Raw genomic sequence first — 113,637 nt, forward strand, 5'->3', positions numbered from 1 at the left:
GGGCCGGCGGGCCCGCCCACCGGCCCGTCGGCCGCTGATGTCCCTGTCCTTACGACCACCCATCCGACGGCACGAGAGATCAAGGACGATCATGACCGCCACATCCCACCACCCCCGCACCCGCGCCCTCGCCCGGTCCCTCGTCGCCGGCACCGCGGCCCTGCTGCTGGCCGCACCCGGCGCGGCGCTCGCCGCTCCCGGCGGCGCCCCCGGCGCCCCGGACCAGCATCCCCGCGACGCCGCCATCACCGAGCGCCAGGCCCTGCCGGCGGACGACGGCTGGGCCGCCGCCGAGGGCGGCACCACCGGCGGCTCCGCGGCCACCGCCGAGCACCTCCCCGACGTCTCGAACCGCACCGAGCTGGTCGCCGCCCTCGAGGCGAGCGGCGAGGAGCCCTCGATCATCCGCGTGCACGGCGAGATCCCGCTGAACGCCGACGCCGAGGGCAACCCCATCACCTGCGAGGAGATCGCCGAGGGCACCGGCTACACCCTGGAGGGCTACCTGGAGGCCTTCGATCCCGCCACCTGGGGCACCGCGCAGCCCGAGGGGCCGATGGAGGAGGCGCGCGAGCGGGCCGCGGACAAGCAGAAGCAGCTCATCACCCTCTCCATCCCCTCCAACACCACCCTGATCGGGGCCGAGGAGGGCGCCGGGCTCACCGGGGCGCGGCTCAGCGTCAGCGGCGTCGACAACGTCATCGTGCGCAATCTGGTGTTCGCCGACACCGCCGACTGCTTCCCCTCGTGGGATCCCACCGACGGCGCGGACGGCGCCTGGAACAGCGAGTACGACAGCATCCAGGTCATAGGCGGCACCACCCACGTGTGGATCGACCACAACACCTTCACCGACGAGCCGATGACCGACGACACCCTGCCGAAGCACTTCGGCCAGACCTTCCAGCGCCACGACGGCGCCGTCGACATCACCAACGGCTCCGACCTGGTCACCCTGAGCTGGAACCAGTTCACCGCGCACGACAAGCTCTCGCTGATCGGATCCACCGACAGCGAGGACCGCGGTGATCCCGGCCGCCTGCGCGTCACCCTCCACCACAACCTCTACGAGGGCGTGGGCCAGCGGGCGCCGCGCGTGCGCTGGGGTCAGGTGGACGTCTACAACAACCACTTCGTCATCAGCGACGACCAGACGGTGGACTACGGCTACAGCTTCGGCGTGGGCAAGGAGTCCCACCTGTGGGCGGAGGCCAACTCCTTCACCGTCACCGGGGACGTGGAGCCTGCGCAGTTCATCTCCCACCTGCGCGGCGAGGTGATCCGCACCGAGGGCAACCTCGTCAACCAGCGGGAGGTGGACCTGCTGGCGGCCTACAACGCCGAGGCCCCGGCGGACGAGCAGCTCGGGACGGACACCAGCTGGGAGCCGACGCTGCGCGAGTGCGTGCACAAGGCCGAGGTGGTCGGCGGCGTGGTCGACGCCTGGTCCGGTCCGCAGCACGGTCCGGCGCCGGGCCGCTTGAACGCCGCCGGCGACTGCTGAGCGGCTCCGCCCATCCCGCCCGCACCGGGCACCCCGAGGCAGGAAGGCACACTGGTGACATGAGCGCCACCACGGACGACGCCCGCACCCGTCTGCGCGAGCTGCTGGGTCTGGACCGGCTGGACCGGGTCGCGGACCCGACGGCGGATCCGCTGTCGGACCCGGGGACGGACGCGCCGGCGGACGCCGGCGGGGCGGGCTCGGCCCGGGTGCTCCTCGAGGCCGGGGAGCTGCCGGCCCCCGGGGTGCCGCTGGAGACCCGCGTGCTGCGGGCCGACGGCACGGCGATCCCCGCCCACCTGCTGCGCCCTGCCCCCGAGGACGACCTCGGGGCGGGTGTGGTGCTGGTGGCGGGGCACGGCAACGGTATCGACGACCTCGTCGACCCCGCCGATGCCTACCACCACGGCCTCGCCCACCAGATGGCCGCGGCCGGATTCACCGTGCTCTGCCCGGAGATGGTGAGCTTCGGCCGGCGCCGCGTCCCTCGGCCCGCGAGTGCCGAGCCCTACGGCCCGGGAGAGAACTCCTGCGGCATCGACGCCGCGCGGCACCTGCTGCACGGGGTGCCCGTGATGGGCCGCCGCGTCGCCGACGCCGCGGCCGCCGCGGAGGCGCTGGGCGCTCTGCCCGGCGTGGACCCGCGGCGCGTGGCCGTCGCGGGCGGCTCCGGCGGAGGGGCCGTCGCCCTGCTGCTGGCCGCGGCCGACGAGACCGTGGCCGGTGCGCTGGTGGCGACCTACTTCTCGTCCTTCGCGGCGAGCCTCGCCGCGATCCGCCACTGTCCCTGCAACATCGTGCCGGGCCTGCTGCCGGAGCTCGAGATGGCGGAGATCGCCGCGCTCGTCGCCCCGCGGCCCCTGATCCTCGAGGCCGGGGAGCGAGATGCGATCTTCCCGATCGCGGCGGCGCGGGACAGCTACGCCCGCCTGGTCGCGTCCTGGGGGCGCGGAAGAGCGGAGGCGGAGCGCGGGGACCTGCCCGCGCTGGTCGTCACCCCGGAAGGGCACCGCTTTGTGGGGGAGCGCTCGGTCGAGCTGCTGAGCGAGCGGCTGGAGGGCCGCGCCGCGGCCTGATCCGGGCCCGAGTCAGCCCAGCACCTCCGCCGCCGGCCCCGCGAGGCGCCCGTCCTCGTCGAGGGTCACGGTCGTGACGCGCCCCCCGTGCCAGAGCGTCACGGTCCGACCGGGAGGGCCGACCAGCGTGAGCTCTGTCGCGGCCCCGTCGCGCCAGCGAAGATCCAGGGTCATCCCGCCCCGCAGGCGCACCCCGCGCAGCTGCCCGTCACGCCAGTGGTCCGGGAGCGCCGGCAGCAGCCGCACCACGCCCGCGTGGGACTGCACGATCATCTCGAGCACCGCGGCGGTGACTCCCAGGTTCCCGTCGATCTGGAAGGGCGGATGGGCGCAGAACAGATTGGCGTACAGCCCGGCCGGCCCGTGCGGGCCGGGGGCGTCGGGATCCTCGACGGGGGCGAGGAAGGTGCGCAGCGCGCGATGAGCCCCCTCGGCATCGCCCAGCCGCGCCCACAGTCCGACGCGCCAGGCGAGCGACCACCCGGTGGAGTCCGGCCCGCGGTCCTCGAGGCTCCGCCGTGCGGCGTCGGCGAGTTCGCGGTCCTCGGGCGTGATCGTGTCCCCCGGCAGCAGCGAGTACAGGTGGGACTGGTGGCGATGGTGGGGGTCCTCGTCCTCCCTCTCGCGGTCCCATTCCGCGATCCGCCCCGCACCGTCGATCCGCTCCCGACGGGGCAGCCGCTCCAGGGCCTTGCGCAGGCGGGACAGGAGCGGATCGTCGATGCCGAGCACCTCGGCCGCCAGGAGGGTGGTGCCGAACTGGTCGCGGATCATCGCGAGATCCGCGGTCGTGGAGGTGGTCAGGCCGGTGGTGGTGCCGTCGGGCAGGCGGAAACGGTTCTCGGGGGAGGTCGAGGGCGAGGTGCCCAGCTCGCCGGGACGCACCTCGACCAGCCACGCCTCGAGGAAGCGGGCGGCGCCGAGCAGGATCGGCCATGCCCGGCGCAGCACCTCGTCGTCGGCGGAGAACTCCCAGGCCTCCCGCAGGTGCCGGCACAGCCACGCCCCGGCCAGCGGCCACATCGACCACACCGGGTCGAAGGCGCCGTCGCCGACGGGCGGGGAGAACGCCCAGCGGTCGGAGTTGTGGTGCGCCGTCCAGCCGGGCAGGCCGTAGACCGCCGAGGCGGTGCGCTCCCCGGAGCCGGCCAGGTCCTCGATCCAGTCCAGCAGCGGCTCGCGGCACTCCGGCAGCCCGGCGAGCTCCGCCGGCCAGTAGTTCATCTCGAGATTGATGTTCGTGGTGTAGTTGCTGCGCCACGGCGGCAGGAGCTTCTCGTTCCACAGGCCCTGCAGGTTCGCCGGCAGCGTGCCGGGCCGCGAGGAGGAGATCAGCAGGTAGCGGCCGTAGGCGACGACCAGCTGGGCCAGCAGGCGGGTATCGCCGTCCTCGGCGGTGCGCTGCTGCAGGGCGGGCAGCTCGATCGGGGCGGGCGCGGCGTCGGATCCTGCGGGACGCGTGGCGCCCTCAGGATCCGCGGTGCCCTCGGTCATGCCGGGCCCGTCGGAGCGCTCCGGGCCGCCGGGATTCGCGGGGACCAGGCTCAGCGAGGTGCGGTCCCACAGCTCGCGATGGGCGCGGCGGTGCCGGGAGGCGAGCTCGGGTGCGCTGCGGGCGAGCGCCGCCTCGACGGTCGCCCGCGCGTCGGCCTCGAGCCGCCCGACCTCGCCGTGCGGGACCTCCTGCGCGCCGCGCGAGTCGGTCCGGACGGCCAGGACGAGGCGCAGTCGCGTCGCCCCGGTGACGAGCACGGTGCCGTCCGCGGGCTCGGCGGAGGCGGTCCCGTCGTGCTCGACCCGGGCGAGGAGCACGGCGGTGACCGCGGCGCCGGGGGCGTCGTCGTACTCGAGGCTCTCCTGCTTCCCGGTGCGGAGGGCGTCGGTGGGCATGCGCACCGAGAGCCGCAGCTCGTCGGCTCGCACGGAGGGGACTGCGGCGGGGTGGGGTGTGGTGACGCGGATCCGGAGGTCGCCCAGCGACGCCCCGCCGGCCGAGCGCTCGATGTGCAGCACCTCGTCGGGGCCGCTGACGAAGGAGCGTTCCAGGACGGTGCCGCCGGGGCGTTCCCAGCGGGTCTCGGCGGTGGCCTCGGCGAGGTCGAGCACCCGACGGGTGCGGGCCTCGGCCGCCTCCGGGCCGGACTCGAGGAGCAGGTCGGCCAGCGGCTGGTAGGCCTGGGCGTAGCCGCGTTGGAGGGTGTGCTCGGCACGAGTCGCCGCGGCGTGGTCCCCGGCGGCGAGGGCGGCACGGATCCGGGCGAGCTCCTCGGGACCGCCTCGGAGCCCGTCGTCCCGCCGGTTCCCGGCCGCGGTGGCAGGACTGCCGCTCCAGCACGAGTCCTCGTTGAGCTGGAAGCGGCTCACGACAGGGTCGGAGCGCACCATCGCGCCGATCCGGCCGTTGCCCAGCGGATACGCCTCGGTCCATCGGGCCGCGGGCCCGTCCATCGCGATCTTCATCGATCTGCTGTTCCCGTCTGCGTCGGTGGAGATCCCGTCGCATCGTCCGGGCGGAGAGATCCGCGGCCGATGGTCGGGAAGGTAGATCGGGGCGTGCTCGGGAGCAGCCGATGCCCCCGGTCCGGTCCCGGTCGACGGTACCAAGCCGCGCGCGAGTCCGGGCCGAATTGTCGGAGCTGTCCCGTCGGTCGGCAGGGTGGCGGCGTGTCGTGATGCCGGATGACGTGCATCGTTGGTGTTCGACGGGTCGCGTTTGCCCTTGAGAGGTCGGAGGAATTGACGGCGGGGGAGCGCCCGAGACCGGTTCTCCCCGGGGGAAACCCGTCACCTCGAGCGGTCTCCGTCCCGCGGGCCCGGGCCTCCGGGCCGATGCCCCGTGGGAGACTGGAGGCGCCCGAACCCGGGCCGGACACGAAGGAGCGCCATGAGCATCGCGGGCCCTCTCGTCCTGGCGATCGGCGCCGTGTCGCTCTTCGTCGGCCTCGCCACCCTCTATGCGACGACCATGACCGCGCGGACCTCCACGCTGTCGCCGTGGTCCGTCGTCCTCGGCGTCGGTGGGCTGCTGCTGATCATCGTCGGGCTGGTGCTCGTCCTGTAGGCCCGTGGCGCAGGGTCGGCGACGGAGGGTCCCGGTCAGGGCGTCGAGGGCTCCGCTCCTCCCCACGGCGTGGTCATCCACAGCGATGCCGGTGTGGTGCCTTCTCTCCTCCACAGCGCAGGGTCGTCCACAGTCCCGCAGGCCCGCTGCGGGCAGGGTGGCTGATGCACCGAACCAGCGTGTGAACTGCAGTGATGGCGACACGCTGCCAGCTCTGCCGCCCCCTCTCCTTCCCGCGCCCGGCGGCCCCCTTCCGTCTGTCAGGGCCCTCCGGGAGAGTGGGGGCATGTCGACGGCGACGGGCTTCCTGCTCCCCGAGGGTGATCGCACCCCTCGGGAGGTGGCCGATGCCGTGCGCACGGTGGGGGCCGAGGGGCTGACGGACTTCTACTCCGAGGTGGGGGAGACGCTGCAGGATCTCGCGCGGGATCCGGCGACCGTGTTCGCGACGGACGGGGTGGCGCGGGGAACGCTGACCGTGATGCTGGAGACCTTGCAGGCGGTGCGCGGTGCGCTCGACGCGCTCGAGGCGCGGACGGTGATCGCGGTCCGCGACGTGACCCGCCGGGAGCGGATGCAGCGGGCACGGGAGGCGGCAGCGCGCGGTCAGGAGCGCGTGCCGAGCGAGACGGCGGTCCACCGGGTGGCGGACGGCGTGACGACGCGGGACGTGTCGCTGCTGACCCGCCGCTCGCCCCATGGCGCGCGGCGCACGATGGCCTCGGCGCAGCGCCTGGTCGACGCGATGCCCGCGATGCTCGCGGCACTGGGCGACGGGACGCTGGGCGCGGACGCGGTCTATGCGGTCGCGGATGCCGGGGCGGTGCTGGACCCCGAGACGCTGGCGAGCGTCGACAGGGAGCTCGGGAAGCGCCTGGCGGACATCGATGCGGCCGGGACTCGCCAGGTCAGGAGGACGGTGGCGACGATCGCGGCGGAGGTGGACCCGCAGGGGGAGCCCTGGCGGCATCGGCGGTCGGTGCGGCGCCGACGCGTCACGGTGACGGAAGGAGCGCACGGGATGGCGACGCTGAGCGCGCACCTCCCGGCGCTGGACGCGGAGCTGATCCGCAAGCAGCTCTCCCTCTCGGCGGAGCAGGCGCGGAGCGCGGGCAGCCGGGAAGGCCACAGCGCGCTGATGGCGGACGAGCTGGTGCGGCGGCTGCTGGGGCGCGAGGGCGCGGCGGAGCCGGTGACGCTCGAGGTGGGGGTCATCATCACGGACCGGGCGCTGTTCCATCCCGAGGGCGGGGACATCGCGCACCTGGAGGGCTACGGTCCGGTGCCGGCGGAGGAGGTGCGTGCGCAGCTGCGCGCCGCGACGACGGCGCCGGGGGAGGGGGAGCGGGATCCGTTCGGACAGCACGGGCCGGAGGTGCGAGCGATGATCCGGCGGCTGTACACCCACCCCACCACGGGCGAGCTGGTGGCGATGGATGCGCGTTCGCGGCTCTTCCCCAGCGGGATGAAGCGCTTCCTGTCCTGGCGGGACACCTCGTGCCGCGGACCGTTCTGCAACGCGAGCATCTGCCAGGCGGACCACATCGTCCCCCACGCGCGGGGAGGACCGACCAGCCTGGACAACGGCCAGGGCGTCTGCCTGCACTGCAACCAGAAGGAGGAGGACGCCGCGTGGGTCCGACACGATCGCACCTCCGGCCGGCCGGGGCACCGCGTGACCTGGGCGGGGCGCTCCGGGATCCTTCGCACCACCGCGCCCGCACCCCTGATTTGGCATCGGGGCGCAGGTGGCCGGGGCGGCAGGGCAGATGGCAGCGGCGCTGCGGAGGGCGCGGATCCGGACGGCGACCCATAGCTCCCGCTCGTCCCCGCCCTCGTCCCGGACTGCTCCCGGCGCCTCCCGGCTCCGAGTCCTCGTTCCGCGACCACGCGGTCAGGACGGCTCCCAGGCCACGACCGCGTCGACCAGCTCCTCGGTCGGCCGCGCACCGTCCAGGCGGAGCACCGGCGCGTCGAGCGTCTGCAGCCAGGCCTCGTGCTGCGCGCGACTGCGCCCGGTGAACTCCGGGTCGTCATAGCCGCGGGCCCATTCGCGGAACGTCGACCAGGCCTCGCCGTCGACCGGCTGCCCCGCACGGCGCACCTCTTCGCGGTCCCCGAGCCGACGCAGGCGCTCCGTCGGGTCCAGGGTCAGGAAGACGACGGCATCGCAGCGCGCGACGAGCGGATCTCCCCAGCCCAGCATCGACCCAGACAGCACCCACGCCTCCCGCGGCGCGAACACCTCCTCCATGAGGTCGAGGCGCCGCTGTGCGGGCCGCTTCTCGCGGAACGGCGGATCCGAGGGCAGCCAGAAGTAGTCGTCGGCATCGGCGTGCGGCACCGACCAGCGATCGGCGAGGGCGCGGCCGAGCGTGGTGGTCCCGGACCCGCTGGCCCCGAGGACGTGGAGGCGTGAGCGGTGCATGCTCTCAGTGTCGCCCAGCAGCGCTGCCTGCGCGGTCGGGTGCAACCGCCCCTACGACCAGGGCTCGAGCTCCTCGGCGCGGAAGTACATCTGCTGGGAGCCGCCGAACCGCACCAGGTACGTGCCGTCGTCCTCGCGGAGGTAGACCACCGTCCCGTACTGGTGCTGCATCGGCCCCTCTGTCGCGCGGACGCCGTCCCCGATCGCGTAGGTCGACATGTCTCTCCTCGGTTCTCGCCGCTCTGGTCCCCATCAGTGTCCCGCAGGGAGGCGGGGACAGGAAGGGCCGGGCGCGCTGCCGGGGCGAGCCGATCGGCGAGGGAATCAGTCCTCGAGGAGCTCGCTGATCCGCGCGCTCAGCGTCGCGCGCAGCGTGTCGTGCTCGGCGGAGAGCCGTGTCGCAGGATCGGACCACCGCCGAGCCGGATGCAGCCAGACGGGTCGCGGCGCGAGCTCCCCCTCCCAGTCGTAGCGGGGCCAGACATGGGCGTGGAGGAACGGATCCGTGTTCCCGAGGATCTCCAGGTTGACGCGCCGGAACGCAGGATCGCGCGCCGTGCAGACGCTCTCGACCGCCTCCCCGAGCAGATCCATGCTGCCCAGGAAACGGAGTCTCTCCGCGCGCGGCAGATCGGTCAGCCGGCCGGCGCCGGGCCGATCGGTGAGCAGCACGCAGTACCCGGGGAGGAACTGGACGTCGCCGATCACCGCGAAGCCGCCGGGCAGGCGGGACAGCACGGTCGGGTTCGTCCCGCGCAGCGCGCTGCCGACGCGGTCCGTCTCCCACCGCTCAGGCATCGCCGCTGCTCCGCGGAGCCGCGTGCTGCTCACGCAGCGCCCCCGCGCTCGGATTGCGGAGCACCTCGGTGCCGATCAGCACCGTGGGCGTGAGCTCGTCGCCCCCGTTGAGGGCCCGCACCTGTGCATTCGCCTCCGAGTCGCGCCAGACGTTCACCCAGGTGATGCGGGGATCGCCGCGCAGCTGCACGAGCAGCGTCTCGCAATAGAGGCAGCCCGGCTTCCACAGCACGACGGCGTGCTCCGGGGCGCGCTGAGCCGCGGCGCGCGGCCAGGGCGTGTGGCGGCCCCGTCGGCCGGTCCACAGCGCGAGGGCGCCCACCACCAGCAGCCCGAGGACCCCTGCGGTGATGCCCGAGCCCAGGTCGTCGATGCCCATCACCACGGCCATCGCGAGGATCACGGCCGCGACGACCAGGAGCGAGGCGAGCTGGCTGCGGGGCACGGCCTCACCCTACGGGGGCTGCGCCACCCAGCGGTGCCACCGGGATCTCTACCGGTGCCAGATCGGACAGCTCCACGCGCAGCGTCCGCTCCCCGCAGCGCACCTGATGCTCGCCCAGCGCCCCCGGGCCCACGGCCCGCAGCGTGAGCGCCGTCAGCGCGCCGCCGGCCCAGGCCAGGTCCACCTCGATGCCGGGCCGGGCGCGGAGGCCGCGCACCGCGCCGTCGGCCATGAGCGGCGGCAGGGCGGGCAGCAGCTCGATCTCTCCGCGGTGGCTCTGCAGCAGGCACTCCGCGAGCGCGGCGACGATGCCCAGATTGCCGTCGATCTGGAACGGGGGATGGGCGGAGAACAGGTTCGGGTACAGGCCGCTGCGCTCGCGGCCGTCCGCGGTCTCGGCCGGCCGCAGGTACAGCTCGAGCAGGTCCTGGACCTTGTCCGGCCGGCGCAGGCGTGCCCACAGGCAGGTCTTCCACACCAGCGACCAGCCGGTGGCCTCGTCCCCGCGCGCCTCGAGCGTGGCGGCCGCCGCGCGGTCGAGCTCCTTCTCGCTCACCGTGCCGGGGTAGAGGAAGCCCAGGTGGGAGACGTGGCGATGCCTCGGCTCCACCTCGGGCGGGGAATCGGCGTGCCACTCCAGGATCCGGCCGTCGGACCCGATCCGCGGGCCGTGGATCCGCGGCAGCGCCGTCTGCGCCCGCTCCACCACGGGGTCCGCGTCGCGCTCCAGCAGCGCGGCGGCCGCGACCAGGGCGGAGAGCACCTCACGCACCAGCCAGCGATCCATGCCGGAGCCCTCCGTGAGCGCCACGGGCGTCCCCTCGGCGGTGATCCACTCGTTCTCCGGCGAGGTCGAGGGGAAGGTGACCAGTCCGCCGTCCTCGCCCTCCTGCAGCAGGTCCAGGGCGAAGGTCGCCGCCTCCCGCAGCGCGGGGAAGCGCCGCTCGGCGATCTCGCGAGCGCCCTCGCCGCTGAACCCCGCGAGGGAGTCCAGCTCCCGCTCGAGCCAGAGCCCGCCCATCGGCCACGTCGCCCACTTCGGATCGCCGTCCACCGGATCGGTGTATCCCCAGGGATCGGAGTTGTGGTGCACGGTCCAGCCGCCCGCGGCGTAGAGCCGGCGTGCGGTCTCCCGCCCGGCCTCGCGCAGCATCGCCGTATAGGCCTCGAGAGCCTCCGCGGCCGCGGGCACCTGGGCGACCCCGGCCGCCCAGTGGTTCATCTCCAGGTTGATGTTCACCGTGTAGTTCGAGGACCACGGCGCCTGGACCTGCTGGTTCCAGATGCCCTGCAGGGTGGCGGGGGGCAGGCCGGGCCGGGAGGAGGAGGCCAGCAGGTGGCGGCCGTAGGCGAAGGTGGTCGCCAGCAGCTCCGCCTGTTCGGAGCCCTCGAGCGCGAGCGCGACGTCGTGGGCGCCGGGCAGGGGGTGCTCGAGATGACGGCGGTGCAGCTCCTCCTGCCCCTGGGAGAGGGCGGTCTCCGCCTGCTCGCGCGCCTGGTCGAGGGCCTCGGAGACGGGCCGGTCGGGCTGCCGGCCCAGGCCCTGCCAGGTGGTGGCGATCGCGCAGACCACCAGCACGCGCCCGTCCTCGTGCCGGCTGCGGACCACCACGGCCGCCCGCGCGGCGCCCTCCTCCTCCCAGCGCGTGCGGGCGAGGTGGCTCTGATGCGAGGGGATGCCGTCCGACGGCGCGCGCACCACCACCTCCAGCTGTCCTGCGGACTCCAGGCGGTGCTCCTCGACCAGCGGGGACTCGAAGGCGAGCTCGATCCCCGCAGCCGACGGGAGGGTGTGGACGAGAACCTCGTCCGCCGCGCTGACGAAGCTGCGGTGCGGCCCGGCCGGGGTCTCGACCACGTGCTCGGTACGCTCCATGTCCAGGACGCGCTCGGTCCCAGAGGCGCCGACGGCGGGACCGCCACCTGTTCCTGGGCCGCCGCCCGCGTCGGCGGCGAGGATCTCCAGGGCGCCGACGGGCTGGTAGGCCTGCGACCAGGCGGCGCCGAGCCGGCGCACCTGCTCCTGCGCCGCGGCCGTGCGACCGGCGGCGAACAGCTCGCGCGCCTGTCGCAGGGCGTCCTTCGCGTCCTCGGCGGAGGTCTGCCGGGACTGCGTGGCGGTCGGGGATCCGGACCACAGCGTCGACTCGTTGAGGTCGAAGCGGGCGCGCCCGGGATCGCCCCAGACCATCGCTCCGATCCGACCATTGCCGAGAGGGAGGGCCTCGAGCCAGCGCGTCGCCGACCCCGGGCGTCGGATCGTGGTGGGAGGTGTCATCGCAGGTGTCTCCTCGAAAGGTGCGTGCTGCGACGGGAGCGACGCAGCTCTGGCGCCGTACCGGGCCGCCGCAGAGATCCTAGGTCTGACGGGTCGAGGCGTCGATGCCGGGCCACGTCGCGGCATCGGGCTTGAATCGCGTGCGCAGCCGTGGTCTACTGGGCGCACGAAACGGAAAGCGGTTACCCCCATCGCCTCCCCCGGGAGGCGAGGTCCTCGTGCGCGGCGCGGCCACGGGCTCCAGGGGACGCCGCCCTTCCCCACCGCCACCACCGCCCGGCGCCCCCGCGCGTCGCGAGCGGCCGCACACGGAGGAGAGCTGCCACATGGCCACACGCAGGATCGGGATCATCGTCAACGGAGCGACCGGACGCATGGGATACCGCCAGCATCTGGTGCGCTCCCTGCTCGCCATCCAGGAGCAGGGCGGCGTCGAGCTCGCGGACGGCGATCGGCTGATGCCCGAGCTGCTGCTCGTCGGCCGCAACGAGGAGAAGCTGCGCACCGTCGCCGAGCGCCACGGTCTGACCGACTGGACCACCGACGTCGACGACGCGCTGTCCCGCGACGGCTACGAGGTCTACTTCGATGCCCTGGTCACCAACCTGCGCGTGGACAACCTCAAGAAGGCGATCGCGGCCGGCAAGGCGATCTACACCGAGAAGCCCACCGCCGAGTCCTTCGAGGACGCCCTCGAGCTGGCCCGCCTGGCGACGGCCGCCGGCACCCCCAACGGCGTGGTCCACGACAAGCTCTACCTGCCCGGCCTGCTCAAGCTGCGCCGCCTCATCGACTCCGGCTTCTTCGGGGAGATCCTCTCCGTGCGCGGCGAGTTCGGCTACTGGGTCTACGAGGGCGACTGGCAGAGCGCCCAGCGCCCCTCCTGGAACTACCGCTCCGAGGACGGCGGCGGCATCGTCGCGGACATGTTCCCGCACTGGAACTACGTCATCGAGGAGCTGTTCGGCCGCATCGAGGACGTCTACGCCCAGACCGCCACGCACATCCCCACCCGCTGGGACGAGAAGGGGCAGGAGTACACCGCCACGGCCGACGACGCCGCCTACGGCGTCTTCCGCCTCGAGGGCGGCACCGTGGTGCAGATGAACTCCAGCTGGGACGTGCGCGTGCACCGCGACGAGCTGGTCGAGTTCCAGGTCGACGGCACCAAGGGCTCCGCCGTGGTGGGCCTGCACAGCGCCCGCATCCAGCCCCGCGAAGCCACCCCGAAGCCGGTCTGGAACCCCGACGTCAAGGACGGTCACGACTACTACGCCGACTGGATCGAGGTCCCCGACAACGAGGTCTTCGACAACGGCTTCAAGGTGCAGTGGGAGGACTTCCTGCGCCACGTGGGAGGCGCTGTGGAGGGTCCCGCATATCCGTACGACTTCCTCTCCGGCGCGCGCGGCGTGCGCCTGGCCGAGGCCGGCCTGACCAGCTCCGCGGAGGGCCGCCGCATCGCCCTCGATCCGCTGACGGAGGCCCGAGCATGACCGCGACGCTCGGGCTGACCCTGCTGGACGAGGACGGGCGGCAGCGGAGCACGCCGCTCGGCGAGGCGGCGGCCTTCGCACCGCCGACGGCGCCGCTGCGCTCGCGCACCGTCTACGCCGCCGTGCACGTGGTGCCGCAGGTGCACGGCGACAACACCCCCGGCGCCCCCGCGGACATCGACTGGGAGGCGACCCTCGCCTTCCGCCGCTCGATGTGGTCCCGCGGCCTGGGGGTCGCCGACGCCATGGACACCGCCCAGCGCAACATGGGCCTGGACCCGGCGGCGACCCGCGAGCTCATCGCCCGCACCGCCGGCGCCGCGCGCGAGGCCCTCGCCGACCCGCAGTACGCCCGGCTGTTCCGGCCGGGGGCCCAGGTGCGCGACCTGGTGGTCGCAGGCGTCTCCACCGACCAGCGCGAGGAGCTCCACCTCGACCTCGACCAGATCGTCGAGGCGTACGTCGAGCAGCTGCGGGCCACCGAGGCCACCGGCGCGGGCGCCGTCCTCATGGCCAGCCGTCACCTCGCCCGCACCGCCTCCGGTCCGGCCGACTACGAGGAGGTCTACCGCCGCGTGCTCGAGGCCGCGACCGAGCCGGTGGTGCTGCACTGGCTGGGGACCGCCTTCGACCCCCAGCTCGAGGGCTACTTCGGCGCGAGCGACACCACCGAGGCCGCCGAGACCCTGCTGCGGATCATCGAGCGCGACCCCGCGAGGATCCGCGGGGTGAAGATGAGCCTGCTCGACGACGCCGCCGAGATCGCGGTGCGCGAGCGTCTCCCCGAGGGCGTGCAGATGCTCACCGGGGACGACTTCCACTTCTCCCACCTGATCGTGGGCGACGGCACCCGCGCGGCCGCCGAGCAGGAGCAGCCGCCGCCCGGCGCCTACTCCCACGCCCTGCTGGGGGCCTTCGCGGTGACCGCCCCGGCGGCCTCCGCCGCGGTGCAGGCGCTGGACGCGGGGGAGGTCGACGAGGCCGCCCGGATCCTCTCCGCCTCGGAGGAGCTCGCGGTCCACGTCTTCTCCGCGCCCACCTTCCACTACAAGACCGGTGTTGCCTTCATGGCCTGGCTCAACGGCCACCAGCGGGCCTTCCAGATGATCGGCGGCATGCACTCCGCACGCAGCCTCCCCCACCTCTCGCGCACCATCGAGCTGGCCGCGCGCACCGGCAACCTCGAACAGCCGCAGCTGGCGGCCGAGCGCTGGCACGCCCTGCTGCGGCTGAACGGCTACGACATCCCCGCGACCGGAGGAGGCACGGCATGAACACCCCGCCCTCGACACGCACCGGGATCGGCACGCCCCGCCTCTCGATCAACCGCTGGAGCTGCCGCAGCACCCCGCTCCAGGAGTTCCTCGAGGCCACCGCGGCCGCGGGGATCGACGCCGTGGGCCTGTGGCGCCAGGACGTGGCCGAGGTGGGGCTGGACGCGCTGCGCCGCCGCGTGGACGACGCCGGCCTGCGGGTGAGCACCCTGTGCCGCGGCGGCTTCCTCACCGTCGACGGCGAGCAGGAGCGCGCCGACGCGCTCGAGGACAACCGGCGCGCGATCGACGAGGCCGCCGCCCTCGGCGCGCCCACGCTGGTGCTCGTCGTCGGCGGCATCAGCCGCGAGGACAAGGACATCATCGGTGCCCGCGCCCGCGTCACCGAGTCGATCGCCCAGCTCGCGCCCTATGCCGAGCAGGCCGGGGTCACCCTCTCCATCGAGCCCCTGCACCCGATGTTCGCGGCCGACCGCGCGGTGGTCTCCACCATCGACCAGGCCCTCGACATCGCCGAGGCCTCCGGCAGCCCCGCCGCGGGCGTGGTGGTGGACACCTATCACGTGTGGTGGGACCCGGGCCTGGAGCGCGCGATCCAGCGCGCCGCGTCCACGGGCCGCCTGTTCAGCTACCAGGTGTGCGACTGGAACCTGCCGCTGGCCGCGGAGCCGCTGTTCTCCCGCGGCTACATGGGCGACGGGTACATCGACTTCCCGTCCATCACCCGCATGGTCGCCGCCACCGGGTACACCGGCGACATCGAGGTGGAGATCTTCAACGAGGACGTCTGGGCGACCCCGGCCGACGACGCCGTGCAGATCATCGCCGAGCGCTTCGAGCAGCTGGTGCTGCCGCACGCCTGAGCACCCCGTGACCGAGGAGCACCTGTCATGACCCGCCACACACCGCTGCGCGACGCCTGGGGCCTGCCCGTGGACCGTCACGACGTCGACGGGACGGGGGAGGGCGCCGCGCAGTGGGAGCTGCCCGACACCCTCTCCGGCGCCGTCGACAGAGTGCGTGATCACCTGACCGCTCCGCGTCTCGCCGAGGACGGAACTCCTCCCGATCTCCCGTCCGGGGCGCGGGAGCAGATCGTGGCCGCGGCACGCCTCGCGGCGGAGCAGCCCTGGCCGCAGCCGGTCCTGAGCACGTACGCCCGGTTCTGGCGAGAGGGGGTGCGGCACGACTACGAGGAGCGGGTGCGCACGCTCGTCATGATGACCGCGCAGGCCGCCCTCGCCGCTCTCGCCACCGGCGAGGAGCGCTGGATCGACGACGCGGCCGACGGTCTGCTGCAGCTGTGCGAGCTCTCCACCTGGTGCTGGGTCGCCCACGAGGAGGTCCACCGGGAGCGCGGCTGGGTGGTGCCGGATCCGGAATCACCCGTGGTGGACCTCGGCGCCGCGCAGGTGGTGGAGGTTCTGGCCTGGGCGGATCTGGCGCTCGCCCCGGCGCTCGAGGCGCGGGTGCCGGGACTCCGGGAGCGGATCCGGTACGAGGTGCGGCGCCGCGTGATGATGCCGACCCTCACCCGCCGTGACTGGTGGTGGGTGGCGCGGCCGTCCGTGAACAACTGGACGGGTTGGATCCACCAGCACCTCATCGCCGGTGCGCTGCTGCTGCTGGACCGGGAGGAGGATCGCGCCGCCCGTGATGCGGTGATCGCCCTCGCCATCGCCCAGCAGGAGCGGTATCTCGTCTCCCTCCCCTCCGACGGCGGCATCGATGAAGGGTTCAACTACTTCTGGAACGGCGCCTGCCGCCTGCTGGAATCGCTCGAGCTGCTGATCACCGCCTCCGGAGGGATGCTCTCGGGGGAGGCCGCGGCGGCCCTGCCCGTGATCGGGGCCCTGGCGCGCTATCCGCACCGCATGGAGTGGGGAGAGGGCTGGTACGTCAACGTCTCCGACGGTCCCGCCCGGCCGGCGCAGCGCAGCCCTGGGACGCCCTGTATCGCTGGGGCCGTCGCCTCGGGGACGCCGAGGTGATCGCCGGGGCGCTCGCGCACCGCGGCCCGGGCAGCGCGCCGTCGCTGGACGTGCACGCGGGCCTCGGCCGGGCGCTCGGTGCGCTCGGCGATCCGGACTGGGCGGCCGCCCGGCCGGGCCCGGCACCGCTGCCCGCCTCGACCTGGCTGCCCGAGGTGGAGCTGTGGGTGGCTCGCGAGCGGGCGGGCTCCTCACGTGGCCTCGCGCTCGCCGCCAAGGGCGGTCACAACGCCGAGTCCCACAACCATCTCGACGTGGGCTCGGTGATGGTGGCGCTGGACGCTAGCCCGGTCCTGATCGACCTCGGTCAGCCCACCTACCTCGCGCACACCTTCACCGAGCGCCGCTACGAGATCTGGACGATGGTGAGCTCCTGGCACACCCTGCCCACCGTCGCGGGCCACGAGCAGGGAGTGGGGGAGCAGTACCGTGCCCAGGTCCTCGCTGCTCCCGGGGACCGGGAGAGCGAGGTCGTGCTGGAGCTCGCCGGCGCCTATCCGGCCGAGGCCGGACTGCGCAGCTGGCGGCGACGCACCGAGCTGGAGCGAGCCTCAGGCGGCGACGGGGCGGCGGTGCGGATCGAGGACCGCTGGCAGCTGGCGCCGGGGTCCGCCTCCGACGCCGTCCGCTCGCATCACGTGCTGTCCGGCGAGGTGCTCGAGCACGCCGCGGGCTCGCTGCGGATCCGCGCCCTCTCCGGTGCTCTCGCACAGCTGACGTGGGACCCGAGCCTCGGCACCGGAGAGCTCGAGCGCCGCGAGGTGGACGACCCGCTGCTGCGCGCCTCCTGGGGGGAGAGCGTCCACCGGCTCGTGCTCACGCCGACCACGGCGGCGACGGGGGACGGGGCGCTGGCGGTGAGCATCAGCGCCGTATGACGGCCACCGGGCCCGCGTCGCAGGGCGACTGAGCGTCGCGCCCCGCGGCGTGCCTCGCCGTGCGCCGCGCTGACCGGGTCAGGCCCGGGCGCTCAGCGCCGTGGACTCGCGCAGCAGGACATCGCCGCGCACGTGCACCTCGGTGGTGGGATGCGCGTCGTCGGTCGGCGCCTCCAGCACCCAGTCCACCGCCTGGCGGGCCATGTCGTGCAGGGGCAGGGCGATGGTGGTCAGCGCGGGGTGGGCGTCGGCGCCGTCCGGCACCCCGCCGAACCCGGCGACCGCGACCCGGCCCGGGACGTCGAGGCCGCGGCGGCGCAGCTCGCCCAGGGCGCCGAGCGCCATGACGTCGGCCGGGGCGAAGACGCACAGCGGCAGCTCCTCCTCCGGTCGCCCGGCGAGGTGCTCCGCGATCTGCTGGGCGAGCAGGTGCCCGCCCTCCCGGGTCAGGCCCGCCTGGACGTTCAGCTCGGGCTCGATGCCGGCCTCGGTGAGCGCGGCGATGAAGCCGCCGGTGCGGTCCCCGGCCGAGGGGATGCCCGCGATGCCCTCGACCACGGCGAAGCGGCGGTGACCTTCGACCACCAGGGAGGTGGCGAGCTCGTGCGCGGCCTTGGCGTTGTCCGGCACGATCGTGCGGCCCACGCCCAGGGACTGCCCGAGCCCCACCACCCGTCCGCCGTTGCGGGCGAAGCCTCCCAGCAGGGCGCTGATCGAGGTGTCGGACTCGTTGCCGTAGCGGTGCGAGCCCACCAGCACCAGGGCGTCGACCTGCTGGGCGATGAGCGAGCGCAGCGCCCGCACCTCGGTCTCGATCATGCGGTCCGTCTGGGTGAGCAGCACCTGGGACTGCGAGGCGAAGACCTGCTGCTGGACCTCGCGGGCGATGGTCGCGAAGTAGGGATCGGCGATGTCGTGCACCACCAACCCGATGAGGCCCGACCGTGAGCGCGCGAGGGCCTGGGCCTGCGCATTGGGCACGTAGCCGAGCTTGGCGGCCGAGGCCTCCACCCGCTCGGCGACGGCCTTGCCGGGGACGCGGGCGGAGCCGTTGAGCACCCGGGAGGCGGTGGCCAGGGAGACCCCGGCGTCCTTCGCGACATCGCTGAGGCGCACGGCGGGCATCGGAACTCCTTGAGGTGAGGGGGATGCGGGAAACGCTGTCCCGAACGTCCAGGATACGGGCAGACGGCGCCGCTGTCCGGCGCACGCGCCGATATCCCGCCACGCGCCGCCGCGGCGACGACAGAGACCCTGATCAGGCATAGACTGGAGGGAAAGCGATTGCTGCCCGGGCGTGTCCCGACCCGTCGGCGGCACCGCCCCTGGCCCGACGACGCTCCCAGGAGACCCCGTGACCCCTGCGCCCGCCTCCCGCCCCCTGAGCCACCCCGCGCTCCGGCTCCCGCCCCCGGACCCGTCCCTCTCGCCCCGCACCGGCCTCACCCGCGCGCACTGGGAGGCGGTGGCGGACCAGCTGCTGCTGGCGCTGCGCCCGCACTCCTCGGTCGACGGGGCCCAGATCCTCCCGCCCGGGCGCCTCAGCCGGAGCGGGCGGGACTCCGACGGCCTCGAGGGCTTCGCCCGCTCCTTCCTCATCGCCGCGATGCTGCAGCACGGCCGCGGCGGCGCGGACCCCGAGGGGCACGCCGAGCAGTACGCCCGGGGCCTGGCCGCGGGCGTGGATCCGCGGGGCGCGAACCCCTGGCCCCGGCCCGCCGAGCTGCCGCAGTCGAAGGTCGAGGCCTGCTCCGTGGCCCTCGCGCTGGACCTCACGCGCGAGTGGATCTGGGATCGCCTCGACCAGCTCACCCGGGACCGCCTCGTGGAGTGGTTCTCCGAGGTGATCGGGACCCGGTACCCGCCGGTGAACTGGGTGTGGTTCCGGATCATCGTGCTGACCTTCCTGCGCTCGGTCGACGACCGCTTCGCGAGCGGGGAGCCGGCCGCGGCGCTGCGGGCGGACCTCGCCCAGGACCTGCGGATCCACGAGTCGCTGGTGCGCGATCACGGATGGTTCGACGACGGTCCGGTCCGCGGCGTGGACCACTACAACACCTGGGCCTTCGCCGCCCTGCCGATCCTCTGGCTGCGCATGCGGGGCATCCGCGACCTCGAGGCCGACGGCCTGGTCACCGCCGCCGATCCGCTGCGCCACCAGGAGCGCGTGGCCGCCTTCACCCACGACGCGCTGGGACTCGTGGGCGGCGACGGCGCCCCGCTGCTCCAGGGGCGCAGCCTGGTCTACCGGATGGCGACCGCGGCACCGTTCTGGAGCGCGGCCCTCGCCGGTCTCGCCGACGGACCGGACCCCCTCCTCGCCCCGGGCGCGCTGCGCCGCGCGGCCTCCGGCGAGCTCGCCCACTTCCTGCGCCACGGCGTGCCCGACGACCGCGGCCTGCTGACCCTGGGCTGGTTCCACGAGTTCCCGGAGATGGCCCAGAGCTACTCCGGCCCCGGCTCCCCGTACTGGGCCTGCAAGGGCTTCCTCGGGCTCATCCTGCCCGCGGACCATCCGGTGTGGACCGCCCCGGAGCAGCCGCTGCCCGTCGAGCAGGAGGACGCGGTGCAGGCGCTGACCACGCCCGGCTGGATCGTCTCCCGCACCCGCGAGGACGGCATCGTCCGCGTGATCAACCATGGCAACGACCACGGCCAGGCCGGGGAGCAGATGGTCGACGGACCGCTGTACGCCCGCCTCGGCTACTCGACGGTCACCTCTCCGGCGCTGGCCGGTCCGGGCACGGTCGATCCGCGGGATGCGACCGTCTCCCTGGTCGATCCCGAGCGCGGCTGGAGCCATCGGGCCGGTTTCGACCGCGTGGACCTGCGCGCCGAGCTCCTGGGCAGCGGCGAGCGGATCGGCATCGGCATCTCGCGGCAGCTGTGCCACTGGGTCGATGCCGAGCCCGGCGGCTACGGCGGCTACGGGCAGGGCGGAGAGACCACCCCGGGGGCGCTGCTCACGGTGGCGAGCATCGTGCGCGGGGCGGGGGAGCTGCGCGTGATCCGCGCCGAGCAGGACACGGTCCTCCCCGTCGCCGTGGCCGGCTGGCCCCTCTCCGGCCCGGGTCCGGTCGCCCCGCTGGGCGCAGCGACGGATGCTTCCGGTGCCGCCGCCGACGGACCCGCCGGCGCCCGGATCGCGCGGGAGGACCAGGAGGCGCTGGTCAGCACGCTCGAGCCGGTGCTCGGATCCTGGACGGCCTCGCTGCATCGTGAGCAGGACGTCTCGCCCCTGGGCAGCGAGTTCGCCGTCCCGCAGCTGCACGGCGCGGCGCTCGCGGCGGGCGAGGTGGTCGCCGTGCACGTCGTGCTCCGGGGCGAGGGGGCCGCAGAGCCCCCGGCCCCCCGGGTGGACCGCGCCGAGGACGGGACGATCCACGTGACCTGGGCCGACGGCGCCCGGCTCACCGTGGATCCGGGCGATCCCGGGAGGTTCCCCGAGATCAGGCCCTGACCCGCAGGGAGGGGCGGCCGCCCGGCCCCGGGCCGTGCCCCTCGGGGGCGGTGCGGGCGCTCACCCGGTCTCAGGCGGTGATCGCGCGGGCCGCGCGGTCCACCGGGTGGCGCGGCGGCTCCCCGTCGCGGAGCCTCCGCAGCTCCTCGAGGGCGTGGTCGGCCATCCGGTGGATCTCGTTGCCGAGGGAGCCGGCGATGTGCGGGGTGATCGAGACCGTCGGCACGTCCCACAGGGGATCGTCCGGGGCGAGGTCGTCGTGGACGTCGAGCACGGCGCTGAGGCGACCGCTGACGAGCTCGGCGCGCAGGGCGTCGAGCTCGACCAGCGCAGGGCGCGCGGTGTTGAGGAAGGTGGCGCCGTCGTGCATCCGCGCCAGCAGCGACGCGTCGATCATGCCGCGGGTGGAGGGGACGTCCGGCGCGTGCAGGCTCACCACGTCGGAGCGCGAGAACAGCTCCGGCAGGGTCACGGGCGTCGCGCCGAGCGCACGGATCTCCTCGTCGGGGACGTAGGGATCGCTGATCAGCACGGTCAGGTCGAAGGGGCGCAGCAGCTCGGCGACCAGGCGGCCGATGCGGGAGGCGCCGATCAGGCCGACCACCGCGCCGTGGTTGCCCAGGCCGCTCTGGTCCCAGGGGCGCCGCACGCCGTGCCGCGCCCGGTGCTGGGCCTCCCGCCGCAGGCTCTGCTTCCCCGCCAGCAGGATCTGCGCGAGCGTGTACTCCGCGACGGGCACCGCGTTGGCCTGGGCGGCGGTGGTGATGACGATGTCCTCGCGCTCCCACAGCGCGTCGCTGACGATCGATCGGACGGTCCCCGCGGTGTGCACCAGAGCCCGCAGGTCCGGCATCGCCGCGAGGTCCTCCGCCCCGATCCGCGGCGATCCCCAGCCGGTGACCACGACCTTCACCCCGGCGAGCACCTCCGCCGGCACCGCGGTCAGAGCGGTCACCGGTTCGGCGGTGACCGGATCGCACAGCGCGGCCAGCTCACGGCGCCGCGGCGCGTCCAGGAGCCGGTCCGCGACCGGCGCGGGCAGGGCGAGCAGGGTTCTCATGCGGGATCCTCGGGGCCGGTGGGGACGCCGGGCGCGGGCGCCGCGGCGGGGAGCAGGGAGCGGAGCGTGCGGGCCTCGCGCGCGAGCAGCGCCGGATCGTCGCCCGGCACGAACTCCAGCAGGACGTCGTGGTCCCGGCCGTCGGCCGCCAGCACCGCGAAGGCCTCGCTCCAGAGGTCGGAGCGCTCGCCGAGGGCGAGGCGGGTGCCTCCCGGCCACCAGGAGAAGACGTGCACGGTGGAGACGGCATCGAGCACGTGCTGCAGGTCCTCGACCGCCTCGGCCCCGGGCTGGTCCTGGTGGGGCTGCCAGTAGGTCGTCACGGCGGGATGGTCGATCGCGCGCAGCAGCTCCTCGGTCGAGCCGATCTCGTCGGTGAGGGTCCCGCCGTGCCACTCGAGGCCGAGGCCGATGCCCGCCGCGGCGGCGAGCTCGGCGACGGCGTGGATCCGCCCGGCGATCCGGGCACGGTCCTCGGCCTCGGCGCGGGCCGAGGGCGTCCGGCCGGCCCAGACCCGGATCCGGGGCGCTCCGAGCGCTCGGGCCGAGGCGATGACCGCCCGGGCCTCGTCGAGGACCTCCTCCTCGGCACCGGTGAAGCGGAGGTAGGAGCCGTAGCTGGCGACGGCGAGCCCGGCTCCCTCGGTGAGCTCCCGGGCACGCCGTGCGGCGTCCTCGTCGCCCGGCGGCACGTGCACGTCACCGCCCCATTCGATGCGCTCGAGCCCGGCCTGGGAGGCCAGGGCGACCACCTCGGCGACGTCGAGCGAGCGGAAGGTGACCGAGCACAGCCCGGGGTGGATCATCAGGGGGTCTCCGTCGTCGAAGGGGGCGTGGCGGGCGGGGCCGTCGAGTCGCGGACCGTGAGGGCCGGCAGCAGATGGGTGTGCTCGATCGGGGCGTCGGGGTGGTGGATGCGGCGCAGCGCCAGCTCGAGGGCGCGCTCGCCGAGGGCGTGCTTGGCCGGGGCGATCGCCGTGAGGGCGGGACGCGTGGTCACCGAGAGCTCGTCGTCGTAGGCGATCAGCGAGAAGTCCCGCGGGACCGACCATCCACGGCGCGTCGCGTGCTGCAGGAGCATCGTGGCGGCGGAGTCCGAATGGACCAGGACGGCCGTGGTCCCCTCCGCGCGGAAGCGGTCCAGGGCCGCGTCGATCACCTCGAAGGACTCCTTGCCGTAGGGCCGGAAGTCACGGCCCCGGGCGGCGTCCTCCTCGAGCTCCATCAGGCGCAGCGCCCGTGCGTATCCGTCGGCGACGTGCACATTGGTGGGGGTCTGCGGGTCGCCGAGGTAGGCGAGCCGACGATGCCCAAGGGCCACCAGGTGGCGCACCGCGCTCGCGGCGCCCAGCGAATGGTCGGAGCGCACGGTGTCGAAGGCGCGGGCGAGAGGTCCGTGGCTGTCCACGCCCCGCTCGACGAAGACCACCGGGAAGGGCAGCTCCGCGAGCCGCTCCACCAGGCGGTCGCTCGCCGCGCCGTCGCGCATCTCCGGCGCGATGACCAGCGCGTCGACGGGCGGGCCGGCGGCGATCTGATCGACGACCAGGTGGTTCGCCTCCGCATCCGTCGCCGCCATGTGGAAGTCGAGGTCGATGCCGAGACGCTGCGCGGCCTGTCCGGCACCCTCGAGGACCCGCGGCCAGTAGTAGCGGAACGAGGGGGCGAGCATGGCGATCCTGGGACCCGTGCCGGGCGTGTCGGAGACGGGGGAGACCTCTGCGGCCTCGGCGCTCGCGTCGAGGCGCCGCGCGCCGCCGCGCACCTGGTGGAGGAGATGCTGCTCCGCGAGCGCGGCGATGTCGCGACGGATGGTGATCGGGGAGACGTCGAGCCTCTCGGCCAGCGCCTTGACCTGCACCTCGCCCTGCGTGCGGACGCGGTCGAGGATCTGCTGGCGCCTGCTGTCGGGCAGTGCTGTGGACATGCTCGCGATCCTCCTCTCAGGACGCGCGGGCTCTGCCCGTGCCGCGTCGTCGGTGTCCGGGACTGCATCGTAGCCAACAATCTGATCCCAGGTGATCGTATTTGATCATTCGTGAGCTTGACAGTACGCGAGTGGTCGCGCTTGACTGCACCTGTTCCCACGGGATGCCGCGTCGACGAGGACAGGTGCGGCCCGAGGGGATGGTCGAGGAGTCGCCGGTCGTCGGTTCGAGACCTCCGGTGATCCCGGAGGCGTGCCCGCCGGTGGACGAGCCGCGGACAGCAGGTGCCCATCGAGGCGCCGGCCGTCGCGGAGGACGCCGGAGAACGGATCCGGAGTCGTGCTCCCCGGCCGGTGCGCGGTGCCCGGGACGATATTTCTCGCCGGTCGCCGGACGATTCTTCCGGAATCGCTCGCAGTGGCTTTCGTGGCGTCGCCGGACGCCGTATTTCCGCGCGCACGAAGAATGTCGCCGGGTGATTCCTGAGAGTGATGTCGAGCGGGCGGGGCGAGCCGGTCCTCGTGATGCCCTGCCGGGGCATCGGCCATCGGGGCGATGTGTGCCGATGGCGAGGAAGGTGAGCCTGACCTGCCCGGGAGCGCTCGATGGCATCGAGCGTCGGGAAGGTCTCGCCGGTCCGGTGCTCGGCGCGGCGCGATGAGCCCGTGGTCCGAGCGGGGCCCGAGGAAGGGTTTTTCTTCCACCGCGTCCGGCATTCGTCACGGCTTGATAACAGGAGTGACGTTCCCTATGATCTGCGCTACGCTGGCAAGCGCTTGCATCCGCAACGAGGCGAAACGATGAGCGAGGACACCATGACTATTGACCGTGCGACCACGACCTTCAAGAGGCGGAGCGTTCTCGCCCTGGGGGCGACCACCGCAGGGCTGGTCACCGCCACCGCGAGCGGCTGCAGCTTCTTCTCGACCGATCCCGGGAGCGGCGGCGGCGACGGTGGTGGCGGCGGGGGCGCGGACACCATGGAGTCCCCGATGCTCACCGAGAAGGTCGATGCCGGCGAGCTCCCTCCGCTCGAGGAGCGCCTCCCGGCCGAGCCGCTGGTGGTCGACGTCGCCGAGCCCGGCCAGTACGGCGGCACCTGGCGCGCCCTGACCCTGGGGCCCGGGGACTCCGCTTCCCCGGACCGCATCATCGGCTACGAGCCCGGCCTGCGGATGGATCCGATGATCCAGGAGGCGGGTCCCGGCGTCTTCACCGCGGTCGAGGTCAACGAGGACGGCACGGTCTACACGATCACCCTGCGCGAGGGGATGAAGTGGTCCGACGGCGAGCCCTTCACCGTCGATGACATCCTCTTCGCGGTCAACGATGTCTTCGCCGACGAGGAGCTGTTCGCCACGCCGCCCAACTGGCTGAGCGTCGACGGCGAGAAGGCCGTGGGCGAGAAGGTCGACGACCTCACCCTCACCATCACCTTCCCGGCCTCCACCGGTCTGTTCGAGGACGAGCTCAACCGGCAGATGGAGCTCATCAACTACCCCAAGCACTACGCCCAGGACTTCCTGCCGGCCACCAGCGAGGACCTCGACGCGAAGGTCGAGGAGGCCGGGATGGAGGCGTGGACGGATCTGTGGAACGACCAGATCGCCGGCGAGGGCTTCTGGAACAACCCGGACCTGCCCACGATCGACGCCTGGAACGTCGTCACCCCGCTCGGCGAGGGCAATGCCGTCGTCTTCGAGCGCAACCCCTTCTACTGGAAGACCGATCCCGACGGCCGCCAGCTGCCCTACGTCGACACCCTCAGCTTCGAGGTGGTCTCCGATCCCGAGGTGATGACCCTCAAGGTCACCGACGGCGAGGTGGACATGATGTACCGCCACGCGAACACCTCGGCCAACAAGCCCGTCTACGCGGACAGCCTCGAGGCGGCCGACACCCGCATCGTCGAGACCACCGCCACCTCGATGAACGCCATGTGCGTCGCGCTGAACCTCGCGCACAAGGACCCGGAGAAGGCGAAGCTCTACCAGAACAAGGACTTCCGCATCGGGCTCTCCCACGCGATCAACCGCGAGGAGCTCATCACCTCCGTCTGGCAGCGCCAGGGCGAGCCGTGGCAGTGGGCACCCCATGCCGAGTCCCCGTTCTACGACGAGGAGTTCGCCAAGCAGTACACCGAGTTCGACGTCGATCTCGCCAATGAGCACCTCGACAAGGCGGGTCTCACCGAGAAGGACGGCGACGGCTTCCGCACCATGCCCGGCGGTGGCACCCTCACCGTCACCGTCGACGTGCCCAGCGCCTTCTCCCCGGAGTGGCCCACGGCGATGTCGATGATCACCGACATGTGGAAGGAGGTCGGCATCCGCGGGAGCGTCAACACCGTGGACCGCACCCTCTTCTACGACCGCAAGATCGCCGCCGCCAACGAGCACGACGCCGGGGTCTGGGGCGGGGACGGCGGCCTTGCCGTCGAGATGGTCGACCCCCGGTGGTACATGCCCTTCTCCGACGAGTCCGTCTGGGCGACGCCGTGGGCGGCCTACTACAACTCCGAGGGCAGCGACGGCGAGGAGCCTGTCCCGGCCGCCAAGGAGCAGATCGAGCTCATGTGGCAGTTCGCCGCGGAGCCGGACCAGGCGGCGCGCGAGGCGCTCTTCCAGCAGGTCCTGGACATCGCCAAGGAGGAGTTCTGGGGCATCGGCATCGTGACCGCCCCGAACCCGTACTGGGTGGTGAAGAACCGTCTGAAGAACGTCCTCGAGGGCGTGCCGGACACCTGGGTGTACCGCACCCCGGGGCACGCCAACCCGGAGACGTGGTTCATCTCCGAGAGCGAGTGATCCGCTGATGGGCCCCTATCTCCTGCGTCGGTTCATGATCATGATCCCGACCCTGTTCGCGATCTCGATCGCCTCCTTCGTGCTCATCCAGCTGCCGCCCGGCGACTACGTGACGACGCTCATCGCGCAGTACTCCGCCCAGGGCGACCAGCTGGACGCGGCGCGGATCCAGGCGCTCGAGCAGCGGTACGGGATCGGCGAGCCGATGATCGTGCAGTACTGGAAGTGGATCTCCGGGATCCTCTTCCACCTCGACTTCGGGGAGTCCTTCGCCTGGGGCAAGCCGGTCTCCGAGCTGCTGGCCGAGCGCCTCCCGCTGACCATCGCGATGTCGATCGGGACGCTGCTGTTCATCTGGGCGGTGTCCTTCCCGATCGGGATCTACTCCGCGCTGCGCCAGTACAGCGTCGGCGACTACGTCTTCACGCTGATCGGCTTCATCGGCCTGGCCACGCCGAACTTCCTCATCGCCCTGGTGCTGATGTACCTGGGGATGCAGTACTTCGGCACCGGCGCCGGCGGGCTCCTCTCACCGGAATGGCAGGGAGCCCCCTGGAACCTGGGCAAGCTCCTCGACCTGCTGGGGCACCTCTGGGTGCCGCTGCTGGTGTGGGGCACGGCGGGCACGGCGGGCATGATCAGGATCCTCCGGTCCAATTTGCTCGACGAGATTCGCAAGCCCTATGTGACCGCGGCCCGGGCCCGGGGCGTGTCCGAGACGAAGCTGACACTGAAGTACCCGCTGCGCGTCGCCCTCAACCCGTTCTTCTCCACGATCGGCTGGGTGCTCGCGAGCCTCATCGCCGCCGATGCGATCGTCTCCAAGGTCCTGAACCTGCCCACGATGGGTCCGCTGCTGCTGGACTCCCTGAAGTCGCAGGACATGTACCTCGCCGGATCGATCATCCTCATCAGCGCCACGCTGACCGTGATCGGCACGCTCATCTCCGACCTTCTGCTCGGCTGGCTGGACCCGCGGGTCCGGCTGGGCGCGCGCTGAGAGAAAGGGGCCGTCGATGATGACGAACGCCCAACAGCTCCGGGATCTCCCCGCCGGCGCCGATGTGCACCACGAGGATCCCACCGCGGAGGGTCATGGCGCGGACCGCGAGGTCGCCGTCGCCTCCCAGTGGCAGCTGACCTGGTGGTCCTTCAGACGCCACAAGCTCGCCATGGTGGGCGCGGTGGTGACCCTCGGTCTCTATCTGGTGGTGGTCTTCGCGGGCTTCCTGGCCCCCTACGCGAAGTCCTACTACAGCGCCGAGCACGCCTACGCCCCGCCCCAGGCCGTGAAGCTCGTCGACGACGAGGGCAATTGGGGTCTGCACGTGAACCCCCAGAGCGCCGAGCAGGACCCCAGCACCCTGCAGCTGACCTGGACCACCGACACGACGGCGGAGACGGACCTGGGCTTCTTCGTCAAGGGACAGGAGTACGAGCTCTTCGGATTCCTCACCCTGGACCGGCACCTCTTCGGACCCGCCGATCCGACCTCCGAGGAGCCGGTGTACCTGCTGGGGGCGGACAAGAACGGCCACGACATCCTCTCGCGGATGATCCACGGCACGACGGTCTCGATGACCATCGGCCTGGTGGGCGTCGCGATCTCCCTCCTCATCGCGATCCTGCTGGGCGGCCTCTCGGGCCTGCTGGGCGGGGCGACGGACACGGTGATCCAGCGTGTGATCGAGTTCCTCATGTCGCTGCCGGCCATCCCGCTGTGGATGGCGCTGGCCGCGGCGGTCCCGGCGACCTGGACCCCGCTCGAGCGCTACTTCGCGATCATCGTCATCCTCTCGCTGATCGGCTGGACCGGCCTCGCCCGCGAGGTGCGCGGCAAGTTCATGTCCGTGCGCCAGGAGGAGTACATCACCGCGGCCACGATCGACGGCGCGAAGCGCGGCCGGCTGATCTTCCGCCACATGCTCCCGCAGTTCACGAGCCACATCATCGCCAGCCTCTCGCTGTCGATCCCCGCCATGATCCTCGCCGAGACCTCGCTGTCCTGGCTGGGTCTGGGTCTGCAGGCCCCCGTGGTCAGCTGGGGCGTGCTGCTGCAGGAGGCGCAGAACGTCCGCGTGATCACCACCGCCCCCTGGATCATGATCCCCGGCATCGCCGTGGTGGTCGCGGTCCTCGCCCTGAACTTCTTCGGAGATGGATTGCGCGATGCCGCCGACCCTTACAAGCACTGAGAACACCGACCGCACCGATGCCCCCGCCGAGGATCCGCTGCTGCGGATCCGGGGGCTCAAGACCCACTTCGAGACCAACGAGGGGACGGTCAAGGCCGTCGACGGCGTGGATCTCGACATCCCGCGCGGCAAGACGGTCTGCGTGGTCGGCGAGTCCGGCTGCGGGAAGTCCATGACCTCGCGCTCCATCCTCCAGCTCATCGAGCGCCCCGGGAAGATCGTCGACGGCACCATCGAGTGGCGCGGCGAGCGGGACTCGGGCGAGGTGCTCGAGGTGACGGGACTGGGCCCCAAGGACGCCCGCCTCAAGCAGCTGCGCGGCGGGGACGTCGGCATGATCTTCCAGGAGCCGCTGGCCTCGCTGTCGCCGATGTACACCGTCGGCGACCAGCTCTCCGAGCCCCTGCGCATCCACAAGGGCCTGTCCAAGAAGCAGGCCCGGGAGCGGGCCATCGAGATGCTGCGCGTGGTGGGGATCCCCAAGCCCGAGCAGCGGGTGGACGCCTACCCCTTCCAGCTCTCCGGCGGCATGTGCCAGCGCGTGATGATCGCGCTCGCCCTGTCCTGCGAGCCCAAGCTGCTCATCGCCGACGAGCCCACCACGGCGCTGGACGTCACCACGCAGGCGAGGATCCTGGACCTGCTGCGCGACCTTCAGGCGGAGAGCGGCATGTCGATGCTCTTCATCACCCATGACATGGGGGTGGTCGCCGAGATCGCCGACGAGGTCACGGTGATGTACCTGGGGCGGGTCGCGGAGCACGGCACGGTGGAGCAGATCTTCACCGCGCCGAAGCACCCGTACACCCGGGCCCTGCTCGAGTCCATCCCGACGCGTCAGCGCGAAGGGCCCCGCAAGACGCTCACCGCGATCCGCGGGATGATCCCCCATCCGCAGAACCGCCCGGCCGGCTGCCCGTTCAACAACCGCTGCGACCACGCGGTCCCGGGAGTCTGCGATGTGGAGCTGCCGCCCCAGGCCGTCTTCGACGACACCCAGTTCGCCTTCTGCCACCTCTACGACGAGGACGGCACGGGCATCCGCCCGGGCGCCGCCGACGACACCGTCGCCCTCGGCATGCCGGCGATGCCCGGGCCGTCGGACGCCGGTTCCGCGGCGGAGGGTCCCGCGGTCGGAGTCGGGGCCGAGCTCGACGGGTCGGCCGCCCCGCCGGACCCGGAGGGGACGTCGGACCTCGCGGACGCCGCCCCGTCGGACCCGTCGGCGGCCGAGGAGCCCGCGCTTCTGCCCGTCGCCGTCACCGAGCGCACCGCGCCCGACGGCAACCTCGTCGGCGGGGGCGACGGCGAGCCGCTGCTGCGCGTCCGGGACCTCACCAAGCACTTCCCGATCAAGGGCGGTGCCTTCCGCCGCCCCACGGGCAGCGTCCGCGCCGTCGACGGCGTCTCCCTCGACCTCCGCCCGGGGGAGACCCTGGGCCTGGTGGGCGAGTCCGGCTGCGGGAAGTCCACGTTGGGCCGCACGATCTCGCGGATCCTGGACCCCACCTCGGGGAGCATCGAGTACCGGCGCCGCGACGGCTCGGTGGTGGACGTGTCCACCATCAAGGGGCCCGAGCTCATGCAGTACCGCCGCGACGTGCGGGTCATCTTCCAGGACCCGTTCTCCTCGCTGAACCCGCGCATGAACCTCGAGCAGCTCGTCGGCGAGCCCCTGCTGAACAACAAGATCGCCAAGGGCTCGGAGCTGCGTGACCGCGTCGCCGAGATGCTGCGGACCGTGGGACTGCGGCCGGACTACCTCAAGCGGTACCCGCACGCCTTCTCCGGCGGTGAGCGCCAGCGCATCAACATCGCCCGCGCGCTGATCACGAACCCGCGCGTGGTGGTGGCGGACGAGGCGGTCTCCGCCCTGGACGTCTCGGTGCGCGCGCAGATCCTCAACCTGCTGGACGACCTCCAGCAGCAGTTCGACCTCACCTACCTGTTCATCAGCCACGACCTGTCGGTGGTCGAGCACATCTCCGACCGGGTCTCGGTGATGTACCTGGGCCGGATCGCGGAGAACGCCGCCACCCGGGACCTCTACGACGCCCCGCAGCACCCCTACACCGAGGCGCTGCTGCACGCCGTGCCGATCCCGGACCCGGCGCGGCGGGGTGCGCACCAGCAGTTCGCGATCGCGGACGACCTCCCGGACCCCTCGAACCCGCCGCCCGGGTGCCCGTTCAACACTCGCTGCCCGTACGTGCACGAGACGCGGTGCCGCGACGAGCGCCCGGAGGTGCGGCCGATGGGCGACCGCAACCACCTCGTCTCCTGCCACTACAGCGAGGAGCTCGACCTGGTGGGGCTCGAGGAGGTGCGCTGACCCTCCGCCCACCGCGCCGCGGCGCGAGGACGCCCCGGGGCCCTGGCGGGCTCCGGGGCGTCCGTGCGCTCCGAGCGGCTCAGCCGCGTCCGAGCAGCGAGCCCATCGGGACGAAGTCGGCGAACTCGTCGTCCAGGCCCACGGCGACGGTGCGCGGCGGCTCGGGCTCCGCGTCCGAGTGCTCCCGGTCCTGGTCCGCGTCGGAGCGCAGCAGGAGGGACAGCTCGGAGGCCGCCCGCCGCACGCGCGCGGCGAGCGGCTGCTCGTCGGCCCCGCCGTCGGTGTCCCCGCCGAGATCCGCCGAGGCCGCGAACACGGCCGTCGGCACGACCTCCGCCTTGAGATACGCGAAGAGCGGGCGCAGGGCGTAGTCGATCGCCAGGGAGTGGCGCGCGGTGCCGGCGGTCGCGCCCAGCAGCACGGGCTTGCGTGCCCAGAGGTCCGTGTCGAGCGCGTCGACGAAGGTCTTGAACAGGCCTGAGGGGCCGACGTTGAAGATCGGGGTGACGGCGATGACCGCATCGGCCGCTCGGACCTGCTCGATGACGCTCTCGAGCCGCTCGTTCGGGAAGCGGGTCAGCAGGGCGTCGGTGAGGTCGTGGGCGTACTCGCGCAGCTCGATCGTGCGCACCTCGACCTCGGTGCCCTCCCGGCCCAGCGCCGCGGCGGCCTCCCGGGAGAGCTGATCGGCGAGCAGACGGGTGGAGCTGGGGGTGGACAGGCCCGCGGCCAGGGCCAGCAGGCGCAGCGGCTCGGTCATCAGTGCGTCTCCTTCGCGTCCTCGGCCCGCAGGCCGGTCCAGTTGTCGCCGGTCTCGAAGCGGTAGGCGTCATCGAACGCCCCGTGCTCCTGGGCGGCGGCCGCGACCCGGGCGGCGTGGGTGGGTCCCTCGGGGACGTCGGCCGGACGGCGCGCCTCGAGCTCCTTGCGCAGCACCGGGACCACCTCGGTGCCCAGCAGCTCGATCTGCTCGAGGACGGTCTTGCGCGGGAGCCCCGCGTGGTCCATGAGGAACATCTGGCGCTGGTAGTCGCCCACGTTGTCCGCCATGGTCAGGTATCGCTCGATGACCTGCTGGGGGGATCCGACGGTCAGGGGCGTGGCCTGGGTGAAGTCCTCGAGCGAGGGGCCGCCGCCGTAGACCGGCGCATTGTCGAAGTAGGGGCGGAACTCGCTGATCGCCTCCTGCGAGTTCTTCCGCATGAAGGCCTGGCCGCCGAGGCCGACGTAGGCCTGATGGGCCTTCCCGTGGCCGTAGTGCTCGTAGCGCTCGCGGTAGAGCTGGACCATCTGCCGGGTGTGGCTGAGCGGCCAGAAGATGTTGTTGTGCAGGAAGCCGTCGCCGTAGTACGCGGCCTGCTCGGCGATCTGCGGGGAGCGGATCGAGCCGTGCCACACGAAGGGCGCGACGCCGTCCAGCGGGCGCGGGGTGGCGGTGAACTGCTGCAGCGGGGTGCGGAACTGCCCCTCCCAGTCCACCACGTCCTCGGTCCACAGCCGGCGCAGCAGGTCGTAGTTCTCCACTGCGATCTCGATGCCCTTGCGGATGTCCTGCCCGAACCAGGGGTAGACGGGGCCGGTGTTCCCGCGCCCCATCACCAGGTCCACGCGGCCGCCCGTGAGGTGCTGCAGCATCGCGTAGTCCTCGGCGATCTTCACCGGGTCGTTGGTGGTGATCAGCGTGGTCGCGGTGGAGAGGATGATCTGCTCGGTCTTCGCGCCGATGTACGCCAGCGTGGTGGTGGGGGAGGAGGTCACGAACGGCGGGTTGTGGTGCTCGCCGATCGCGAAGACGTCCAGGCCCACCTGCTCGGCGAGCGTCGCCTCCTCGACCATGAGCTGCAGGCGCTCGTGCTCCGTCGGGATCCGACCGGTGGTCGGGTCCGGGGTGATGTCCGCGATGGTGAAGATGCCGAACTGCATGGTCTGTGCTCCTTCGGTGAGTCTCTCGGCGCCGGGAGGGGGCTGTGGCCGACCTCCCGGCTGATGGTTCAACATTAAACTAACTGGGGATCGGTGGCAAGCCCTCGGGGTGCGGGGGTGAGGTGGCGGTGGGGTGGGTCACGGCGCGTGCCCGCCCGCGCGTGCATCGGAGCCCGCGGGACCGTCGGCTCCGGAGCGCACTGCCTCGGCGAGCGGCCGGTCGTCACGGAGCTGGTGGCGCAGGGCCTCGAGGGTCGGGGCGAGCTCGGCCCGCTGCTCGGGGAGCAGGCGTCGTTCGAGCTGGCCGGAGAGGATGCGCTGCGTCCACGACGCCTCGAGGGCGTGCATCACCGCGATCGCGGCGGGGAGCGCATGGAGCTCCTGCTCGGTGAGGGCCGAGCTCCGGTGGTAGCCGGCCACGAGGCGCGTGACGTTCGCGAGCGCCGCGGGTCCGGGGAGGCGGCGCAGTCGACGGCTGAGGTACTTCCCGAGGTCCCAGATCCGCGGCGCGAGGGGCAGGTGGTCGAGATCGATGACGGCCGCGCTGCCCGTGGCCCGGGTGATCAGCACGTTGTCCGGCGTGAGATCCCCGTGCACCAGCTGCAGGGGGAGCGGGGCGAGGGCGGCGGCGAGCGTATCGCGCCGGGGCGCGAGCAGCTCCTGCACATCGCCCGGGAGCAGGAGCTCGCCCTCGAGACCCTCCACGATCTGCTCCCGGTAGGAGTTCGCCGGCCACGGGTAGACGGACAGCGCCGCGTGCAGGCGGGCGATCGTGCGGCCGACGTCCCGCTCCACCTCGAGGGAACGGGAGGGGTCGATCCGATCGTGGGGGCGGTGGGGCATCAGCACGAACGGGTGCTCGACCGGCCCGGCGACGATCCGTGCGTCGTCGGCGATGAGGAACTCCGCCACCTCGATGCCGTGGCGCGCCAGATGCACGAGGACCCGCGCCTGGTCGGCGATCGGGAGGTTGAGCCAGGGGCCCAGGCGCTTGAGCAGGTACCTCCTCCCGTCCTCCGCGGTGACCGGCCACAGCTCCCGGCCGGGGAGGGCGGGGTCGATGCGCGGAGAGCGCCCCAGCAGGGTGCTCCACTGCTGGGCGGCGCGGCGGACGGCGTCGGGTGAGGGCATGGGCGGTCCTTCCGAGGGGTGCCAGGCGGTGGGATGGGTCGGCGCCACGGGACCACGGGCCGCGGCCTCCACGCCCGACTCGGGTGACGCAGGTCACGATGCCTGCCGTCGCGTCGCCTCCTCGTCAGCGGCGAGCGCTGTCCCACCCAGGTGGCAGGATGGTGAACCATGACACGAGCGAGCCTTGCCACCCTGCTGGATGCGACCCGCCTCGCGGGCCTCGAGACCACGAGGGGAGGGAGGGTCCTCGCGACGATCTCCGCACCGGACGCGAAGGGCACCAGCTACCGCACCTCCCTGGTCGAGCTCGCGGACGGCGGGGTCCACCCCCTCACCCGCGGCAGCGCCTCGATCGGCTCCGTGGCCGCCCTCGAGGACGGGAGCGTCCTGTTCACCGCGAAGCGGGAGGGCGAGGACGGCGAGGAGTCCGAGGACGCCCAGCTGTGGGGCCTGCCCCCGCGCGGCGAGGCGCGGGAGCTCGCCTCCCGTCCCGGCGGGTTCGGACGGCTCGAGGTGGCCGGCGGTCACCTGGTCGCCGAGCTCCAGGTCCACTCGCAGGCGAGCGACGAGGCCGAGCACGCCGAGCTCACCGCGCAGCGGACGAAGGCCAAGGTCTCCGCCGCCTTCCACGCCGGCTTCCCCACCCGCCGCTGGGACCACGACCTGGGCCCCTCCCGTGCCGTGCTCGCGATCGCCGCCCTGCCCGAGGATCTCGCCCTCGCGGAGGCGACCGTCGCCCCCGGCGCCGAGACCGCCGCTGCCGACGGCGAGGAAGACGCCCCGCGCCGCCAGGTCCTCCACCTCCGTCACGTGCCGATGCCGACGGGGCGCCTGACCGGGTGGAGCGTGGACCACCGCGGGGAGCGCGCGCTCGTCTCCGTGGAGGACTCCCGCGGGGACCTGCTGGCCGTGCCGGACCTCTACCTGGTGGACCTCGTCGGCGCGCAGCCGCCGCGCCTTCTGCGTGAGGGCACCGCGGAGGTCGAGTACGGCCCCGGCGAGTTCAGCCCGGACGGGAGCAGCGCCCTCGTCGGGTGCACGCGCACCTGGTCGGCGGAGGCCAGTCTGTCCGCCTCCACCGAGCTGCTGGACCTCGCCACCGGTGCCTCGACCCCCCTGTGGCCGGAGCTGGACCACTGGGTGGATCCGTGCTGGCTGGACGAGAACACCCTGGTCGCCACGAGCGACGACCAGGGCCGCGGCTCCGTGTGGATCGGCCGCCTCGAGGAGTCAGCCCCGCAGCGCCTCGCCGGCGGGCCCGGGCAGGAGCTGTCCTTCTCCGGCGCCTCTGTCGCCGGCGGCGCGGTCATCGCCGCGGCCTCCGGGATCGCCGTGGCCCCGCACCCGGTGCGGATCGATCCGGCCACGGGGCAGCTCGAGGCGCTGCCGAACCCGGCCGACGAGATCCCCGCAGCCGGCACCCTCACCGAGGTCTCCGCGACCGCCGAGGACGGCACCGATCTGCGGGCCTGGCTGCGCCTGCCCGAGGGGGAGGGGCCGCACCCGCTGGTGGTCTTCGCCCACGGCGGCCCCTGGGGCTCCTGGAACGCCTGGACCTACCGCTGGAACCCCGGCCCCTTCGTCGAGGCCGGCTTCGCGGTGCTGCTGCCGGACCCCGCGATCTCCACCGGCTACGGACAGGCGATGATCGATCGCGGCCAGCACGAGCTGGGCGGCGCCCCGTACGCCGACATCATGGCGCTCACCGATGCCACGATCGGCCGCGAGGACATCGACGAGCAGCGCACGGCCTTCGCCGGCGGCTCCTACGGCGGCTACATGGCCAACTGGGTGGCCGGGCACACCGGTGATCGCTTCCGCTGCATCGTCACCCACGCCTCCCTGTGGGACACCGAGACGATGGGTCACACCACCGACAACGCCGCCTGGGAGCGACCGATGCGCCCGCAGAACCCGCGGTACAATCCCCGGGAGCACGTCCGGGAGATCACCGCGCCGATGCTGGTGATCCACGGCGACCGCGACTACCGGGTCCCGATCGCGCAGGGTCACGCCCTCTGGTACGACCTGCTCGAGTTCTCCGCCACGCCGCGCGATGCCGAGGGCCGCACCCGGCACCGCTACCTGTACTTCCCCGACGAGGGCCACTGGATCCAGGGCCGCGGCAACGCGGAGATCTGGTACGAGGCCTTCCTCGGGTTCCTCGGCGAGCACGTGCTCGGCGAGGACTGGCAGCGCCCGGCGACGTTGGGCTGAGCAGAGGGCCGGTGAGGGCTGAGATGAGGCGGCCACGGCCTGCCGCGGCAGGCCGTGTGGTCGCGAAAAGTGCCCATGAAAGGGGACCTTTCGCGACCAACGGGGCCGTGGGATGCGCGGGGCCGCGCCCAGGTCGTCAGAAGGACGGCAGCAGAGTGTCGCTGTGCTCCTCCTCGAGGAAGGTCCGCACCGTGTCGCTGGTCATCGCGCGGCGCAGCACCTGGATCTTCTCGCTGTCCCGGTCCTCCTCTCGCGCGACCAGCGAGATCGCGAAGCGCTGGTCCACGGTCTCCTCGAGGAGCAGGGCGTCGGCCGGGGTCAGCCCCACCTTCGCGATGTAGGTGGGGTAGTTGTAGACCAGCGCGATGCCGTCCTCGTCGTAGGCGGAGGACAGGTTCAGCAGGTCCACCTGCACGAACTCGAGGGCGAGCGGGTTGTCCACGATGTCCCCGACGCGCCCGGTGAAGCCGGCGTCCTCGGGCAGCGTGATCACGCCGTGCTCGTGGAGGATCGCGAGCGCCCGGCCCTCGTTGGAGGCGTCGTTGGGGATCGCCACCCGCGCTTCCTCGGGGATCTCATCGATGCTCGTATGGGCCTTGGAGTAGAAGCCCACCTTCGCGTCGTAGATGGCGTCGAGAGCCACCAGGTGCGCGTCGTTGGCCTCGTTGAAGGCCTGCATGTACGGCTCGTGCTGGGCGAAGTTGGCATCGACCTCGCCGTCGGCCAGCAGCCGGTTGTACTGCACGTTGTCGCTGACCTGGACCAGCTCGATCGTCCAGCCCTCCTCGGCCGCGACCTCCGCGGCGGTGGTGACCACGTCGGTCATCGGCGGCAGATGGGAGGCGACGGCGATGCGGCGGTCCTCGCCGTCGGCGCCGGACCCTCCGGTGCCGTAGCCGCCGCCGATCCCGCAGGCGGCGAGGCCCAGCACGGTGGATCCGGTGAGGGCGGCGAGGGTGAAGCGGCGTCTGTTCATGGGGCGGCTCGTTCCTGGGGTCGGGGTGGCGGATGGTGCGGGCTCGTCGGGCCGACGGGCCGGGCCGGGGCGCGCGCCGAGCTCTCAGCGGCCCCGGTGGTCGAGCAGGCGGGCGAGCAGCGTGCCCGTCCCCTGGATGAGCATCACGGCCACGATCATCAGCGCGATGGTGGCGTACATGAGGTCGTACTCGTAGGTCTGGTAGCCGTAGCGGATGGCGAAGTCGCCCACCCCGCCGCCGCCGACGACGCCCATGATCGTGGAGTAGCTGACCATCGAGATCGTCACCGTGGTCAGGCTCAGGATCAGGCCGGAGCGGGCCTCGGAGTACAGGAAGCGGGTGATCAGCTGGCGTGGGCTCGCCCCGAGGGAACGGGCCAGCTCGACCGTCTGCGACGGCACGTCCAGCAGCGTCTGCTCGGAGAAGCGCGCGTACAGCGCCGCGGCGACGATCGCGAGCGGCACCGAGGCGGCAGTGGTGCCGAAGGAGGTGCCCACCAGCCAGCGGGTGAGCGGGATGAGCGCGACGACGAACAGCAGGAACGGCACCGAGCGCACCACGTTCACGAAGACGTTCACCGCCGCGTGCAGCCAGCGCCGTTCGTAGGGCCCGCCGGGGCGGGCGAGGTACAGGATCGTCCCCAACGGCAGGCCCACCAGCACCGCCGCGAGCATCGAGTTGCCGATCATGTACCCGGTCTCGACGATCGCGGTGGTGATCTCGCCGCGATGCTCGGCCAGTCGCGCCCAGACCGCGTTCACGCCAGGTACTCCCGGGCGCGCACGGCGTAGCTGCCGCTGCGACGCCGCGGTGGCGGCGCGGTGACGTCGGTGAGCGCCGCGAGGCGTCCCCGCTCGAGCACCGCGGCCCGGTCACAGGAGGATTTGATGACCTCGAGCTCGTGGCTGACCAGCACGATCGTGGTGCGGAAGATGGTGCGCACCTCCTGCAGGACGGCCATGACCTCCTCGGTGTGCCCGGAGTCCAGAGCCGAGGTGGGCTCGTCGGCCAGCAGGATCCGGGGGCGTGCGGTGAGCGCACGGGCGATCGCCACGCGCTGCTTCTCCCCGCCGGAGAGCCGGCTGGGGTGCTGGTGGCGGTGATGGGCCATGTTCACGAACTCCAGCATCTGCAGCGCCTGCTCGCGCCCGCGCCGGCCCCGCAGGCGCAGCGGCATCGCGACGTTGTCGAGCACGGTGGAGTTGGCGAGCAGGTTGAACTGCTGGAACACCATGCCGATGTCCTGCCGCCTTCGACGCCGCTCGCGGGCGGGCAGGGCGGCCTGCTCCTCGCCGTCCACCAGCACGGTGCCCGTGGTGGGAGTCTCGAGGTGGTTGATCAGCCGCAGCAGGGTCGACTTGCCGGAACCGGACTCGCCGACCACGCCGAACATCTCGTGCTCGGCGATGCGCAGGTCGATGCCGTCCAGGGCCGTCACGGAGGATCGGCCCTGCCCGAAGGTCTTGCTGACGTCGCGGAACTCGATCATCGTCTCTCGCTGGGGGAGGGGCATCCTGTGCCGACGGATCCCTTCACCCTACCGAGCCCGCAGGTCAGCGGGATATGCGGTGCGTCACGGGAGAGCGGTGGTGTGCACCTCGAGGACCGGCTCCCCCTGCCCGGTCAGCAGCTTCGAGACCGGGCAGCGGGCGTGCGCGGCCTCGGCGATCTCCTGCGCACGCTCGGGGCTCGTTCCCGTGATCGTGACCCGGGCGCGCGGCGCGAAGCGGTAGCCGCCTCCCGGGTCGCGGTGCAGCCCCACCTCGACGCTCACCGAGCTGGTCTGGGGCAGGGCGCGCTCGGCGAGGACGACGCGCAGGGTCTCCCCGAGGCAGGTCGACCAGGCCATCGCGAGGAACTGCTCCGGGGTGAAGCCCTCGCCGGGAGCGGACGGGCCGCCGGTGGGCAGGGCGAGGGCAGTCCCCGGTCCGGCGTGGGAGATCTCGATCCCCGCGGTGGGCGCCTCGTGGACGTGCACCTGCCCGGAGGTGCCGCCGACGTTGTCGACCCGCGCGGTGTACAGCGCCCGATCCGCGGAGCGCGGGCCGGAGGGGGCGGCAGAGGCGTCGTCGTTCATCATCGCTCCAGGTCGGGTCGGGTCGGGTCAGGCCACCTGCTCCGCGGGCGCGATCCAGGTGTTGCAGGCGCCGAGGTCGCCGCCGGACTCGAAGCCGGCCTCGATCCAGTGCGCGCGCGAGGAGGGCTCGATGGGCCCGGAGCTCTCGTCGACGGTCCAGTTCGACGCATCGGTGAGCTGCTCGCGCAGCTCCGGCTGGGGCTGGACCGCGGTGGGCAGCTGCATCGTCGCCGCGGAGGACAGGCACAGCGACTGCAGGATGTAGCGGCGCCACGTCTCGTCCGCGAGCTCGGGGTCGTCCTCGACCTGGTCCATGAGCGTCACGTAGTACACGCCCACGGAGCTGTTCCACATCACCGGGTTCATGTACACGTACGACAGGTCCCAGAGGTAGGCGCCCGGCACGAGCTCCGCGTCGGTGACCTCGGCGCCGATGCCGAAGCCGGTGGGCCAGTAGATGGCGGGGTCGAGGTTGCAGACACGCGGGTAGTCCTCCTGGAAGCTGTCCGCCTCGCAGGAGGAGCTGGGCACGTCCGGGTAGGTGTAGACCTGGACCGCCGGGGCGTCCCAGGTCAATCCGCGATCCGAGCTCGCCGCGGCCCAGACGCGGGAGAGGCACTGCCCGGAGGCGTCGAGGACGGCCTGCAGCTCCTCGTCGGAAGGGTCGACGGGTGTCTCGGGCAGCTCGCAGGACGTGATGTCGGGCAGCGAACCCGTGGTCAGCGGGTTGTTGGCGAGGATCCCGCGCAGATGGTCCGCGTCACCGGGCGGGGTGTCGATCGGGGAGACGACCTCGAAGTCCGACTCCGCCGGATCGGTGGACAGGCCCGTCTCCAGCTCGGCGGTGGGCTCCTCCTCGGTCGTGGTGGTGGGTGCGGCCGTCGGGTCCTCACCGCCCATGCCGCGGAGCACGAGGTACGTCACCCCGCCTCCCACGGTGAGCACCAGCAGCGCGACGCAGCCCAGTGCCACGGCGATGACGGCCCAGGGCTTCCCCGACGGCGGCTGCTGGCCGCCCGGCCCTTGGGGACCGCCCGGCCACGCGGGTCCTCCCGGGCCCTGGGGGCTTCCGGGACCCTGAGGGCCGCCGGCGAAGTGCGGGCCCACGGGAGCCTGGGGCGCGCTGGGACCGTGCGGTCCGCCGGGGCCCTGGGGGTTTCCGGGGCCCTGCGGTCCTCCGGGCCCCTGGGGCGCGCCGGATCCCTGCGGGGAGGCGCCGAACGGGGGGTGCTGTCCTGCCGCGCCGGGCGCAGCGGGGACGGGGCCGCCGGGGGCCTGTGCTCCGGGCTGCGGCGGTCCGCCGGCGGCGCCGCCGGTCCCGTCGCCCGGTCGTGGGCCCTGGGGCCCGCCCCATCCTGCGTTCGACATGCGCTCCCCCGTGTCCACCGGCCGTGTTGTCGCGAGCAGGATATCCACGCAGGCCGCAGCGGGGGAGGGGGATCGGATTCCGATGAGGTCACGGGTGCGGGCGACGGCGCGAGGGGGCCCGCTTGACGCGGAGTCGAACGCGTGTTCGACTGAAGGGCATGCGATGGAGTGGGCAGGAGATCAGCGGGGACGGCGCCGCGAGCACGGGCGCACCGGCGCTGCTGGGGATGACGGGCCTGGTGCGCAGCGTGCGCACGCCGGAGTTCCAGGGCGTCACCTTCCACGAGGTCACGGCCAAATCCGCCCTGAACCGGGTGCCCGCGGCGAGCTCGATGCCCTTCGACTGGACCGTGAACCCCTATCGCGGCTGTTCGCACGCCTGCGTCTACTGCTTCGCGCGCAGCAGCCATCGCTACCTCGACCTCGATGCGGGAGCGGACTTCGACCAGCAGGTCATCGTCAAGATCAACATCGCCGAGGTGCTGCGGGCCGAGCTCGCGCGGCGCTCCTGGCGCGGCGACCTGGTGGCGCTGGGCACCAACACCGATCCCTACCAGCGGGCCGAGGGACGCTACGGCCTCATGCCGGGCATCATCGAGGCGCTCGCCGCGTCCGGCACACCGCTGTCGATCCTCACCAAGGGCACCCTCCTGCGGCGTGACCTGCCCCTGCTCGAGCGGGCCGCCGAGCACGTCCCCGTGGACCTCTCGCTGTCGATCGCGGTGTTCGACGACGCCCTGCAGAAGGCCGTCGAGCCCGGCACCCCCACCGCCGCCGCGCGCCTGGCCACGGTGCGGGCCGCGGCGGACGCCGGCTTCCGGGTGACCGTCTTCCTCATGCCGATCATGCCGTGGCTGACGGATTCGGACGCCCAGCTCGACGATGCGCTCGCCCGGATCGCGGCGTCCGGCGCCGCCCGCGTGGTCTTCGGAGCGCTGCACCTGCGCCCGGGGGCGAAGGAGTGGTTCCTGGAGTGGATCGAACGGGAGCATCCCGAGCTGCTGACGGGATATCGCCGCTTCTACGGCAGCACGTCCTACGCACCGTCGGCCTACCGACGGAACCTCGCGCAGCGGATGCGTCCGCTGCTGGCCCGCCACGGACTGGACTCCCAGGAGGACGAGGATCAGCCGGAGCAGCGCCGGATCACCGCGGCGCAGGCCGCGCGGGCGCGGACGGCCCCGAGTGCGCTCGACCTCTCGCCGCAGCCGGCGCTGTTCTGAGCGCCTGCGTCCTGCGGAGCCGGCTCCGCGGCGGCGCGAGTTCCTCGCTGCCGCCTCGGGCAGCCCGGGACGAGAAAAGCCCCCACCTGCGATGACATCGACAGATGAGGGCTTTCCCGCTGGCGGAGGATAGGGGATTTGAACCCCTGAGGGCGTTAACCCAACACGCGTTCCAGGCGTGCGCCATAGGCCGCTAGGCGAATCCTCCAGCGCTCGTAAGAGCAGGCATCAGTGTACCCGAGAGCCCGCAGTGGTGCGAACCAAGCGGGCACAGGTCACACTGCCTCCCCATGCACCTCACGCCAGCTCGACCCGGAACCACCGTCGCCTGCCCGCACGGAGCGCCTGACCCGGGACCGGGCAGACGCTCTCCTCGGGGTCGGTGAGGCGCTGCCCGTCCAGCTCCACCCCGCCGCCGGTCAGGAGCCGGCGCGCCGCGCTGCGGGAGAGGTCGGGACGTGCGGCGCTCACGAGATCGCAGGCCGTGAGGTGGGAGCCCGGCAGAACCAGCGGCGTCATCTCCCGCGGCAGCTGCCCGGCGGAGAAGACGCGCAGGAACTCCTCGCGGGCGGCGCGCGCGGCGCTCTCCCCGTCGTGGCGTCGGACCACGGCCTGCGCCAGGTCGAGCTTCGCGTCCCGGGCCTCGGCCCCACCGCGGGCCGCCCGGCGCCCCAGCTCCGCGACCTCGCTCAGCGGCAGGTCGGTGTACACCCGCGCCCACAGCTCGACCAGTTCGTCCCGCAGCGTCATCAACCGGCCGAGCTTCTCTCCCGGCTCCGCGCACAGGGCCACGTAGTTGTCGCGGGACTTGGACTGCTTGGGGCCGCCGTCGAGGCCCGGGGTGACCGTGCTCGTGATGACCGTCTGCGGGACCTGCCCGTGCTTGACCTGCAGCTCCCGGCCCATCGCCTCGTTGAACAGCTGGTCCGTGCCCACGATGGTGAGGTCCGCGGCGAGGGCCACGGAGTCGTAGCCCTGCAGCACCGGGTAGATCAGCTCGTGCGCGGCGATCTCGGTGCCGGCCTCGATGCGGGAGCGGAACATGTCCCGGGAGATGAGGTGGGCGTGGGTGACCAGGCTGAGCTCGCGCAGCAGTCCGGCCACGCCCAGCTCGTCGAACCACTCGGAGTTGCGGCGGATCTCGAGCAACCCCACCTCGTCGCGCAGGACCCTCGTGACCTGGGCGAGGAAGGCCGCGGCGTTCTCGCGGAGCTGCTGCTCGGTGAGGACCGGGCGGGTGGCGCTGCGACCGGTCGGATCGCCGATGCGGCTGGTGGTGTCGCCCAGCAGGAAGATCACCGTGTGGCCGCGGTCCTGCAGGGCGCGCATCATCCACAGGTTCACGGCGTGGCCGAGGTGGAGGTCCGGGGCGGTGAGGTCCACGCCGAACTTGATGCGCAGGGGCCGGCCCTCGGCCAGCCGCTCCAGCAGGTCCTCCCGGCCGATGATCTGGTCGGTGGTGCGCTCGAGCTCGGCCAGGATCTGGGCGGGGGTGTCGGGCGGGGTGGTACGGGCTCCGGGCTCGGGGCGGCGTGGCGGCGTGGCGGGAGAGCTCGGGGCCATGAACGGCGAGCCGGGAGACGGGGAGTCCGGACCGGCGGACGGCGAGGGCGGGGCGGTGGGGCGTGTCATGGGAGGTCCTCGGGACAGGGCGAGGACTCCCGCAGGACCCCTCACCGTGGATACGGAAACGGCGAGGACCAAGAGGTCCTCGCCGGGGGCTCTGAAGGGAGCGGTGCTACGTCACTGCTGGTGCGCGCGCACGACCGCACGGCTCGCTTCAGAGCCGTGGAGATAGTCGATGCGGGTGCGCATGGGGGAACCCTAGCCGATGCCGGGCGGTGCGTCACGGGGGGCAGGTGGCCCGGTGCGCAGCACAGCCCGAGTGGGCGGGCAGGCGCGCGGCCGAGCGCGCTGTGTGCGATCAGTGTCGGAATACAGCCTGCCAACGCGTATATCGGCCTGGTTGGCCGTATTCCGACACTGATCGTCACGGCATGCCGACCTGGCACGCGGCCCGGGCACCCGACCCAGCGAGGCCCGGCCCGGGCACCCGGCCCGGCGCGGCGCGGGCACACGATCTGACCAGGCCTGGGCGCGCGGGGCCGCACGGCCCGGCCGGGCCCGCCCGTGGGGCTGACCGGCCGGGCCGTCCCGGGCGTCAGCCGTCCTTGGCCTCGGGATGGCGGACGATGTTGACGATGGCGGCGGCGAGGCCGCCCCAGACGGTGAGGATCGCGACGATCATCATGACGATGGCGGAGGCGGACATGGGTGCTCCTGAGTGTCGGAGGGGAGAGCGGGCGGTTCCGGAGGGGACGGGGCCGGCCCCGGGGGCCGGCCCGCGTCTCAGGGCGTCGGCCGCAGCTCGTGCGGGGTGCGGGCCTCGGGATCCGAGGCGAGACCCTTCCCGGCGGCGGCTTCGGGGGCGATCGGGTCGCCGTCGGAGTCGTTCTTGTGGAGGTTGGAGCCGGCGGGCCAGGGGATCAGCGACAGCACCACCGCGATGGCCACCAGGGCGACGGCCATCAGCCAGCCGAACACCAGCACGAACCAGCCCGGGTAGTCCTCGTACGTGCCGTCCGCGGTCAGCAGCGACCAGGTGCTGATCACCAGCGAGATGCCCAGGACCAGCGGGGCGACCACGGAGATCGCGATCGTCCAGACCCGCCCCACCGGGAAGGTGCCGTAGAAGTTCAGGTGGTCGCGGAGAGTGGGCAGTCCGCGCACCAGGTAGGCCACGACCACGGTCGAGACCAGGGCGGCGGCGAGGATGCCGTACTCGTTGACCCACTTGTCCATCACGTCCAGCAGCGGCAGGCCCATCGTGGTCGAGAACAGCGCCACCGAGGCGACCGCGAGCGGCACGCACACCCCGAGGGTGGCGGGCACGCGGGAGAGGCCGAACTTGTCCTGGATGGCGGAGATGATGACCTCGACGATCGAGATCAGCGAGGTGAAGCCGGCCAGCACCAGCGAGCCGAAGAACAGCACGCCGATCAGCGCGCCGGCCGGGGCCTCGCTGATGATCGCGGGGAAGGCGATGAAGGCCAGGCCGATGCCGGAGGTGACCACCTCGTCGATCGCGACGCCCTGCGCCTGCGCCATGAAGCCGAGCGCGGAGAACACGCCGATGCCGCAGAGGATCTCGAAGCTCGAGTTCGCGAAGCCCACCACCAGGCCGGACCCGGTGAGGTCGGTCTTCTTCTTCAGGTATGAGGAGTAGGTGAGCATGATGCCGAAGGCGACCGAGAGCGAGAAGAAGATCTGGCCGTAGGCGGCGACCCACACACCCGGGTCCAGCAGCGCACCCCAGGCGGGCTTGAAGAAGGCGTCCAGCCCGTCGACGGCGCCCGGCAGGAACAGGGCGCGCACCACGAGGATCACGAACATCGCGATGAGCAGGGGGATGAAGACGACCGCGCTCTTGGCGATGCCGCGGTGGACGCCCAGCGACATCACCACGATGATCGCGGCCCACACCAGGACCATCGACAGCAGCACCGCGGGCACCACGTCGAAGGAGATGGTGACGTCAGGCCCGCCCAGGGCCTGGGTGTACTCGCCGAAGAAGCCGCCCGGGTCGTCGCCCCAGCGCTGGTCGACGGAGAAGATCGTGTAGTTCGTCGCCCAGGCGATGATCAGCGCGTAGTAGGCGGCGATGATCACGCAGATCAGCACCTGCCACCAGCCGATGAACTCGGTCCAGCGGGTGAAGCGGCGCCAGGCGGCCGGGGCGGAGCCGCGCCAGCGGTGCCCGATCGCGTAGTCGAGGAACAGCAGGGGGATGCCGGCGGTGAGCAGGGCGACGAGGTACGGCAGGATGAACGCGCCGCCGCCGTTCTCGTAGGCGACCGCGGGGAAGCGCCAGATGTTGCCGAGGCCGACGGCGGAGCCGATGGCCGCGAAGATGAACGGCGCGCGGCCGGAGAAGGCGCCGCGGTCCGCTCTCGCAGTGGTGCCGGTCGAGGGGGATGGGGTGGTCACGGGTCGCCTCCGGGGAGATGCGCGCACGGGGCGCGGGGACGTGGGGCGGGCAGTGGTCGGGCACCGCGGTCGAGGGCGGCGGAGGAGTACGGCCGTGCACGGGGGCGGGTCCTCGTCTCCGCGCCGGGGCCGGGCGGGTGGGCGGCGACGGGGTGGGGCGCCGCGCACCGTGCTGGGATGATACGCGTCCTGTCCACCGTGGGGGCGCCGGTCCGCTGCGCGCCCGGCGGGAGGCGTGATCAGTCGCGCATCGGTGCGGGCCCCGCCGCGCCGGGACGGCGCGGACGTGCCGGTCCGCGACGTGCACTACCTTGACCCCCATGCAGAACGATCAGCAGGCGCCTCCCCGAGCGCAGCACACCGAGGTGTCCACCGCGTATCTCCAGCAGCTCGACGAGGAGCGCGAGAGCGCGATGCGGACCGCCTCCCATCCGGGGTCCGCCGTCGGCGGCGCCGACGACGCCCTCCACGACCGCCTCGAGGCCCTGGTGCAGCAGGACACCGGGGAGATGGCCGCGCTCATGATCGATCTCGCCGAGCACCCCGAGACCGCCTTCGCCGAGCACCGCTCCGCCCGCGCGATCGTCGATGTCCTGGCCGCCCACGGCGTCGAGGCGCAGCTGGGCGTGCACGGCCTGGACACGGCGATCCGCGCGGAGATCCGCGGCACGGGCGGGGAGCGGGAGGACGCCCCCACCCTCGCGATCCTCGCCGAGTACGACGCGCTGCCCGGCGTGGGCCACGGCTGCGGCCACAACGTCATCGCCGTCATGGGCCTGGGCGCCTTCCTGGCGCTGACCGCGCTCGCGGCGGAGGACCCGTCGGCCGTCCCCGGGCGGGTGGTGTTCCTGGGCACCCCGGCCGAGGAGGGCCACACGGGCAAGGAGTACATGGCCCGCGAGGGCGCCTTCGAGGGTCTGGACGCCGCGGTGATGGTCCACCCCTACGGCTACGACCTGGCCGATCAGACCTGGCTGGGGCGTCGGACCCTCACCGTGGAGTACCACGGGCACACCGCCCACGCCTCCGCCCAGCCCTACATGGGCCGCAACGCCCTGGACGCGGCGAGCCTCATGTACCAGGGCATCGGCCTGATGCGGCAGCAGACCCCGCCGACGGACCGCATCCACGCCGTGATCCGCGAGGGCGGCGAGCGCGCCAGCGTCATCCCCGATCACGCCCGGCTGGACCTCTACGTGCGCTCGCAGCGCCCCGAGACCCTCAAGGACCTGTCCCGGCGGGTCGAGGAGGTGGCGCGCGGCGCGGCGATGATGGCCGGCGTCGGCCTCACGATCCGCTGGGACGAGCACCCGCCCTCGCTGCCGGTGCGCACCAACGAGGCGCTCACCGGCCGCTGGGTCCTCGCCCAGCGGCGGCGCGGCCGCGATCCGCTGCCCTTCGGCGTGGTCTCGCCCTCGCTCGCCGCCTCCACCGACTTCGGCAACGTCAGCTACCGCGTCCCCGGCATCCATCCGGTCATCCGCATCTCCCCGCCGGAGGTCGCCCTGCACACCCGCGAGTTCGCGGCCTGGGCCGTCTCCGAGGACGCGCGGGCGGCGGCGGCCGACGGTGCCTACGGCCTGGCCGCCACGGTGCTCGACGCCCTCCACGACCCGCAGCTCGCGCGCGCCGTGGCCGAGGAGTTCGCGGCCGCCGGCGGTCCCATCGACGTCCCCTCCTACTTCGACTGACGGGTCGGCACGACCGTCCCCGCGGCCGCCCCGACCCCCGCCGTCCCTCCTCAGACCCCAGGGAGCCACCACCATGAGCGCAGCGCCTGCCGAGCCCGCGAAGCCTCGCAGTCTCACCGACAGGATCTTGAACGGTGTGGAACGGGCGGGCAACACGCTGCCCGAGCCGTTCATGCTCTTCATCGTCCTGTTCCTGATCACCGGCGTGGTCACCACCGTCATGCAGAAGCTCGGCGTGGTCGTCTCGGTGCCGGGCTCGGAGGACCCGACGGCCGTCAAGGGCCTGTTCACCGGGGAGGGCATGACCTGGCTGACCACCAATCTCGGGGAGAACTACATCGGGTTCCCGCCGCTGGTGACGGTGATGCCGATCCTGCTGGGCATCGGCATCGCCCAGCACTCGGGACTGCTGGCCGCCGCGATCCGGAAGCTGTTCGGCAGCTCCCCGGCGTGGATGCTGCCGTACGTGGTCGGCTTCGTGGGCGTGGTCTCCTCGATCATGGCGGACTCCGCCTTCGTGGTGGTGCCGCCGCTGGCCGCCCTGGTGTTCAAGGCCGCGGGCCGCCATCCCGTCGCGGGACTGCTGGGCGGTTTCGCCGCCGCCGGCGCCGGCTACTCCACCAACATCTTCCCCACCTCGCTGGACGCCCTGTTCGCCGGCATCACCACCTCGGTGATGGATGCGCTTCCCGGCTACGAGTTCACCGCGGTCAACCCGGTCTCGAACTGGTTCTTCAACATCGTCGCCTCGCTGATCCTGGGCCTGGTGGCGGGATTCATCATCGACCGGGTCATCGAGCCGCGCCTGCGCCGTCAGGACGTGCCCGTGGACGAGGTCGCCGCCGACGACGCGGCGCGGAGCGCAGACACGGCCGAGCAGATGCGCGCGACCCTCACCCCGCAGGAGAACAAGGGCCTGCTGGTGGCCGTGCTCAGCGCCCTCGTCCTGACCGCCGTGATCCTGCTGGCGGTGCTCCCGGCCGGCTCGCCCTGGCGCAACGAGGAGGGCGGCTTCCTGCCGAAGTCGCCGCTGCTGAGCTCGATCGTGTTCCTCGTGGTCGCGTACTTCATGGTGGTGGGCGTCGCCTACGGCGCGATCGTCGGCACCCTGCGCAGCACCCGCGACGCCGTGCGGATGATGTCCGACGCGATCAAGGAGATGCTGCCGTTCCTGGTGCTGGCCTTCGTCCTGGGCAACTTCATCGCCCTGTTCAACTGGTCCGGCATCGGCACCTGGATCGCGGTCACCGGCGCCGCCGCGCTCGAGGGGATCGGCCTGACCGGCTTCGGCGCGGTGCTGGGCTTCATCCTGCTGGCCAGCATCCTGAACCTGTTCATCATCTCCGGCTCGGGGATGTGGGCGATCATGGGCGCCGTCTTCGTGCCGATGTTCGCGATCATCGGCTACGAGCCAGCCTTCACCCAGGCGGCCTTCCGCGTGGGCGATTCCGCCACCCAGATCATCACCCCGATGAACCCGTACATGATCGTGCTGCTGGGCATGCTGCGGAAGTACGAGCCCGAGGCGGGCCTGGGCACGCTGATGGCGCGCATGCTGCCCTTCGTGGTGCCCTTCTGGATCGTGTGGACCGTCATCCTCGCGGTGTTCTTCGTCGCGGATCTCCCTCTGGGCCCGGGCAACGGCATCTTCCTCTGACGCCTGGGAGGAAGGGGTCACCCTCCGGGGCCGCGGGATCCCCCGCGCGGGGGAGGCGCCGCGGTCCCGGGGAGACGAGCCTCGAGGCATGGAAACCTCGCTCCGTCCTCCCCGTCCCCTCCTGCTCCCCGCCGTCCTCGCCGCGCTGATCTCCGCGGGCCTCGGCCTGCTCTGGCTGATCGCGCCGGAGACCTCACCCCTGCCGCGGCTGCCCGCGCCGCCCCCGCTGCTCGGCCTGCTGGGGCCCGCGCCCCTGTACGCGGCGATGGCGGTGGCGGGGCTGGCCGCCACCGCGGTCGGTGCCGCCCTGCTCAGCGCGGACGCCGTCTCGCCCCGAGTGGCCCGGCTGCTCGCGGGCGTCGGCGCGCTCGAGGTCGCCGTGGTCGGCCTGGGGCTCGCGAGCATGGCCACCCTGGCGGCCGTCGGGTACCTGCTGGCGATGGCGATGCCGGTGATCGTGCTGGTGGTCGCGCTCGCGCTGGTGAGCGGCGGACGGGGGCCGCGCCGTCTGCTCGGCGCGGCGCTGCTGGTCCTGCTCGCCGTCGGGATCGTGCTCGGGCGCGGCCTCGTCCTCGAGCTCGTCGCCGTCCTCGGACCCGCACTGCTCGACGCCGCCGGTCAGCTGCTGGTCACGCTCTTCGCGGTCCTGGTCGGCGCCCTCTGGGCGGTGCTGACCGTCCTGACCCTGCGCTCGAGCGGCGCGCTGCGCGCCGTGGAGGGCTGGACGGTGCGGCATCGCCGCGCGCTCACCCTGCTCGCGGCCTGCGGGCCGCTGCCCTACGCGCTGGCACGGCTGACCTGGCTGACACCGTGGCCCGTCATGGGCGGCGGAGCGGCCGAGGCGGACCCGGCCACCCGGCTGTGGGGGATGCTGCTGTCCACGGGAGCATGGCTCGGGGTGCTGCTGACGATCGGACTGATCCGTCCCTGGGGCGAGGTCTTCCCGCGCTGGTTCCCGGTGGTCGGCGGCCGCCCCGTGCCCGTCCTCGCCGCGGCCGTCCCGGGCTTCGCCGTCGCGGCGCTGCTGATCTTCGCCGCGGTGCCGATGCTGCTGAGCGCCGGGCAGCTGGGGAGCACCGGCATGCTGGTCTTCGCGCTCGTCTTCCCCTGCTGGTTCTGGGGGCCCGCGCTCGCCCTCGCCGTCTGGGGGTACGTCGGCCATCGCCGGGCCGCCGCGGACGAGGCTCGCGCCGCGACGACCGCGTCGGCCAGGATGGGCGCGTGAGACTCCGTCGCTTCGGCCGCCGCCTCGCCTGGCTGATGGCCGGGGCGGCCATCGGCACGACCGTCGTGCTGCTCGTGGCGCTCCTGGTGCCGGTGCCCGCGGAGCTGTGGCAGGACTCCGCGCTGCTGGCGCTCCCGATGGTGCTCGGAGCGGTCCTGGTGGGAGGCCTGCTGGGGCTGGTGCCCGGGGTGCGGGAGCTCGAGGTGGCCGCCGCCCGCGCGATGCTCGAGGTGCGATCGGAGCTGGTGGTGCCCGCCCGGCCCAGCCCTGCGCACCGCCTGCGCGACGTGCTGCTGGTCCAGTGCCATCTGCTGCTGGGACTGGCCGCCGCGGCGGGCCTGACGATGCTGCTTCCCTACACGGCCGTGACGCTGGCGGCCCTGGGCGGAGCCGAGATCGGTCCCGCGTCCGTGCCGCGGCCGGACGGTCCCGTCGGCGCCGTGCTGCTGGCCGCGATCTGCCTCGCCGCGCTCGCCGTCGCGGTGCTGGCGAGCTGGCCGCTGGGCGTGCTGGCCGCCCGGATCGCCGCCCGCCTGCTGGGGCCGACGCCCGGCGACCGCCTCGCCCTCGCCCTGGACCGGGTGGACCGGGAGGCGGAGCGCACCCGGATCGCCCGCGATCTGCACGACGGGATCGGGCACGCGCTGACCGTGGTGAGCATCCAGGCCGCCGCGGGCGGTCGGGTGATCGACCGCGATCCCGTCGCCGCCCAGGAGGCTCTGACCAGCATCGAGCACACCGCACGGGAGGCGCTGGTCGAGCTCGACCAGGTGCTCGCGACGCTGCGCGAGGACGCGGCCGCGGACGATGCGGCGTCGGCCGGCGGGGCGCGGACCGAGGGCGCGAGCCGACGCGCGGCGGAGCGCGCCGACGGCACCGAACCGCGGACCGACGGGGCGCCGCTGCCGGACCTGGATGCGCTGCTCGCCCAGCATTGCCGGACCGGCATGGAGCTGCGCACCCACCTCGCGCCGCCGCTCGGCCTCACCGCCCTCCAGTCCGAGCACCTCACTCGGATCGCCGCCGAGCTGCTGACCAATGCGCAGCGGCACGGGGGAGCGGGGGCGGTGGAGCTCGAGCTCCGCGAGGGAGAGGACGAGGCGGGAGAGCGGGTGGTCGTCCTCGAGTCCCGCAATCCGCTGCCGGCGCCCGTCGGCGCGGGATCCGCCGCGACGGACCCCGCCGGGCCCGCTCCCGCTCCGCGCGTCCGGCGCGGCGGGCGCGGCCTGCCGGGGCTGCGTGAGCGCCTCGACCTCTGGGGCGGCTCCCTCGAGGCCGGACCGCACGAGGGGCGGTGGCGCACCCGCGCCGTGCTCCCGCTGCTCACCGAGAGGCCCCGCCGATGATCCCGCCCGCGGACCCCGCCCCTGTCCGGGTGCTGCTCGCGGACGACGAGCCGCTGGTGCGGCAGGGCATGCGGATGATCCTGGAGGCGGAGGAGGACCTGGTGGTGGTCGGCGAGGCGGCCGACGGCGCCTCCGCCCTCGACCTGGCGCGCCGCGAGCACCCCGATCTGGTGTGCATGGACGTGCGCATGCCGGGGATCGACGGGATCCGCGCCACCGAGCTGGTGCTGCGCCTGCCGGAGGCGCCGAAGGTCCTGGTGGTGACGACCTTCGAGAACGACGGGTACGTGCTCGAAGCGCTGCTGGCGGGCGCCTCCGGCTTCCTCCTCAAGCGCGCCAGCGCCGCGCAGATGGTGCAGGCCGTGCGGACGCTCGCCCACGGGGACAGCCTGCTGTTCCCGGAGGAGGTCCGTGCCCTGCTGCGCCCCCGCGCCCGCACCGCCGACCACACCGGGGAGCCCCTCACCCCGCGGGAGCAGGAGGTGCTGGCCGCGGTGGCGCAGGGCGCGAGCAACGCGGAGATCGCCGCCGACCTCGTGGTGGGCGTGGAGACCGTGCGCACGCATGTCGCCGCCGTGCTGCGCAAGCTCGGCGCCCGCGATCGCACGCAGGCCGCCGTCATCGCCTACCGGACGGGCCTGGTCGACCCGTGACGGGGGCAGCAGGATGAGCCGGTGAGCATCCTCTCCGAGCGCCTCCGCGCCCTGTCCGGCTTCCCCTCCGAGCTGCCCGTCCTCGACCTCGCCGCGGCGCCGGCGGAGCCGATGGGCCTGTTCCTCGCCTGGCTCGAGGAGGAGATCGCGCGCGGCAGCCGCCAGCCCCACGCCATGACCTTCCAGACCCTCGCCGAGGACGGCGGGCCCGAGGGCCGCACCCTGATCCTCAAGGACGTCGACGAGCACGGCCTCCACGTCGCCACCTCACGCTCCTCCCGCAAGGGCCGGCAGCTCGCGCGCGATCCGCGCGCCGCGATGACCTTCTTCTGGCGCGAGGCGGGACGCCAGGTGCGGATCGCAGGCCGGACCCATCCGCTCTCGCGCGCGATCTCGGAGGCGGACTGGCTCGCGCGGCCGACATCGGACGGCCGGCCGAACCCCGACTGGCAGGTCTACGCGCTGCAGCCTGACCGCGTCGAGTTCCTGCAGGCCACGCAGGACAGGCGGCACCATGAGCTGCACTACCGACTGATCGACGGCAGCTGGGCCCGCGAGGCCTGAGACGTCGCCCTCCAGGAGGTGTGGAGCCGCCCGCGGCGCGCCACGGACACGCCCCCTCAGGTGTCACCCCCTAGGCCGCCGGGGCGCTCGAGGACCAGGCGGCGGTGGGGCCGGCCGTAGGCGCTGACCGTGCCGTCGTCGGCGAAGCCCAGCGTCGTGAGCACCCGCACCGAGGCCGGGTTCTCGGCGTCTGCCAGGGCGACCAGTCGGGGCAGCGCCAGCGGTCCGAAGGCCGCCGCGACGCACAGGCGGGCCGCCTCGGTCGCCAGGCCCCGGCCCCACCAGCGCCGCCCCAGCGTGTAGCCCAGCTCGACGCCGTGCCCGGTCCGCTCCAGGCCCGCGTCGCCGATCAGCTCGCCGGTGGACCGCTCGACCACCGCCCAGAAGGCGTAGCCGTGCCGCTGCTGGTGGCGGCGGTAGTCGGCGATCATCTGCGCGGTCTGCTCGCGGGATGCGGGATGCCCCTCGCCGACGTACCGCATCACCTCCGCATCGCCGTAGACGCGGTGCGCGGCCGCGGCGTCGGCCTCGACGAAGGGGCGCAGCAGGATGCGCTCGCCGGTCAGGGGGAGTTCGAGCGCCATCCGGGCAGTGTGCGGGGAGCATCACCCGTGGTCAAGCCGATTCCCGGCGCTGCCGAGGACTACTGTGGCCGGGATGTCCCGCCTCGCCGATCTGCCGCCGCTGCTGCTGGGCCTGGTGATCCTGGTCCTCGCCCAACTGGCGGGCCTGGGGATCGCCGCCCTGCTGCACCTCCCCGTCCCCGGCGTGGTGATCGGCCTGGTGCTCCTGGTGATCGCCGGTGCGCTGCGCCCCACGGCCGTCCTGACCCGTCTCGCCGAGCCCGCCGGCGCCCCGCTGCTCAAGCACCTGCAGCTGCTGTTCATCCCGCCCGGCGTGGGGGTGGTGGTCGAGCTCGAGGAGCTCGCCCGCAGCGCGCTGCCGATCGCCCTGGCCGTCGGCGGCTCCTTCGCGATCACTCTGGTCCTCGCCGGTCGCCTGCTGCAGGCGCTGCTGCGCCGCCAGGACCGACGGCGCGGCACCTCCGGCGGCGGGGCCGACGGGGAGGCGGCCGCATGAGCGCGATCGTGCACTTCCCCCTGTTCGGCCTGCTGCTGACCGGTGCGGTGTACGCCGGCGCCTACCGCCTGCACCAGCGCGCGGGCCGCAGCCCGCTGCTCACCCCGGTGCTGGTGAGCGTGGTCGTCATCGCGGTGATCCTGCAGCTGACGGGACTGCCCTATGCCGAGTATCTCCGCCAGTGCCTGCTGCTCACGCTGCTGCTGGGCCCGGCCACGGTCGCGCTCGCCCTGCCGCTGCTGAACAACGGCCGTGCCCTGGTCAGCTCGTGGCCCGCGGTGCTGGTGACGCTGCTGGTCGGCGGGGCGGTGAGCGTGGCGATCACCGTCGGCGCCCTGACCGCCTTCGGGGTGGACACCAGCCTGCTGCTGGCGGCGCTGCCGCGTTCGGTGACCTCCCCGGTGGGGCTGTCGATCGCCCAGATCCTCGAGGCCTCCGTGCCGCTGGCCGTGGTGCTGACCCTGATCTCCGGGGTCAGCGGCGCGGTGGTGGGCCCGGCGCTGCTGACCCTGGCCCGGGTGCGGGACGAGCGGGCGCGCGGCTTCGCGATCGGCCTGACCTCCCACGGCATCGGCACCTCCCGGGCGCTGACCGAATCGGCGGTGGCCGGCGGCTGGTCGAGCGCCGGCATGGTGCTGAACGCCCTGGCTATGACGCTGGTGCTGCCCGCCGTCGGGATGCTCATGACCTCCTGAGCTCCGCCGCGGGCGTCAGGGGACGATCACCGTGCGCAGGTGCTCCGGCTGCGCGGCGAGGGCGTCCGGCACCTCCTCCAGGCCGATCGGTGCGCCGAGGATCTGTGACCAGGGCAGGGTCCGTCCGCGCGCGGAGCCGAGCAGCTCCACGGCGCCCACCAGGTGCTCCGGCTCGTAGTTGTGCACCCCCGTCACGGTGCGGCGCCCGCGCACCAGGTGCTCGGGATCGATCTCGACCCCCGGCCCGGGGAAGACGCTGCCGGCGAGGACCGCGGTGCCGCCGACGTCGAGCGCGGTGACCGCGGCGCGGACCCCGGCGGGGGCACCGGAGAGCTCGAGGGCCAGGTCGATGCCGCCGTCCGTCCCGTCCCGGGACGCGGCGACGGAGCTCGCGCCGGCGCGCCGGGCGAGGTCCTGCCGCGCCGGGGAGGGGTCGACCGCGTGGATCCGCTCCGCCCCCGCCTCGGCGGCCGCGGCGATCGCCAGCAGTCCCAGCATCCCCACCCCGCTGACCAGCACCCGCGCCCCCTCGAGGCGGGAGGCGGGGACGGAGTCGAGCGCCGCCATGACGGTGGCGCCGGCACAGGCGGCGACGGCCGCGGGAGCATCGGCCACGGCCGGGGGGACGCGGACCACGTCGTGCCCCGCGGGCAGCAGCACGTGGCTGGCGTAGGAGCCCGAGAGCGGCCACGTTCCCGCGAACCTCTCGTGGCCGACCTTGCGCAGTCGGCGGCACTTCGCGGTGTGCCCGGCGCAGCACCGGTCGCAGGTCCGGCACGCGGAGATCACCGACCACACGATGCGGTCGCCGATCCGCAGCGGCGCCCCGTCCACCGTCGACGGGACGGCGCCGGGCATCGGTGGGTCGCCCTCGGCGGTCGGGGCCGCCCCGATCGCCGTGATCTCGCCGACGCCTTCGTGCCCCAGCACGCTCGGGCACGGCGCGGGGCGTCGGCCCTGGACGGTGTGGCGGTCGGAGCCGCAGACCGCCGCGGCGCGGACCCGTACCAGCAGCTCCCCGGGGCCGAAGTCCGGCAGCGGCCGTTCCACGAGCTCGAAGGTGCTCGGGGCGGTCCCCGCCGGCGCGTCGGCCGCCGGGCCGGTCCAGACCAGGGACCGCACGGTGTCACGTCCCATTCAGTCCTGTCCTCCGGCGACGGGGAGGGAGGGGAGATCGGCGACCGAGTCGAGGACGAGGTCCGCGCCGGCGGCCTCGTGCCCCTCGCGCGTGAGCTTCCCGGTGAGCACTCCGACGGCGAGCGCGCCGGCGCGGCGGGCGGAGGCGACGTCCACCGCCGTGTCCCCGACGGAGGCGACGCGTGCGGGATCGGTGACCCCGGTGCGGCGCATGACCTCCGCGATCATCAGCGGCGCCGGGCGGCCCTCGGCCACCTCGTCCCCGCACACCACGACGTCGACGCCGACGGCGCCGGGCGGGGCGGTGGACTCCGGGCCGACGCTCCAGCCCAGGCCCGTGAGGATCAGCTCCGTGATCTCCCGGGAGAAGCCCGTGGTCAGTCCCAGCGCGATGCCGCGCCCGCGCAGCACGCCCAGCGCCTCCTCGACGCCGGGCAGGGGCACCGGCGGGCTCTCGGTGTAGGAGCGGCGCAGCTCGAGGAGGAACCAGGTGAAGGCCGCCGCCACCCGCTCCTCGCTCGCCGCGACACCGCCGAGCGCGAGCAGGTTCGCGATGGCGGTGCGCTTCTCGGTGCCCATCCACTGCTGGAAGGTGGGCTCGTCGATGCGGGCCCCCTCCCGCTCCACGGCGGCGCGCAGCACGCGGTACACCTCGTGGCGGTCGTCGATCGTGGTGCCGGCCATGTCGAGCACGACGAGCTCGAGGGTGGGGGTCATGTCATCTCCTGGGGGTGGGGCGGTGTCGGACGGGCGGGGGTCAGCGGACGGCGCGCCGCAGCCAGAGGGCGAGCGCCTCGACGGCGAGCACCACCAGCAGCATCAGCAGCACGATGGCGGTGACCACCTCGAACTGGTTGATGCGGGCGGCGTTCAGGAGCAGGAAGCCGACGCCTCCCGCTCCGACGACGCCCAGGAGCGTGGCGGCACGGATGTTGGTGTCCAGCAGGTACATCACGTGGGCGACGACGGCCGGGGCGGCCTGGCGCAGGGTCGCGGCGAGGAAGACCTGCGGACCGCTCGCGCCGACCGTGCGCACCGCCTCCTGGACCCGCACGTCGGTCTCCTCGAGGGAGTCCGCGATCAGCTTGGAGAGCAGGCCGACGGCGCCGAGCGCGAGCGCCAGGGTGCCGGCCACGGCGCCGAGGCCGGTGATGACCACGAAGAGGATCGCGAGGATCAGCTCCGGGATGCCGCGGATGATCACGATGAGCAGCCGGGCGGAGGTGTGCACGGCGCGATGGGCGACGACGGTGCGGGCCGCGAGGATCCCGATCGGCACCGCCAGCAGGGCGCCCAGCAGCGTCGCCGCCAGGGCGATCTGCACGGTCACCAGCAGGTCCGCGAACACGAGGGAGGCGGAGCCGCCGAAGCCGGGCGGGAGGAACAGCAGGAGGGTGCTCGGGATCTCCAGGATGCCGCCCAGCAGGGTGCCGGCGTCGATCTCGACCGCGCGCACCGAGGCCAGCGCGAGCAGCACGATCATCGCGCCGGACAGCAGCCGCCGCAGGCGGTCCACCGTCCACGGCGGCGTGATGGACGGGGCGGCCGGGCCGGACGGGGTCCCCGTCGAGCGCGCCAGCAGCCGGTCCGCCCATCCCGTCTCGGCCGCGCGCCGATCGGTGCGGGGAAGGATCGCGGCGCGGATCGCACCGGAGGTCAGCTCCACCACGATGCACAGCGCCAGGACCACCACGGCCAGGGCCATGCCGCGCTGGTAGTCCAGCGCCCGCAGCGCGTCGGCGATCGCCAGGCCGATGCCGCCCACGCCCACGTACCCCAGCAGCACCGAGGTGCGCAGGTTGATGTCGAAGCGGTGCAGGCCGGTGGCGATGATCTGGGGCAGGAGCGCGAGCGGGATCGCGGTCCAGATCTGCTGGCGCCGGGTCCCTCCCAGCGCCTCGACGGCCCGGCGGGGCGCGTCGTCGAGCTCCTCGATGGCATCGGCGTAGAGCTTGCCGATCATGCCCACGGAGTGCAGGCCCATGGCGAGGATCCCCGCGACCGGCCCCAGCCCGAACAGCCGCAGGAACACGATGGCCAGCACGAGGTCGGGGATGGCGCGGGCGAGGACGATGAGGGTGCGGGCGGTGCCGCGCGAGAGGCGGCCGCGGGTGGTGGCCCGCGCGGCGGCGAGGGACAGCGGGACCGAGAGGCCGATCGCCAGCAGCGTCGACAGGAGCACGATCGCGAGAGTCTGCCCGATCATCGCGGCCAGCTCGGCGGCCGGCGGGAAGTCCAGCGGGAGCATGCGCTGGACGAAGGCGACGGCGTTGCCGACCGATCCGAGCACGGTGGGGAGGTCGATGCCGAGGTCGATGACGGACCAGGCGCCCAGCGCCACCAGGGTCAGCATCACCGCCGCCGCGGCGGTGCCGCCGGGGCGCGGGCGGGTCAGCGTCCGGGGTGGGGCCGCACCGGGGCGCGGTCCGGTGGGCGGGGCGAGGACCGGCGCGGCGCTCATCGGCGGGCCGCCGTGAGCGTCGACATGTCCGTCAGGGACTCCATCTCCTCGGTGGTGGGCGTCGCCACCGACTCGTAGATCCGGGCGGCGTCGCGGGGGCTCAGGCCGGTCGTGGAGCGGTCGAGGACCACGCGGCCGCCGCGCAGCCCGATCACCCGGTCCGCCAGGTCGAGCGCGAGATCGACCTGGTGGAGCGCGGTGACCACGGTGAGGCCGTCCTCCTCGCGGAGCCTCTGCAGCAGATCGAGGATCTGGCGGGAGGAGACGGGGTCCAGGGAGGCGACCGGCTCGTCCGCCAGCAGGATCCGCGGGTGCTGCATGAGGGAGCGGGCGATCGCCACCCGCTGCTGCTGACCGCCGGAGAGGGTGTCCGCCCGCTGATGGGCGCGGTCGGCGAGGCCCACACGCTCCAGCTGCTCGAGGGCCTCGAGACGGACGGCACGGGGATACATGATCAGGCCCATCCGCGGACCGCGCAGGGAGCCCAGCCGTCCGGTGCACACGTTCTCGAGCACCGACATCGCCCCCACCAGGCCGAAGTCCTGGAAGATCATGCCGATCTCGCGGCGCAGCCGGCGCAGGGCCGGTCCGGGCAGCTCGCCGACCGCCTCGCCGAGCACCTCGATGCGACCGCGGGTGGGGCGCTGCAGACCGTTGAGATGACGCAGCAGGGTGGACTTGCCGGAGCCGGAGAGGCCCAGCAGCACGGTGATCGACCCCGGGGCGATGTCGAGGGAGACCTCGTCCAGGCCCTTGACCCCCGGGCCGAAGTCCTTGGTGACCGCCCGCAGGCTGATCGCGGGGTGGTCCGGTGCGGAGGGGGCCCCGGCGGCGGGGCGGTGGTGGTCGGAAGGCGAGGCGGTCATGGCAGGCCCTTCGGGTCGCGGGAGCTCGGGGTCTGGGCGGCGGTCAGGACACCGACGAGCAGGCGTCGGCCTCGGTGACGGTGCAGATCTGGCGGATCGGGTCGTAGTCGGCGTCGGCGACGGGGACGTAGCCCCACTCGATCTCCTCGGGCAGCGCGCACTCGTCCTCGGAGGCACAGATCCCCTCGGCGACCAGGGCGGGCTTGTTGGCGCTCTCCTGGAGGGCGGTGCGGATCGCCTCGAGGGTCTCCTCGTCCAGAGTCGAGGTGTTCAGTGCGATCGGGTCCTCCGGGATCGGCGAGGACTCCCAGACCGGGGACAGCTGCCCCTCCTCGACCTGGCCGCTGCCGGTGAGGGTCTGCAGCATCGTGTCGTGGGCGAAGGCGGCATCGACCTCACCGCCGGCCAGGGCGAGCAGGGCGGCGTCGTGCCCGCCGGCCAGGACGGCCGTGAGATCGGCCTCGAGGTCCAGGCCCGCGCTCATCAGGCCCTCCATCGGCACCAGGTAGCCGGAGGTGGAGGCCTTGTCGACGAAGGCGACCTTCTTGCCGCGCAGGTCCTCGAGGGAGCTGATCCCGCTGTCCGCGGTGACGTAGCACAGCGACTGGTAGGCGGGCTGCGTGCCCTCCTCGTGCACGGGGGCGGCGACGGCCTCGATCGGCACGCCGCCGTCCTTGGCGATGACGTAGGAGAACGGCCCGTAGCTGGCGATGTCGATCTTCCCGGCGCGCTGGCCCTCGATGACGGCCGCGTAGTCCGAGGCGTCCTGGAAGGCGACCGTGCGCCCGGTGGCCTGCTCGAGCAGCGCCACCACGTTGTCGAAGGTCTGCGCGAGGGACTGGGAGTTCTCGGCGGGGACGGCGGCGAAGACGAGGTCCCGCTCCTCGCCACCGGCGGCGCTGCCGCCGCACGAGGTCAGGGCGGTGCTGCCGAGCACGGCGGCGGTGAGGGAGGTGAGGGCCGTGAGGCCCTGGCGACGGGTGAGGGTGCGGGCAGGGCGAGCGGTCATGGGGAGGTCCTGTTCTGTGGAGGTCGTGACGGGCGGGCGCTGCGCGGCGTCGGACCGCGGTGGGGCGTGCTCAGGTCAGGAGGGCGCCGGCGAGGATCCGCTCGGCGATGCCGAAGGCGAGGGTCATGCCGATGCCGCTGGTGACCACGGCGACGGTGGTCGCCGGGTCCGGCTGCTCGAGCACCAGATGGGTGTCCGGCGCGTCGCTGTAGCAGCCCTGCCAGCGCTCGATCACCCGCGGCTCGGGGATCCCGAGCAGCGCGGAGGCCTTCGTGAGCAGGAGGGAGGAGACGCGGGCGTCGAGGAACGGCTCGGGGGAGTCGTGGCGGGCGTGCGAGTCGCCCACGAGGAGTCCGCGGTCGATCCCGGTGACCATGAGGTTCGCATCGCAGGCCAGGAGCTCCGGCTCCCGGTCCGCCAGGTCGCGGCGCAGCTCCTCGGCGCCGGGCACGGCGGCGAAGCCGTCGTAGCGGGCCAGGGAGGTGCCGCTGAGGATCGCGGTGTCCGCGCCGAGATGCGCGGGGCGCTCCACCAGGGCCATGGCGAGGGTGCAGCGGGTGATGCGGTGGCGGTCCGCGATCTCGGGGAACAGCCCGTCGATCCCGGTGCCGGGGCAGGCCACGACGCGCTCGGCGCGGTAGGTGGCGCGGGTGGTCGTCACGGCCCCCTCGGCGGTGCTCAGCACCCGCTCGCCGTGGTGGACGCGCAGGCCCTTGTGCTGGAGGTGGGCGGTGAGGCGGGGCGCGGCCCGGCGGGGGTCGACCCGCAGGTCCAGCGGGAGGTGCGCCCCGCCCAGGAGGTCCTGCCGATCCGCCCCCAGTGCGTCACGGGTCTGCGCGGGGGTCAGCATCCGCACCTGCTCCGGGCCCCGGTGGGCGGCGAACTCCTCGAGCACGCGCAGCTCGGCGGGGGAGGCGGCGGGCACGAGCGTGCCGGGGCGCGCGACGCGGAGCCCTGACTCCGCGCCGCCGCGCAGCCAGCCGGCGCGCGAGGAGAGGGCGAGGTCGAGGTGGTCGTCGGCCTGGCCGGTGATGCAGAGGTGCCCGAAGTTCTGGATGCTCGAGCCGACGGGACGGTGGTCCTCCTCGACGAGGTGGACGTCGAGGCCCTGGCGGAGAGCGCGGTCGGCGACGGCGAGGCCGAGGATGCCGCCGCCGACGACGAGGAGATCGGTGTCGGTGGTCATGACACGAGAGTGCACCGTCGGCGGCCCGGAAGTCGACGGATGTATATACACGTTCCGAACATGTCTCGCACACTTCACCGGGTGTCCACCATGAGGTCACCGATGTGTTGCCGACCGCGCATCGTGGGCGCCGACCTGCGTACTATCGGGAACAGGCGGTGCCTTCCGTCGCGCCGACGACGTCGCGGCCGGGAGGTTCCAGGGACGACGAGAGGGAGCGGGGCGAGGATGACGGCCACGACCAGGGGTGCGCAGACCTACCGGGAGATCGTCACCTTCCTGCGCCGGGAGATCTCCTCGGGGGCGCTGGTGCCGGGCCAGAGCCTCCCCACCGAGGCCGATCTCTGCACGCGCTTCCAGACCTCCCGCGGCCCGGTGCGCCAGGCGCTCGGCATCCTCCGCGACGAGGGGCTGATCTCCTCGGGCCGGGGCCGACGCTCCGTGGTCCTGGAGACCGTGCCGGTGCAGCCCTTCGACGTCGCGCTCTCCTTCACCCAGTGGTGCCGTGAGATGGGGGCGGAGCCCGGACAGCGCACCGAGTCCCTCACCCGGGAGTGGGCCACCCGCGCCCAGGCGGATTCGCTCGAGATCGAGGAGGGTGATCCGATCGTCGACGTGCTGCGCCTGCGCTTCGCCGACGGCACGCCGATCATGCTCGAGCGCCTGTGCTACCCCTTCGAGGTGGGGCGGCACATCCTCTCCTTCGACCCCGACTCGGGATCGATCTACGAGCGCCTGGTGGCCTGCGGGGTCGACATCCACCACGCCACCCGGATCCTCGACGCGGTGGCCGCCGACGCGGTCGATGCCGACCTGCTGGGGATCGAGGAGGGGTCGCCCCTGATGCGCCTGCGCCGGCGGGCGTTCACCATCGAGGGCCATCCGATCGAGTGGTCCGACGACCGCTACCTGCCCAGTCACGCCCGCTTCGCCTCCACCACCGTGCGCGGCGCCGCCAACGGGCTCTCGATGCTCCGGGGCGTCTGAGGGAGCCGGACTCCCTCTCGCTGCCGCTGCCGCTGCCGCTGCCGCTGCCGCTGCAGGCAGGTCTGCCGGGGAATCGAGGGCGAGTTCCACGGCGAAGTGACCTGCGACCGGAGCTGCGCGCCGAGCGAGTGCGCCCTCAGGCGGGGGTCTCGGCGCGCTCGGATCTCTGGGGGAAAACCCGGTGGCCCCTCCCAGCCCGGTGGGGCAGGATGGTTGATTGCGTCCGGCCACCCTCCGCCCGCGCGACGGCACCCCGCCCGCCCGCTCCGCTTCGCGGACGGAGAATGTCCGCCCGCCCTCCTAGTCTCGTCCACGACACCCCGGCCGCTCCCGCTCCCGACGGCCGGGCCGCATCACCCTGCTCCAGGAGATCCCTCCATGCTCTGGACCCTGATCCGACGCCACATCCGGCCCTACCTGCCGCACATCGGTGCCGTCGTCGTCCTCCAGCTCGTCGCGGTCCTCGCGACGCTGTACCTGCCCAGCCTCAACGCGGACATCATCGACAACGGTGTGGCCACGGGCGATACCGACTACATCTGGCGCGTCGGCGGGCTCATGCTGGCCGTCGCGATGGTCCAGCTGATCGCCGCGATCGCCTCGGTCTGGTTCGGGGCGCGCGTCGCCATGGGGATGGGCCGCGACGTGCGCCGCTCGATCTATCGGCGCGTGGACCGCTTCTCCACCGAGGAGATGGGACGCTTCGGCGCGCCCACGCTCATCACGCGCGCCACGAACGACGTCCAGCAGGTGCAGATGCTGGTGCTGATGACGCTGAACTTCATGGTCATGGTGCCGATCATGGCCATCGGCGGGATCATCATGGCGATCCAGGAGGATCCCGGTCTCTCCTGGCTGGTGTGGGTCTCCGTGCCCGTGCTGATGCTCATCGTCGGTCTCCTGGTCACACGCCTGATGCCGCTGTTCGAGCGCATGCAGACCAACATCGACTCCATCAACGGCGTGATGCGCGAGCAGATCATGGGCATCCGCGTGGTCCGCGCCTTCGTCCGCGAGCGCCACGAGACCGCCCGCTTCGAGGACGCGAACGCCACCCTCACCGACACCTCGGTGCGGATCGGGCGCCTGTTCGTCATCATGGGCCCGGCCATCACCGTCGTCCTCCACCTCGCCACCGCCGCCGTGCTGTGGTTCGGCGGCCATCGCGTGGACGCGGGGCTGGTGCAGGTGGGAGCCCTGACCGCCTTCATGCAGTACCTGCTGCAGATCCTCATGGCGGTCATGATGGGCACCTTCATGTTCATGATGTTCCCGCGCGCGATCATCAGCGCACGGCGCATCGGCGAGGTCCTCGAGACCCTCCCCACCCTCGCCGAGCCGGCGCATCCGGTGGCGATCGAGGCCGACGGCGGCGGCGCCTCCCTTGAGTTCCGCGACGTCACCTTCTCCTACCCGGGCGCGGACTCGCCCGTCCTGGACGGGGTGAGCTTCACCGCCGAGGCCGGCAAGACCACCGCGATCATCGGCTCCACCGGCGCCGGCAAGACCACGCTGGTCAACCTGGTCCCGCGCCTGCACGATGCCACCAGCGGCCAGGTGCTGCTGGACGGCGTGCGGATCACCGAGCTGTCGCGCGCGACGGTCTCCCGGGCCGTGGGCCTGGTGCCGCAGAAGCCGTACCTGTTCTCCGGGACCATCGCTCACAACCTGCGCTTCGGGGACCCGGAGGCGAGCGAGGAGCAGCTCTGGGAGGCGCTGGAGACCGCCCAGGCCACCGAGTTCGTCGCCGAGCGCACCACCGGCGAGGGCGACGCGGTCGCGAAGGGGCTGGAGTCCGCCGTCTCGCAGGGCGGCACCAACGTCTCGGGCGGCCAGCGCCAACGCCTGTGCATCGCCCGCACCCTGGTCGCCCGGCCCCGGCTGTACGTCTTCGACGACTCGTTCTCGGCGCTCGACGTCACCACCGATGCGAAGGTCCGCGAGGGTCTCGCCCACCGCACCCGCGGCGCGACCACCCTGATCGTCGCCCAGCGCATCTCGACCATCACCTCGGCCGATCAGATCCTCGTGCTCGAGGCCGGGAAGATCGTGGGCCGCGGCACCCATGAGGAGCTCCTGGAGAGCTCGCAGACCTACCGGGAGATCGTCGACTCCCAGATCAGCGTGGAGGAGCCGGCATGAGCGACAGGAACCGGAAGCAGAAGAAGGGCTCCGCGCCGGCCGAGCTCAGCGAGGACGAGATCCTCGAGATGCAGGACTCGATGAGCGGCGAATGGGGCGAGTCCGCCCCGCGCAAGGCGAAGGCCTTCTGGCCCTCCGCGCTGCGTCTGTTCAGGACCTTCGGCGATCACAAGCTGGGGCTGGGCGTCGTGCTGGCCTTCGGCATCCTCTCCACCGTCCTGACCGTCTGGGCGCCGACGGTCCTCGGCGACGCCATGGACGTCATCTTCGACGGCTTCCTCGCCGGGGGCGGGGTGGACTTCGACGCCCTGGGCCGTCTCCTGCTCATCGTGATCGGCATGTACCTGGTCGCGGCGCTGTTCGACTGGCTGCAGGGCCGTCTGCTCAACGACGTGGTGATGACGATCGTCTACCACCTGCGCGAGCAGATCGAGGCCAAGGTCAACCGGCTGCCGCTGAGCTACTTCGACACCCGCCAGCGCGGCGACCTGCTCTCGCGGACCACCAATGACGTCGACAACGTCCAGACCGCCCTCCAGCAGGCCTTCGCCTCCCTGGTGTACGCGGTGCTGACCATCGTGGGCATCACGGTGATGATGTTCTGGCTGTCCTGGCAGCTGGCGCTCATCGCCCTGGTGGCGCTGCCGATCTCCGGCGTGGTGATCGGCCTCATCGGGTCGAAGTCCCAGAAGCTGTTCACCGCCCAGTGGCGCAACACCGGGCGACTGAACGGCCACGTCGAGGAGTCCTTCACCGGCCACGACCTGGTCACCGTCTTCGACCGCCAGGACGCGATGCGCGAGCAGTTCGACGAGCGCAACGAGGACCTCTGGGAGGCGTCCTTCCGGGCGCAGTTCTACTCCGGCATGATCATGCCGATCATGCAGTGGGTGACCTACCTGGGATACGTCGGCATCGCCGTGGTGGGCGGTCTGCGGATCGCCGCGGGGCAGATGTCCCTGGGCCAGGTCACGGCCTTCATCCAGTACTCCCGCGAGTTCAACGCACCGCTGGGCGAGGTCGCCGGCATGGCGAACATGCTGATCTCCGGCGTCGCCTCCGCGGAGCGCATCTTCGAGCTGCTGGACGCCGAGGAGCAGGAGGCCGACGGCCAGATCGCCGCCGGCAGCGCCGGGACCGACGGCTCCGGCGGCCGCGCCGCGGACCGCTCCGGGCGGATCGTTGCGCCCGCGCAGCTGATCACCCCGGTCAGGGGCCGGATCGAGTTCGATCACGTCGCCTTCTCCTACACCCCGGAGAAGCCGCTGATCACGGACCTCTCGCTGACCGCGGAGCCGGGACAGACCATCGCGATCGTGGGGCCGACGGGTGCCGGCAAGACCACCCTGGTCAACCTCATCATGCGGTTCTACGAGATCGACGCCGGGCAGATCCGCCTGGACGGCGTGGACATCCGGGCGCTGGATCGCGGGGCCGTCCGCAGTCAGGTGGGCATGGTGCTCCAGGACGCCGTGCTCTTCGGCGGCACCATCCGGGAGAACATCCGCTACGGCCGCCTGGATGCGACCGACGAGGAGGTCGTCGCCGCGGCGACCGCCACCTTCGTGGACCGCTTCGTGCACACCCTCCCCGACGGCTACGACACGGTCATCGAGGACGAGGGCGCGAACGTCTCCGCCGGTGAGCGTCAGCTGATCACCATCGCCCGGGCCTTCCTCGCCGATCCCGCGCTGCTGATCCTCGACGAGGCCACCTCCTCCGTGGACACCCGCACCGAGGTGCTGGTGCAGGAGGCGATGGCGGCGCTGCGCACCGACCGCACCTCCTTCGTCATCGCCCACCGCCTGTCCACCATCCGCGACGCCGACGTGATCCTCGTGATGGAGCACGGCGACATCGTGGAGCTCGGCTCCCACGATGAGCTGCTCGAGGCCGAGGGCGCCTACCACCGCCTGTACTGGTCGCAGTTCGCCTCCGGGGTGGATCCCGACGAGGAGGCGCTGGTCACCGGGGCGATCCCCGCGGTCACCGGGGAGATCGCGGCGGTGACCGGGGAGACGGCCACCCTGGAGCCGGGAGGCGCCCCGGCCGAGGGCTGACGCGCGGCGGAGCTGTCGCGCGGCGCGGAGCGGTCGCCCCCGCGCCCCGCGGAGCCTTCGCGCCCCGCGGAGGCCGCGCGCGGTGAGTGAGGTGCGGTTCTGTTCCATTTCGGGGCCGGAACTGGTTCGGAACCGCACCATTCTCCGCGAGGCTCTCCCCGGAGGCGCTCGACGCGAGTCGCCGGGCGCGCGTCGTCGGGCGCGAGTTGCCGGGCGCGAGTTGCCGGACGCGAGTTGCCGGGCGCGCCGTCTCGGGGGAGGGGTCGGGCCGGAAACAGGGTGCGCTCCGCCGCCGCTCGGCATAGCGTCGAGGCATGGACGTCCTCCTCATCGGTGGCGGGATCAGCGGTCTCGCCCTCGCCCACCAGCTCGCCCCCGATCATGACGTCACCGTGCTGGAGGCCTCCCCGGGCCCGCGCGGAGGCGGCTACATGATCGACTTCTTCGGCCCCGGCGTCCCGGCCGCCGAACGGATGGGCCTGTTCGAGGGGCTCCGCGCACGGGGCCGCGTCTTCGACGGGGTGCGGTTCGAGAGGTCCGACCGCTCGGTCTCGGGGACGATCGATGCCGCCCCGCTGATCGACGCCGCCGACGGGAGGTACTTCTCCATCCTGCGCCCGGAGATGGAACGGGGCCTGCTCGCGCAGCTCCCGGACACCGTGCACCTGCGGTACGGCGCCCGGGCCGTGGGCCTCCGCGACGCCGCGCTGCAGGGGGCGGCCTGGCCGCGGCGCGCCATCGTCGAGCTCGCCGGCGGCGAGCGGCTCGAGGCGGATCTCGTGGTCCTGTGCGACGGCGTCCGTTCGATGGGGCGTGAGCACGTCGCCGCCGGGCACGGCCCGGTGATCCCGATGGGATATCGCGCCGCCAGCTTCCTCTTCGAGGATCCGGAGCTCGCCGCGGAGCTGGGCGACGTCGCCCTGATGACCGACAGCATCGGCCGCATCGGCGGTCTCTACGCGTGCGACGAGCGGCGGGCGGCCGTGTTCCTCGCCGAGCGCCGAGGGCGGCCGCCTCGTGCCGGGGAGCCCTCCGGTCCCGAGCATCGTCCGTCACCGGATCCCGCACTCCTGCGCCGCACCTACGAGGGGCTGCATCCGCTGGTCGACCGTGCCCTCGAGCACGCCCCGGAGGACTACTACGACGACCTCGTCGCGCAGTCGTGGGCGCCCCGCTGGAGCCGAGGACGGGTGGTGCTGGCCGGGGACGCCGCTCATGCGGTCTCGCTGCTGGCCGGCCAGGGCAGCTCGCTCGCGATCGCCGGGGCGGAGGTGCTGGCCCGCTGCCTGCGCGCCGCCGGACCGCAGGTCGAGGTGGGCCTCGCCGAGTACGAGCGGCGGTGGAGGCCGACGGTCGAGCGGGCTCAGCGCGCGGGGCGGCGCAGCGCCTCCGCCTTCATCCCGGCCACCGCGCGTCAGCAGCGCCTCCAGCAGCTCGCGACGAGCCTCCTGCACCTGCCCGGGGCCTCCCGGCTGTTCGCGCGGAGCGCCCTGGCCGTCTGAGCCGCTCTCCGCAGCCCCCGCGCGCGGGTGCAGGCAACCTCACCGCGGAATCCCTCCGGAACACCACGGTGAGGTTGCCTTCGCTGCCGGCGGCGGCAAGCAGCCCGGTCCGCCCCGGTGCCCCGCCCTGCTCACGCCGTGCCCTCACAGGTGCAATGTGCCGCCGTGGGCGCGGAAGGAGCCGGGGGTCTGGCCGTAGCGGCGGCCGAAGGCGGTGATGAAGGGCCGCACCTCGGGATATCCGCACTGCCGGGCCACCTGGGTGACCGGCTCCTCGGTCTCCAGCAGCAGATGGGCGCCGCGCTCGAGTCGCAGGCGTCGCAGCGCGCTCATCACGGACGTCCCGGTCTCCTGGGCGAACAGCCGGGCCGCGTGGCGGGTCGAGAGGTGGGCGGCCTCGGCGACGTCGCGCACCTCGAGCGGGCGCTGCAGGTTGTCGGCCAGGTAGCGCTGCATGAGGGCGACGATCGAGGTGGTGCGCGAGGCCGGGTCGACCGCGATGCGGAGGTCCTCGGGCGTGGCGAAGGCCCGCGCCGTCTCGATCACCAGCGCGGTGCCCAGCGCCTCGAGCTGCGCCCCGCGGCCGGAGCGGGGCGAGGAGGCCTCGGCGGCGAGGGCCGTGACGAGCGTCGGCAGCGCGCCGAGCGCGTCCGAGACCACCGGATGGTCGGCGCGCGTCAGCCCGTTCCACCAGCCGTGGCGGAGCGTCCGGGCAGCGGGGGTCTCGCGGAGCGTGAAGCCCCAGAAGGCGATGCCCAGACCGTCGGACCCCGCGTCGTCGGCGACGATCTGATGCACGTCCCCGGGGCGTGCGAGGAACAGCGTCCCCGCCTCGACGCGGTGCGTGGTGCCCTCGAGGGTGAAGGTCCCCGCGCCGGCGTAGGCGAGGCACACCTCGTGGAAGGAGTGGGTGTGCGGGGTGTTGTGCCACCGGGAGGGCTCGTAGAAGCCCCAGGAGAGGTAGTCCACGGCGAAGCCGTCGACCTCGCCGGCGGTGAGCTGACCGGCGAGGTCGACGAATCCTGAGGCCTCGGCGACGAGGTCGAGGCTCATGGGCGGTTCCTCAGCGGCCCGCGCGTCCGGTGGGATCGCTGCCGGCGAGGATCAGGCCCTGGCCCAGGGAGTGGGTGTGCTGATCGGTCAGCGGCGGATCCGCAGGATCCCGGAACTGCACCAGCCAGGTGGTGCGGGCCTCGTCGCTGACATTGACCCCGGAGCTGTGGACGGTGGTGTAGGTGAAGAACAGGACGTCCCCGGCCTCCGCCTCCATCGGCTGCAGCTCCTCGGTGGGGAAGTCGGGCAGGTGGTAGCTGCCCTCGGGATCGTGCTCGCGCGGGCCGGCCTTGTGGCTGCCCGGGGCGATCCGCACGCAGCCCTTCTCCTCGGGGGCGTCGTCGAAGTGGAAGATCGCTGCGGCCACCCGGTGATGGGTGTGGGGGAAGAAGGGGTGGTCCTGATGGGGAGGGAAGGGGGAGCCGTTGGCGGGCGGCTTCACGAACATCTTGGTGTGGTGCAGCTGCACGTTGGGGGTGCCGAGGACGGCCGCGGCCACATCCGTGAAGCGCGGATCGGTGAGCAGCCGGGTGAAGGCGGCGTCGTAGAACTGGGCGTCGTGCAGGTCCTGCAGGCTGGTGGCCTGGCCCATGGCGGCCTCGGCGGCCGAGGCCCAGGTCGGGTCGTCCTCGCCGCGGTCCAGGCGGGCGATCAGATCGTGGCTGCGAGCGCGGAACTCGGCCGCTTCCTCCTTGGTGAGCAGGCCCTTGACCAGGACGTAGCCCTGTTCGTTGTAGGTGTCGGCCAGCTGATCGAGATCGGCGGTGGCGGGGGAGAGGGTGGTCATCATCGACCCTTCCGGTGTGTGAGGTGTCCTTCGTGGTGTGCTCCTCGAGACTAGGAAACACCCTGTGGGCCCACCAGGCCAGAGGCGGACGCGGATGTTCGCCAGACGGACACGACATTCTTCCTCCGTCGCTCGTGCGCCGGCATCAGCGGCGCCTCACGTACTCCGTGAACGTCACTGCGGAGGCGAAGGTGCGGGAGCTGACCAGATCGAACAGGGCGGGTGAGTACTCCCCGGGTGCGAACAGCGGCACGCCGGCGCCGAAGAGCAGCGGCTGGCGCTTGAGGACCAGGCGGTCGATCTCCTGATGCAGGGCCGCGGCGAGCTGCCCGCCGCCGCACAGCCAGATGTCCTTGCCGGGCCGACGCTTCATCTCCCGCACGACGCGCACGGGGTCCTCGCCGGTGACGGTGAGGTTCTCCGCGGGCTCGAGGGGCCGATGGGTGAAGACCACCTGCTCGAGGTGACGGTAGGGGCTGGGCATCTCCGGCAGTCCCACGGCATGGGTGTTCGCGCCCATCACCACGGCATCGAAGCGCCCGCGGCTCTGGTCGATCCCGAGCTGCTCGGCGATGTCGGTGGGGATCGCGTCGGCATAGCGCTCGTTGATGCCGTCCATGTGGTCGCCCTCGGTGAGGAAGGCGTCGAACTGATGGTCCGGTCCGGCGATGTAGCCGTCCAGGCTCACGGCCACGTAGTAGATGAGTTCACGCATGGGGTGGCTCCTGGGGTGAGGGGAGGTGGGGCGAGGCCGTGCCTGGACCACGACAGGCGTCGTGGACGGAGAGTACAACAGGCGTCGTGGTTCACGCTAGGCTCCGGTCATGGCTCGCAACGAGGAACGACGCAGGATGCTCGCCGACGCCGGTCTCGCGGTGCTCGCCCGAGACGGCGCCCGCGGGCTCACGCATCGCGCCGTCGACCGCGAGGCCGGGGTTCCTCTCGGCACGGCCTCGAACTACTTCCGCTCCCGCGATGCCCTCATCGCCGGCCTCGTCGAGCGCATCGGCCGGCGGCTCGCTCCGAGCGAGGAGTTCCTCCGCGAGCGCGAGGGCCGGACCCCCAGCAGGGCGCTGTTCACGGAGTATCTGCAGAACATCGCCCACCGACTGCTCGGCGACCGGGAGGTCGCCGTCGCGCTGTTCGAGCTGCGCCTCGAGAGCATCCGTCGCCCCGAGGTCGCCGCCCTGTTCGGGCAGTGGCGGCGCGAGGGCTTCGCGGCCGACGTCGCCTTCAACGCCCGCGCCGGATTGCCGGGTGGTGAGCGCGAGATCGCGCTGTTCCACTATGCGATGGACGGCCTGCTGTGGGACCGGCTCGCCGGTCCCCTCATGCCGCAGGTGGGGACCGAGGAGATCGTGGAGGCCCTGGTGGACGGGCTGCTGCCGGACTCCTGACGGGTCGTCGGTGTCCCCGGCGTCAGCGGGTGCCCAGGCGCTCCCGGGCGGTGCGGCCGCGGCGGCTCAGCGGTACGGTGCCGACCGTCTTCGCCAGCCCCACGGCGGCGCCGTTGCCGTAGAAGGTCTCGATCCCGTCCGCGGGCACCGCGTACGTCTCGTGCCAGATCCCCACCGCGCCGGGGTGCTCGCGGGCCGCGGCGTTGAACGCCTTCCAGGCGGGGAGGTGGGCCGCGGAGGCGAGGCGGGCGTAGGCGTAGAGATGCTCGGTGCTCCTCCAGTACTGGGCCACCCACGGCCCGGAGGGGCCGATCATCGACTCGGCGCCGAGGAAGCCGAGGTCCTCCTCGCCGGCCTCGCCGCGGTCGCAGGCCTCCCGATTGCGCCGCAGCTCGGCGAGCATCCGGGGCATCGCGGCCGCGACCGGCAGCCACAGGTCCGGGCGCCAGGGTTTGGCGACCGTCATCCCGATGTGGAAGACGACGATCTGATCGACCGCGGCGTGCGTGAGGTTCGGCGGGCGTCGGGGGGCGGGGCGGGTGTCACCGGCAGAGGGCGACGATGACAGCGGGCGACGGGCGGCGGTGCGTGGGACCATGAGTGCCTCGACTCGTCTGGAAAGTGGTACTTTCCAATATGCGTCCGCAGTGCGCCCCCGTCAAGGGTGCGGGCGGTCCTCGGCTCGCCGGGGCGGCCCCTCCGCGGTCGCGCGCCGCATCATCCGCCCCACCGAGAGGACCGCGATGAGGATCTCCGAGCTCGCCGACCGCACCGGCGTCGCCGTCGGCACCATCAAGTACTACCTGCGCGAGGACCTGCTGCCGCCCGGTCGGCAGACCTCCCGGACCTCCGCGGAGTACGGCGACGACCACGTCGAGCGGCTGCTGCTGGTGCGCGCCCTGATCGAGGCCGGCGGGCTCGGGATCGCCGCGATCCGGCGCGTCGTCGCCGTGCTCGACGCGCCGGAGCCGAGTCGCCAGGACGTGCTGGCCACGGCGCAGCGCGCGCTGCTCGAGGATGACCCCTCGCCGGCCGGTGGCGAGGGCGGCCGCGCCCGGGACTGGGTGCGGGCGCACGGCTGGAGCGTCCTGCCCGGTGATCCGGTGCTCGCGCGGCTGGAACGGTCCTGGCAGGCCTGCGAGCAGGCCGGGGTGCACGTCGATGTCGCGCTGATGGACGACTATGCCGAGGCGATGGAGCAGGTGGCCCGCGCGGACCTCGCCTCGGTGCCCGCCGAGGTCGAGGGGGCGGTGCGGCGGGTCGTGGTCGGCACCGTGATGCTGGAGCCCGTGCTGGGCGCGCTGCGCATGCTGGCCCAGCGGGAGTTGTCGATGCGCCGCGCCGGCGGGGGAGGGGTCACGGGCTGCGCCGCAGGCCAGGAGTGACGGGCCTCACGGCGCACTGCCCGGTGCCGGGCTGGGCTCGCACGATGCGCGCACCGGGCTCCCCGCGGGCGTCCGTCGCACGCGCCGGTCCGGGCCGGGATTCCGAAACTGCTGACAGCAGCTCTTTACATCGTTTACCGTTCTGGGTGCACCGCGACCCGGGAAGCGAGTCGCCCGCCCTCTTGGACCAAGGACACGGCATGACCCTCAGCGACGTACCGACCATGAATCCTCTCGTGCTGCAGCGCGCGGATCCCTGCGTGCTCCGGCACGGGGACGAGTACTTCTTCACCGCCTCGCACCCCGCGTACGACCGGATCATCCTGCGCCGCGCTGCCCGGCTCGACGATCTGCAGGCGGCCGAGGAGGTCGTGGTCTGGCGCCGGCACGAGGAGGGGCCTCAGTCCCATCTGATCTGGGCCCCCGAGCTCCACCGCGTGGGCGGCGCCTGGTACCTGTACTACGCCGCCGCGCCCGACGATCAGGTCCGCGTCGACGAGCCCGGGATGGCCGCCACCTTCAACCACCGCATGTACGTCCTCGAGAACACCGCCGAAGACCCCTTCACCGGGGAGTGGGTCGAGCGCGGGCAGATCCGCACCGGCTGGGAGTCCTTCGCGCTCGATGCCACGAGCGTCGTCCTCGAGGATCAGCAGTACCTGATCTGGGCCCAGCAGCGTGCCGGCATCGAGGGCAACTCGAACCTCTACATCGCGCGCATGGAGAACCCGTGGACGCTCGCGACGGAGCCCGTCGAGCTGACGCGGCCCGAGTTCGCGTGGGAGAAGGTCCGCCACGCCGTCAACGAGGGGCCCGCCGTGCTGGTGCGCGGGGACCGGATCCTGCTGACCTACTCCGCCGCCGGCACCGGGCCCGAGTACGCGATGGGCGTGCTCACGGCCGAGCTCGGCGCCGACCTCCTCGACCCGGCTTCCTGGACCAAGTCCCCGGAGCCGGTGTTCGTCTCGGACCCGTCGGTCGAGCGCTTCGGGCCGGGCCACAACTCCTTCACCACCACGCCGAGCGGCGAGCCGGTGCTCGTCTACCACGCGCGCACCTACACCGAGATCGTCGGCGATCCGCTGCGCGACCCGAACCGCCAGGCCTGTGCACAGGTGCTCCCCGTCGCCGCCGACGGCACGCCGCAGTGGGGCACGCCGCTGCCCGGCACGCGTCCGGCGCCGACCTCGACCGAGATCCTGCCGCCCAGCGGAACGTTCGCCGAGGCCTGAGCGGGCCGTCTCGACGGGCGCGTCGCCGGCGGCGGTGCGCCCGCCCGCGGCGCCGCATGCCGCGGGCGGGCGCGGTCGCCGTGGAGCCGGCGTCCGGGACCTCAGCCGGTGCCGGGCGGCGACGGTGGCGGCGGGTCCGGCGGGGGCCGTTCGGGCTCGGGCTCCGGCTCGGGCGGGAGGGGCCCCGGATCCGGCGCGGGCGGCTGGCCCGGGATCGGGGACGGCGGCTCCGTGGGCGGCGGGCCCGGCGGGTCCGTCGGCGGATGCGTGGGAGGCTCCACCGGTGGCACCCCGGGCGGTGTCATCGGGGGCTCGCTGGGTGGGGGGAGCGTTGCGCGACGTGGCTGGAGGGTCATGTCCTCTCCTCGGTGCTCGTCGTCGAGTCGGGGCAGCGTGCCCCTCGAGTCTACGACTCCGGCTCCAGGAGGGGCAGGGGTGCGGTCCCCTCGGCTTCAGCCGGCCGTCGTGACCTGCCGGAGGTGGCCGACGGAGCCCGAGCGCAGCCGCAGCCGGATGTCGCTCGCCTCCCTGTGCTCGCGGCCCTCCGGTGCGAACAGCTCGACGACCTCGCCCAGGGCCAGCAGATCGAGGTGCTTGCCCATGTCCTCGACGTCGAGGTCCCTCTCGGCGAGGTCGAGGGCGACCGCGCGGGTCATGGACCACGGGGGCAAGCGCTTTCGCTTCTGCGTAGGCTGGGGCCATGGAACATCGTCACCTCGGCCGCAGCGGCCTCAAGATCAGCGAGATCATCTACGGCAACTGGCTCACCCACGCCTCCCAGGTGGAGGACGACCGGGCGCGTGCCTGCGTGCGCGCCGCGCTCGAGAACGGGATCAGCACCTTCGACACCGCTGACACCTACGCCAACACCGCGGCGGAGGTCGTGCTCGGCGAGGCGCTGAAGGGCGAGCGCCGCGAGTCCCTCGAGATCTTCACCAAGGTCTACTTCCCCACCGGTCCGAAGGGCCACAACGACACCGGCCTGTCGCGCAAGCACATCCGCGAGTCGATCGACGGCTCGCTGCGCCGCCTGCAGACCGACTACGTCGACCTCTACCAGGCGCACCGCTACGACTACGCCACCCCGCTCGAGGAGACGATGCAGGCCTTCGCCGACGTCGTCCACGCCGGCAAGGCCCTGTACATCGGCGTCTCCGAGTGGAACGCGGACCAGATCCGCGCCGGCCACCAGCTCGCCCGCGACCTCGGGATCCAGCTGGTCTCCAATCAGCCGCAGTACTCGATGCTGTGGCGCGTCATCGAGGAGCGCGTGGTCCCCACCTCCCGCGAGCTGGGCGTCTCCCAGGTCGTGTGGTCCCCGATCGCCCAGGGCATCCTCACGGGCAAGTACAAGCCCGGCGCCGAGGCTCCCGAGGGTTCCCGCGCCCGCGACGAGAAGGGCGGCGCCGACATGATCAAGCGCTTCCTGGACGATCGCACGCTCGAGGCGGTCCAGGGCCTGCTGCCCATCGCCGAGGAGCTGGGCCTGACCCCGGCGCAGCTCGCCGTCGCCTGGGTGCTGAGCAACGACAACGTCGCCGGCGCGATCATCGGCGCCTCCCGCCCCGAGCAGGTCACCGAGAACGTCAAGGCCGCCGGGGTCACCCTCGACGCCGAGGTGAAGGCCCGCATCGACGAGATCCTCGGCGACATCCCCGAGACCGACGCCGCCAAGACTCTCTCCCCGGCGCTGCGTCTGGCGTGAGGCTCTGACAGAGGAGGGGAGGGGCTCACCCTCCCCTCCCCGGACAGCACGGCAGCCCGTCCCCAACGTTCGGGGGCGGGCTGCCGTGCTGTCCGGGCAGGTGCCCGGTGCCGGGGTCAGGACTCGCGGGTCGGGTCCTCCGTCGCGGCGCGGTGCGTGCCGGTGCGGCCCTGCGTGACGAGGCTGTCCGCTCGCTGCTCCCAGAACTCGGCGTTCTCGATCCCGGCTGCCCGGGGATCGAACTGCGGATCGATGCCCGCCTTCTTCTGGGCGCGGTAGTCCTTGAGCGCCTTGAGTGCGGGGACCTGGAGGGCCAGGATGCCGACGATGTTCAGCCAGGCCATCGAGCCCACGCCGATGTCGCCGAGGCCCCAGGCGGAACCGGCGGTGTTCACCGCGCCGTAGGCCACAGAGATCAGGACCAGGGCCTGCAGCGCCCGCACCAGCCCGCGACGGACCAGGGGGTTCTTGATCTTGCGGGTCAGGTAGACGAGGTTCACCTCGGCCAGGTAGTAGTACGCGACCACCGTGGTGAAGGCGAAGAACGACAGCGCGATCGCCACGAAGCCCGAGCCGATGCCGAGACCCGGGGCCAGGGTGTCGAAGCCGGACTGGACGAAGCCGGGGCCCGGTTCGACGTCGGTGCCGATCGCCCCGGTGTAGAGCGTGGGGCCCGGGAAGGTCTCGTCCTGGAACACCGAGTACATGTCGGTGGAGATGATGATGAAGGCGGTGGCGCTGCAGACGAACAGCGTGTCGATGTACACCGAGAAGGACTGCACCAGGCCCTGCTTGACCGGGTGCGAGACCTCGGCCGCGGCGGCATGGTGCGGGCCGGTGCCCTGTCCGGCCTCGTTGGAGTAGATGCCGCGCTGCACGCCCCACTTGACGGCCAGGCCGATGATCGCGCCGTAGATCGCGTGGGTGCCGAAGGCGCCGGTGAAGATCTCGCCGAACACGTGGGGGATCTGGTCGAAGTTCACGAAGAACACGACCAGCGCCGCGATGATGTAGAGCACCGCCATGATCGGCACCACGGCCGCGGCGAAGGCCGCGATGCGCTTGACGCCGCCGATGATGATGAACGACAGCGCGATCACCAGCAGGATCGCCACGACCCAGGTGGGGATGCCCCAGGCGACGTTGATCGCGGAGGCCATGCCGTTGGCCTGCACGCCCGGGAGGAAGAAGCTCATCGCGAAGACGGTCACGGCGGCGAAGAGGATGCCGTAGACCAGGGAGAGGCCCTTGGCCTTGTGCTTGTACGCCTTCTCGAAGTAGTACGCCGGCCCGCCGCGGTACTCGCCGGTGTCCGGGTCCTTCTCCTTGTAGATCTGACCGAGGGTCGACTCGATGAAGGCGGTGGACGCCCCGAGGAAGGCCACGGTCCACATCCAGAACACGGCGCCGGGGCCGCCGAAGGCGATGGCGGTGGCGACGCCGCCGATGTTGCCCATGCCCACGCGGTTCGCCAGTGACATCATCAGTGACTGGAAGGGTGAGGTGCCGTCATCGGACTTCTTGCCGCTGACCAGCTGCTTGATCATCTCCGGGAGTCCGGTGACCTGGACGAAGCCGGTGCGGATCGAGAAGTAGAGGCCGGCCAGGAGGCACAGCACCACCAGGGGTAATGCCCAGACGAAGCCGTTGACGGCGTCGACCAGATCGGCGAAGGTCATGGAACCCTCCTGAGGGGATCGGGGAGGGGGCGGCGACAGCGCCGCCCCTCGGTGACGCGCGTCACCGAGAAGTGCTGAGTGGAACCTACCCGATCATTCCTCGGCCGGCGGCCGTTCACCGCGGTGTTGCCACCTCGTGACCTGAGGGCGTGTCCGACGGGGCGCCGCGGCGACGCGGAGTGCACCCGTCGGACCTGCAGCTCCTCAGATGGGTCAGCGGGACGTCCGGCTCAGCGGAAATCCTTCGCCCAGGTCGCGGTGTGCATGGCGCTCTGCGCCCACCACCGGTGGATCGCCTCGTGGAGTCGGGTGCGCACCCCGGCGTACGCAGGATCGTCGAAGCGGTCGTGCTCCTCGTGCGGGTCCTCGAGGAGGTCGAACAGCTGGCCCTGCTCGTGATCGCTGAACTCGACGAGCTTGTAGCGGTCATCGCGCACCATGGTCATGAGCTCGGTGTCGGTGAGGATGAAGTCCCGGGCGTGCTCGCTGAACACGTACTCGCGTGGAGCATGGTCCTCGTCGCCGCGGGCGGCGGGCAGCAGCGAGCGGGCCTCCATCCACTCCGGCGGCGTCAGCCCGGCGAGCTCCATGACCGTGGGACCCACGTCCATGAGGCTGACCAGCTCGTCGATTCGTCGGCCCGCAGGCAGCCGGCCGGGCGCCCACATCAGCAGGGGGACGTGCACGCTGGGCTCGTACATCGTCCACTTCTGGGAGTGGCCGTGATCATTGAGCGCGTCGCCGTGGTCCGAGGTGAACACGATGACGGTGTTGTCCAGGACGCCGCGCTGCTCGAGGGTCTGCAGGAGCGCGCCGATCTGCTCGTCGATCAGCGTCACGTTCGCGTAGTAGTGCTGCCGCTGGCGCTGCGTCTGCTCGTGCGTCGGCTCGTCGAGGTGCTTGATCGCGTCGTGGTCGTTGTCGAAGTGCTGCTGGCGCAGGGCCTGCAGCGGCTGCGGCTGCGCCGCGATGTCCTCCCGGGTGTTGTGCGGGCTGGGCATCTCGCGGTCGCGGTACGCGTCCAGGAAGCGGCGGGGCGGGTCATAGGGCGGGTGCGGGCCGGGGAACCCGATCTGGAGCAGGAAGGGGCTCTCGTCGATCGGGTAGCTCTCCAGCCAGTGGCGGGCGAGGTTGCCGACGAAGCTGTCGGCGTGCATGTCCTCGTCGAGCTCCCACTCGAAGGCGCCCAGGCGGTCCTCATAGTCCTCGCGCGTGCGGTAGGTGACACGGGACGGCTTCTTCAGCCCGCGCACCCACAGCGCCTTGTCCCACTGGTCGAGGAAGTAGGGGAGGTTGGGATGGTCGCGGTCCTTGTTCTCCACGACGTGGCGCTCGTGGAAGCCCACGGGAGTCTCGTAGGGGAAGGTGTGCATCTTGCCCACGCTCGCGCAGCGGTAGCCGCTGGTGGCGAGGTCCTCCACCCAGGAGTGCGACCACCGGTCGTCGTTGCGCAGGACTCCGGAGGTGTGCGGGTAGAGGCCGGTGAACAGGCTCGCGCGCGAGGGAGCGCAGGACGGGGAGGCCACATAGGCGTTGGTGGCGGCCACGCCCTCCCGGACGAGACGATCGAGGTGCGGCGTGTCCACGTGATCGTGGCCGAGCGCGGCGATCGAGTCGAAGCGCTGCTGGTCGGTGATGACGAGGACGACGTTGGGGCGGGTGTCCTTCTCGGTCATGTCAGAGTCCTTTCTGGGCGAGGGCTGGTTCGGCCTGCGCGGTGTCGTGGTTGTCGATCAGGTCGCTCATGGAGGTCTCCCGCGCGAGCAGCACGCAGACGGCGCTGATCGCGCAGACCCCCACGAGGAACAGCGCAGGGGGCCAGTAGGAGAAGCCGAAGGCGGCCGAGAGGGTGAGGGCGATGGCCGGGGTCGGTGCGGCGCCGATGAGCGACGAGCCCTGGTAGACCACGCCGAGGCCGGTGTAACGGGTGGGGGTGTCGAACATCTCCGCGAAGAACGCGCCCTGGATGCCGAACATGCAGCCGGTGCCGACGGCGACCAGGACCACGATGGCGAGCCAGATGAACAGCGTGTTCTGAGTGGCGAGGATCGGGAAGTAGAGCAGTCCGCCGATGCCGCAGACGATCACGCCGAAGAGGTACACGGGGCGCCGGCCGATCCGGTCCGAGAGGGCCCCGATCAGAGGCAGCAGAGCGAACTCTACGGCCGCGGCGATGACGAAGCCGGTGAGGATCATCTGCTTGTCCAGGCCCAGGTGGACGGTCGCGAAGGAGATCGCGAAGACGTTGATGACGTTGAAGGTGACGGCATCGGCCAGGCGGGCGCCGATGCCCAGCAGCAGGTTCTTCCAGCCGAAGCGCAGGAGGTGGAAGAGCGGCACGCGGGCGACCGTCCCAGCGGACTGGAAGGCGGTGGTCTCGGGCACCCTCGATCGCATCACCAGGGCGATCACGACGAAGACGCCCGACAGGAGGAAGGGCAGGCGCCAGCCCCAGCTGTAGAGCTGCTCATCAGGGAGCAGGGTCACCAGGGCGATCACGCCGCTCGAGACGAGCAGGCCCGCGGGGGTCCCCATCTGGTGGAAGCTCCCCATGAACCCGCGCCTGCCCGTGGGGGCGGACTCCAGGGCGAGCAGCGTGCCGCCGCCGAACTCGCCGCCGATCCCGATGCCCTGGAGCAGTCGCATGCCGATCAGGAGCACGGCGGCCCAGGAGCCGATCGCGTCATGGGTGGGCAGCAGGCCGATCACGGCGGTGGCACCGCCGATGAGGAGCACGGTGATCAGCAGCATCGGCTTGCGTCCGATGCGATCGCCGAAGTGGCCGAACAGGAGCGCACCGAGAGGGCGGGTGAGGAATCCGGCGGCGAAAGCTCCGAAGGACTCGATGGTCGAGACCGTGGGGTCGTCGCCCGGGAAGAAGAGGACCGGGAAGATCAGGCCCGCTGCGGTCCCGAACAGATAGAAGTCGTACCACTCGATGAAGGAGCCGGAGAAGGCCGCTCGTACTGCCTGCCAGGGATTGTGCGTCCCCTGTGGTCGGGTGCCGGTCATCGGTCCTCCAAAGTCGCCATTAACTCATCGCTCGTTTGAGCGTTCACGTCTCTCATGAGAGCCGTGTGAAGCTACCAGTCGTCGACGGTGCTCGCAAGAGCGGGCGGGTCGCACTTCTGAGCGGTATGCTCGGCGCATGGATCGTCGACGACAGCACGCGGACCCGGAGCTCGTGCTGCGGGTCGCCCGGGCGCACTACCTCAGGAACCTCTCCCTGGTGCAGATCGCCGAGGAGGAGGGCATCAGCCGCTTCCAGGTGGCGCGTCTGCTCGCCTTCGCTCGGGAGAGCGGCATCGTCGAGGTCCGGGTGCATGACGAGCCCGGCGTGGACCTCGAGCTCGCCGAGGAGCTTGCCGCCGCGCTCGACATCACGCGGTGCGTGGTGGTGGGCCGTTCCCGCGCCCTCGGCATGATGCCGACCCTCGACGCGGTGGCGGGCGCCGTCGCTCGCGAGCTCACGCGGGTGGTGCGGCCGGGGCAACGCCTGGGGCTCACGTGGAGCAGGGTCATCGAGAAGCTCCCGGAGCACCTCAAGGACCTTCCCCCCGGGGAGGTGGTCCAGCTGGCGGGGGCGCTCTCCTTCGATGGGGATCGCCTGGGATCCGTCGAGGTGATCCGCGAGGTCGCCCGTGAATCCGGAGGGACCGCGTACCCGTTCTACGCCCCGCTGTGGGTCGGCGATGCACGGACGGCGGACTCACTCATCGCCCAGCCTGAGATCGCTCGCTGCCTCGAGCTCATCGCGGACCTCGATGTCGCGGTGGTGTCGGTCGGGCACTGGAGCGAGCGCGGCTCGGCGGTCTTCCCACTGGTGCCGCGGGACCTCGCCGCGAGCGTGCAGGACAGCGGGTGCATCGGCGAGGTGAGCGGCCGGCTCCTGGACAGGGAAGGCGTCTCGATCCCCTCAGCACTCGACAGCCAGATCATCGGCATCACAGCAGATCAGCTGCGCGCCGTGCCCGAGCGCCTCGCCACCACCTATGGCGAGTATCGGGCCGAGGCGACCATCGCCGCCGTGCGCGCCGGGTTCGTGAGCGCGCTGGTCCTCGACGAGCCGCAGGCCCGGCGGATCCTCGCGATGCTGTGAGCCGACGGCGGCGCGACCGCCGTGCCGCAGACGTCCGTTGCGTGGGATCGTCCTGCGAGAGCGGGGATGTGTCGCCCCTGGCGCCTCGGGTCCCGCCGGTCGTGTGCGGGCTCGGGGCGCCAGGGGAATGACAGTCGGGCGCGGCGATTCAGGGACTACGGCGTGACGATCGCGAAGTTCTTGTCCCCCGGATCGAGGATGGCGGTGAGCCGGCCCAGCACCGACGCGTCGCCGGTGATCTCCAGGCCCGCCGCGGTGATCGCCTCCGCGGAGCCGGCCGCGAGGGCCGGCAGCGCCTTCTTGGTGCCGGTGATCGTGGCGTCGGCCGCGTGCATCTGGTCGGCGGCGGTGTACGTGAGCACCCCGTTGGCCAGGCGCAGCCGGTAGCGGGCGTGGAGATCCGTGAGCACGATGTCGATGCTGAGCTTCTCGTCCCAGGCCTTCGGGCCGTTCACCTGGATGGCGATGGCGTCGAAGAACATCTCGGGGGTGAGATTGGCGACGACGTCGGGCGCGTTGGTCTCCGTCGGTGTGCCGAACTGGCCGTCGCGGAGCTCCTTGGCGCCGCCGAGGTAGAAGTCGCGCCAGGTGCCGTTCTCCGCGCCGTAGCCGAGCTGCTCGTAGGTGTCGGCGAGCACCTCGCGGGCCGCGGCGTGGTCGGGCTCGGCGAAGACGGCGTGGTTGGCGACCTCCGCGGCCCAGCGGAAGTCCCCCGCGTCGAAGGCCTCGCGGGCGCCGGCGACCAGGGCGTCGACCCCGCCGGCGAGCGTCGCGTAGCGCTTCGCGCGCTCGACCGGGGTGTGCTCCCACAGATGGGCCGGATTGCCGTCGAAGAAGCCGAGATAGCGCTGGTAGATCGCCCGGACGTTGTGGCTCACGGAGCCGTAGTAGCCGCGCGCGTTCCAGGCGTTCTCGAGGGACGGCGGGAGCTGGATCTCCTCGGCGATCTCCGGCCCGGTCAGGCCCTTGTTGAGCAGGCGCAAGGTCTGGTCGTGCAGGTAGGCGTAGAGGTCCCGCTGGTTCTCCAGGAACCCGATCACGCGCTCGTTGCCCCAGGTGGGCCAGTGGTGCGAGGCGAAGACGATCTCGATCTCGTCCCCCCACAGATCGAGGGTCTCGGTGAGGTACCGCGACCAGGCGTGCGGGTCGCGGACCACGGCGCCGCGCAGGGTCAGCAGGTTGTGGAGGTTGTGGGTCGCGTCCTCGGCGGCGCACAGCGCCTTGTGGTCGGGCAGGTAGATGAGCATCTCCGAGGGAGCCTCGCTGCCCGGCGCCATCTGGAAGACGAAGCGGACGCCGTCGATGATCTCCTCGTGGCCCGTCGTGGAGACGGTGTGCGTGGGCGGCACGAAGGACACCTCGCCCACGGAGAGGGTCTGGCCGAGCCCGGCGCCCACACCGCCCTGCGGGCCGCGGTCCAGCGCCGCGCCGTACATGTAGCCCGCACGGCGGTTCATCGCCACGCCCGCGTACACGTTCTCGGAGACGGAGTGCTCCACGAAGCCCTCGGGCGCGTAGATCCTCACCGCGCCGGAGTCGATCTCCTCCTGCGAGACGAAGCCCTTGGCGCCGCCGAAGTGGTCGGCGTGCGAGTGGGTGTAGATGATCGCCTTCACCGGCCGGTTCCCGCGATACTCGCGGTACAGGGCCAGGGCGGCGGCGCCGGTCTCCTTGGACAGCAGGGTGTCGATGACGATCACGCCCTCGTCGCCCTCGATGATCGAGGTGTTGGACAGGTCCATGCCGCGCACCTGGTAGATCCCGGGGGCCACCTCGAACAGTCCGTCGATGGCGGCGAGCTTGGACTGGCGCCACAGGCTCGGGTTCACGGTGTCCGGAGCATCGCCGTCGAGGAAGTCGTAGGTCGAGTTGTCCCAGACCACGGTGCCGTCGGCGTCGGTGACGGCGCTCGGCTCGCGCCGGCCGACGAGGCCGCGGGTCGCGTCCTCGAAATCCTGGGTGTCCGAGAACGGGAGGCTCTCGAGGAGGGCCCGCTGCTGCTGGGCGATGGTGGGAGTTGCTGGCTTCGGAGCGGTCGACATGGCCATATCGTGGCAGACGACACAGAGGTCGACAACACGGGCGCGACCCCACGAGGGCGCGGCCTCGTCCGCGAGTGTGGGCGGGCTCGCCCCCGCCCGGGTCGAACCGCACCGCGGCGAACCGTTACACTGGATGCGACCCCTCGTGCGGTGTCATCTTGCTGAACTCCCCCAGGGCTTGACGGCAGCAAGGGCAGGTGAGCTCTGGCAGGTGCACGAGGGGTCGCTTCATGCCCGGATCCGGCCCGAGGGCGGACGGCACCCGCGATCTGCCGGGGGATGTCCCCACCCCCGTCAGGCGGATCTCCCCGTATCCGTGTCCGCGCCGGCGTTCCTAGGGTGGAGGACGACGCGGAGCACATCCCCGGCCCGCGCATCCCTCCCCAGGAGCGCCCCATGGCACCCGAGACCGTTCCCTCCTCCTCGTCCACCGCCGTGGCCGCCGTGCGCCCCGTGCCCGATCTGCGGCGGATCGTGCTGTTCATGGCCATCGCCCTCGTGGTGGGGACCTCCCTGTCCCTGCCCGTCGCCCTCGGTGCCGTGCCGGAGTCGGCGATCGGCCTGATCGTCCCGCTCGCCCAGCTCTCCCCGCTGCTGGCCGCCTTGGTGGTGCGGCGCCGGGACCAGCCGTGGTGGCGCTCCCTCGCGCTCGGCGTCCCCTCGTGGAAGCTGCTGGGGATCGCCGCGCTCGCCGCGGTCGCGGCGTTCGTGATGGTGCCGCTGGCTCGGGTGCTGATCGGCATCGGTGCCGGGGTCCCGCCGGCCGAGTCGATCCCGGTTCTCTCGCTGGCGCTCGCGATCCCGATGATCGCCGTGATGCAGGGGATCTTCGCGATCGGCGAGGAGGCCGGTTGGCGCGGCTGGTTGCAGACCGAGCTGTCCGGGTTCAGTTTCTGGCCCTCTTCCCTGCTCATCGGCCTGCTCTGGGCGCTGTGGCATGTGCCGATCGTGCTCGCCCTGGGGATCGCGCCGCGGGAGATGGTCACCTATCTGGGCACCATCGTCGCCGTCGCCCCGCTGCTCTCCGCCCTGCGCGAGATCTCCGGCACGGCCTGGGCCGCCGTGATCGGCCACGCCCTGTTCAACAGCGCACGCGTGGCGCTCGAGCAGAACGTGCTGGGGGAGATGGGCCCCGGCACCGCCTGGCTGTTGGACCTCAGCTCCTGGGCGCTGTGGCTGGCGGTGGCCTGGATGGTCCTGCGCAGCGCGGGCGGCCCGCGCGCCCGCACCGCCGCCTGATCGTCGGCCCCGACGCTCGCAGCGGCCCGCGGAACCGACGTTCGGAGGGTACCGACGTGCGCGTGCGGTGCGTACGGTGACCGCAACCGACGTCGAGAGCAGGGGCCGCCATGAGGATCGAGACCGCGCACCGCGTCGCCCACCCGCAGGCGGACGTCCTGGACTGGTACGACCGGCCCGGGGCGCTGATCCGCCTCACCCCGCCCGGCCTCGCCACCGCCGATGACCCCGCGGCGGGCGGCCTGCGCACCGGCCGCCTCGTCGGCGCCCGGATCGGGCCCCCGGCGCTGCCGGACCTGGTGCGCCCGCACTGGATCCTGCGCCACGTCGACGGGGACGGCGCGGGGCGCTTCGTGGACCAGCAGGTGCACGGGCCGTGGAGCTTCTGGCGCCACGAGCACGAGATCGCCGCCGAGGGCGGCGGCACCGTGGTGCACGATCGCATCGATCTCGAGCTGCCCCGCCGCCTCGAGCGGCTGGCCCCGCTCGCCGCCGCCCAGGTGCACCGTCTCCTCGCCTTCCGCCACCGGCAGCTGCGCGACGACCTCGCCTTCCACGCCCGCTGGGCGCACCTGCCGCGGCGCACCATCGCGATCACCGGCTCCTCCGGCATGATCGGCACCCAGCTGGCCGCCCTCCTCGAGACCGGCGGCCACACGGTGCGGCGCATGCTCCGCGAGCAGGAGGTCCGCCCCAGCGAGATCTCCTGGGACCCTCGGGACGGTCACCTCGACCCGGCCGACCTCGAGGGGGTCGACGTGGTCATCAACCTCGCCGGACGCTCGATCGGCACCCGCTGGACCGCCGAGGCCCGCCGGGAGATCCGCTCCTCCCGCGTCGCCGGGACCACGCTCATCGCCCGGACGCTCGCGCGGATGTCCTCGGGGCCCTCTGCCCTGGTCCAGGCCAGCGCGGTGGGACTGTACGGACCGCGCCGGCCGGGCGAGCTGCTCACCGAGGCCGATCCGGGCGGCGAGGGCTTCCTCGCCGATCTGGTGCGGGACTGGGAGGGTGCCGCGCGCTCCGCCGGCGCCGCCGGACTGCGCCTCGCGCACGTGCGCACCGGGATCGTGCTCTCCGACGCCGGCGGCTCGCTGCTGCCCCAGCTGCCGCTCTACCTGGCCGGGATGGGCGGGCGGCTCACCGACGCCGCCGCCATGACCTCCTGGATCACCCTCGACGACATGGTGCGCATCTACGCCCACGCCGCGCTGTCCGCAGACCTGGAGGGGCCGGTCAACGGTGTCGCGCCGCGGCCCGTGAGCGCCGGCGAGTTCGCCCGCACCCTGGGTCGGGTGCTGCACCGGCCCGCGCGGATCCCGGTCCCGGGGATCGGGCCGCGGCTCGTGCTCGGCGCGGAGGCCGCCGACGAGCTGATCCGCACCGACCAGGACGTCTCCGACGCCCGCCTCGCGGCCAGCGGCTTCCGGGCCGCACATGGGGAGCTGGAGGACGGGCTGCGCCACCTGCTGCGGCGGTGACGTCCGGCGGCCGGTGGGGCCGGGCCGGTGCTGTTCGGGGCAGGTCCGGTGGAGTGAGCGGCCTGACCACAGCCAGAATGTGCACAGGTCGGCCTCCGTGAAGGCCTTCGTGTGCACATTCTGGCCGTGATCGCGCGCCGCACCGCCGGGAGCGGGAGCGTCCCGGGCCGGGGTCAGGTGGCGGCGGTCTGCCGCGCGCGCTCCTGGTCGCCCGGCTCCGGCGCGAGCTCCTCCCCGGTCGCCGCGACCTCGGTGGCGTCCCGGGCCTCCTGGGCGTCGCGGGCCTCCTGGGCCTGCTCGGTCTGGATGGCCTGGAAGGAGGTGCGGGCGGTGGCGTCGTAGGCGTCCTGGTCGAGGATCTTCTCGCGCTTGGCGACGATCACGCCCACCAGCGACTGCCCGGTGACGTTCAGCGCCGTGCGGCCCATGTCCAGGATCGGATCGACCGCGAGCAGCAGGCCCACGCCCTCGAGCGGCAGCCCCAGGGTGGACAGGGTCAGGGTGAGCATCACGGTCGCCCCGGTCATGCCGGCCGTCGCGGCCGAGCCCAGCACGGAGACCAGGATGATCAGCAGGTAGTCCGTGATCCCCAGCGGGACGCCGTAGAAGTTCGCCACGAAGATCGCGGCCAGCGACGGGTAGATCGCGGCGCAGCCGTCCATCTTGGTGGTCGCGCCCAGCGGGATCGCGAAGGAGGCGTAGTGGCGCGGCACGCCCATCCGCTCGGTGACCGTCTGGGTCATCGGCATGGTGCCCAGCGAGCTGCGGGAGACGAAGCCCAGCGAGGTCGCGGGCCACACTCCGCGGAAGAAGGAGCGGATCGAGAGCCCGTTGGTCTTCAGCAGCACCGGGTAGACCACCAGGAGCACCAGCAGCAGGCCCACGTAGATGTCGAGGGTGAACACGCCCAGCTGGCCGATCGCCTCCCAGCCGTAGCTGGCCACCGCGTTGCCGAGCAGGCCCACGGTGCCCAGCGGCGCCAGGCGGATGACCCACCACAGCAGCTTCTGGACGATCTCCAGGGCGGAGCCGGTGACCTTGAGGAAGGGCTCGGCCTTCTCGCCCACGGAGAGCACCGCCAGGCCCACGGCGATGGAAATCACGAGGATCTGCAGGGCGTTGAAGCTCAGCGAGACGGAGCCGTCATCGCCCACGTTGCCGGTCAGCCCCAGGAAGTTGGTGGGGACCAGGCCGGTGAGGAAGTCCATCCAGCCGCCCTGGGTGGAGGAGGCCTCGGCGGTCGAGGCGTCCACGCCGGAGCCGATGCCGGGGCTGGTCAGCGTCCCCAGGCCGATGCCGATCATCACCGCGATGAACGAGGTGATGGCGAACCACAGCAGCGTCTTGCCCGCCAGCCGCGCGGCATTGGTGACCCCGCGGAGGTTCGCGATCGAGGTGATGATCGCGAGGAAGATCAGCGGCGGGACCAGTGCCTTCAGCAGGGTCACGAAGACCGTGCCGAGGGTGTCCAGCGCGACCGTCAGGCCGTTGGGGCCGTCGGCGCCGTCCTCGCCGGCGCCGGGGACCGGGCCGATCTGGGCGGCGACCAGGCCCAGCACGATGCCGAGGACGAGTCCGATCAGGACCTGCCAGCCGAAGGGGATGCGGGCGATCGCGCGCAGCGGGTTGCGCCGGCGCGTCGGTGCCGTCTCGTTCTGGGGAGTGGTGGAGGTGCTCACGGCGAACGACCGTACGCCTCGGTCCTCCGGGATTCAACAAAACTTCTATGTGGTCACATTAGCTGTGTTTGGGGGTTCGGGAGATGCGGCAGGCGCTGACCTCGATCAGTGCCCGGAGGCCCCCTCCATCGCGGCGACCTCCGGCAGGGAGCGCAGCACGCAGAAGGGGTTACCCTCGGGGTCGGCCATGACCAGCCAGCCGGATCCGGGCCCGTAGCGGCCGCGGTGGTCGTCCAGCGCCACGGCGCCGTGCTCGAGGAGCCAGGCGATCTCCTCGTCGCGCGTGCGCTCGCGCGGGCGGACATCGAGGTGGATCCGCTTGGCGGGCAGCTCCTCGTCCGGGACCTCCTGGAACAGCAGGGTGTGGCCGGACGCGGGATCGCGGATCATGCAGGCCGCGTGGCCGGGGAGGTTCGGATCCTGCGGATCCATCGCGTAGTCCAGCGCCACCCGCCACCACTCGCTGAGGGCGTAGGCGTCGTGGCAGTCGATTGTGGTGTGGGAGTGGAACACGCTCATCGCGCCAGTGTTCGGTCCCGGGACCGGGAGGGTCAAGGGCGTCGTCGGGTCCGACCTGCGGCCTCCGCCGATCGGCCGAGGCGACCTCGGCGAGAGGGGCCGAACGGCGGATGTGGGAGCCCGGGTCCGCTGGGACGATGGATCCATGCCCGACAGACCCGCCCCCGACGCCGAGGAGAGCACCGTCGGCGCGCAGCGGCCCACGCGCTTCGCGGCCGACGTCGTCTATCGCGGTCGCGCGGAGGACCACGACTATCTGGTCCGCGTCCGCCACCGCCTGCTGGACACCTCCTTTACCGTCGTCCTCGACGGCGTCGAGCACGACCCGAAGGGCGAGGAGGGCGAGCACGAGGCCCCGCCCGCCGACGGGCTGCGGTTCCGTCTCGAGGAGAGCTTCACCGGGCTGCGCTGCACCGTACGCCGGCCGGACGAGGACGGGGAGCTCACCGATGCCGAGGTCCTCGTGGTCCACACCGCCGGCCTGGGCGGGGCGGGAGAGGTGGACGTCCGTCACGGCCTCGAGCGCACGCCCCTGGCTCCGGAGGAGGGGTCCCCGTCGGCCGCCCGCGATGCGCGCCGTCTCGCCCACCCCGTCCGGTCCGCGCTGTTGGCCGCGCTCGCGAGGGCCGCCGGCTTCCTGCTGCCGCTGCTGGGACTCTCGGCGCTGCTGGGCGGTCTGCTCGATCCGGTCCGGGCATGGATCTCCGCGCGCCTGAGCCCGATCCTCGAGGCGATCGGGCGGGTCGTCGATCCAGTCCGGCAGTGGGTCGCCGAGCTGCTGAGGCCGCTGCGTGACCTGCGCGATGCCGTTCTCGCGCCGGTCTTCGAGGTGCTCGAGGCGCTCCTGCAGCCCGTGGTCTCGGTGTGGGATCGCTTCTGGGAGCTGGTGCGCGGCCTGCTGCCGGACCTGGCGGTGAGCGTGCCGGACTGGCTGTTCGAGGTGCTGGTGCCCGCGGTCGTGGTCGCGGTGGTGTTCGTGGCGACCTTCCGTCGGCTGCGACGTCGCGCACGGAGGCTCGACGCGGCACGGCAGGCCGGGGCGAGTGCCGGCGCGTCGGACGACGATGCGGGACGGGCCAGGACTCGCGCCGCGAGTGCCGCAGGGACCGGAGGTCAGGAAGGCCTGGGGGAGGCGGAGGGGCCCTCGCTGCCCCCCTCGTCCTCCGGGCCGTCCTGAGGACGGGGGTCATGAGGGCCCGGGATGAGCGACTGGGTGCCGCTCTCGGCCCGGCGGGCATGGTCGACGCGCTGGGTGCGCCAGACGAACGCGGTCAGCAGGGCGACCACCAGCAGCACGGCCATCGCCCACCAGCGTCGAGCATCGCCGGGGTCGGACGTCGCCATCAGCGCGGCGAAGACGAAGGTCCCCACGAGAAGCGCGGACAGGGCCCGCACTGATGCGATGTTCGCGCGGCGATACGCCGGCTCGGTGCTCAAGTCGTTCGCGCCGAACAGGAGACCGGGCCGGAAGAGCGCGATCGACGGCATCACGATGAAGACGCTGATGAAGAGCCCGCCCAGCATGCCTGCTGCCGTCGCGACCAGGGCACCGAACGCCGCCCCGACCGGCGCCGGAGCGCCCGGCCGCGCAAGACTGTTCTCCCCGAGCACGGCCGCCGTGTGCTCCGCGAAACCGGTCCACACCGGCGGCAGCAGCCCCACCAGCAGGGTCGGGACAGCACACAGAGCCGCGACCACGGGCGGCACGGTGACGCTGCGATAGATCGTGGCCATGACGTTCCCGAGCTCTTCGTCCCGCCGCCACAGGGAGGCCAGCTGCGCCCAGAGCATCGCCGGGACCGGAGCGAACACCGCCACCTCGGTCAGGGTCTCGGTGAGCTCGGGAGCGGGGCGAGCCAGAGCGACGACGAGGACGCACACCAGCGACGTCGTCGCCCCGAGGACCATGAGCACCCGGGAGACCGGGGGGAGGTTGCGGCGTAGGAAACCGTCGGAGGCGCTGGTGACGGTCCGTGGTGGCGCGGGATCCTTGTCCCGGCCGGTGCCTGGATCGACGAACTGCTCGGCGGCCTCGAGAGCTCGGTCCCGCCCTCCTGTGAGACCTCGGCGGACGGCGTGTGTCCGCAGAATCATGAGCGCGGCCGTCAGCGCGAGGATCGCGAGCGTCGCGAGGGAGAGCCCTACGGCCAGCAAGTACGCCAGGTCGAACGCCAGAGGCACGCCGTGTCGGGTACCGCTGCGCACGCGGGGCAGGGCACTGCCGCGGATGCCGTAGTTCCCGGCGATCGTCGGGACGAACCACAGCGCGGCACCCGCTCCACCCAGCAGGATCACCAGCGGAAGTGCATCGAAGGGACGCGTGGCGCGGGTGGCCCGGAGCCAGCTGAGACCGCGCCCCAGTGCGGCCGCGAGCAGCACGAGCTCGAGCGCTGACATGCCGAGGAACAGCAGCGGGTCCCGGCGCTGGACGAGGAAGGCGACGGCGAGCATCCCGGCCAGGGAGAGAACAGTCAGGCCGAGCGTCGCCAGAACTCGCGGCATCGTCGTGCGCGGCGGACGTTCGCGGGCCGGGATCCTCGTCATGGAGGCACATGTTGCCATGGGACAGGCCTGCACCGACTGCTCCTCCCCAGGGCCGCTCGCTCCACAGCGGTGGGGCATGTCGGCGCCCTCGACTAGCCTGTCGGGGTGGCCACCGCTCTGTACCGTCGATACCGTCCCGAGTCCTTCGCCGAGGTGATCGGCCAGGACCACGTCACCACGCCTCTGCGGCGCGCGCTGCGGGCGGGTCGGGTGGGCCATGCCTATCTGTTCTCGGGGCCGCGCGGCTGCGGGAAGACCACCTCCGCGCGGATCCTCGCGCGCTGCCTGAACTGCGCCGAGGGGCCGACGGACTCCCCGTGCGGCCAGTGCGACTCCTGTCGCGACCTGGCGCGCGGCGGCTCCGGCAGCCTCGACGTGGTGGAGATCGACGCCGCGAGCCACGGCGGCGTGGACGATGCCCGCGAGCTGCGCGAGCGCGCCTCCTTCGCCCCGGTCCGCGACCGCTTCAAGGTGTTCATCATCGATGAGGCCCACATGGTCACCTCCGCGGGCTTCAACGCGCTGCTGAAGCTGGTCGAGGAGCCGCCGGATCATGTGAAGTTCGTCTTCGCGACCACCGAACCGGACAAGGTGATCGGCACCATCCGCTCGCGCACCCACCACTACCCCTTCCGGCTGATCCCCCCGCAGGTGCTGGGCCCCTATCTCGAGGAGGTCTGCGCGGCGGAGGGCGTGCAGGTGGGCGAGGGCGTCATGCCCCTGGTGGTGCGCGCCGGCGGCGGGTCCGCCCGCGACTCGATGTCGGTGCTGGACCAGCTGATGGCCGGGGCGGGCGAGGTGGGACTCGACTTCCCGACCGCGATCGCGCTGCTGGGCTTCACCGACACCGCCCTGCTGGACACCGCGATCACCGCGGTCGCCGAGCGCGACGCCGCCGCGCTGTACGGCGCGGTCGAGCACGTGCTGGCCACCGGCCATGAGCCGCGCCGCTTCGTCGAGGACCTGCTGGAGCGGATGCGCGACCTCATCGTGCTCGCCGCCGTCCCCGAGCGCGGGGAGGACCTGCTGCCGCAGATCCCGGCCGACGAGCTCGAGCGCATGCGCGGCCAGGCCGCGCTGTTCGCCCCGGCCGATCTCTCGCAGTGCGGCGACCTCGTCCACGAGACGCTGGCGACGATGAGCGGGGCGACCTCCCCGCGCCTCCACCTCGAGCTGCTCGCCGCGCGCCTGGTGCTGCGGGACGAGCGGGCCGCGCTCGCCGGCGGCGCCGAGGCCCCCGCAGCCGGCCGCCCCGCGGCGGCGCCCGCCGCACAGGCACCGGCGCGGCCGGCCTCCGAGCAGGGTGCCCCGAACGTCTCGGGAGCCCGGGAGGAGGCGCGCCGCATCGCCCAGGAGAAGGTCGAGGCGGCCCGTCAGGCCCGTGGCGGTCGCTCACCGGCGCCGAGCCCGAACACCGCTCCGCCGGGACAGCAGGGGGCGCCGGGCTCCGCACCCCCGGAGTGCCGGACGGCGTCGGTGGCCGATCAGCAGTCCGCGCCCGCAGCGGCCCCGCAGGGCGCTCCCGCCGCGGCGCAGCAGGACCCTCGGGACGGGCAGAGCCCCGCCGCCTGGCCCGCTCCGTCGCAGGAGGTGCCCGCGGCGCCGTCGCAGGGGGCGCCTGCCCCGTCCCAGGGTTCTCCTGGTCCGTCGCAGGGCGAGCCCGCGGCCCCGGAACGGGTGCAGGACGGCCCGGCCGGGTCGCAGCCCGCGGACGCCGAGCGTGCGGCCGCGGTCGCACCGTCGGCTCCCTCATCGCCGCCTGCGGCCCCACCGGCCGACGCCCCCCGGCCCGATGTCCCGCAGGCCGCCCCGCCCACGGCGGCCCCCGCGACCGCCGCGAGCGGCGGACTTCATCCCGACGAGGTGCGCGGCCACTGGTCGGCGATCCTCGACGAGCTCCGCGAGATCCGCCGGCCCAGCCACGCCCTGATCGCCCAGAACGGTCATGTCCACGGCGCCCAGGGATCGACCCTGCTGCTCGGATTCCACACCGAGGGTCTGCTCCGGGCCTTCGAGCGCGGCGGGCACGCCGAGAACGTCGCGGCCGCCGTGCGGCGCATCATGCACCGCGAGGTGACCGTCGAAGCCGTGGTCGGCGAGGACCCCGGTCCCGGTGGCGGACCGCAGGGTCCCGGCAGCGGACCGCAGGGTACCGGGGGAGGGGCACCGGGCTCCGCCGGCGGACCTCAGGAGCCCGCCGGTGGTCCTCAGGGTCCCGGCGACGGTCCTCAGGGACCCGGCGGCGGGGTCCAGAGCCCTGGCGGAGGAATGCAGGGTCCCCGCTCCGCATCGCAGGAGCCCGTCGGGCCGGGCCCGGCGGCACCGCAGCAGTCCGCCCCGTCTGCAGAGGCCGCGCCGGCGCGCACCCCCGTGCCCTGGGGTGACGCTGCCGGGGCACCTGCTCCCCGCGAGGACCCCGCCCCCCGCGAGGACCAGCCGGCGGCGAGCGCCCCGACCACCGCCGAGCCGGCGACCTCCCCGGGGCAGCGGGCGTCCGAGCGGGCCATGGCGGCCGCCGCCCGTGCCGCCCGCGCTCCCCGCGGGGGTGCCCCGGCCGAGCGGGTGGAGGACTTCCCGCCCGAGCCCGACGATCCCTACCCGCCGGACCCCGAGGACTCCTACGTCCCGCCCCAGGACCGCGTCCCGCAGGGTGGTGTGCCGATCCCGCCGCGTGCTGAGGCTCCCGCCGCGGCGCCGGTCCAGGATGCCCCGGCCGCCCCCGAGGGCCAGGGCGGCGCTCGGTGGTCCGACGCCCTCTCTGCTCCCGACGCCGCCTCCGACGTGGCCGTCGGCCCCGCGGCCGCCGGGCCGTCGGCGTCCGGCGCCGAGCCTCTCGAGGTCGACGACGAGGGCCGTGACAGCCTGCCGCCCGAGGAGCCGCGCACCTTCGGGCAGAACGCGCTGAAGCGGGCGATCGCCGAGGGCCGCGTGGTCCGCTCCCGGCCCGCCGCGCCGGCCGGCCCGGAGCAGGACGCTCCGCCGCAGGCCGCGGCACCGGCCCATGCCGCTCCGGCGTCCGAGCCCGTCCCGTCCGAGGCCCCGGCCTCCGAGGCCCCGGCCCCCGCGGCGTCGGCACCCTCCGACGGGACCGCGCCCGGGACGGCCCCCTCGGCGTCCGAGCGCGCCGCGGCCTCCTGGGGATCGGCCGCCTCGATCACGAGCGGCGGCGGGGCCTCTGCGGCCACAGCCTCCTCGGCCCCCGCGCCGTCGTCGGTCGAGGGGGACGGCCCGGCCCCGCGCAGCGGAGCGGCCATGGTGCGCGAGGCCGCGCAGGCCTCCCGCGCCGCCGGCCTGCGCGGACGGGGGACGGCGGCCTCGGAGGTGATGGCCCCCGGCACGGACCTCGACCCCACCGGCGGCGCCACCCGCGACGACGAGGATGCGGTGGTCGCCAACCGCAACGGTCGGGAGGTCGTCGAGAAGCTGCTGGGCGGGAAGGTCCTCGAGGTCATCGACGAGACCCATCGCTGATCCCGCGCGGCCGCGGTGAGGTTCCGCCGGGTGCGGATCCTCGCTCGTGCCTCAGCGGGGCTCGAGCAGGCTGAACAGGTCCGTGCGCACGGTCGCCGGATTGACGTCCGGCGCGGGCGGGGTCACGTAGAACTCCCAGAAGGGGTAGGTCATCTGCTCCGCCGACTCGCCGATCTCCTCGGTGAACGACCCCCAGCTCTCGGCGAGCCCGCCGTACCCGCCCACGTGGCTCACCCAGGCCACCCGGCCGCCCGGCAGCATCGAGCCGGTCACGTCGTACCCGCTGGGGAGCGTGAGCGTCGAGGTCAGCGGCGCATCCACCGGGAAGCCCACCTCGACGTCCGCGGTGGAGACCGGGGCGCGGTGATGCAGGGCGAAGGCCGGTCCGATCGGGCGGATCCCCAGCTCGTCCAGCGCGGCGGCGAGATGCGAGAAGGTGCCGTCCATCAGCGAGGGCATCTCGTACATCGGGAAGTCGCGCTGGATGACCACCGCGGTGGGCACCTCAGGTGCCGTGGTCACGCGGCAGGAGGTGGCGGGCTCGGCGGCACCGTACGGCGGAGGCATCGACGACATCGGCGGATCCTGTTCGCACTCGAGAAGGGGTCGTGCCGGGTCGCAGCGGCCCGTGCACGACGGTACTCCGACTCGCTGAGTCCTGCCCAGCGCGGCGCCTCAGGCCTCCCGGTGGGAGCGGCTCACCCCGGCGACGTCCAGGGCCAGCTCGCAGAACATGGAGTTCGACCAGGAGAACCACTCGCGGGTGAAGATCTCCGGATCGTCGATGTGAACACCCTCGTGCATCATCCCGGTGCCGCCGTCCGTGCGGATCAGCTGCTCGAGGATGCGCAGCTGCTCCGGGCGCTCCGCCCCGGTGAGCCCCTCGACGCACTTCGCGATCGGCCACACGTGGTCCGTCGGCGTGTGCGGGGAGCCCACTCCCTCCAGGTGCCGGCCCGCGTAGAAGTAGGGGTTCGCGTGCGAGAGCACCGCGGCGCGGGTGGCGAGGTAGAGGGGGTCCTCGGCGTCGACGCAGTCCAGGTACGGCAGGGCCAGCAGGCTGGGCACGTTCGCGTCGTCGAGGAAGACGTGCTCGCCGCGGCCGTCGATCTCGTACGCCCAGATCCGCTCGCCGTGCGGGCCCTCGACCGTGCCGTGCTCCGTCAGCGCCGCCCGGATCTCGGTGGAGAGCCGGCGCGCCTCCGCGGCGTCCTCCGGCTCCTGCACGACCTCCTCGAGCAGCTCGGCCAGGCGCTCCAGAGCGAGCGCCAGGAAGTGGTTGCCGGGGATGTTGTAGCCCAGCTCGCAGGCATCGTCGGAAGGACGGAAGCCCGCCCACACCAGGCCGTTCGGCGTGGTGAGGGAGCCACGCCCCTCGCGGCCCAGGGTGTCCTGGTCGCTCGCCCCGGGACGGCGGAAGCGGTAGGGCGAGCGCTCCTCGTGGTGCTGCTCGGCGGCGACGGTGCGCAGGATCTCCCGGGCGGCGGGCACGAAGCGGTCGTCGGCCCAGGAGGTGTCCCCGGTGGCCTTCCAGACCCGCCAGGCCAGGTCCGGGCCGTAGGACAGGGAGTCCAGCTCGAACTTCCGCTCCCAGGCCCAGGGGTTCTCGCGGTCGGTCTCGTCGGACTCCCAGTGCGAGGAGGAGGGGGAGCGGTTGAAGGCGTTGGCGTACGGGTCGATGACGATGTACTGCCAGTGGCGGCGCAGCAGCCCGCTCAGCAGGGCGACCAGCTGCCCGCGGTCCTCCGGCGCGCCGACGCCCGCGACGACCAGGCGCAGCAGCGGGGTCAGCTGCGCCGCGGAGTCGCGCAGCCACATCGCCGGGATGTCGCCGGTGATCACGAAGGTGGTCCCGTCCTCCTCGACGCTGACGGTGGTCTCCGCAGTGTTGCGCAGGTAGCTGATCACGCGCCGCGCGATCTCCTCCGCCAGGGCGGGCTCCGCGGCAGCGGTGGCGAGGCCGTCGAGGAGGCGCTCGTGGACGTCGTCGAGCAGGGCGCCGGGAAGCTGGACCATCGTTCTCCTGGGTGAGGGGACGTGCGTGGCGCCCCAGCGTAGCCGGGAGAGCCAGCGGGGATGGAGCGTTTCAGGTGCTGGGCGCCCCGCGGCCAGGGGACCGGGGGCGGTTGGCTCACAGCGGCGGGCGGTCAGGAGGCGCCTGTCGGGGCGGGGAACTAGAGTCGAGGACGTGTACGAAGGCATCGTCCAGGACCTCATCGACGAGCTCGGCAGGCTGCCGGGCATCGGCCCCAAGTCGGCGCAGCGGATCGCATTCCATCTGCTGGACGCCGACGACGCCGCCGTGCGCCGGCTCGCCGAGGTCCTGATCCAGGTCAAGGACACGGTGCGCTTCTGCGAGGAGTGCGGCAACGTCTCCGCCGAGGAACGCTGCGGGATCTGCTCCGACCCGCGCCGCAGCGACGAGATCATCTGCGTGGTCGAGGAGTCCAAGGACATCGTCGCGATCGAGAAGATCCGCGAGTTCCGCGGCCGCTACCACGTGCTCGGCGGCGCGATCGATCCGATCGGCGGCGTGGGCCCCAACGACCTTCGGATCACGCAGCTGATGAGCCGCCTGGGCTCGGGGGAGACCCAGGAGGTCATCCTGGCGCTCGACCCGAACATCGAGGGTGAGGCCACCTCCGCGTACCTCTCGCGTCTGCTGGGCCCGCTCGAGCTGACCGTCACCCGCCTCGCCTCCGGGCTCCCGGTGGGCGGCGACCTCGACTACGCCGACGAGCTGACACTGGGCCGCGCCTTCCTCGGCCGCCGCTCCCTGTGAGGCGCAGGATCCGATGACCTCCCTCTCCGCCCGCCCGCTGCCGCCGCTGACGGACCTGCCACCGCCGCCCCGGCTGCCGGAGGAGGAGACGAACCTGGTGCCGCCGGGGGAGATCATCGCCGAGTCGCGGCGTGCGATCACCCGCCGTCTGCTGCGACGCTCCTGGGCGCCGGGACTGGTGCTGCTGGGTCTGTGGTACCTGCTGCTGGGGCTGTACGTGCTCGGCTCCTCGCCGGCGTTCTGGCTCTTCTCGCTGCTGGCCTCGCTGAGCGATCCGGTGTTCTTGCGCTCGGCGATGATCGACCTGGGCTTCACCGGCACCGGCCTGTGGCTGGCGGCGCTGCTGGTCCCGCTGGTCGCGACGCTCCTCAGCCTGGCCCTGCTGCCGCTGGCGACCTCCGCGATCGCCGGGCTGCAGCCGCGCCGCTTCCTCACCGAGCGCGCGTTCCAGCAGGAGGTCTCCACCCGCCTGGCGGCCGTGCTGATGGTGCCGCCGGTGCTGGTCACCCTGCTCCTTCCGGTCACGGTGGTGCTCGGCGCGCCGCAGCCGTGGTCGGGGCTCGGCGCGGGAGGACTGTCGATGTGGAGCCTCGGGATCGGCGCCCTGCTGCTGGGCGGGTCCCTGGTGCGGCGGACGCTTCCGGCTCCGGCGCTGCTGGACATCACTCCCGTCGCCGAGCTCGAGACTTCCGCCCAGCTGGAGCGCGACCTCGAGCGCCGGCACCGGTACGCCCGGCAGGTCCGTGCCCAGGACCGGCGCCACCTCCCGCCGAGCCCGGGCACGGAGGCGGCGACCGCGGCGATCACGCCGCGCGGCGCCCTGACGGCGCTCGCGCACGTCGGGCGCAGGAGCCTGACCTGGGTGGTGCCGAGCGCGGCGGGGCTGGGCTGGATCATCTTCGGGATCACCGACATCGCGGCCGTGATCGCGGGCCTCAGCACCGCGAACCTCGCCGGGGTCTCCGGCTCCGCGCTGCGCGGGCCGCAGCTGGTGGTGCTCGCGCCGGTGCTCGCGCTCGTCGCCCTCGGCGTGGCCCTCGCCCCCGCGCTCGCGGTGCACGTCGCCGACGGACACAGCGGGCGGATCACGGACCAGCGCACCGTCGCCTCCTGGGCGCAGCGCGCCCGGACGAACCCCTGGGAGGCCCGCGCCGTGGGCCTGTCCGCCTGGTGCAGCGCCGCCGCCGGGCTCGCGGGCGTGCTGGTGCTCATGGTGCTCTACCCGCTGCTGGGAATCTCGACCCCGATGACCTGGACCTGGCTGGTGCTGGGCGCGCTGGTCCTGGTCCCGCTGCTGGGCGCGGCGACGCATCGCGCCCTGCGGGACGGTCTGCGGGACGTGCTCTACGGGCCGGCCGGCGACTACATGCGTCGGGAGGCGTCGTACGCCCTGGTCGCGCCGGATATCGGCACTCGCGCGGAGCGCGGACGGGACCCGGCGGTCCGGGCCGCCCTGCGCCGGCGCCTGGCCGAGGAGGGCGGGGACCCGGCCCTGGCGATCCTCGACATCGACCAGGCCGGGGAACGGCTCTGGGTGGACGACGAGGAGCCCGGCGCGCGGGACACCGCGGTGCGCGAGGCGGACCTCGCCCAGGGGATCCTGCCGGACTTCGGCGCGGAGGGCTCGCCCGCCACGGGCGGCGGCCGCAGCGCCGGCGGGGTGGGTCACGAGATCCCCGAGCAGCTGGGTGGGCCGCGGGAGGCCTGAGGCCCCGGCCGGAGGGAGGAACGGCCCCCGCCGCCGGGCCCGGTGTCCGCCGTCGGGGCGGGCACCCGCCGCCGGGCCCGGTGTCCACCGCCGGGCAGCCGCCCCGGCCACCGGCTCAGGCGATCCGCGAGCCGGCTCCAAGGCGCGTGATCGGCACGGCGAGCCGCCATGTCGCCACCGCCAGTGCGAGGCCCCCGGCGGCCATCCACAGGGTCAGGCCCATCGGCCACAGGGGACGGTTGGGAGGCTCCCCGAGATGCGCGGGATAGCCGTCCATGTCCGGGCCGCAGGAGTTGAACTGGGCGGGATGAGCGATCGTGGCGGCGCCGCGCATGCCCGTCTTCAGCATCCGGAGGGCGTCGGCGTTCTCGTCCTCGGACTGTTCCCAGTAGTTCTGCGCCAGCGGCGGGGCGGCCTCCGCGAGCAGCACCACCGGATTGCCCCACAGCAGCGGCAGGGAGAGGTCCACCCGGGGCACCTCCCGCGTCTCGGTCTCCGCCACGCAGGTATCCGGCATCGCGCTGTCCGTCTGCTCGGTGTAGGACGGGTGATAGGCGGTGACCTCCCGCTCCTGGATCAGGAAGAAGGAGGAGGCGCCCCAGGCGATGGGCAGCACCACCGCCACACCGATGACGACCACGTAGGCGAGCACCACCGAGCCCAGCTGACGCGCGGTCACGGCCGAGAGCCCCAGCCCGATCGCGGTGACGCACACGGTCAGCACCACGATCACGGCCACCACGCGCAGGAAGTACAGCGGTCCGATCCCGCCCAGCAGCGCGATCGGCACCACCGAGGGCAGCGCCAGGAGCAGAAAGGCCAGGCCGGTCAGGACCCCCGCCAGCAGCTTCCCCAGCACGATCTCCAGCGGGCTGAGCAGGCTGGCCTGCAGGGTGGCGAGGGTGCCCGCGGTGCGGTCGCCGTTGATCGACCCGGCGGACAGCGCCGGCACCACCAGCAGCATCGCGAAGGCCACCAGGATGATCTGCAGGCTGAACACCACGGCCGCGACCGGCTGGATCTCCTCCCACTGCGCGCTGTACAGGGTGGGTGCCAGGCCCAGCACGCCGATGCCCAGCAGCACCAGCGTCCACACCCCGAGCGCGACGTACCAGCGCACCGAGCGGATCCGCTGGCGCAGCTCGAGGGAGGCGACCAGCCACAGCCCCGCCGGCCGCAGCGAGAGCGTGCCGTTCAGCGGCCGCCTCCGACCGCCCGAGGGCGGGGGCGGGCCGAGAGCGGACCGGGTGGGCTCGGAGACGGCCGGTGCGGTGTTCATCAGCGGGCTCCTTCGCGCCGGGCGGCGGCCGAGGACAGGTACGCGGCCTCGAGCCGACCGGTGGCCGGGCCGAAGGTCACCACCTGGGCGTCGGCGGAGGTCAGGTCCGCCAGCAGGCGGGCGGCGGTGGTCTCGTCCGGCAGCGGCACGTACGCCTCGGCGTGGCCGGAGAGGGTCTGCTCGGGGCCGGCGACCCCGCCGTGGCGGACACCCAGCCTCTGCAGGCCCTCGAGCAGCGCGGCGGGATCCAGGGACTGGATGCGCCAGGGGCGGGGCCGCTCGGCGAGGGCGCGGAGGCTGCTGGCGTCGGTCACCTGACCGGCGTCCATGAACACCACGTGATCGGCCATCTCCTCGAGCTCGGTGAGGATGTGGCTCGAGACCAGGACGGTCGCCCCGTCGGCCGCCCGTTCCCGCACCACCCGCAGCAGCCGCCGCCGCGAGGCGGGGTCCAGCCCGGAGGCCGGCTCGTCCAGGATCAGCACCGACGGGTCGTGGATCAGCGCCCGGGCCAGGCCCAGGCGCTGCTTCTGGCCCCGGGAGAGGACGTGCGCGCGCTGGTCGGCGAGGGAGTCCAGGTCCAGCAGGTGCAGCAGCGACTCGATGCGCCCGCGCAGCTGCTGCGGCGGCACGAAGTACGCCCGTCCCATCACCTCGAGCACCTCGGCGACGCGCAGCGAGTCCCAGGCCCCGAACTGGTCCGGCATCCAGCCCACCCGGGCGCGGACGGCGGGGGAGTCGGCGGAGGGATCGATGCCGTCGATCAGCACCCGCCCGGCATCCGGGGCCAGGAGGGAGGCGAGCATCAGCATCAGCGTGGACTTGCCGCAGCCGTTGGGCCCCACCAGCGCCGTCACCGCCCCGCGCGGCACCGTGACGCTGAGGTCGCGCACCGCGTGCACGGGACCGAAGGACCGGCTGACGTGCTCGGCGACGATCCCCGGGGCGGTGCCGATGCCGGGCGCCGTGGGGACGGGCGGCGGGGGCCCCTCGCTCCACAGGTCGCCCGGCGGGGGATCGTCCGTGCCGTAGGCGTACCCGCCGCCGTCCACCGACCCCTGAACCCTCTGCTCCCGGCCCCCGGCCGCGGATGTGCTCTGCGTCATGTGGCCACGGTGTCACGGGTGCGCGGCGGAGGGCATCGACTTCGCGGGCACGGTTCGGGCACGAATGGTGAGGGAACGATGGAGGTCGCGGGCGCCGGTCCGCTCCGCCGCGGCTCACACCTCCATGGCGGCGTTGCCCTCCTCCTGCGCCTGCGGGATGCCCTCCTCGGCGGCGAGGCGGCCGATGAACACCTCCTGGAAGATCGGCATCGCGGCGGTCAGGCCCGCGTTCGCCCGGGCTCCGGTGTCCGCCTCCGCCGGATCCTCCGCGGCGTCGAGGAAGACGCTGACGTCCACCCCCTTCTCCTCCCAGAACGCGACGAAGGCGTCCTGGGCCTCCACGTGGCCGGGGAAGGAGACGCCGTGCTCGGCCAGCGGAAGCTGGCCGTCCCGGCTGCCCAGCCAGGTCAGCAGGGCCGCGATGCCCTCCTGCTGCGCGTCGTCGGCCGTGGCGTTGCCGACCGCCACCACGCCGTGCACCAGCGACTTCGCACCCTCCGGGCCGGCCACGGGCGCCGCGAGCGCCCACTCGAAGGTGTCCGCGACGCCCTCGGAGACCGGCAGCAGGTTGTAGGGGCCGGACTGGAACAGGCCCAGCTTCCCCTGCGTGAACAGGTCGCGGGTGAAGTCACCGTTCTCGTTGGTGTCCGCGGCCGACGGGGCGACGTGCTCGACGTTGATCAGATCCGCCATGTACTGGAACGCCTCGATGCCCTCCGGGGAGGCGAAGGTGTACGCGTCGTCCTGCTGCCACTGGCCGCCGTTCGCGGCGAGCATCGGCCCGATGATCGCCTGGCGGTCGGCCTGGGAGTTGAACCCGAACTGCTCGCGGGCATCGGGGTCGAAGCCGTCCTCGTCGGGGTGGCGGCCCTCGGCGTCGAGGGTCAGGGCGCGTCCCGCCTCGCGCAGGCCGTCGCTGTCCGCAGCGGGGTCGAAGGCCAGGGCCGACGGGTCCACGCCCGCCTCCTCGACCAGGGCCGTGTTGTAGAAGAGCGCGATCGAGTCCCAGATCTGGGGCACGCCCCAGAGCCCGCCGTCGCGGGTGTACAGGTCCACCACGCTCTGCTCCCACTGGGAGGCGCCGTCGGGGACCACCTCGTTGATGTCCAGCAGGTCCCCGGAGTCCTTGTACAGGACGTAGTTCGCGGAGTTCATCCAGTACACGTCCGCGGCATCGCCGCTGGCCACGTCCAGGGGGAGGCGCGTCCAGTAGTCCGCCCAGGGGACCACGTCGATGGAGACGTTCCAGCCGGACTGCTCGGTGAAGGCCGTGAAGGACTCCTCGTAGGCGGCCACGGCGTTCTCGTCCCAGAGCCGGAAGGTCAGCGTGCCCTGGTCGCCGCCGCTCGAACCGCCCGCGCCGCCGTCGCTGGCGCCGCCCGCGCTCCCGCCGCCCCCGTCGCCGGAGGGGGAGCAGGCCGCGGCGGTCCCGAGCAGGCCGGCGGCCGCGGTGGAGGACAGGAGAGTTCGTCGGTTCAGCATGATGGGTTCCCTTCCGAGCGGCTGGCCCTCCAGTATGGTCCCCGCCCGGTCCTGCCGCCGAGCACCCGGCCGGGCACGGCCTCGTGTGACGGGCTTCGCTCGAGATCCGGGCGGATCTTCCCGGGGTCCCGTGCGAGAGTTCTCCGAGGCGCTCGCTCCCGCGGGCCCCGACCTCGAGGCTGGGAGATCCCATGCGGTACCTGATCGCTGCGCTGCTGATGCTGATCGGCGCCGCCGCCGTCGTCTTCGGCGAGTTCGACGACTCCCCGGGGCTGCAGGGCATCGGGCTGCTGCTGGGGATCGCCGGCATCGTGGTGGTGGTGCGGGGCCTCCGCCGTCGGGCCCGGAGCCGCGGGACGGACCGCCCCGCCTGACCCGCTCTGGCCCGGCCTGCTCCGTCGGGCGCCTGGGTCAGCGCAGGGTGGCGTCGCCGACGGAGCGCGTGATCTGCTTCTGGAAGACGATCATCAGCAGCACCAGCGGCAGCATCGCGAGCGTGGTGCCGGCCATGACCAGCATCCAGTTGTTGTTGTACTGGGACTGCAGCGCGGAGGTCGCCACGGTGATCACCCTCCACTCGGTGCCGGAGGTGATCACCATCGGCCACATGAAGCTGTTCCAGTGGGTGACGACGGTGATGAGCACCAGGGTGACGATGATCGGCCGGTTCAGCGGCACCACCAGGTGCCACAGCAGGCGCAGCGTCCCCGCCCCGTCGATCCGCATCGCGTCCATGAGCTCGGCGGGCACCCCGCGGAAGTTCTCCCGCAGCAGGAAGATCGCGTACGGCGAGCCCAGCACGAAGGGCAGCACCAGCGCCCAGAAGGTGTTGCGCAGGCCCATCTCGCTGAGCATCAGGTACAGCGGCACCACGACCACCACCTGCGGCACCATCAGCGTCGCCACGTAGACCCAGAACAGCAGGTCCCGGCCGGGGAAGCGGAGCTGGGCGAAGGCGTAGGCGGCCAGCACCGAGAACACCATCTGCCCCGCGAGGATCACCGCCACCATCTGCACCGTCACGGCGACGGGGGTGACGAAGCCGTCGGGCGTGGTGAACAGGGAGATCACGTTGTCCAGCACGGGCGGCGCCGGGATCGACAGCGGGCCCTGCTGGGCGAACTGCTGCGTGGAGGTCAGGGCCGTCATCACCGAGAACAGGAACGGGCCCAGCGTCAGCACCGCGGCGGCGAGCAGCACCAGGTAGGTCGCGCCGATCCCGAGGATCCGGCGCGCCAGCAGGCCGCCGCTGAGGCGACGCCGTCGGGGCGCGGCGGCCCGGACGGCGGGTGGGCGCGGCGCGGGGCCGGCGCCGTGAGGTGACCCGGCGTCGCCGGGGAGCGGAGCGTTCGTCCTCCTCGTCATCGCGGCCTCCTCTCAGCTCAGGTCGTAGGTGATGCGGCGGGAGAACCAGCGCTGCTGGATCAGGGTGATCACCACCAGCAGGAGGAACAGGATGACCGCGACGGCGCTCGCGCGGCCCAGGCGGCTGGCCTCGAAGGCCTCGTGGTAGATGAGGGAGGCGACGACCTCGGTGCGATGCTGCGGGCCGCCGCCGGTGAGCGCGAAGACCATGTCGAACACCTGGAAGCTCGCGACCACCTGCGTGACGGCGAGGAAGAAGGTGGTGGGCCGCAGCAGCGGGATCGTCATGAACCGCATCGACTGCCAGGGGCTCGCGCCGTCGATCCGCGCGGCCTCGTAGATCGAGGCCGGGATGCGGGACAGGCCCGCCTGGAAGAACAGCGAGATGTAGCCGACGTTCTGCCAGATCGCCACGAACGCCACGGCCGGCAGCGCGAGCGCCGGGTCGGTGAGCCATTCGATCCGCACCCCGAGGATCTGGTTCAGCGCACCGACGGACGGCTGGAGGATCCACTTCCACACCACGCCCAGCGCGAGCGGCGCGCACACCCAGGGGATCACCACGATCACCCGCACGATCGCCGAGCCGGCCAGGGCGCGCACCAGCTGGGTCGCCAGCACCAGGCCCAGGGCGAGGGAGAGGGGCACCGAGATCAGGGTGAACATCGCGGTCACCACCAGGGAGTTGGCCAGCGCGCCGTCGGCCAGCAGCGAGGTGTAGTTCCCCAGGCCCACGAAGCTCCGGGTCCCCAGCAGGTCCCAGCGGAAGAGGGACACCACGGCGGCGAGCAGCACCGGCAAGACGAGGAAGGCGGCGACCCCGATCAGGCTGGGTGCCACCAGCAGCCAGCCCAGCAGCGGCCGACGGGCGTTCATCGAGCCCCCTTCGGGTGCGCAGGCGGATTCAGGAGCACCGATCCACGGTATAGCAGGCCCGCGCGGGATGGCGGGTCGGTGGGGTGCGCCCGCGCGCGATGGGTCGGAGGGTGCGCCCGCGCGCGATGACGATCACTGTCGGAATACGGCCGGGCAGGCCCTACCGGGCGCTGCGTGGACGCATTCCGACACTGATCGCACTGATCGCGAGGAGACACCGGTCCCCGGGCCTCGATTACGCTTCGACCATGAGCTCAGCGACGGAATCCGCCGAACAGCACCCCGCGGCCACCGCCCCGCAGGCCACCACCCACCAGCCCTCCGCCCCGCGCGCGGAGGAGGCATCGGCCGACGACCCGCACGCCTCGATCTACGACCACGGCTTCGTGCGCGTCGCGGCGGTGACCCTCCCGGTCGCGCTCGCCGATCCCGCGACCAACGCCGAGCGCCACCTCGAGCAGCTGCGGGGCCTGCACGAACAGCAGGTGGGCCTCGCGGTCTTCCCCGAGCTGTCGCTGACCGGCTACTCCCTGGACGACCTGGTCCTGCAGGAGCCGCTGCTCGACGCGGCCGAGGCGGCGATCGGCACCCTCGTCGCGGCGAGCCGCGAGCTGCTGCCGGTGATCGTGGTCGGCGCCCCGGTGCGCTGGCGCCACCGCGTCTACAACGCGGCCGTGGTGATCCACCGCGGGCGGATCCTCTCCGTCGTCCCCAAGGCCAACCTCCCCACCTACCGGGAGTTCTACGAGCGGCGCTGGTTCGCGCCGGGGGACGACGTGGTCGGCGAGCGGATCACCCTGCGCGGCGCGGGCGAGCAGGGCGCCGACGTGCCCTTCGGCACCCGCCAGCTGGTCGAGGTCGCCGATCTGCCCGGCCTCGTCCTGCACGTCGAGATCTGCGAGGACATGTGGGTGCCGGTGCCGCCCTCGGCCGAGGCCGCGCTCGCCGGCGCGACCGTGCTGGTGAACCTCTCGGGCTCGCCGATCACCGTCGGCCGCGCGGAGGAGCGCAAGCTGCTGGCCCGCTCCGCCGCGGACCGCTGCCAGGCCGCGTACGTGTACGCCGCCGCCGGGGAGGGCGAGTCCACCACGGACCTCGCCTGGGACGGGCAGACCTTCGTGTACGAGTGCGGCACGCTGCTGGGGGAGTCCGAGCGCTTCCCGCAGGGTCCCCGCGCCACCGTCGTCGACGTCGACCTCGACCGGATCGTCGCCGAGCGCCGCCGCCAGAGCACCTTCGACGACAACCGCCGCGCCGTCGGCACCGCGGATCGCTTCACCACGCACCGCGCGCTGCTGCGGGTGGGCGAGGGGGTCTGGGGCGATGCGCGCCCCGGCGCGTACACCGACACGGGCGTATCCTTCGGCACGTTCTCCTCCCCGGAGGAGATCGCGGCGCCCGGTCCGGGGCCGACGGGGCCCCTGCGCCGCCCGCTCCATCGTTTCCCCTTCGTGCCCGACGACGCCGCGCGCCTGGCCCAGGACAGCTACGAGGCGTTCTCCATCCAGGTGGCGGGGCTGGTGCGCCGGCTCAGCGCGATCGGCGGGGACAGGCCCGGCGGTGCCCGCCCCGTCATCGGCGTCTCCGGGGGCCTCGACTCCACGCATGCGCTGATCGTGTGCGCGCGGGCGATGGACCTGCTGGGCCGCGACCGCTCCGAGATCCTCGCCTACACCATGCCCGGCTTCGCGACCAGCGAGCACACCCGCTCCAACGCCGAGCTGCTCTCCACCGCGATCGGGGCGAGCTTCGAGACCGTCGACATCCGCCCCGCCGCCACGCAGATGCTCGCCGACATGGACCACCCCTTCGGCCGCGGCGAGGAGATCTACGACGTCACCTTCGAGAACGTCCAGGCCGGCCTGCGCTACGACTACCTCTTCCGCCTGGCCAACCATCACGGCGGGATCGTGGTGGGCACCGGGGACCTCTCCGAGCTGGCGCTGGGCTGGTGCACCTACGGCGTGGGCGACCAGATGTCCCACTACGGCGTCAACGCCGGGGTGCCCAAGACCCTCATCCAGCACCTGATCCGCTGGGTGATCGCCGAGGGGATCTTCGACGAGTCGACCTCCGCCGTGCTGCGGGCGGTGCTGGACACGGAGATCTCGCCGGAGCTGATCCCCACCAAGCCCGGCGAGAAGGCGCAGTCCACCGAGGACTCGATCGGCCCCTACGCGCTGCACGACTTCACGCTCTACCACGTGCTGCGCCGCGGCTACGGGCCCGCCAAGATCGCCTACCTCGCCCATCAGACCTGGGGCGACCTGGACGCGGGCGAGTGGCCTCCCGGCTATGCCGCGGCGGATCAGCGGGCGTACTCCCGCGCCGAGATCAAGCACTGGCTGACCGTGTTCACCCGCCGCTTCTTCTCCAACCAGTTCAAGCGCTCCGCCCTGCCCAACGCCCCGAAGGTCCTGGCCGGAGGCTCGCTCTCCCCGCGCGGGGACTGGCGGATGCCCTCGGACGCCACCTCGCGGGCCTGGCTCGCGCAGATCGAGCGCGAGGTGCCGGGGGACTGAGCGGGCGCGCTCCGGGCGCTCCGCGAGCTCGCCGCAGGCAGCTTCACCGTGGAATCGGGGAGCGATACCACGGTGAAGCTGCCTGCGCGGGCGTCGGGGACGTGCGGCCCGCCGACGACGAACCTCGGGCTGAGGGCCCAGTGGACATCGGAGTGCCGCTGACCTGCGGACTGTGGACGAGCGGCAAGGGCGGGGCCGGAGTCCGCCACGCTGTGCCCATGTCTCGCCCGCCGTCGGCCCTGCCCACGTCGCTCACCGCTCCCGTGTTCACACGGCGAGAGGCGGTGCGTGCCGGCGTGCGTCCTGACCGGCTGCTCGCCGAGGACATCACCTGGATCGATCGTGGTCTGTACTCGCGCATCGGACCCGAGGTGCGCGAGCGGGACATCGTCGCCGCCTACACGCGCGGAGAGGAAGGCGTGATGGCCTGCGGGATCACTGCGGCGCGGATCTGGGGACTGCCTCTGCCCTGGGAGCACTCGGCCAGGGGGATCGCTGCGGCGAAGGAGAAGGCGGAGCGGAGGGCGAAGGCCGCGGGGGCGAGGAATCAGGCGCCGGAGAGGGCCGCATCGGCCGAGCGTTCCGGGCACTCGCCGCGGCCGACGAGGGATGCCGTGCCCGACGATGCCGAGGACGCCGCGGTCGCGGAGGGGGCGGCGCGAGCTCCCGGGACGCGGCGCCGTGTGCGGAGAGCAGGAGCCGCCGCCGGCGAGCCCGGCACCGCGTGGGCACCGCCACCGGTGCACCTCCTGGCCGGGCGGTCTCGTCGCCGCAGCAGCGCACGGGTCGTCTGGCACCGGCGCCAGCCACGCGACCCCGGCGCCGGGCCGTCCGGTGTGGTCCTGGACGAGGGGACCCGGGTCACCTCGCGGCTGCAGACCTGGCAGGATCTCGCTGCGGTGCTCAGCGCCGAGGACCTGACGATCATCGGTGATCACCTGGTGCGGATCCCTCGGGACATCTACGAGGGGCGCACCGGACCGCACTGCACGGTCGAGGATCTGGTGAGGGCGGCGGCCCGCTGCCGCGGACCCGGCGCGAAGCGGCTCCGGCAGGCCGTGGCGGACGTCCGCGTGGGCAGCGATTCTCCGGCGGAGACGAGACTGCGCCTGGCCGTCCGTGCAGCTGGTCTGCCCGAGCCGGTGCTCAACCGGACGCTCAACCTGCCGGGCGCGTGGCTCGGCACGCCGGATCTCGCGTGGCCGGAGTGGAAGGTCTGCGTCGAGCACGAGGGCGCCCACCATCGCGAGGAGAAGCAGTTCGACAGCGACATCACGCGGACCGAGAACCGGCAGGAGATGGGGTGGCTCGAGGTCCGGACCGTGGCCACGGACCTGCGCGACTCCTGTGCTCGGGGCGTGGCGCGGATCGCTCGGGCGCTGCGCGAGCACGGCTGGCACGGCTGAGGAGGGGTGGCGCCCTGCCCGGCTCGTGCGGAGTCGAGCTGGAGTTCCGGGCGGGCAGGTTCGTTGCAGGCAACTTCACCGTGGAACAGAGGAGCCATAACGCGGTGAAGTTACCTGCAAGCGCCGCGGAAGCGGCGGTGTGGCGGCGGGCGGGGGCGTTGCAGGCAACTTCACCGGGGAAAAGGGGGCGGATTCCACGGTGAAGTTGCCTGCGCCGGTAGGGGTAGAGCCCGAGCCCGAGCCCGAGCCCGAGCCCGAGCCCGCACCCCGGCGCCCCGCTCCGGCCTACTTCACCGCGCCCATCGACAGGCCGCGCACCAGCTGCTTCTGCGCGATCCAGCCGGCGAGCACCACGGGCAGCGAGGCCAGCACCGAGGCGGCGGACAGCCGTGCCAGGAACTGCCCCTCGGAGGTCATGGTCGACAGCAGGAAGATCGGCACCGTGGCCGCATCGGCGGCGGTGAGGTTCAGGGCGAAGAAGAACTCGTTCCAGGCGAAGATCACGCAGATCAGCGCCGTCGCGGCCACGCCGGGGGCGACCATCGGCAGCAGCACCGTGCGCATCGTGCGCAGCAGCGAGGCGCCGTCGATGCTGGCGGCCTCGAGCACCTCGGCGGGCACCTCGAGGAAGAACGAGCGCATCATCCAGATCGCGATCGGGAGGTTCATCGCGGTGTAGAGCACGATGAGGGTGAGGATGTGGTCGAGCATCCGGATCTGCCCCGCGATCACGTAGATCGGCATGATCACCGCGACCACCGGGAGCATCTTGGTGGAGATGACGAAGAACAGCACGTCCTGGGTGCGCTTGACCGGTCGGATGCTCACCGCGTAGGCGGCGGGGACCGCGAGCGCCAGCACCAGGAGGGTCGAGATCCCCGTGGCCAGCACGGAGTTGAGCACGTAGGAGCCGGCGGCGGCGGAGCCGATGATGGATGTGTACTGCTCGAGGGTCGGGGTGAAGAAGAAGGTGGGCGGGTTCGAGGCCGCCTGGCTCTCCTGCTTGAAGCTGGTCATCACCATCCACGCCACCGGGGCGAAGAACAGCAGTCCGGCGGCCCAGGCGAGCACGCTGAGCAGGTGACCGGTGACGACGCCGCGGGGGCGGCGGTGCGGCGTGACGGCTCCGGGCGCGGCGGTCCCGGGGGCGGCGGCGAGGGCGCTCATGACTGCTCCTTGCTGTTGATGCTGGTGAAGATCAGGCGCAGCGCGAAGGTGGCGATGACGATGGTGGCGATCACGGTGACCACTCCCATCGCGGAGGATTGCCCGATGTCGAAGCCCAGGAAGGCGCGCTGGTAGATGTAGAACGGCAGGTTGGCGCTGGCGGTGCCGGGCCCGCCCGCGGTCATGAGGTAGATCTGGTCGAAGGTGTTGACGACGTAGATCGCGCCCAGCAGCACGGACAGCTCGATGTAGAACCGCAGGTGGGGCAGGGTGATGAAGAGGAAGGTCTGTCCGCGGGTGGAGCCGTCCATCTGGGCGGCCTCGAGGACGTCGGCGCCCTGGGACTGCAGCCCTGCCAGGAGCAGCAGCATCATGAACGGCGTCCACTGCCACACCAGCGCGATGATCACCGACAGCAGGGGGAAGCGGCTGGTCCAGTCCACGGGGTCGAGGCCGACGGTCCCGATCAGCCAGTTCACCAGGCCGTAGGTGGGATCGAACATCGAGATCGACCACAGCAGGGCGCCGGCGACGGGCATGATGAGGAAGGGCGTGATGAGCAGGGTGCGCACCACCCCGCGCCCGAGGAACTCGCGGTCCAGCAGCATCGCCAGGCCCAGACCCAGCACGAGCGCGGCGAGCACGCAGCCCAGCGTGATGAGGATCGAGTGCAGCGCGGCGGCCCGGAAGGTGGAGTCGACGAAGATGTCGAGGTAGTTGCGCAGGAACACGAACTGCTCGCCCTCGGGACGCAGCAGGTTGCGCGAGCGCAGCGAGTACCAGATCGTCAGCAGGAACGGGATCTGGGTGCAGATGATGACGAAGAGCAGGGCCGGCATCAGCGGGGCGCGGCGGCGCCAGGCCTCGGCCCGGGAGCTCTCCCCGCCCGTCGGCCGACGGCGCTGCGGGCGGGTGGTCGCGGCGCGCTCGGCGCCGACGGGGGATCCGGTGGTGGCGCTCATGGGTCAGCCCTCCTCCTGATAGGTGCGCGCGACGGAGGCCGCGAAGGTCTGCGACTGCTCGAGCGCCTCCTCGACGCTCTTCGAGCCGGCGATCGCGGCGCTGAGCTGCTGGCCCACCCGCGTGCCGAGGTCCTGGAACTCGGGGATCCCCACGAACTGCAGGCCCGGGTAGGGGACCTCCTGGGTCATGGCGTTGTCCTGGGTGGCGCTCTCCATCGAGCTGAGGGTCGGCTCGGCGTAGGTCGACGAGAGCTCCGCGTACTCGGGGATCTCGTAGGTGGACAGTCGGGAGCCGGGTGGGAGGGCCTCCCATCCCACCTCCTCGCCCACCAGCGGGAAGTAGTCGGGGTGGGTCATCCAGGCGATGAACTCCCAGGCGGCGTCCTTGCGGGGGCTGGTCTCGGGGATGGCCAACGCCCAGGAGTAGAGCCATCCGGTGGCGTCGGTGTCCCGGGTGGGCCCCTGCGTGTAGCCGGTGCGGCCCACCACGGTGGAGGAGCGGGGGTCCTCGATGCCGGAGACCATCGAGGTGGCGTCGAACCACATGGCGGCGTTGCCCTGGCTGAACAGGGTCAGGCAGTCGCCGAAGCCGGAGGTGGCGGCGCCGGCCTGGCCGAAGGACCGCACGGTGTCGACGTAGGTGCTCACCGCCTCGAGCACCTCGGGGGAGTCGAGGTGGGGCGTCCAGTCCATGTCGAACCAGCGCCCGCCGAAGGTGTTGATGACGGTGTTGATCGGGGCCAGGTTCTCGCCCCATCCGGCCAGTCCGCGCAGCGCGATGCCCGCCCGTCCCGCCTCGGGGTCGTGCAGGATCGCGGCGAACTCCCGCAGCTCGTCCCAGGTGGGGCGGTCGGGCATCTCCAGGCCCGCCTCCTCGAACAGGTCCTCCCGGTAGACGAGGAAGGCGCTCTCGCCGTAGAAGGGCACCGAGTGCATCGCGCCGTCCACGCTGAGCGCCTCGCGGATGGTGGGCACGAAGTCCTCGGGCGCATAGCCCGCGGTCCGGGCGATATAGGGCTCGAGGTCGGTGAGCCAGCCGTTGGCCGCCCACAGCGGGGTCTCGTAGTTGGAGATCATGACGACGTCGAACTCGCCGCCGCCGGAGGCGACCGAGGCGGTGATCTTCGCTCGTGCCTCGTTCTCGGGGAGGGAGACGAAGCGGACGTCGATGTCGGGATGCTCGGCCGTGAAGTGGTCGATGAGGCCGATCGCGTCCTGCATCTGCGGGTTCGAGACGATCGCGACCACCAGCGAGCCGTCGCCGCCGGCGGAGCAGCCGGACAGGGCGCCCGCGCCCAGGGAGGCGGCGAGACCGGCGCCCAGCACGCTGCGCCGGGAGGGACGGGCGGGGCGCCCGGGCGGTGGGGCCGGGCGGGCGATGCGGGGCGGGCGGGGTCGATGGGGTCCCATGCGCTGGTCTCCTCTGAGCAGTGCCGGCCGTGCGGACCCGGGGGAGCGGGTCGGGAAGTGGTGGCGGCTGTCGAACGGGGGTGTCCGGCGGTCCCGCCGCGACGATCGAGGCGGAGGTCCCGCTGGGGGATGTCGTGCTCGTGTCCTGCGCGCTGTCGTGCTGTCGGCGTCCTCGCCGCAGCGCTCACCTGATGGGGTCAGATGCTCAGCTGAGAGCGAGCCTAGTCGTCTATGCTCAGGTGAGCAAGCGTCGGCGAACAGATGATGGCGATGCACCCGGATCCGAGGAGGGGTCGATGGCACAGGACGGTCGTGCGATGCACGGGGCGGCGGCCGCTCCCGACGCCGGAGCGGGAGGCGCGCGGGAGTCGGTCGTCGGCGGCGGCCGTGCCCCCGCGGCCGACGCCACGGGCGGCCGTGCGCCGTCGGCCGAGGCGGCGGAGGAGGGCCTCAAGGTCGCCCTCGCGAGCGAGCACTACCTCGAGGGTCGCTCCAAGGTCGAGCTCGCCCGGCGCCACGGGCTCTCCCGCTTCCAGGTGGCGCGGCTGCTCGACGAGGCGCGCGCGGAGGGGATCGTGCAAATCCAGATCGTCGACCCCACGGCGCGGGGCCGCGACGATGCCGCGCTCGCCGAGGCGCTCGGCGTGGCGACGGTGACCATCGCGACCGCGCGCCCGGGCGAGACCCAGCGCGCCGCCCTCGCCCGGCAGGTCGCCCGCCTGCTGCCCTCCCGCCTGCGCGAGGGCGGTCGCCTCGGCGTCGCCTGGTCCCGCACCCTGATGCACCTGCCGGCCTCCCTCGAGGCCCTGCCCCCGGCGGACATCGTGCAGCTCGTCGGTCCGCTGAGCGCCGCCGGCTACTCGACCGCGGAGTCCTCCGCGCTCATCCACCTCCTGGGCGCGCACGCCGGCGGGCGGGTGTGGGCGCTGCCCACCCCGCTGGTGGTCGACTCCGCGCAGGTCGCGGCCTCGCTGCGCTCCATGGAGGAGGTGCGCACGGCGCTGGACGCGGCCGATGCCCTCGACGCCGCCGCGGTCTCCATCGGCGCCTGGTCCCCGGGAGCCTCGACGCTGTGGGCGCGGCTC

93 protein-coding genes, 1 tRNA gene and 1 other RNA gene (1 of these 95 only partly in view) are annotated in these 113,637 nt (G+C 72.8%); 44 read left to right on the forward strand and 51 right to left on the reverse strand.

The window, feature by feature from the left end; genetic code table 11:
* Positions 1–91: 91 nt before the first annotated feature.
* On the forward strand, positions 92–1,504 hold the full coding sequence (locus CXH06_RS05150) for a polysaccharide lyase family 1 protein (RefSeq protein ID WP_114854096.1): 1,413 nt from the start codon (positions 92–94) through the stop codon (positions 1,502–1,504).
* A gap of 59 nt (positions 1,505–1,563) precedes the next feature.
* Entirely contained in the window at positions 1,564–2,580 is a 1,017-nt protein-coding gene (locus tag CXH06_RS05155) for a dienelactone hydrolase family protein (protein WP_114854097.1), read from the forward strand.
* A 12-nt stretch (positions 2,581–2,592) separates the two neighbouring features.
* Here CXH06_RS05155 and CXH06_RS05160 read toward each other — a convergent pair whose 3' ends face one another.
* Positions 2,593–5,040: a glycoside hydrolase N-terminal domain-containing protein gene (locus tag CXH06_RS05160; protein WP_114854098.1), complete on the reverse strand. Its 2,448-nt coding sequence runs from the start codon at positions 5,038–5,040 to the stop codon at positions 2,593–2,595.
* A 424-nt stretch (positions 5,041–5,464) separates the two neighbouring features.
* On the opposite strand from CXH06_RS05160, the gene CXH06_RS18290 reads away from it, so the two are divergent.
* Together CXH06_RS18290 and CXH06_RS05165 are read left to right on the forward strand one after the other, a co-directional pair.
* Positions 5,465–5,641, forward strand: a complete 177-nt coding sequence (locus CXH06_RS18290; RefSeq protein ID WP_157975611.1) for a hypothetical protein — start codon at positions 5,465–5,467, stop codon at positions 5,639–5,641.
* 286 nt (positions 5,642–5,927) lie between these two features.
* Positions 5,928–7,457, forward strand: a complete 1,530-nt coding sequence (locus CXH06_RS05165; protein ID WP_198684013.1) for an HNH endonuclease — start codon at positions 5,928–5,930, stop codon at positions 7,455–7,457.
* A 78-nt stretch (positions 7,458–7,535) separates the two neighbouring features.
* On the opposite strand, the gene CXH06_RS05170 is transcribed toward CXH06_RS05165, so the two are convergent.
* The 5 genes from CXH06_RS05170 to CXH06_RS05185 all read right to left on the reverse strand — a co-directional run bounded on the left by CXH06_RS05170 (position 7,536) and on the right by CXH06_RS05185 (position 11,590).
* Positions 7,536–8,069, reverse strand: a complete 534-nt coding sequence (locus tag CXH06_RS05170) for an AAA family ATPase (RefSeq protein WP_114854280.1) — start codon at positions 8,067–8,069, stop codon at positions 7,536–7,538.
* A gap of 51 nt (positions 8,070–8,120) precedes the next feature.
* Entirely contained in the window at positions 8,121–8,288 is a 168-nt protein-coding gene (locus tag CXH06_RS18415; RefSeq protein WP_198684014.1) for a hypothetical protein, read from the reverse strand.
* A gap of 105 nt (positions 8,289–8,393) precedes the next feature.
* Positions 8,394–8,867, reverse strand: a complete 474-nt coding sequence (locus CXH06_RS05175) for an HIT family protein (RefSeq protein ID WP_114854100.1) — start codon at positions 8,865–8,867, stop codon at positions 8,394–8,396.
* Positions 8,860–9,312 (reverse strand): hypothetical protein, encoded by a 453-nt coding sequence (locus tag CXH06_RS05180; protein ID WP_114854101.1) that lies wholly within the window; start codon positions 9,310–9,312, stop codon positions 8,860–8,862. The genes CXH06_RS05175 and CXH06_RS05180 overlap by 8 nt, the downstream gene beginning before the upstream one ends.
* A gap of 4 nt (positions 9,313–9,316) precedes the next feature.
* Positions 9,317–11,590: a glycoside hydrolase N-terminal domain-containing protein gene (locus CXH06_RS05185; RefSeq protein ID WP_114854102.1), complete on the reverse strand. Its 2,274-nt coding sequence runs from the start codon at positions 11,588–11,590 to the stop codon at positions 9,317–9,319.
* Between the two features lie 326 nt (positions 11,591–11,916).
* Here CXH06_RS05185 and CXH06_RS05190 point away from each other — a divergent pair, with 326 nt between their 5' ends.
* Genes CXH06_RS05190 through CXH06_RS18300 form a run of 5 tightly spaced genes read left to right on the forward strand, consistent with a single transcriptional unit; the run spans position 11,917 to position 17,229 of the window.
* Entirely contained in the window at positions 11,917–13,086 is a 1,170-nt protein-coding gene (locus CXH06_RS05190) for a Gfo/Idh/MocA family protein (RefSeq protein WP_114854103.1), read from the forward strand.
* Positions 13,083–14,360: a DUF993 family protein gene (locus CXH06_RS05195; RefSeq protein ID WP_114854104.1), complete on the forward strand. Its 1,278-nt coding sequence runs from the start codon at positions 13,083–13,085 to the stop codon at positions 14,358–14,360. The genes CXH06_RS05190 and CXH06_RS05195 overlap by 4 nt, the downstream gene beginning before the upstream one ends.
* A complete protein-coding gene (locus CXH06_RS05200; RefSeq protein WP_114854105.1) occupies positions 14,357–15,223 on the forward strand; it encodes a sugar phosphate isomerase/epimerase in 867 nt (288 codons plus the stop codon). Before CXH06_RS05195 ends, CXH06_RS05200 begins: the two co-directional genes overlap by 4 nt.
* Before the next feature lie 27 nt (positions 15,224–15,250).
* Positions 15,251–16,351: a hypothetical protein gene (locus CXH06_RS18295; RefSeq protein WP_157975612.1), complete on the forward strand. Its 1,101-nt coding sequence runs from the start codon at positions 15,251–15,253 to the stop codon at positions 16,349–16,351.
* On the forward strand, positions 16,348–17,229 hold the full coding sequence (locus CXH06_RS18300) for a heparinase II/III family protein (RefSeq protein ID WP_157975613.1): 882 nt from the start codon (positions 16,348–16,350) through the stop codon (positions 17,227–17,229). The genes CXH06_RS18295 and CXH06_RS18300 overlap by 4 nt, the downstream gene beginning before the upstream one ends.
* 78 nt (positions 17,230–17,307) lie before the next feature.
* Here the strand turns inward: CXH06_RS18300 and CXH06_RS05210 are convergent, their stop codons facing one another.
* Positions 17,308–18,354, reverse strand: a complete 1,047-nt coding sequence (locus CXH06_RS05210; protein ID WP_114854106.1) for a LacI family DNA-binding transcriptional regulator — start codon at positions 18,352–18,354, stop codon at positions 17,308–17,310.
* A gap of 229 nt (positions 18,355–18,583) precedes the next feature.
* Here CXH06_RS05210 and CXH06_RS05215 point away from each other — a divergent pair, with 229 nt between their 5' ends.
* Positions 18,584–20,689: a DUF2264 domain-containing protein gene (locus tag CXH06_RS05215; RefSeq protein WP_232820206.1), complete on the forward strand. Its 2,106-nt coding sequence runs from the start codon at positions 18,584–18,586 to the stop codon at positions 20,687–20,689.
* A 70-nt stretch (positions 20,690–20,759) separates the two neighbouring features.
* Here CXH06_RS05215 and CXH06_RS05220 read toward each other — a convergent pair whose 3' ends face one another.
* Genes CXH06_RS05220 through CXH06_RS05230 form a run of 3 tightly spaced genes read right to left on the reverse strand, consistent with a single transcriptional unit; the run spans position 20,760 to position 23,676 of the window.
* On the reverse strand, positions 20,760–21,749 hold the full coding sequence (locus CXH06_RS05220; RefSeq protein WP_114854107.1) for a hydroxyacid dehydrogenase: 990 nt from the start codon (positions 21,747–21,749) through the stop codon (positions 20,760–20,762).
* Entirely contained in the window at positions 21,746–22,555 is an 810-nt protein-coding gene (locus tag CXH06_RS05225; RefSeq protein WP_114854108.1) for a sugar phosphate isomerase/epimerase, read from the reverse strand. The genes CXH06_RS05220 and CXH06_RS05225 overlap by 4 nt, the downstream gene beginning before the upstream one ends.
* Positions 22,555–23,676, reverse strand: coding sequence for a LacI family DNA-binding transcriptional regulator (locus tag CXH06_RS05230; RefSeq protein WP_114854109.1), 1,122 nt, complete (start codon positions 23,674–23,676; stop codon positions 22,555–22,557). The genes CXH06_RS05225 and CXH06_RS05230 overlap by 1 nt, the downstream gene beginning before the upstream one ends.
* Positions 23,677–24,477: 801 nt before the next feature.
* On the opposite strand from CXH06_RS05230, the gene CXH06_RS05235 reads away from it, so the two are divergent.
* From CXH06_RS05235 to CXH06_RS05250, 4 genes are read left to right on the forward strand one after another with little or no spacing between them, the layout of a single operon-like run.
* Positions 24,478–26,484, forward strand: coding sequence for an ABC transporter substrate-binding protein (locus CXH06_RS05235; RefSeq protein ID WP_157975614.1), 2,007 nt, complete (start codon positions 24,478–24,480; stop codon positions 26,482–26,484).
* Between the two features lie 7 nt (positions 26,485–26,491).
* Positions 26,492–27,484, forward strand: a complete 993-nt coding sequence (locus CXH06_RS05240; protein ID WP_114854111.1) for an ABC transporter permease — start codon at positions 26,492–26,494, stop codon at positions 27,482–27,484.
* A gap of 16 nt (positions 27,485–27,500) precedes the next feature.
* Positions 27,501–28,679 carry an ABC transporter permease gene (locus CXH06_RS05245; protein WP_232820207.1) on the forward strand — a complete coding sequence of 393 codons (1,179 nt, stop codon included), beginning with the start codon at positions 27,501–27,503 and terminating at the stop codon, positions 28,677–28,679.
* Complete coding sequence (locus CXH06_RS05250) at positions 28,654–31,011, forward strand: ABC transporter ATP-binding protein (protein WP_157975615.1); 2,358 nt, start codon at positions 28,654–28,656, stop codon at positions 31,009–31,011. The genes CXH06_RS05245 and CXH06_RS05250 overlap by 26 nt, the downstream gene beginning before the upstream one ends.
* Before the next feature lie 79 nt (positions 31,012–31,090).
* Here CXH06_RS05250 and CXH06_RS05255 read toward each other — a convergent pair whose 3' ends face one another.
* The 3 genes from CXH06_RS05255 to CXH06_RS05265 all read right to left on the reverse strand — a co-directional run bounded on the left by CXH06_RS05255 (position 31,091) and on the right by CXH06_RS05265 (position 34,065).
* Entirely contained in the window at positions 31,091–31,771 is a 681-nt protein-coding gene (locus CXH06_RS05255; protein ID WP_114854113.1) for a CE1759 family FMN reductase, read from the reverse strand.
* Entirely contained in the window at positions 31,771–32,934 is a 1,164-nt protein-coding gene (locus tag CXH06_RS05260; protein WP_114854114.1) for an LLM class flavin-dependent oxidoreductase, read from the reverse strand. The genes CXH06_RS05255 and CXH06_RS05260 overlap by 1 nt, the downstream gene beginning before the upstream one ends.
* A gap of 138 nt (positions 32,935–33,072) precedes the next feature.
* Complete coding sequence (locus CXH06_RS05265) at positions 33,073–34,065, reverse strand: phosphotransferase enzyme family protein (protein WP_114854115.1); 993 nt, start codon at positions 34,063–34,065, stop codon at positions 33,073–33,075.
* Between the two features lie 168 nt (positions 34,066–34,233).
* Between CXH06_RS05265 and CXH06_RS05270 the strand changes: the two genes are divergently transcribed.
* Positions 34,234–36,282, forward strand: a complete 2,049-nt coding sequence (locus tag CXH06_RS05270; RefSeq protein ID WP_114854116.1) for an alpha/beta fold hydrolase — start codon at positions 34,234–34,236, stop codon at positions 36,280–36,282.
* A 136-nt stretch (positions 36,283–36,418) separates the two neighbouring features.
* On the opposite strand, the gene CXH06_RS05275 is transcribed toward CXH06_RS05270, so the two are convergent.
* The 5 genes from CXH06_RS05275 to CXH06_RS05295 form a co-directional block, all read right to left on the reverse strand.
* Entirely contained in the window at positions 36,419–37,258 is an 840-nt protein-coding gene (locus CXH06_RS05275; protein ID WP_114854117.1) for a MetQ/NlpA family ABC transporter substrate-binding protein, read from the reverse strand.
* Positions 37,259–37,342: 84 nt separating this feature from the next.
* On the reverse strand, positions 37,343–38,020 hold the full coding sequence (locus tag CXH06_RS05280) for a methionine ABC transporter permease (protein ID WP_232820208.1): 678 nt from the start codon (positions 38,018–38,020) through the stop codon (positions 37,343–37,345).
* On the reverse strand, positions 38,017–38,748 hold the full coding sequence (locus CXH06_RS05285; RefSeq protein WP_114854118.1) for a methionine ABC transporter ATP-binding protein: 732 nt from the start codon (positions 38,746–38,748) through the stop codon (positions 38,017–38,019). The genes CXH06_RS05280 and CXH06_RS05285 overlap by 4 nt, the downstream gene beginning before the upstream one ends.
* Before the next feature lie 84 nt (positions 38,749–38,832).
* Entirely contained in the window at positions 38,833–39,339 is a 507-nt protein-coding gene (locus tag CXH06_RS05290) for an OsmC family protein (protein ID WP_114854119.1), read from the reverse strand.
* A 24-nt stretch (positions 39,340–39,363) separates the two neighbouring features.
* Positions 39,364–40,308 carry a hypothetical protein gene (locus tag CXH06_RS05295; protein WP_232820209.1) on the reverse strand — a complete coding sequence of 315 codons (945 nt, stop codon included), beginning with the start codon at positions 40,306–40,308 and terminating at the stop codon, positions 39,364–39,366.
* A gap of 554 nt (positions 40,309–40,862) precedes the next feature.
* On the opposite strand from CXH06_RS05295, the gene CXH06_RS05300 reads away from it, so the two are divergent.
* Entirely contained in the window at positions 40,863–41,927 is a 1,065-nt protein-coding gene (locus tag CXH06_RS05300; RefSeq protein ID WP_114854121.1) for an Rv2578c family radical SAM protein, read from the forward strand.
* A gap of 120 nt (positions 41,928–42,047) precedes the next feature.
* Here the strand turns inward: CXH06_RS05300 and CXH06_RS05305 are convergent.
* From CXH06_RS05305 to CXH06_RS05320, 4 genes are all read right to left on the reverse strand, one after another.
* Positions 42,048–42,135, reverse strand: a tRNA-Ser gene (locus CXH06_RS05305).
* A gap of 89 nt (positions 42,136–42,224) precedes the next feature.
* A complete protein-coding gene (gene tyrS / locus CXH06_RS05310; protein ID WP_232820210.1) occupies positions 42,225–43,559 on the reverse strand; it encodes a tyrosine--tRNA ligase in 1,335 nt (444 codons plus the stop codon).
* A 529-nt stretch (positions 43,560–44,088) separates the two neighbouring features.
* Positions 44,089–44,199, reverse strand: coding sequence for a methionine/alanine import family NSS transporter small subunit (locus CXH06_RS05315; protein WP_114854122.1), 111 nt, complete (start codon positions 44,197–44,199; stop codon positions 44,089–44,091).
* 77 nt (positions 44,200–44,276) lie between these two features.
* Positions 44,277–45,914, reverse strand: a complete 1,638-nt coding sequence (locus CXH06_RS05320) for a sodium-dependent transporter (protein ID WP_114854123.1) — start codon at positions 45,912–45,914, stop codon at positions 44,277–44,279.
* 320 nt (positions 45,915–46,234) lie between these two features.
* On the opposite strand from CXH06_RS05320, the gene CXH06_RS05325 reads away from it, so the two are divergent.
* The 6 genes from CXH06_RS05325 to CXH06_RS05345 all read left to right on the forward strand — a co-directional run bounded on the left by CXH06_RS05325 (position 46,235) and on the right by CXH06_RS05345 (position 53,050).
* Positions 46,235–47,605, forward strand: a complete 1,371-nt coding sequence (locus CXH06_RS05325; RefSeq protein WP_114854124.1) for a M20 family metallopeptidase — start codon at positions 46,235–46,237, stop codon at positions 47,603–47,605.
* Between the two features lie 73 nt (positions 47,606–47,678).
* Complete coding sequence (locus CXH06_RS05330; RefSeq protein WP_114854125.1) at positions 47,679–49,262, forward strand: AbgT family transporter; 1,584 nt, start codon at positions 47,679–47,681, stop codon at positions 49,260–49,262.
* Between the two features lie 88 nt (positions 49,263–49,350).
* Positions 49,351–50,487, forward strand: coding sequence for a hypothetical protein (locus tag CXH06_RS18305; protein ID WP_157975616.1), 1,137 nt, complete (start codon positions 49,351–49,353; stop codon positions 50,485–50,487).
* Entirely contained in the window at positions 50,484–51,833 is a 1,350-nt protein-coding gene (locus CXH06_RS05335; protein ID WP_157975617.1) for a sensor histidine kinase, read from the forward strand. Before CXH06_RS18305 ends, CXH06_RS05335 begins: the two co-directional genes overlap by 4 nt.
* Complete coding sequence (locus CXH06_RS05340; RefSeq protein WP_114854127.1) at positions 51,830–52,486, forward strand: response regulator transcription factor; 657 nt, start codon at positions 51,830–51,832, stop codon at positions 52,484–52,486. The genes CXH06_RS05335 and CXH06_RS05340 overlap by 4 nt, the downstream gene beginning before the upstream one ends.
* 21 nt (positions 52,487–52,507) lie before the next feature.
* Positions 52,508–53,050 (forward strand): pyridoxal 5'-phosphate synthase, encoded by a 543-nt coding sequence (locus CXH06_RS05345; RefSeq protein WP_114854128.1) that lies wholly within the window; start codon positions 52,508–52,510, stop codon positions 53,048–53,050.
* Between the two features lie 56 nt (positions 53,051–53,106).
* Here CXH06_RS05345 and CXH06_RS05350 read toward each other — a convergent pair whose 3' ends face one another.
* Complete coding sequence (locus tag CXH06_RS05350) at positions 53,107–53,634, reverse strand: GNAT family N-acetyltransferase (RefSeq protein WP_114854129.1); 528 nt, start codon at positions 53,632–53,634, stop codon at positions 53,107–53,109.
* 73 nt (positions 53,635–53,707) lie between these two features.
* Here CXH06_RS05350 and CXH06_RS05355 point away from each other — a divergent pair, with 73 nt between their 5' ends.
* Together CXH06_RS05355 and CXH06_RS05360 are read left to right on the forward strand one after the other, a co-directional pair.
* Complete coding sequence (locus tag CXH06_RS05355; protein ID WP_114854130.1) at positions 53,708–54,130, forward strand: CidA/LrgA family protein; 423 nt, start codon at positions 53,708–53,710, stop codon at positions 54,128–54,130.
* A complete protein-coding gene (locus CXH06_RS05360; protein ID WP_114854131.1) occupies positions 54,127–54,825 on the forward strand; it encodes an LrgB family protein in 699 nt (232 codons plus the stop codon). The genes CXH06_RS05355 and CXH06_RS05360 overlap by 4 nt, the downstream gene beginning before the upstream one ends.
* A 15-nt stretch (positions 54,826–54,840) precedes the next feature.
* Here the strand turns inward: CXH06_RS05360 and CXH06_RS05365 are convergent, their stop codons facing one another.
* The 6 genes from CXH06_RS05365 to CXH06_RS05390 form a co-directional block, all read right to left on the reverse strand.
* The gene (locus CXH06_RS05365) at positions 54,841–55,962 is read right to left on the reverse strand and encodes an alcohol dehydrogenase catalytic domain-containing protein (protein ID WP_114854132.1); all 1,122 of its coding nucleotides are present in this window, start codon (positions 55,960–55,962) and stop codon (positions 54,841–54,843) included.
* Positions 55,963–56,679, reverse strand: coding sequence for a phosphonatase-like hydrolase (locus CXH06_RS05370; RefSeq protein WP_114854133.1), 717 nt, complete (start codon positions 56,677–56,679; stop codon positions 55,963–55,965).
* Between the two features lie 40 nt (positions 56,680–56,719).
* Positions 56,720–58,423: an ABC transporter permease gene (locus CXH06_RS05375; protein ID WP_114854134.1), complete on the reverse strand. Its 1,704-nt coding sequence runs from the start codon at positions 58,421–58,423 to the stop codon at positions 56,720–56,722.
* Positions 58,420–59,289: a phosphonate ABC transporter ATP-binding protein gene (phnC, locus tag CXH06_RS05380; protein WP_114854135.1), complete on the reverse strand. Its 870-nt coding sequence runs from the start codon at positions 59,287–59,289 to the stop codon at positions 58,420–58,422. Before phnC ends, CXH06_RS05375 begins: the two co-directional genes overlap by 4 nt.
* 43 nt (positions 59,290–59,332) lie before the next feature.
* The gene (locus CXH06_RS05385) at positions 59,333–60,298 is read right to left on the reverse strand and encodes a phosphate/phosphite/phosphonate ABC transporter substrate-binding protein (protein ID WP_114854136.1); all 966 of its coding nucleotides are present in this window, start codon (positions 60,296–60,298) and stop codon (positions 59,333–59,335) included.
* A gap of 70 nt (positions 60,299–60,368) precedes the next feature.
* Positions 60,369–61,484 carry a TIGR03364 family FAD-dependent oxidoreductase gene (locus CXH06_RS05390; RefSeq protein WP_114854137.1) on the reverse strand — a complete coding sequence of 372 codons (1,116 nt, stop codon included), beginning with the start codon at positions 61,482–61,484 and terminating at the stop codon, positions 60,369–60,371.
* A gap of 228 nt (positions 61,485–61,712) precedes the next feature.
* On the opposite strand from CXH06_RS05390, the gene CXH06_RS05395 reads away from it, so the two are divergent.
* The 4 genes from CXH06_RS05395 (at position 61,713) to CXH06_RS05410 (ending at position 68,175) form a co-directional block, all read left to right on the forward strand.
* Positions 61,713–62,471, forward strand: coding sequence for a GntR family transcriptional regulator (locus tag CXH06_RS05395; protein WP_114854138.1), 759 nt, complete (start codon positions 61,713–61,715; stop codon positions 62,469–62,471).
* Positions 62,472–62,849: 378 nt separating this feature from the next.
* Positions 62,850–64,613, forward strand: a complete 1,764-nt coding sequence (locus tag CXH06_RS05400; protein ID WP_114854139.1) for an ABC transporter ATP-binding protein — start codon at positions 62,850–62,852, stop codon at positions 64,611–64,613.
* Positions 64,610–66,673 carry an ABC transporter ATP-binding protein gene (locus CXH06_RS05405; RefSeq protein WP_114854140.1) on the forward strand — a complete coding sequence of 688 codons (2,064 nt, stop codon included), beginning with the start codon at positions 64,610–64,612 and terminating at the stop codon, positions 66,671–66,673. Before CXH06_RS05400 ends, CXH06_RS05405 begins: the two co-directional genes overlap by 4 nt.
* 314 nt (positions 66,674–66,987) lie before the next feature.
* The gene (locus tag CXH06_RS05410) at positions 66,988–68,175 is read left to right on the forward strand and encodes an FAD-dependent monooxygenase (protein WP_114854141.1); all 1,188 of its coding nucleotides are present in this window, start codon (positions 66,988–66,990) and stop codon (positions 68,173–68,175) included.
* A gap of 144 nt (positions 68,176–68,319) precedes the next feature.
* On the opposite strand, the gene CXH06_RS05415 is transcribed toward CXH06_RS05410, so the two are convergent.
* The 3 genes from CXH06_RS05415 to CXH06_RS05425 all read right to left on the reverse strand — a co-directional run bounded on the left by CXH06_RS05415 (position 68,320) and on the right by CXH06_RS05425 (position 70,730).
* Positions 68,320–69,228 carry an AraC family transcriptional regulator gene (locus CXH06_RS05415; RefSeq protein ID WP_114854142.1) on the reverse strand — a complete coding sequence of 303 codons (909 nt, stop codon included), beginning with the start codon at positions 69,226–69,228 and terminating at the stop codon, positions 68,320–68,322.
* A 10-nt stretch (positions 69,229–69,238) separates the two neighbouring features.
* Positions 69,239–70,015 carry a phytanoyl-CoA dioxygenase family protein gene (locus CXH06_RS05420; protein WP_114854285.1) on the reverse strand — a complete coding sequence of 259 codons (777 nt, stop codon included), beginning with the start codon at positions 70,013–70,015 and terminating at the stop codon, positions 69,239–69,241.
* A 145-nt stretch (positions 70,016–70,160) separates the two neighbouring features.
* Positions 70,161–70,730, reverse strand: a complete 570-nt coding sequence (locus tag CXH06_RS05425) for a dihydrofolate reductase family protein (RefSeq protein ID WP_114854143.1) — start codon at positions 70,728–70,730, stop codon at positions 70,161–70,163.
* A gap of 109 nt (positions 70,731–70,839) precedes the next feature.
* On the opposite strand from CXH06_RS05425, the gene CXH06_RS05430 reads away from it, so the two are divergent.
* Positions 70,840–71,412 carry a TetR/AcrR family transcriptional regulator gene (locus CXH06_RS05430; protein ID WP_114854144.1) on the forward strand — a complete coding sequence of 191 codons (573 nt, stop codon included), beginning with the start codon at positions 70,840–70,842 and terminating at the stop codon, positions 71,410–71,412.
* A gap of 22 nt (positions 71,413–71,434) precedes the next feature.
* On the opposite strand, the gene CXH06_RS05435 is transcribed toward CXH06_RS05430, so the two are convergent.
* Positions 71,435–72,010: a DUF4188 domain-containing protein gene (locus CXH06_RS05435; protein WP_114854145.1), complete on the reverse strand. Its 576-nt coding sequence runs from the start codon at positions 72,008–72,010 to the stop codon at positions 71,435–71,437.
* A gap of 145 nt (positions 72,011–72,155) precedes the next feature.
* Here CXH06_RS05435 and CXH06_RS05440 point away from each other — a divergent pair, with 145 nt between their 5' ends.
* Together CXH06_RS05440 and CXH06_RS05445 are read left to right on the forward strand one after the other, a co-directional pair.
* Positions 72,156–72,797, forward strand: coding sequence for a MerR family transcriptional regulator (locus tag CXH06_RS05440; RefSeq protein ID WP_114854146.1), 642 nt, complete (start codon positions 72,156–72,158; stop codon positions 72,795–72,797).
* Positions 72,798–72,997: 200 nt separating this feature from the next.
* Positions 72,998–74,029 (forward strand): family 43 glycosylhydrolase, encoded by a 1,032-nt coding sequence (locus CXH06_RS05445; RefSeq protein WP_114854147.1) that lies wholly within the window; start codon positions 72,998–73,000, stop codon positions 74,027–74,029.
* Positions 74,030–74,481: 452 nt separating this feature from the next.
* Here the strand turns inward: CXH06_RS05445 and CXH06_RS05450 are convergent, their stop codons facing one another.
* A complete protein-coding gene (locus CXH06_RS05450) occupies positions 74,482–74,685 on the reverse strand; it encodes a hypothetical protein (protein ID WP_114854148.1) in 204 nt (67 codons plus the stop codon).
* Positions 74,686–74,729: 44 nt separating this feature from the next.
* Between CXH06_RS05450 and CXH06_RS05455 the strand changes: the two genes are divergently transcribed.
* Positions 74,730–75,734, forward strand: coding sequence for an aldo/keto reductase family protein (locus CXH06_RS05455; RefSeq protein ID WP_114854149.1), 1,005 nt, complete (start codon positions 74,730–74,732; stop codon positions 75,732–75,734).
* 116 nt (positions 75,735–75,850) lie between these two features.
* Here the strand turns inward: CXH06_RS05455 and CXH06_RS05460 are convergent, their stop codons facing one another.
* The 3 genes from CXH06_RS05460 to CXH06_RS05470 form a co-directional block, all read right to left on the reverse strand.
* Positions 75,851–77,413: a sodium:alanine symporter family protein gene (locus CXH06_RS05460; protein ID WP_114854150.1), complete on the reverse strand. Its 1,563-nt coding sequence runs from the start codon at positions 77,411–77,413 to the stop codon at positions 75,851–75,853.
* A gap of 230 nt (positions 77,414–77,643) precedes the next feature.
* Positions 77,644–79,089, reverse strand: a complete 1,446-nt coding sequence (locus CXH06_RS05465) for a sulfatase (RefSeq protein WP_114854151.1) — start codon at positions 79,087–79,089, stop codon at positions 77,644–77,646.
* A 1-nt stretch (position 79,090) separates the two neighbouring features.
* Positions 79,091–80,425: an MFS transporter gene (locus CXH06_RS05470; RefSeq protein WP_114854152.1), complete on the reverse strand. Its 1,335-nt coding sequence runs from the start codon at positions 80,423–80,425 to the stop codon at positions 79,091–79,093.
* Positions 80,426–80,561: 136 nt separating this feature from the next.
* Here CXH06_RS05470 and CXH06_RS05475 point away from each other — a divergent pair, with 136 nt between their 5' ends.
* Positions 80,562–81,512: a sugar-binding transcriptional regulator gene (locus CXH06_RS05475; RefSeq protein ID WP_114854153.1), complete on the forward strand. Its 951-nt coding sequence runs from the start codon at positions 80,562–80,564 to the stop codon at positions 81,510–81,512.
* A gap of 155 nt (positions 81,513–81,667) precedes the next feature.
* Here the strand turns inward: CXH06_RS05475 and CXH06_RS05480 are convergent, their stop codons facing one another.
* On the reverse strand, positions 81,668–83,554 hold the full coding sequence (locus tag CXH06_RS05480) for an alkyl/aryl-sulfatase (protein WP_114854154.1): 1,887 nt from the start codon (positions 83,552–83,554) through the stop codon (positions 81,668–81,670).
* A gap of 134 nt (positions 83,555–83,688) precedes the next feature.
* Here CXH06_RS05480 and ffs point away from each other — a divergent pair.
* The 3 genes from ffs (at position 83,689) to CXH06_RS05495 (ending at position 86,274) form a co-directional block, all read left to right on the forward strand.
* Positions 83,689–83,785: signal recognition particle sRNA small type (gene ffs, locus CXH06_RS05485), an RNA gene on the forward strand.
* 165 nt (positions 83,786–83,950) lie between these two features.
* On the forward strand, positions 83,951–84,793 hold the full coding sequence (locus CXH06_RS05490) for a CPBP family intramembrane glutamic endopeptidase (RefSeq protein WP_114854155.1): 843 nt from the start codon (positions 83,951–83,953) through the stop codon (positions 84,791–84,793).
* Positions 84,794–84,903: 110 nt separating this feature from the next.
* The gene (locus CXH06_RS05495; protein WP_114854156.1) at positions 84,904–86,274 is read left to right on the forward strand and encodes a TIGR01777 family oxidoreductase; all 1,371 of its coding nucleotides are present in this window, start codon (positions 84,904–84,906) and stop codon (positions 86,272–86,274) included.
* A gap of 173 nt (positions 86,275–86,447) precedes the next feature.
* On the opposite strand, the gene CXH06_RS05500 is transcribed toward CXH06_RS05495, so the two are convergent.
* Positions 86,448–87,953 (reverse strand): dicarboxylate/amino acid:cation symporter, encoded by a 1,506-nt coding sequence (locus CXH06_RS05500; RefSeq protein ID WP_114854157.1) that lies wholly within the window; start codon positions 87,951–87,953, stop codon positions 86,448–86,450.
* A gap of 105 nt (positions 87,954–88,058) precedes the next feature.
* Positions 88,059–88,472, reverse strand: a complete 414-nt coding sequence (locus tag CXH06_RS05505; RefSeq protein WP_114854158.1) for a VOC family protein — start codon at positions 88,470–88,472, stop codon at positions 88,059–88,061.
* 145 nt (positions 88,473–88,617) lie between these two features.
* Here CXH06_RS05505 and CXH06_RS05510 point away from each other — a divergent pair, with 145 nt between their 5' ends.
* Positions 88,618–89,649, forward strand: a complete 1,032-nt coding sequence (locus tag CXH06_RS05510) for a hypothetical protein (RefSeq protein ID WP_114854159.1) — start codon at positions 88,618–88,620, stop codon at positions 89,647–89,649.
* Here the strand turns inward: CXH06_RS05510 and CXH06_RS05515 are convergent.
* On the reverse strand, positions 89,586–91,016 hold the full coding sequence (locus CXH06_RS05515; protein WP_157975618.1) for a hypothetical protein: 1,431 nt from the start codon (positions 91,014–91,016) through the stop codon (positions 89,586–89,588). The two genes, CXH06_RS05510 and CXH06_RS05515, sit on opposite strands and share 64 nt — an antisense overlap.
* Positions 91,017–91,121: 105 nt before the next feature.
* Between CXH06_RS05515 and CXH06_RS05520 the strand changes: the two genes are divergently transcribed.
* Positions 91,122–94,487, forward strand: coding sequence for a DNA polymerase III subunit gamma and tau (locus CXH06_RS05520; RefSeq protein ID WP_114854161.1), 3,366 nt, complete (start codon positions 91,122–91,124; stop codon positions 94,485–94,487).
* 51 nt (positions 94,488–94,538) lie between these two features.
* On the opposite strand, the gene CXH06_RS05525 is transcribed toward CXH06_RS05520, so the two are convergent.
* Entirely contained in the window at positions 94,539–95,063 is a 525-nt protein-coding gene (locus CXH06_RS05525; protein WP_114854162.1) for a transcriptional regulator, read from the reverse strand.
* Positions 95,064–95,162: 99 nt separating this feature from the next.
* Positions 95,163–96,503, reverse strand: coding sequence for a glycoside hydrolase family 125 protein (locus CXH06_RS05530; protein WP_114854163.1), 1,341 nt, complete (start codon positions 96,501–96,503; stop codon positions 95,163–95,165).
* A 172-nt stretch (positions 96,504–96,675) separates the two neighbouring features.
* On the opposite strand from CXH06_RS05530, the gene recR reads away from it, so the two are divergent.
* Complete coding sequence (gene recR, locus CXH06_RS05535; protein ID WP_114854164.1) at positions 96,676–97,269, forward strand: recombination mediator RecR; 594 nt, start codon at positions 96,676–96,678, stop codon at positions 97,267–97,269.
* A gap of 13 nt (positions 97,270–97,282) precedes the next feature.
* A complete protein-coding gene (locus CXH06_RS05540) occupies positions 97,283–98,977 on the forward strand; it encodes a hypothetical protein (RefSeq protein ID WP_114854165.1) in 1,695 nt (564 codons plus the stop codon).
* A 115-nt stretch (positions 98,978–99,092) separates the two neighbouring features.
* On the opposite strand, the gene CXH06_RS05545 is transcribed toward CXH06_RS05540, so the two are convergent.
* The 3 genes from CXH06_RS05545 to CXH06_RS05555 all read right to left on the reverse strand — a co-directional run bounded on the left by CXH06_RS05545 (position 99,093) and on the right by CXH06_RS05555 (position 102,844).
* Complete coding sequence (locus CXH06_RS05545) at positions 99,093–100,256, reverse strand: ABC transporter permease (RefSeq protein ID WP_114854166.1); 1,164 nt, start codon at positions 100,254–100,256, stop codon at positions 99,093–99,095.
* On the reverse strand, positions 100,256–101,362 hold the full coding sequence (locus CXH06_RS05550; RefSeq protein ID WP_114854167.1) for an ABC transporter ATP-binding protein: 1,107 nt from the start codon (positions 101,360–101,362) through the stop codon (positions 100,256–100,258). Before CXH06_RS05550 ends, CXH06_RS05545 begins: the two co-directional genes overlap by 1 nt.
* A gap of 114 nt (positions 101,363–101,476) precedes the next feature.
* Positions 101,477–102,844, reverse strand: a complete 1,368-nt coding sequence (locus tag CXH06_RS05555) for a sugar ABC transporter substrate-binding protein (RefSeq protein WP_114854168.1) — start codon at positions 102,842–102,844, stop codon at positions 101,477–101,479.
* A gap of 191 nt (positions 102,845–103,035) precedes the next feature.
* Here CXH06_RS05555 and CXH06_RS05560 point away from each other — a divergent pair, with 191 nt between their 5' ends.
* On the forward strand, positions 103,036–103,218 hold the full coding sequence (locus CXH06_RS05560) for a hypothetical protein (protein WP_114854169.1): 183 nt from the start codon (positions 103,036–103,038) through the stop codon (positions 103,216–103,218).
* A gap of 37 nt (positions 103,219–103,255) precedes the next feature.
* Here CXH06_RS05560 and CXH06_RS05565 read toward each other — a convergent pair whose 3' ends face one another.
* Both CXH06_RS05565 and CXH06_RS05570 read right to left on the reverse strand, forming a co-directional pair.
* Positions 103,256–104,209: a carbohydrate ABC transporter permease gene (locus CXH06_RS05565; RefSeq protein ID WP_232820211.1), complete on the reverse strand. Its 954-nt coding sequence runs from the start codon at positions 104,207–104,209 to the stop codon at positions 103,256–103,258.
* Between the two features lie 12 nt (positions 104,210–104,221).
* Complete coding sequence (locus CXH06_RS05570; protein WP_114854170.1) at positions 104,222–105,085, reverse strand: carbohydrate ABC transporter permease; 864 nt, start codon at positions 105,083–105,085, stop codon at positions 104,222–104,224.
* A gap of 248 nt (positions 105,086–105,333) precedes the next feature.
* On the opposite strand from CXH06_RS05570, the gene CXH06_RS05575 reads away from it, so the two are divergent.
* Both CXH06_RS05575 and CXH06_RS05580 read left to right on the forward strand, forming a co-directional pair.
* Complete coding sequence (locus CXH06_RS05575) at positions 105,334–107,607, forward strand: NAD(+) synthase (RefSeq protein WP_114854171.1); 2,274 nt, start codon at positions 105,334–105,336, stop codon at positions 107,605–107,607.
* Positions 107,608–107,825: 218 nt separating this feature from the next.
* The gene (locus tag CXH06_RS05580; RefSeq protein ID WP_157975619.1) at positions 107,826–109,013 is read left to right on the forward strand and encodes a hypothetical protein; all 1,188 of its coding nucleotides are present in this window, start codon (positions 107,826–107,828) and stop codon (positions 109,011–109,013) included.
* A 285-nt stretch (positions 109,014–109,298) separates the two neighbouring features.
* Here the strand turns inward: CXH06_RS05580 and CXH06_RS05585 are convergent, their stop codons facing one another.
* The 3 genes from CXH06_RS05585 to CXH06_RS05595 are packed head-to-tail and all read right to left on the reverse strand — an operon-like array spanning position 109,299 to position 112,552.
* Positions 109,299–110,180: a carbohydrate ABC transporter permease gene (locus CXH06_RS05585; RefSeq protein WP_114854173.1), complete on the reverse strand. Its 882-nt coding sequence runs from the start codon at positions 110,178–110,180 to the stop codon at positions 109,299–109,301.
* Positions 110,177–111,142: a carbohydrate ABC transporter permease gene (locus tag CXH06_RS05590; protein WP_114854174.1), complete on the reverse strand. Its 966-nt coding sequence runs from the start codon at positions 111,140–111,142 to the stop codon at positions 110,177–110,179. Before CXH06_RS05590 ends, CXH06_RS05585 begins: the two co-directional genes overlap by 4 nt.
* Before the next feature lie 3 nt (positions 111,143–111,145).
* A complete protein-coding gene (locus CXH06_RS05595) occupies positions 111,146–112,552 on the reverse strand; it encodes an ABC transporter substrate-binding protein (RefSeq protein WP_114854175.1) in 1,407 nt (468 codons plus the stop codon).
* Positions 112,553–112,848: 296 nt separating this feature from the next.
* Between CXH06_RS05595 and CXH06_RS05600 the strand changes: the two genes are divergently transcribed.
* Positions 112,849–113,637, forward strand: partial view of a sugar-binding domain-containing protein gene (locus CXH06_RS05600; protein WP_232820212.1) — the 5' portion only. 273 nt of this gene lie beyond the right edge of the window; only the first 789 of its 1,062 coding nucleotides appear in the window; its start codon is at positions 112,849–112,851; its stop codon lies off the right edge, out of view.

It is taken from the genome of Brachybacterium sp. YJGR34, assembly GCF_003347015.1.
In the GTDB taxonomy this organism is placed as follows: Bacteria; Actinomycetota; Actinomycetes; order Actinomycetales; family Dermabacteraceae; genus Brachybacterium.

Bases quoted from the DNA above. Each gene is read 5' to 3' on its own strand.
- CXH06_RS05150 (WP_114854096.1), top strand. From the start codon at position 92: ATGACCGCCACATCCCACCACCCCCGCACCCGCGCCCTCGCCCGGTCC.
- CXH06_RS05155 (WP_114854097.1), top strand. From the start codon at position 1,564: ATGAGCGCCACCACGGACGACGCCCGCACCCGTCTGCGCGAGCTGCTG.
- CXH06_RS05160 (WP_114854098.1), bottom strand. From the start codon at position 5,040: ATGAAGATCGCGATGGACGGGCCCGCGGCCCGATGGACCGAGGCGTAT.
- CXH06_RS18290 (WP_157975611.1), top strand. From the start codon at position 5,465: ATGAGCATCGCGGGCCCTCTCGTCCTGGCGATCGGCGCCGTGTCGCTC.
- CXH06_RS05165 (WP_198684013.1), top strand. From the start codon at position 5,928: ATGTCGACGGCGACGGGCTTCCTGCTCCCCGAGGGTGATCGCACCCCT.
- CXH06_RS05170 (WP_114854280.1), bottom strand. From the start codon at position 8,069: ATGCACCGCTCACGCCTCCACGTCCTCGGGGCCAGCGGGTCCGGGACC.
- CXH06_RS18415 (WP_198684014.1), bottom strand. From the start codon at position 8,288: ATGTCGACCTACGCGATCGGGGACGGCGTCCGCGCGACAGAGGGGCCG.
- CXH06_RS05175 (WP_114854100.1), bottom strand. From the start codon at position 8,867: ATGCCTGAGCGGTGGGAGACGGACCGCGTCGGCAGCGCGCTGCGCGGG.
- CXH06_RS05185 (WP_114854102.1), bottom strand. From the start codon at position 11,590: ATGACACCTCCCACCACGATCCGACGCCCGGGGTCGGCGACGCGCTGG.
- CXH06_RS05190 (WP_114854103.1), top strand. From the start codon at position 11,917: ATGGCCACACGCAGGATCGGGATCATCGTCAACGGAGCGACCGGACGC.
- CXH06_RS05195 (WP_114854104.1), top strand. From the start codon at position 13,083: ATGACCGCGACGCTCGGGCTGACCCTGCTGGACGAGGACGGGCGGCAG.
- CXH06_RS05200 (WP_114854105.1), top strand. From the start codon at position 14,357: ATGAACACCCCGCCCTCGACACGCACCGGGATCGGCACGCCCCGCCTC.
- CXH06_RS18295 (WP_157975612.1), top strand. From the start codon at position 15,251: ATGACCCGCCACACACCGCTGCGCGACGCCTGGGGCCTGCCCGTGGAC.
- CXH06_RS05210 (WP_114854106.1), bottom strand. From the start codon at position 18,354: ATGCCCGCCGTGCGCCTCAGCGATGTCGCGAAGGACGCCGGGGTCTCC.
- CXH06_RS05220 (WP_114854107.1), bottom strand. From the start codon at position 21,749: ATGAGAACCCTGCTCGCCCTGCCCGCGCCGGTCGCGGACCGGCTCCTG.
- CXH06_RS05225 (WP_114854108.1), bottom strand. From the start codon at position 22,555: ATGATCCACCCCGGGCTGTGCTCGGTCACCTTCCGCTCGCTCGACGTC.
- CXH06_RS05230 (WP_114854109.1), bottom strand. From the start codon at position 23,676: ATGTCCACAGCACTGCCCGACAGCAGGCGCCAGCAGATCCTCGACCGC.
- CXH06_RS05235 (WP_157975614.1), top strand. From the start codon at position 24,478: ATGAGCGAGGACACCATGACTATTGACCGTGCGACCACGACCTTCAAG.
- CXH06_RS05240 (WP_114854111.1), top strand. From the start codon at position 26,492: ATGGGCCCCTATCTCCTGCGTCGGTTCATGATCATGATCCCGACCCTG.
- CXH06_RS05245 (WP_232820207.1), top strand. From the start codon at position 27,501: ATGATGACGAACGCCCAACAGCTCCGGGATCTCCCCGCCGGCGCCGAT.
- CXH06_RS05250 (WP_157975615.1), top strand. From the start codon at position 28,654: ATGCCGCCGACCCTTACAAGCACTGAGAACACCGACCGCACCGATGCC.
- CXH06_RS05255 (WP_114854113.1), bottom strand. From the start codon at position 31,771: ATGACCGAGCCGCTGCGCCTGCTGGCCCTGGCCGCGGGCCTGTCCACC.
- CXH06_RS05260 (WP_114854114.1), bottom strand. From the start codon at position 32,934: ATGCAGTTCGGCATCTTCACCATCGCGGACATCACCCCGGACCCGACC.
- CXH06_RS05265 (WP_114854115.1), bottom strand. From the start codon at position 34,065: ATGCCCTCACCCGACGCCGTCCGCCGCGCCGCCCAGCAGTGGAGCACC.
- CXH06_RS05270 (WP_114854116.1), top strand. From the start codon at position 34,234: ATGACACGAGCGAGCCTTGCCACCCTGCTGGATGCGACCCGCCTCGCG.
- CXH06_RS05275 (WP_114854117.1), bottom strand. From the start codon at position 37,258: ATGAACAGACGCCGCTTCACCCTCGCCGCCCTCACCGGATCCACCGTG.
- CXH06_RS05285 (WP_114854118.1), bottom strand. From the start codon at position 38,748: ATGATCGAGTTCCGCGACGTCAGCAAGACCTTCGGGCAGGGCCGATCC.
- CXH06_RS05290 (WP_114854119.1), bottom strand. From the start codon at position 39,339: ATGATGAACGACGACGCCTCTGCCGCCCCCTCCGGCCCGCGCTCCGCG.
- CXH06_RS05300 (WP_114854121.1), top strand. From the start codon at position 40,863: ATGCGATGGAGTGGGCAGGAGATCAGCGGGGACGGCGCCGCGAGCACG.
- tyrS (WP_232820210.1), bottom strand. From the start codon at position 43,559: ATGACACGCCCCACCGCCCCGCCCTCGCCGTCCGCCGGTCCGGACTCC.
- CXH06_RS05315 (WP_114854122.1), bottom strand. From the start codon at position 44,199: ATGTCCGCCTCCGCCATCGTCATGATGATCGTCGCGATCCTCACCGTC.
- CXH06_RS05325 (WP_114854124.1), top strand. From the start codon at position 46,235: ATGCAGAACGATCAGCAGGCGCCTCCCCGAGCGCAGCACACCGAGGTG.
- CXH06_RS05330 (WP_114854125.1), top strand. From the start codon at position 47,679: ATGAGCGCAGCGCCTGCCGAGCCCGCGAAGCCTCGCAGTCTCACCGAC.
- CXH06_RS18305 (WP_157975616.1), top strand. From the start codon at position 49,351: ATGGAAACCTCGCTCCGTCCTCCCCGTCCCCTCCTGCTCCCCGCCGTC.
- CXH06_RS05340 (WP_114854127.1), top strand. From the start codon at position 51,830: ATGATCCCGCCCGCGGACCCCGCCCCTGTCCGGGTGCTGCTCGCGGAC.
- CXH06_RS05350 (WP_114854129.1), bottom strand. From the start codon at position 53,634: ATGGCGCTCGAACTCCCCCTGACCGGCGAGCGCATCCTGCTGCGCCCC.
- CXH06_RS05355 (WP_114854130.1), top strand. From the start codon at position 53,708: ATGTCCCGCCTCGCCGATCTGCCGCCGCTGCTGCTGGGCCTGGTGATC.
- CXH06_RS05360 (WP_114854131.1), top strand. From the start codon at position 54,127: ATGAGCGCGATCGTGCACTTCCCCCTGTTCGGCCTGCTGCTGACCGGT.
- CXH06_RS05365 (WP_114854132.1), bottom strand. From the start codon at position 55,962: ATGGGACGTGACACCGTGCGGTCCCTGGTCTGGACCGGCCCGGCGGCC.
- CXH06_RS05370 (WP_114854133.1), bottom strand. From the start codon at position 56,679: ATGACCCCCACCCTCGAGCTCGTCGTGCTCGACATGGCCGGCACCACG.
- CXH06_RS05375 (WP_114854134.1), bottom strand. From the start codon at position 58,423: ATGAGCGCCGCGCCGGTCCTCGCCCCGCCCACCGGACCGCGCCCCGGT.
- phnC (WP_114854135.1), bottom strand. From the start codon at position 59,289: ATGACCGCCTCGCCTTCCGACCACCACCGCCCCGCCGCCGGGGCCCCC.
- CXH06_RS05385 (WP_114854136.1), bottom strand. From the start codon at position 60,298: ATGACCGCTCGCCCTGCCCGCACCCTCACCCGTCGCCAGGGCCTCACG.
- CXH06_RS05390 (WP_114854137.1), bottom strand. From the start codon at position 61,484: ATGACCACCGACACCGATCTCCTCGTCGTCGGCGGCGGCATCCTCGGC.
- CXH06_RS05395 (WP_114854138.1), top strand. From the start codon at position 61,713: ATGACGGCCACGACCAGGGGTGCGCAGACCTACCGGGAGATCGTCACC.
- CXH06_RS05400 (WP_114854139.1), top strand. From the start codon at position 62,850: ATGCTCTGGACCCTGATCCGACGCCACATCCGGCCCTACCTGCCGCAC.
- CXH06_RS05405 (WP_114854140.1), top strand. From the start codon at position 64,610: ATGAGCGACAGGAACCGGAAGCAGAAGAAGGGCTCCGCGCCGGCCGAG.
- CXH06_RS05410 (WP_114854141.1), top strand. From the start codon at position 66,988: ATGGACGTCCTCCTCATCGGTGGCGGGATCAGCGGTCTCGCCCTCGCC.
- CXH06_RS05415 (WP_114854142.1), bottom strand. From the start codon at position 69,228: ATGAGCCTCGACCTCGTCGCCGAGGCCTCAGGATTCGTCGACCTCGCC.
- CXH06_RS05420 (WP_114854285.1), bottom strand. From the start codon at position 70,015: ATGACCACCCTCTCCCCCGCCACCGCCGATCTCGATCAGCTGGCCGAC.
- CXH06_RS05425 (WP_114854143.1), bottom strand. From the start codon at position 70,730: ATGCGTGAACTCATCTACTACGTGGCCGTGAGCCTGGACGGCTACATC.
- CXH06_RS05430 (WP_114854144.1), top strand. From the start codon at position 70,840: ATGGCTCGCAACGAGGAACGACGCAGGATGCTCGCCGACGCCGGTCTC.
- CXH06_RS05435 (WP_114854145.1), bottom strand. From the start codon at position 72,010: ATGGTCCCACGCACCGCCGCCCGTCGCCCGCTGTCATCGTCGCCCTCT.
- CXH06_RS05440 (WP_114854146.1), top strand. From the start codon at position 72,156: ATGAGGATCTCCGAGCTCGCCGACCGCACCGGCGTCGCCGTCGGCACC.
- CXH06_RS05445 (WP_114854147.1), top strand. From the start codon at position 72,998: ATGACCCTCAGCGACGTACCGACCATGAATCCTCTCGTGCTGCAGCGC.
- CXH06_RS05450 (WP_114854148.1), bottom strand. From the start codon at position 74,685: ATGACCCGCGCGGTCGCCCTCGACCTCGCCGAGAGGGACCTCGACGTC.
- CXH06_RS05455 (WP_114854149.1), top strand. From the start codon at position 74,730: ATGGAACATCGTCACCTCGGCCGCAGCGGCCTCAAGATCAGCGAGATC.
- CXH06_RS05460 (WP_114854150.1), bottom strand. From the start codon at position 77,413: ATGACCTTCGCCGATCTGGTCGACGCCGTCAACGGCTTCGTCTGGGCA.
- CXH06_RS05465 (WP_114854151.1), bottom strand. From the start codon at position 79,089: ATGACCGAGAAGGACACCCGCCCCAACGTCGTCCTCGTCATCACCGAC.
- CXH06_RS05470 (WP_114854152.1), bottom strand. From the start codon at position 80,425: ATGACCGGCACCCGACCACAGGGGACGCACAATCCCTGGCAGGCAGTA.
- CXH06_RS05475 (WP_114854153.1), top strand. From the start codon at position 80,562: ATGGATCGTCGACGACAGCACGCGGACCCGGAGCTCGTGCTGCGGGTC.
- CXH06_RS05480 (WP_114854154.1), bottom strand. From the start codon at position 83,554: ATGTCGACCGCTCCGAAGCCAGCAACTCCCACCATCGCCCAGCAGCAG.
- CXH06_RS05490 (WP_114854155.1), top strand. From the start codon at position 83,951: ATGGCACCCGAGACCGTTCCCTCCTCCTCGTCCACCGCCGTGGCCGCC.
- CXH06_RS05495 (WP_114854156.1), top strand. From the start codon at position 84,904: ATGAGGATCGAGACCGCGCACCGCGTCGCCCACCCGCAGGCGGACGTC.
- CXH06_RS05505 (WP_114854158.1), bottom strand. From the start codon at position 88,472: ATGAGCGTGTTCCACTCCCACACCACAATCGACTGCCACGACGCCTAC.
- CXH06_RS05510 (WP_114854159.1), top strand. From the start codon at position 88,618: ATGCCCGACAGACCCGCCCCCGACGCCGAGGAGAGCACCGTCGGCGCG.
- CXH06_RS05515 (WP_157975618.1), bottom strand. From the start codon at position 91,016: ATGACGAGGATCCCGGCCCGCGAACGTCCGCCGCGCACGACGATGCCG.
- CXH06_RS05525 (WP_114854162.1), bottom strand. From the start codon at position 95,063: ATGTCGTCGATGCCTCCGCCGTACGGTGCCGCCGAGCCCGCCACCTCC.
- CXH06_RS05530 (WP_114854163.1), bottom strand. From the start codon at position 96,503: ATGGTCCAGCTTCCCGGCGCCCTGCTCGACGACGTCCACGAGCGCCTC.
- CXH06_RS05540 (WP_114854165.1), top strand. From the start codon at position 97,283: ATGACCTCCCTCTCCGCCCGCCCGCTGCCGCCGCTGACGGACCTGCCA.
- CXH06_RS05545 (WP_114854166.1), bottom strand. From the start codon at position 100,256: ATGAACACCGCACCGGCCGTCTCCGAGCCCACCCGGTCCGCTCTCGGC.
- CXH06_RS05550 (WP_114854167.1), bottom strand. From the start codon at position 101,362: ATGACGCAGAGCACATCCGCGGCCGGGGGCCGGGAGCAGAGGGTTCAG.
- CXH06_RS05555 (WP_114854168.1), bottom strand. From the start codon at position 102,844: ATGCTGAACCGACGAACTCTCCTGTCCTCCACCGCGGCCGCCGGCCTG.
- CXH06_RS05560 (WP_114854169.1), top strand. From the start codon at position 103,036: ATGCGGTACCTGATCGCTGCGCTGCTGATGCTGATCGGCGCCGCCGCC.
- CXH06_RS05565 (WP_232820211.1), bottom strand. From the start codon at position 104,209: ATGACGAGGAGGACGAACGCTCCGCTCCCCGGCGACGCCGGGTCACCT.
- CXH06_RS05570 (WP_114854170.1), bottom strand. From the start codon at position 105,085: ATGAACGCCCGTCGGCCGCTGCTGGGCTGGCTGCTGGTGGCACCCAGC.
- CXH06_RS05575 (WP_114854171.1), top strand. From the start codon at position 105,334: ATGAGCTCAGCGACGGAATCCGCCGAACAGCACCCCGCGGCCACCGCC.
- CXH06_RS05580 (WP_157975619.1), top strand. From the start codon at position 107,826: ATGTCTCGCCCGCCGTCGGCCCTGCCCACGTCGCTCACCGCTCCCGTG.
- CXH06_RS05585 (WP_114854173.1), bottom strand. From the start codon at position 110,180: ATGAGCGCCCTCGCCGCCGCCCCCGGGACCGCCGCGCCCGGAGCCGTC.
- CXH06_RS05590 (WP_114854174.1), bottom strand. From the start codon at position 111,142: ATGAGCGCCACCACCGGATCCCCCGTCGGCGCCGAGCGCGCCGCGACC.
- CXH06_RS05595 (WP_114854175.1), bottom strand. From the start codon at position 112,552: ATGGGACCCCATCGACCCCGCCCGCCCCGCATCGCCCGCCCGGCCCCA.